118 protein-coding genes and 1 tRNA gene are annotated in these 108,797 nt (G+C 69.2%); 50 read left to right on the forward strand and 69 right to left on the reverse strand.

All coding sequences use genetic code 11. The annotated features are described in order from the left end of the window. Positions 1–91: 91 nt before the first annotated feature. Positions 92–174 (reverse strand) — tRNA-Tyr (locus tag ACRWNM_RS12485). Between the two features lie 175 nt (positions 175–349). On the opposite strand from ACRWNM_RS12485, the gene ACRWNM_RS12490 reads away from it, so the two are divergent. Further along, positions 350–841: a YajQ family cyclic di-GMP-binding protein gene (locus tag ACRWNM_RS12490; RefSeq protein ID WP_431966809.1), complete on the forward strand. Its 492-nt coding sequence runs from the start codon at positions 350–352 to the stop codon at positions 839–841. 99 nt (positions 842–940) lie between these two features. Here ACRWNM_RS12490 and htpX read toward each other — a convergent pair whose 3' ends face one another. Beyond that, complete coding sequence (htpX, locus tag ACRWNM_RS12495) at positions 941–1,819, reverse strand: zinc metalloprotease HtpX (protein WP_431966811.1); 879 nt, start codon at positions 1,817–1,819, stop codon at positions 941–943. Between the two features lie 110 nt (positions 1,820–1,929). Next, a complete protein-coding gene (locus ACRWNM_RS12500) occupies positions 1,930–2,952 on the reverse strand; it encodes a polyprenyl synthetase family protein (RefSeq protein ID WP_431966813.1) in 1,023 nt (340 codons plus the stop codon). A 186-nt stretch (positions 2,953–3,138) separates the two neighbouring features. Between ACRWNM_RS12500 and ACRWNM_RS12505 the strand changes: the two genes are divergently transcribed. Genes ACRWNM_RS12505 through ACRWNM_RS12515 form a run of 3 tightly spaced genes read left to right on the forward strand, consistent with a single transcriptional unit; the run spans position 3,139 to position 5,339 of the window. Next, positions 3,139–4,410: a geranylgeranyl reductase family protein gene (locus ACRWNM_RS12505; protein WP_431966815.1), complete on the forward strand. Its 1,272-nt coding sequence runs from the start codon at positions 3,139–3,141 to the stop codon at positions 4,408–4,410. A 10-nt stretch (positions 4,411–4,420) separates the two neighbouring features. Beyond that, on the forward strand, positions 4,421–4,840 hold the full coding sequence (locus ACRWNM_RS12510) for a helix-turn-helix transcriptional regulator (RefSeq protein ID WP_431966817.1): 420 nt from the start codon (positions 4,421–4,423) through the stop codon (positions 4,838–4,840). A gap of 55 nt (positions 4,841–4,895) precedes the next feature. After that, positions 4,896–5,339, forward strand: a complete 444-nt coding sequence (locus ACRWNM_RS12515; RefSeq protein WP_431966819.1) for a VOC family protein — start codon at positions 4,896–4,898, stop codon at positions 5,337–5,339. A gap of 55 nt (positions 5,340–5,394) precedes the next feature. Here ACRWNM_RS12515 and ACRWNM_RS12520 read toward each other — a convergent pair whose 3' ends face one another. Further along, positions 5,395–5,901, reverse strand: coding sequence for a DUF2505 domain-containing protein (locus ACRWNM_RS12520; protein WP_431966821.1), 507 nt, complete (start codon positions 5,899–5,901; stop codon positions 5,395–5,397). A gap of 40 nt (positions 5,902–5,941) precedes the next feature. Between ACRWNM_RS12520 and ACRWNM_RS12525 the strand changes: the two genes are divergently transcribed. Beyond that, on the forward strand, positions 5,942–6,415 hold the full coding sequence (locus ACRWNM_RS12525; protein ID WP_431966823.1) for a DUF3592 domain-containing protein: 474 nt from the start codon (positions 5,942–5,944) through the stop codon (positions 6,413–6,415). Here ACRWNM_RS12525 and ACRWNM_RS12530 read toward each other — a convergent pair. Next, a complete protein-coding gene (locus ACRWNM_RS12530; protein WP_431966825.1) occupies positions 6,393–6,758 on the reverse strand; it encodes a cupin domain-containing protein in 366 nt (121 codons plus the stop codon). The two genes, ACRWNM_RS12525 and ACRWNM_RS12530, sit on opposite strands and share 23 nt — an antisense overlap. A 63-nt stretch (positions 6,759–6,821) precedes the next feature. On the opposite strand from ACRWNM_RS12530, the gene ACRWNM_RS12535 reads away from it, so the two are divergent. From ACRWNM_RS12535 to ACRWNM_RS12545, 3 genes are all read left to right on the forward strand, one after another. Beyond that, positions 6,822–7,289 carry a MarR family winged helix-turn-helix transcriptional regulator gene (locus tag ACRWNM_RS12535; protein WP_431966827.1) on the forward strand — a complete coding sequence of 156 codons (468 nt, stop codon included), beginning with the start codon at positions 6,822–6,824 and terminating at the stop codon, positions 7,287–7,289. A gap of 104 nt (positions 7,290–7,393) precedes the next feature. Then, the gene (locus ACRWNM_RS12540; protein ID WP_431966829.1) at positions 7,394–8,536 is read left to right on the forward strand and encodes a glycosyltransferase family 4 protein; all 1,143 of its coding nucleotides are present in this window, start codon (positions 7,394–7,396) and stop codon (positions 8,534–8,536) included. Positions 8,537–8,618: 82 nt separating this feature from the next. Beyond that, a complete protein-coding gene (locus tag ACRWNM_RS12545; RefSeq protein ID WP_431966831.1) occupies positions 8,619–9,323 on the forward strand; it encodes a demethylmenaquinone methyltransferase in 705 nt (234 codons plus the stop codon). Between the two features lie 94 nt (positions 9,324–9,417). Here ACRWNM_RS12545 and ACRWNM_RS12550 read toward each other — a convergent pair whose 3' ends face one another. After that, the gene (locus ACRWNM_RS12550) at positions 9,418–9,927 is read right to left on the reverse strand and encodes an SgcJ/EcaC family oxidoreductase (RefSeq protein WP_431966833.1); all 510 of its coding nucleotides are present in this window, start codon (positions 9,925–9,927) and stop codon (positions 9,418–9,420) included. 60 nt (positions 9,928–9,987) lie between these two features. Between ACRWNM_RS12550 and ACRWNM_RS12555 the strand changes: the two genes are divergently transcribed. After that, positions 9,988–10,461 carry a MarR family winged helix-turn-helix transcriptional regulator gene (locus ACRWNM_RS12555; RefSeq protein ID WP_431966835.1) on the forward strand — a complete coding sequence of 158 codons (474 nt, stop codon included), beginning with the start codon at positions 9,988–9,990 and terminating at the stop codon, positions 10,459–10,461. Between the two features lie 121 nt (positions 10,462–10,582). Beyond that, complete coding sequence (locus ACRWNM_RS12560; protein ID WP_431966837.1) at positions 10,583–14,809, forward strand: molybdopterin-dependent oxidoreductase; 4,227 nt, start codon at positions 10,583–10,585, stop codon at positions 14,807–14,809. A gap of 41 nt (positions 14,810–14,850) precedes the next feature. Here ACRWNM_RS12560 and ACRWNM_RS12565 read toward each other — a convergent pair whose 3' ends face one another. Continuing rightward, positions 14,851–15,885 carry an aldo/keto reductase gene (locus ACRWNM_RS12565; protein WP_431967408.1) on the reverse strand — a complete coding sequence of 345 codons (1,035 nt, stop codon included), beginning with the start codon at positions 15,883–15,885 and terminating at the stop codon, positions 14,851–14,853. Between the two features lie 114 nt (positions 15,886–15,999). Here ACRWNM_RS12565 and ACRWNM_RS12570 point away from each other — a divergent pair, with 114 nt between their 5' ends. Further along, entirely contained in the window at positions 16,000–16,632 is a 633-nt protein-coding gene (locus ACRWNM_RS12570) for a TetR/AcrR family transcriptional regulator (RefSeq protein WP_431966839.1), read from the forward strand. Positions 16,633–16,670: 38 nt separating this feature from the next. Here the strand turns inward: ACRWNM_RS12570 and ACRWNM_RS12575 are convergent, their stop codons facing one another. Beyond that, complete coding sequence (locus tag ACRWNM_RS12575; RefSeq protein ID WP_431966841.1) at positions 16,671–17,249, reverse strand: TIGR03086 family metal-binding protein; 579 nt, start codon at positions 17,247–17,249, stop codon at positions 16,671–16,673. A 163-nt stretch (positions 17,250–17,412) separates the two neighbouring features. Here ACRWNM_RS12575 and ACRWNM_RS12580 point away from each other — a divergent pair, with 163 nt between their 5' ends. Both ACRWNM_RS12580 and ACRWNM_RS12585 read left to right on the forward strand, forming a co-directional pair. Beyond that, the gene (locus ACRWNM_RS12580) at positions 17,413–17,649 is read left to right on the forward strand and encodes a hypothetical protein (protein ID WP_067791385.1); all 237 of its coding nucleotides are present in this window, start codon (positions 17,413–17,415) and stop codon (positions 17,647–17,649) included. A gap of 126 nt (positions 17,650–17,775) precedes the next feature. Continuing rightward, on the forward strand, positions 17,776–18,012 hold the full coding sequence (locus tag ACRWNM_RS12585) for a hypothetical protein (RefSeq protein WP_431966843.1): 237 nt from the start codon (positions 17,776–17,778) through the stop codon (positions 18,010–18,012). A 1-nt stretch (position 18,013) separates the two neighbouring features. On the opposite strand, the gene menD is transcribed toward ACRWNM_RS12585, so the two are convergent. The 3 genes from menD to ACRWNM_RS12600 form a co-directional block, all read right to left on the reverse strand. Next, a complete protein-coding gene (gene menD, locus ACRWNM_RS12590; RefSeq protein WP_431966845.1) occupies positions 18,014–19,654 on the reverse strand; it encodes a 2-succinyl-5-enolpyruvyl-6-hydroxy-3-cyclohexene-1-carboxylic-acid synthase in 1,641 nt (546 codons plus the stop codon). Positions 19,655–20,121: 467 nt separating this feature from the next. Then, the gene (locus ACRWNM_RS12595; RefSeq protein WP_431966847.1) at positions 20,122–20,568 is read right to left on the reverse strand and encodes a DUF6918 family protein; all 447 of its coding nucleotides are present in this window, start codon (positions 20,566–20,568) and stop codon (positions 20,122–20,124) included. 86 nt (positions 20,569–20,654) lie between these two features. Continuing rightward, a complete protein-coding gene (locus ACRWNM_RS12600; protein ID WP_431967410.1) occupies positions 20,655–21,299 on the reverse strand; it encodes a PaaI family thioesterase in 645 nt (214 codons plus the stop codon). Between the two features lie 186 nt (positions 21,300–21,485). Here ACRWNM_RS12600 and ACRWNM_RS12605 point away from each other — a divergent pair, with 186 nt between their 5' ends. From ACRWNM_RS12605 to ACRWNM_RS12625, 5 genes are all read left to right on the forward strand, one after another. After that, a complete protein-coding gene (locus ACRWNM_RS12605) occupies positions 21,486–22,379 on the forward strand; it encodes a 1,4-dihydroxy-2-naphthoyl-CoA synthase (protein WP_431966849.1) in 894 nt (297 codons plus the stop codon). A 16-nt stretch (positions 22,380–22,395) separates the two neighbouring features. Continuing rightward, on the forward strand, positions 22,396–22,788 hold the full coding sequence (locus ACRWNM_RS12610; protein ID WP_431966851.1) for a VOC family protein: 393 nt from the start codon (positions 22,396–22,398) through the stop codon (positions 22,786–22,788). Positions 22,789–23,142: 354 nt separating this feature from the next. Continuing rightward, positions 23,143–24,276 (forward strand): o-succinylbenzoate--CoA ligase, encoded by a 1,134-nt coding sequence (gene menE, locus ACRWNM_RS12615; RefSeq protein ID WP_431967412.1) that lies wholly within the window; start codon positions 23,143–23,145, stop codon positions 24,274–24,276. Between the two features lie 99 nt (positions 24,277–24,375). Next, positions 24,376–25,356, forward strand: a complete 981-nt coding sequence (locus ACRWNM_RS12620; protein WP_431966853.1) for an ATP-binding cassette domain-containing protein — start codon at positions 24,376–24,378, stop codon at positions 25,354–25,356. Then, positions 25,353–26,186 carry an ABC transporter permease gene (locus tag ACRWNM_RS12625; protein WP_431966855.1) on the forward strand — a complete coding sequence of 278 codons (834 nt, stop codon included), beginning with the start codon at positions 25,353–25,355 and terminating at the stop codon, positions 26,184–26,186. Before ACRWNM_RS12620 ends, ACRWNM_RS12625 begins: the two co-directional genes overlap by 4 nt. 120 nt (positions 26,187–26,306) lie before the next feature. Here ACRWNM_RS12625 and ACRWNM_RS12630 read toward each other — a convergent pair whose 3' ends face one another. Next, entirely contained in the window at positions 26,307–29,801 is a 3,495-nt protein-coding gene (locus ACRWNM_RS12630; RefSeq protein ID WP_431966857.1) for an AfsR/SARP family transcriptional regulator, read from the reverse strand. Positions 29,802–29,889: 88 nt separating this feature from the next. Between ACRWNM_RS12630 and ACRWNM_RS12635 the strand changes: the two genes are divergently transcribed. Further along, positions 29,890–30,348, forward strand: coding sequence for an SRPBCC family protein (locus ACRWNM_RS12635; RefSeq protein WP_431966859.1), 459 nt, complete (start codon positions 29,890–29,892; stop codon positions 30,346–30,348). A 50-nt stretch (positions 30,349–30,398) separates the two neighbouring features. Beyond that, entirely contained in the window at positions 30,399–31,268 is an 870-nt protein-coding gene (locus ACRWNM_RS12640; protein WP_431966861.1) for a 1,4-dihydroxy-2-naphthoate polyprenyltransferase, read from the forward strand. Positions 31,269–31,276: 8 nt separating this feature from the next. On the opposite strand, the gene ACRWNM_RS12645 is transcribed toward ACRWNM_RS12640, so the two are convergent. The 5 genes from ACRWNM_RS12645 to ACRWNM_RS12665 form a co-directional block, all read right to left on the reverse strand. Beyond that, positions 31,277–31,669: a phage holin family protein gene (locus ACRWNM_RS12645; protein ID WP_431966863.1), complete on the reverse strand. Its 393-nt coding sequence runs from the start codon at positions 31,667–31,669 to the stop codon at positions 31,277–31,279. Between the two features lie 59 nt (positions 31,670–31,728). Then, positions 31,729–32,307, reverse strand: a complete 579-nt coding sequence (locus ACRWNM_RS12650; RefSeq protein WP_431966865.1) for a Clp protease N-terminal domain-containing protein — start codon at positions 32,305–32,307, stop codon at positions 31,729–31,731. Next, positions 32,307–32,525 carry a helix-turn-helix domain-containing protein gene (locus tag ACRWNM_RS12655; protein ID WP_431966867.1) on the reverse strand — a complete coding sequence of 73 codons (219 nt, stop codon included), beginning with the start codon at positions 32,523–32,525 and terminating at the stop codon, positions 32,307–32,309. The genes ACRWNM_RS12650 and ACRWNM_RS12655 overlap by 1 nt, the downstream gene beginning before the upstream one ends. A 109-nt stretch (positions 32,526–32,634) precedes the next feature. Beyond that, a complete protein-coding gene (locus ACRWNM_RS12660; protein ID WP_431966869.1) occupies positions 32,635–33,720 on the reverse strand; it encodes a PLP-dependent cysteine synthase family protein in 1,086 nt (361 codons plus the stop codon). Beyond that, positions 33,717–34,064 (reverse strand): DUF4229 domain-containing protein, encoded by a 348-nt coding sequence (locus tag ACRWNM_RS12665; RefSeq protein WP_431966871.1) that lies wholly within the window; start codon positions 34,062–34,064, stop codon positions 33,717–33,719. The genes ACRWNM_RS12660 and ACRWNM_RS12665 overlap by 4 nt, the downstream gene beginning before the upstream one ends. A 183-nt stretch (positions 34,065–34,247) precedes the next feature. Here ACRWNM_RS12665 and ACRWNM_RS12670 point away from each other — a divergent pair, with 183 nt between their 5' ends. Then, positions 34,248–34,460 (forward strand): BldC family transcriptional regulator, encoded by a 213-nt coding sequence (locus tag ACRWNM_RS12670; RefSeq protein ID WP_067792165.1) that lies wholly within the window; start codon positions 34,248–34,250, stop codon positions 34,458–34,460. 118 nt (positions 34,461–34,578) lie between these two features. Next, positions 34,579–34,779 (forward strand): hypothetical protein, encoded by a 201-nt coding sequence (locus tag ACRWNM_RS12675; RefSeq protein WP_431966874.1) that lies wholly within the window; start codon positions 34,579–34,581, stop codon positions 34,777–34,779. A gap of 75 nt (positions 34,780–34,854) precedes the next feature. Here ACRWNM_RS12675 and ACRWNM_RS12680 read toward each other — a convergent pair whose 3' ends face one another. After that, complete coding sequence (locus ACRWNM_RS12680; protein WP_431966876.1) at positions 34,855–35,568, reverse strand: hypothetical protein; 714 nt, start codon at positions 35,566–35,568, stop codon at positions 34,855–34,857. Between the two features lie 239 nt (positions 35,569–35,807). On the opposite strand from ACRWNM_RS12680, the gene ACRWNM_RS12685 reads away from it, so the two are divergent. Then, positions 35,808–36,839: a hypothetical protein gene (locus ACRWNM_RS12685; protein ID WP_431966878.1), complete on the forward strand. Its 1,032-nt coding sequence runs from the start codon at positions 35,808–35,810 to the stop codon at positions 36,837–36,839. A 227-nt stretch (positions 36,840–37,066) separates the two neighbouring features. Here ACRWNM_RS12685 and purN read toward each other — a convergent pair whose 3' ends face one another. The 8 genes from purN to hemL all read right to left on the reverse strand — a co-directional run bounded on the left by purN (position 37,067) and on the right by hemL (position 46,234). Beyond that, positions 37,067–37,675, reverse strand: a complete 609-nt coding sequence (purN, locus tag ACRWNM_RS12690) for a phosphoribosylglycinamide formyltransferase (RefSeq protein ID WP_431966880.1) — start codon at positions 37,673–37,675, stop codon at positions 37,067–37,069. 192 nt (positions 37,676–37,867) lie between these two features. Continuing rightward, complete coding sequence (locus ACRWNM_RS12695; protein ID WP_431966882.1) at positions 37,868–38,764, reverse strand: MspA family porin; 897 nt, start codon at positions 38,762–38,764, stop codon at positions 37,868–37,870. Between the two features lie 483 nt (positions 38,765–39,247). After that, entirely contained in the window at positions 39,248–40,213 is a 966-nt protein-coding gene (gene ccsB / locus ACRWNM_RS12700; protein WP_431966884.1) for a c-type cytochrome biogenesis protein CcsB, read from the reverse strand. Between the two features lie 2 nt (positions 40,214–40,215). Next, on the reverse strand, positions 40,216–41,886 hold the full coding sequence (gene resB, locus ACRWNM_RS12705; protein WP_431966886.1) for a cytochrome c biogenesis protein ResB: 1,671 nt from the start codon (positions 41,884–41,886) through the stop codon (positions 40,216–40,218). After that, complete coding sequence (locus ACRWNM_RS12710) at positions 41,883–42,704, reverse strand: cytochrome c biogenesis CcdA family protein (RefSeq protein WP_431966889.1); 822 nt, start codon at positions 42,702–42,704, stop codon at positions 41,883–41,885. The genes resB and ACRWNM_RS12710 overlap by 4 nt, the downstream gene beginning before the upstream one ends. A 31-nt stretch (positions 42,705–42,735) precedes the next feature. After that, positions 42,736–43,395 (reverse strand): TlpA disulfide reductase family protein, encoded by a 660-nt coding sequence (locus tag ACRWNM_RS12715; RefSeq protein WP_431966891.1) that lies wholly within the window; start codon positions 43,393–43,395, stop codon positions 42,736–42,738. Continuing rightward, entirely contained in the window at positions 43,392–44,009 is a 618-nt protein-coding gene (locus ACRWNM_RS12720; RefSeq protein ID WP_431967414.1) for a histidine phosphatase family protein, read from the reverse strand. Before ACRWNM_RS12720 ends, ACRWNM_RS12715 begins: the two co-directional genes overlap by 4 nt. 887 nt (positions 44,010–44,896) lie before the next feature. Further along, the gene (gene hemL / locus ACRWNM_RS12725) at positions 44,897–46,234 is read right to left on the reverse strand and encodes a glutamate-1-semialdehyde 2,1-aminomutase (RefSeq protein WP_431966893.1); all 1,338 of its coding nucleotides are present in this window, start codon (positions 46,232–46,234) and stop codon (positions 44,897–44,899) included. Between the two features lie 167 nt (positions 46,235–46,401). On the opposite strand from hemL, the gene ACRWNM_RS12730 reads away from it, so the two are divergent. Beyond that, on the forward strand, positions 46,402–46,794 hold the full coding sequence (locus ACRWNM_RS12730) for a hypothetical protein (RefSeq protein ID WP_431966895.1): 393 nt from the start codon (positions 46,402–46,404) through the stop codon (positions 46,792–46,794). 86 nt (positions 46,795–46,880) lie between these two features. On the opposite strand, the gene ACRWNM_RS12735 is transcribed toward ACRWNM_RS12730, so the two are convergent. The 6 genes from ACRWNM_RS12735 to hemB form a co-directional block, all read right to left on the reverse strand. Further along, complete coding sequence (locus tag ACRWNM_RS12735; protein WP_431966897.1) at positions 46,881–47,099, reverse strand: hypothetical protein; 219 nt, start codon at positions 47,097–47,099, stop codon at positions 46,881–46,883. Positions 47,100–47,195: 96 nt separating this feature from the next. Next, entirely contained in the window at positions 47,196–47,447 is a 252-nt protein-coding gene (locus ACRWNM_RS12740) for a hypothetical protein (protein ID WP_431966899.1), read from the reverse strand. 62 nt (positions 47,448–47,509) lie between these two features. Then, positions 47,510–47,758, reverse strand: a complete 249-nt coding sequence (locus tag ACRWNM_RS12745) for a hypothetical protein (RefSeq protein WP_431966901.1) — start codon at positions 47,756–47,758, stop codon at positions 47,510–47,512. Further along, positions 47,755–48,540 (reverse strand): hypothetical protein, encoded by a 786-nt coding sequence (locus ACRWNM_RS12750; protein ID WP_431966903.1) that lies wholly within the window; start codon positions 48,538–48,540, stop codon positions 47,755–47,757. The genes ACRWNM_RS12745 and ACRWNM_RS12750 overlap by 4 nt, the downstream gene beginning before the upstream one ends. Positions 48,541–48,881: 341 nt before the next feature. Further along, on the reverse strand, positions 48,882–49,412 hold the full coding sequence (locus tag ACRWNM_RS12755; RefSeq protein ID WP_431966905.1) for a hypothetical protein: 531 nt from the start codon (positions 49,410–49,412) through the stop codon (positions 48,882–48,884). Beyond that, positions 49,409–50,386 carry a porphobilinogen synthase gene (gene hemB, locus ACRWNM_RS12760; RefSeq protein WP_431966907.1) on the reverse strand — a complete coding sequence of 326 codons (978 nt, stop codon included), beginning with the start codon at positions 50,384–50,386 and terminating at the stop codon, positions 49,409–49,411. Before hemB ends, ACRWNM_RS12755 begins: the two co-directional genes overlap by 4 nt. A 217-nt stretch (positions 50,387–50,603) precedes the next feature. Between hemB and ACRWNM_RS12765 the strand changes: the two genes are divergently transcribed. The 3 genes from ACRWNM_RS12765 to ACRWNM_RS12775 all read left to right on the forward strand — a co-directional run bounded on the left by ACRWNM_RS12765 (position 50,604) and on the right by ACRWNM_RS12775 (position 52,293). Further along, complete coding sequence (locus ACRWNM_RS12765) at positions 50,604–51,398, forward strand: tetratricopeptide repeat protein (protein WP_431966909.1); 795 nt, start codon at positions 50,604–50,606, stop codon at positions 51,396–51,398. 193 nt (positions 51,399–51,591) lie between these two features. Continuing rightward, on the forward strand, positions 51,592–51,873 hold the full coding sequence (locus ACRWNM_RS12770; protein ID WP_431966911.1) for a hypothetical protein: 282 nt from the start codon (positions 51,592–51,594) through the stop codon (positions 51,871–51,873). A gap of 108 nt (positions 51,874–51,981) precedes the next feature. After that, on the forward strand, positions 51,982–52,293 hold the full coding sequence (locus tag ACRWNM_RS12775) for a hypothetical protein (RefSeq protein WP_431966913.1): 312 nt from the start codon (positions 51,982–51,984) through the stop codon (positions 52,291–52,293). A gap of 200 nt (positions 52,294–52,493) precedes the next feature. Here the strand turns inward: ACRWNM_RS12775 and ACRWNM_RS12780 are convergent, their stop codons facing one another. From ACRWNM_RS12780 to ACRWNM_RS12800, 5 genes are all read right to left on the reverse strand, one after another. Beyond that, a complete protein-coding gene (locus ACRWNM_RS12780) occupies positions 52,494–54,056 on the reverse strand; it encodes a uroporphyrinogen-III synthase (protein WP_431966915.1) in 1,563 nt (520 codons plus the stop codon). Beyond that, on the reverse strand, positions 54,053–55,150 hold the full coding sequence (gene hemC / locus ACRWNM_RS12785; RefSeq protein ID WP_431966917.1) for a hydroxymethylbilane synthase: 1,098 nt from the start codon (positions 55,148–55,150) through the stop codon (positions 54,053–54,055). The genes ACRWNM_RS12780 and hemC overlap by 4 nt, the downstream gene beginning before the upstream one ends. Further along, positions 55,147–56,559, reverse strand: coding sequence for a glutamyl-tRNA reductase (locus ACRWNM_RS12790; RefSeq protein WP_431966919.1), 1,413 nt, complete (start codon positions 56,557–56,559; stop codon positions 55,147–55,149). The genes hemC and ACRWNM_RS12790 overlap by 4 nt, the downstream gene beginning before the upstream one ends. A 135-nt stretch (positions 56,560–56,694) precedes the next feature. After that, a complete protein-coding gene (locus ACRWNM_RS12795; RefSeq protein WP_431966921.1) occupies positions 56,695–57,525 on the reverse strand; it encodes a redox-sensing transcriptional repressor Rex in 831 nt (276 codons plus the stop codon). Between the two features lie 237 nt (positions 57,526–57,762). After that, a complete protein-coding gene (locus tag ACRWNM_RS12800) occupies positions 57,763–58,047 on the reverse strand; it encodes a glutaredoxin family protein (RefSeq protein WP_431966923.1) in 285 nt (94 codons plus the stop codon). A 129-nt stretch (positions 58,048–58,176) separates the two neighbouring features. On the opposite strand from ACRWNM_RS12800, the gene ACRWNM_RS12805 reads away from it, so the two are divergent. Then, positions 58,177–59,181, forward strand: a complete 1,005-nt coding sequence (locus tag ACRWNM_RS12805; RefSeq protein ID WP_431966925.1) for an HAD family hydrolase — start codon at positions 58,177–58,179, stop codon at positions 59,179–59,181. A 34-nt stretch (positions 59,182–59,215) separates the two neighbouring features. On the opposite strand, the gene ACRWNM_RS12810 is transcribed toward ACRWNM_RS12805, so the two are convergent. From ACRWNM_RS12810 to ACRWNM_RS12850, 9 genes are all read right to left on the reverse strand, one after another. Next, on the reverse strand, positions 59,216–60,244 hold the full coding sequence (locus tag ACRWNM_RS12810) for a lysophospholipid acyltransferase family protein (protein ID WP_431966927.1): 1,029 nt from the start codon (positions 60,242–60,244) through the stop codon (positions 59,216–59,218). After that, entirely contained in the window at positions 60,241–61,272 is a 1,032-nt protein-coding gene (locus tag ACRWNM_RS12815; RefSeq protein WP_431967416.1) for an NAD-dependent epimerase/dehydratase family protein, read from the reverse strand. The genes ACRWNM_RS12810 and ACRWNM_RS12815 overlap by 4 nt, the downstream gene beginning before the upstream one ends. Before the next feature lie 283 nt (positions 61,273–61,555). Then, positions 61,556–61,657 (reverse strand): 30S ribosomal protein bS22, encoded by a 102-nt coding sequence (locus ACRWNM_RS12820; RefSeq protein ID WP_003402602.1) that lies wholly within the window; start codon positions 61,655–61,657, stop codon positions 61,556–61,558. Positions 61,658–61,901: 244 nt separating this feature from the next. Continuing rightward, positions 61,902–62,192, reverse strand: a complete 291-nt coding sequence (locus ACRWNM_RS12825; RefSeq protein ID WP_431967418.1) for a helix-turn-helix domain-containing protein — start codon at positions 62,190–62,192, stop codon at positions 61,902–61,904. A 190-nt stretch (positions 62,193–62,382) separates the two neighbouring features. Further along, positions 62,383–63,204: a pyrroline-5-carboxylate reductase gene (gene proC, locus ACRWNM_RS12830; RefSeq protein WP_431966929.1), complete on the reverse strand. Its 822-nt coding sequence runs from the start codon at positions 63,202–63,204 to the stop codon at positions 62,383–62,385. A gap of 23 nt (positions 63,205–63,227) precedes the next feature. Next, positions 63,228–64,115, reverse strand: a complete 888-nt coding sequence (locus ACRWNM_RS12835; RefSeq protein ID WP_431966931.1) for a thioesterase family protein — start codon at positions 64,113–64,115, stop codon at positions 63,228–63,230. 115 nt (positions 64,116–64,230) lie between these two features. Continuing rightward, on the reverse strand, positions 64,231–65,106 hold the full coding sequence (locus ACRWNM_RS12840; RefSeq protein WP_431967420.1) for a sugar phosphate isomerase/epimerase family protein: 876 nt from the start codon (positions 65,104–65,106) through the stop codon (positions 64,231–64,233). Positions 65,107–65,247: 141 nt separating this feature from the next. Beyond that, the gene (locus tag ACRWNM_RS12845; protein WP_431966933.1) at positions 65,248–66,882 is read right to left on the reverse strand and encodes a hypothetical protein; all 1,635 of its coding nucleotides are present in this window, start codon (positions 66,880–66,882) and stop codon (positions 65,248–65,250) included. 114 nt (positions 66,883–66,996) lie between these two features. After that, complete coding sequence (locus ACRWNM_RS12850; protein WP_431966935.1) at positions 66,997–68,028, reverse strand: hypothetical protein; 1,032 nt, start codon at positions 68,026–68,028, stop codon at positions 66,997–66,999. A 65-nt stretch (positions 68,029–68,093) separates the two neighbouring features. Between ACRWNM_RS12850 and ACRWNM_RS12855 the strand changes: the two genes are divergently transcribed. The 4 genes from ACRWNM_RS12855 (at position 68,094) to ACRWNM_RS12870 (ending at position 70,603) form a co-directional block, all read left to right on the forward strand. Then, positions 68,094–68,969 carry a hypothetical protein gene (locus ACRWNM_RS12855; protein WP_431966937.1) on the forward strand — a complete coding sequence of 292 codons (876 nt, stop codon included), beginning with the start codon at positions 68,094–68,096 and terminating at the stop codon, positions 68,967–68,969. Positions 68,970–69,088: 119 nt separating this feature from the next. Continuing rightward, positions 69,089–69,577, forward strand: coding sequence for a hypothetical protein (locus tag ACRWNM_RS12860; RefSeq protein WP_431966939.1), 489 nt, complete (start codon positions 69,089–69,091; stop codon positions 69,575–69,577). 116 nt (positions 69,578–69,693) lie between these two features. Further along, a complete protein-coding gene (locus ACRWNM_RS12865; protein ID WP_431966941.1) occupies positions 69,694–70,140 on the forward strand; it encodes a hypothetical protein in 447 nt (148 codons plus the stop codon). A 130-nt stretch (positions 70,141–70,270) separates the two neighbouring features. Beyond that, positions 70,271–70,603, forward strand: coding sequence for a hypothetical protein (locus tag ACRWNM_RS12870; RefSeq protein WP_431966943.1), 333 nt, complete (start codon positions 70,271–70,273; stop codon positions 70,601–70,603). A gap of 241 nt (positions 70,604–70,844) precedes the next feature. Here ACRWNM_RS12870 and ACRWNM_RS12875 read toward each other — a convergent pair whose 3' ends face one another. The 3 genes from ACRWNM_RS12875 to ACRWNM_RS12885 form a co-directional block, all read right to left on the reverse strand. Continuing rightward, the gene (locus ACRWNM_RS12875; RefSeq protein ID WP_431958626.1) at positions 70,845–71,534 is read right to left on the reverse strand and encodes a winged helix-turn-helix domain-containing protein; all 690 of its coding nucleotides are present in this window, start codon (positions 71,532–71,534) and stop codon (positions 70,845–70,847) included. Continuing rightward, on the reverse strand, positions 71,531–72,766 hold the full coding sequence (locus ACRWNM_RS12880; RefSeq protein ID WP_431966945.1) for a sensor histidine kinase: 1,236 nt from the start codon (positions 72,764–72,766) through the stop codon (positions 71,531–71,533). The genes ACRWNM_RS12875 and ACRWNM_RS12880 overlap by 4 nt, the downstream gene beginning before the upstream one ends. A gap of 180 nt (positions 72,767–72,946) precedes the next feature. Then, the gene (locus ACRWNM_RS12885; protein ID WP_431966947.1) at positions 72,947–73,489 is read right to left on the reverse strand and encodes a winged helix-turn-helix transcriptional regulator; all 543 of its coding nucleotides are present in this window, start codon (positions 73,487–73,489) and stop codon (positions 72,947–72,949) included. An 89-nt stretch (positions 73,490–73,578) separates the two neighbouring features. Here ACRWNM_RS12885 and ACRWNM_RS12890 point away from each other — a divergent pair, with 89 nt between their 5' ends. Further along, positions 73,579–74,238, forward strand: coding sequence for an NADPH-dependent F420 reductase (locus ACRWNM_RS12890; protein ID WP_431966949.1), 660 nt, complete (start codon positions 73,579–73,581; stop codon positions 74,236–74,238). 61 nt (positions 74,239–74,299) lie between these two features. Here ACRWNM_RS12890 and ACRWNM_RS12895 read toward each other — a convergent pair whose 3' ends face one another. From ACRWNM_RS12895 to ACRWNM_RS12920, 6 genes are all read right to left on the reverse strand, one after another. Next, entirely contained in the window at positions 74,300–76,351 is a 2,052-nt protein-coding gene (locus ACRWNM_RS12895; protein ID WP_431966951.1) for a CocE/NonD family hydrolase, read from the reverse strand. 343 nt (positions 76,352–76,694) lie between these two features. Then, positions 76,695–77,432, reverse strand: coding sequence for a phosphoglyceromutase (locus ACRWNM_RS12900; protein WP_431966953.1), 738 nt, complete (start codon positions 77,430–77,432; stop codon positions 76,695–76,697). 43 nt (positions 77,433–77,475) lie between these two features. Further along, a complete protein-coding gene (locus ACRWNM_RS12905) occupies positions 77,476–78,369 on the reverse strand; it encodes an ROK family protein (protein ID WP_431966955.1) in 894 nt (297 codons plus the stop codon). Between the two features lie 765 nt (positions 78,370–79,134). Further along, complete coding sequence (locus ACRWNM_RS12910) at positions 79,135–79,638, reverse strand: YbjN domain-containing protein (RefSeq protein WP_431966957.1); 504 nt, start codon at positions 79,636–79,638, stop codon at positions 79,135–79,137. Next, a complete protein-coding gene (gene mshA, locus ACRWNM_RS12915) occupies positions 79,635–81,047 on the reverse strand; it encodes a D-inositol-3-phosphate glycosyltransferase (RefSeq protein ID WP_431966959.1) in 1,413 nt (470 codons plus the stop codon). The genes ACRWNM_RS12910 and mshA overlap by 4 nt, the downstream gene beginning before the upstream one ends. 125 nt (positions 81,048–81,172) lie before the next feature. After that, a complete protein-coding gene (locus tag ACRWNM_RS12920; RefSeq protein ID WP_431966961.1) occupies positions 81,173–81,994 on the reverse strand; it encodes an alpha/beta fold hydrolase in 822 nt (273 codons plus the stop codon). A gap of 97 nt (positions 81,995–82,091) precedes the next feature. Here ACRWNM_RS12920 and ACRWNM_RS12925 point away from each other — a divergent pair, with 97 nt between their 5' ends. Both ACRWNM_RS12925 and mscL read left to right on the forward strand, forming a co-directional pair. Continuing rightward, positions 82,092–82,826, forward strand: a complete 735-nt coding sequence (locus ACRWNM_RS12925; protein WP_431966963.1) for an SDR family NAD(P)-dependent oxidoreductase — start codon at positions 82,092–82,094, stop codon at positions 82,824–82,826. Positions 82,827–83,033: 207 nt separating this feature from the next. Next, positions 83,034–83,495 (forward strand): large conductance mechanosensitive channel protein MscL, encoded by a 462-nt coding sequence (mscL, locus tag ACRWNM_RS12930; RefSeq protein ID WP_431966965.1) that lies wholly within the window; start codon positions 83,034–83,036, stop codon positions 83,493–83,495. 24 nt (positions 83,496–83,519) lie between these two features. Here mscL and ACRWNM_RS12935 read toward each other — a convergent pair whose 3' ends face one another. Further along, positions 83,520–84,722, reverse strand: coding sequence for a L,D-transpeptidase (locus ACRWNM_RS12935; RefSeq protein WP_431967422.1), 1,203 nt, complete (start codon positions 84,720–84,722; stop codon positions 83,520–83,522). A 97-nt stretch (positions 84,723–84,819) separates the two neighbouring features. Then, positions 84,820–85,884 carry a UDP-N-acetylmuramate dehydrogenase gene (locus ACRWNM_RS12940; protein WP_431967424.1) on the reverse strand — a complete coding sequence of 355 codons (1,065 nt, stop codon included), beginning with the start codon at positions 85,882–85,884 and terminating at the stop codon, positions 84,820–84,822. A 67-nt stretch (positions 85,885–85,951) separates the two neighbouring features. Between ACRWNM_RS12940 and ACRWNM_RS12945 the strand changes: the two genes are divergently transcribed. The 4 genes from ACRWNM_RS12945 to ACRWNM_RS12960 all read left to right on the forward strand — a co-directional run bounded on the left by ACRWNM_RS12945 (position 85,952) and on the right by ACRWNM_RS12960 (position 88,322). Further along, positions 85,952–86,437 (forward strand): DUF2505 domain-containing protein, encoded by a 486-nt coding sequence (locus ACRWNM_RS12945; protein WP_431966967.1) that lies wholly within the window; start codon positions 85,952–85,954, stop codon positions 86,435–86,437. 41 nt (positions 86,438–86,478) lie between these two features. Continuing rightward, positions 86,479–86,703: a hypothetical protein gene (locus ACRWNM_RS12950; protein WP_431966969.1), complete on the forward strand. Its 225-nt coding sequence runs from the start codon at positions 86,479–86,481 to the stop codon at positions 86,701–86,703. A 327-nt stretch (positions 86,704–87,030) separates the two neighbouring features. Continuing rightward, positions 87,031–87,552: a DUF2505 domain-containing protein gene (locus ACRWNM_RS12955; RefSeq protein WP_431966971.1), complete on the forward strand. Its 522-nt coding sequence runs from the start codon at positions 87,031–87,033 to the stop codon at positions 87,550–87,552. After that, complete coding sequence (locus ACRWNM_RS12960; protein WP_431966973.1) at positions 87,522–88,322, forward strand: class I SAM-dependent methyltransferase; 801 nt, start codon at positions 87,522–87,524, stop codon at positions 88,320–88,322. Before ACRWNM_RS12955 ends, ACRWNM_RS12960 begins: the two co-directional genes overlap by 31 nt. Here the strand turns inward: ACRWNM_RS12960 and ACRWNM_RS12965 are convergent. After that, on the reverse strand, positions 88,316–89,812 hold the full coding sequence (locus ACRWNM_RS12965; protein ID WP_431966975.1) for a hypothetical protein: 1,497 nt from the start codon (positions 89,810–89,812) through the stop codon (positions 88,316–88,318). The genes ACRWNM_RS12960 and ACRWNM_RS12965 overlap by 7 nt on opposite strands. An 88-nt stretch (positions 89,813–89,900) precedes the next feature. Next, positions 89,901–90,509 carry a hypothetical protein gene (locus tag ACRWNM_RS12970; RefSeq protein ID WP_431966977.1) on the reverse strand — a complete coding sequence of 203 codons (609 nt, stop codon included), beginning with the start codon at positions 90,507–90,509 and terminating at the stop codon, positions 89,901–89,903. Between the two features lie 99 nt (positions 90,510–90,608). On the opposite strand from ACRWNM_RS12970, the gene ACRWNM_RS12975 reads away from it, so the two are divergent. Then, complete coding sequence (locus tag ACRWNM_RS12975) at positions 90,609–91,343, forward strand: LmeA family phospholipid-binding protein (protein WP_431966979.1); 735 nt, start codon at positions 90,609–90,611, stop codon at positions 91,341–91,343. Between the two features lie 63 nt (positions 91,344–91,406). Here ACRWNM_RS12975 and deoC read toward each other — a convergent pair whose 3' ends face one another. Beyond that, on the reverse strand, positions 91,407–92,075 hold the full coding sequence (deoC, locus tag ACRWNM_RS12980) for a deoxyribose-phosphate aldolase (protein WP_431966981.1): 669 nt from the start codon (positions 92,073–92,075) through the stop codon (positions 91,407–91,409). 158 nt (positions 92,076–92,233) lie between these two features. Here deoC and ACRWNM_RS12985 point away from each other — a divergent pair, with 158 nt between their 5' ends. Both ACRWNM_RS12985 and purU read left to right on the forward strand, forming a co-directional pair. Beyond that, positions 92,234–92,830, forward strand: a complete 597-nt coding sequence (locus ACRWNM_RS12985) for a GNAT family N-acetyltransferase (protein WP_431966983.1) — start codon at positions 92,234–92,236, stop codon at positions 92,828–92,830. Positions 92,831–92,963: 133 nt separating this feature from the next. Beyond that, complete coding sequence (gene purU / locus ACRWNM_RS12990) at positions 92,964–93,854, forward strand: formyltetrahydrofolate deformylase (protein ID WP_431966985.1); 891 nt, start codon at positions 92,964–92,966, stop codon at positions 93,852–93,854. A gap of 106 nt (positions 93,855–93,960) precedes the next feature. On the opposite strand, the gene ACRWNM_RS12995 is transcribed toward purU, so the two are convergent. From ACRWNM_RS12995 to ACRWNM_RS13015, 5 genes are all read right to left on the reverse strand, one after another. Beyond that, complete coding sequence (locus ACRWNM_RS12995) at positions 93,961–95,004, reverse strand: alpha/beta fold hydrolase (protein WP_431966987.1); 1,044 nt, start codon at positions 95,002–95,004, stop codon at positions 93,961–93,963. 214 nt (positions 95,005–95,218) lie between these two features. Next, positions 95,219–95,524, reverse strand: a complete 306-nt coding sequence (locus tag ACRWNM_RS13000) for a DUF2516 family protein (protein WP_431966989.1) — start codon at positions 95,522–95,524, stop codon at positions 95,219–95,221. 64 nt (positions 95,525–95,588) lie between these two features. Further along, positions 95,589–96,254, reverse strand: coding sequence for a heparin-binding hemagglutinin (locus ACRWNM_RS13005; RefSeq protein ID WP_431966991.1), 666 nt, complete (start codon positions 96,252–96,254; stop codon positions 95,589–95,591). Further along, the gene (locus ACRWNM_RS13010) at positions 96,251–96,754 is read right to left on the reverse strand and encodes a helix-turn-helix domain-containing protein (RefSeq protein WP_431966993.1); all 504 of its coding nucleotides are present in this window, start codon (positions 96,752–96,754) and stop codon (positions 96,251–96,253) included. The genes ACRWNM_RS13005 and ACRWNM_RS13010 overlap by 4 nt, the downstream gene beginning before the upstream one ends. A gap of 94 nt (positions 96,755–96,848) precedes the next feature. After that, entirely contained in the window at positions 96,849–98,171 is a 1,323-nt protein-coding gene (locus tag ACRWNM_RS13015) for a DUF445 domain-containing protein (protein ID WP_431966995.1), read from the reverse strand. A gap of 208 nt (positions 98,172–98,379) precedes the next feature. Here ACRWNM_RS13015 and ACRWNM_RS13020 point away from each other — a divergent pair, with 208 nt between their 5' ends. The 4 genes from ACRWNM_RS13020 (at position 98,380) to ACRWNM_RS13035 (ending at position 102,784) form a co-directional block, all read left to right on the forward strand. Then, positions 98,380–99,060 carry a TetR/AcrR family transcriptional regulator gene (locus ACRWNM_RS13020; RefSeq protein ID WP_431966997.1) on the forward strand — a complete coding sequence of 227 codons (681 nt, stop codon included), beginning with the start codon at positions 98,380–98,382 and terminating at the stop codon, positions 99,058–99,060. Between the two features lie 254 nt (positions 99,061–99,314). Next, positions 99,315–100,787 carry an ABC1 kinase family protein gene (locus ACRWNM_RS13025; protein ID WP_431966999.1) on the forward strand — a complete coding sequence of 491 codons (1,473 nt, stop codon included), beginning with the start codon at positions 99,315–99,317 and terminating at the stop codon, positions 100,785–100,787. Positions 100,788–100,829: 42 nt separating this feature from the next. Further along, positions 100,830–102,080, forward strand: coding sequence for a saccharopine dehydrogenase family protein (locus ACRWNM_RS13030; RefSeq protein ID WP_431967001.1), 1,251 nt, complete (start codon positions 100,830–100,832; stop codon positions 102,078–102,080). 92 nt (positions 102,081–102,172) lie between these two features. Further along, the gene (locus ACRWNM_RS13035; protein ID WP_431967003.1) at positions 102,173–102,784 is read left to right on the forward strand and encodes a class I SAM-dependent methyltransferase; all 612 of its coding nucleotides are present in this window, start codon (positions 102,173–102,175) and stop codon (positions 102,782–102,784) included. A gap of 103 nt (positions 102,785–102,887) precedes the next feature. Here ACRWNM_RS13035 and ACRWNM_RS13040 read toward each other — a convergent pair whose 3' ends face one another. Both ACRWNM_RS13040 and ACRWNM_RS13045 read right to left on the reverse strand, forming a co-directional pair. Further along, complete coding sequence (locus ACRWNM_RS13040) at positions 102,888–103,094, reverse strand: hypothetical protein (RefSeq protein ID WP_431967005.1); 207 nt, start codon at positions 103,092–103,094, stop codon at positions 102,888–102,890. 103 nt (positions 103,095–103,197) lie between these two features. Further along, the gene (locus tag ACRWNM_RS13045) at positions 103,198–103,944 is read right to left on the reverse strand and encodes a GntR family transcriptional regulator (protein WP_431967007.1); all 747 of its coding nucleotides are present in this window, start codon (positions 103,942–103,944) and stop codon (positions 103,198–103,200) included. A 165-nt stretch (positions 103,945–104,109) separates the two neighbouring features. Here ACRWNM_RS13045 and ACRWNM_RS13050 point away from each other — a divergent pair, with 165 nt between their 5' ends. From ACRWNM_RS13050 to ACRWNM_RS13065, 4 genes are read left to right on the forward strand one after another with little or no spacing between them, the layout of a single operon-like run. Further along, on the forward strand, positions 104,110–104,532 hold the full coding sequence (locus tag ACRWNM_RS13050) for a hypothetical protein (RefSeq protein WP_431967009.1): 423 nt from the start codon (positions 104,110–104,112) through the stop codon (positions 104,530–104,532). 4 nt (positions 104,533–104,536) lie between these two features. Further along, a complete protein-coding gene (locus ACRWNM_RS13055; RefSeq protein ID WP_431967011.1) occupies positions 104,537–105,214 on the forward strand; it encodes a hypothetical protein in 678 nt (225 codons plus the stop codon). Continuing rightward, positions 105,211–105,939, forward strand: coding sequence for an ESX secretion-associated protein EspG (locus ACRWNM_RS13060; RefSeq protein WP_431967013.1), 729 nt, complete (start codon positions 105,211–105,213; stop codon positions 105,937–105,939). Before ACRWNM_RS13055 ends, ACRWNM_RS13060 begins: the two co-directional genes overlap by 4 nt. A 46-nt stretch (positions 105,940–105,985) precedes the next feature. Beyond that, a complete protein-coding gene (locus ACRWNM_RS13065; protein ID WP_431967015.1) occupies positions 105,986–106,831 on the forward strand; it encodes a polyphosphate kinase 2 family protein in 846 nt (281 codons plus the stop codon). A 308-nt stretch (positions 106,832–107,139) separates the two neighbouring features. On the opposite strand, the gene lexA is transcribed toward ACRWNM_RS13065, so the two are convergent. Together lexA and ACRWNM_RS13075 are read right to left on the reverse strand one after the other, a co-directional pair. Further along, positions 107,140–107,790, reverse strand: coding sequence for a transcriptional repressor LexA (gene lexA, locus ACRWNM_RS13070; protein ID WP_431967017.1), 651 nt, complete (start codon positions 107,788–107,790; stop codon positions 107,140–107,142). A 187-nt stretch (positions 107,791–107,977) separates the two neighbouring features. After that, a complete protein-coding gene (locus tag ACRWNM_RS13075) occupies positions 107,978–108,757 on the reverse strand; it encodes a class I SAM-dependent methyltransferase (RefSeq protein WP_431967019.1) in 780 nt (259 codons plus the stop codon). Positions 108,758–108,797 lie beyond the last annotated feature (40 nt).

The raw sequence follows: 108,797 nt of genomic DNA on the forward strand, positions 1-108,797 counted from the left end.
CGGGCGGGGCGTGGGGGTTGCACCCCCACAAGGAAATACGAAGCGAGCCCCACATGCGCTTTCTGCATGTGAGGCTCGCTTGTGAGCGGAGTGGCAGGTGTAGGATTCGAACCTACGTAGGCTTTCACCGACAGATTTACAGTCTGCTCCCATTGGCCGCTCGGGCAACCTGCCTTACGTGCGCTTTCTCGGCGCGCAGAGCAGAATACAACGAACCCCGGTGTGTAATGCAAACCGGCTGGCCAACGGCCCTGCGGCGAGACTACGGTCGGTCTTCCGGGTAGAACTACGATGCCGGTTGCACCCGGTGTACGTGAGCCCGTCGGACCGTCAGGAACAGGAGCGCAGTGTGGCCGATTCGTCTTTCGATGTCGTCAGCAAGGTCGACCGGCAGGAGGTCGACAACGCTCTGCATCAGGCGGAGAAGGAGCTGAACACCCGCTACGACTTCCGTGGCACCGGCGCGAAGATCGAGTGGTCCGGCGAGGACAAGATCGTGCTGACGGCGGAGGCCGAGGAGCGCGTGAAGGCCGCGCTCGAGGTGTTCAAGGAGAAGCTGATCCGGCGGGACATCTCGCTGAAGGCGTTCGACGCGGGCGAGCCGGTGGCGTCCGGCAAGACCTACAAGATCACCGGCAGTCTGGTGCAGGGCATCGATGCCGAGAAGGCGAAGAAGATCTCGAAGAAGATCCGCGACGAGGGCCCGAAGGGCGTGAAGGCGCAGATTCAGGGCGACGAGCTACGGGTGAGCAGCAAGAAGCGCGACGATCTGCAGGCCGTGATCGCACTGCTGAAGGGCGAGGATTTCGAGATCGCGCTTCAGTTCGTCAACTACCGATAGCGGTTGCGCCGCAACGCCTTTCGTTGCCACACAGCCCAACGCCGACTCGGCGCGATACGAACCGAGCCCGCCAGTCATCCGGCCGGCGGGCTCGCTCGCTCAGTAGTTGCGCGGACCGCCCGCCATCTCCTCGAGCCGGGCTATCCGATCGGCCATCGGCGGGTGCGTGGAGAACCACCGCGCGGCCCGCTCACCGGCACGGAACGGGTTGGCGATCATCAGGTGCGACTGGGCCGTCAACTGCGGCTCAGGGGGCAGCGGAGCGGCCTGTACGCCGCGTTCCAGTTTCCGCAGGGCCGAGGCGAGCGCCAGCGGGTCGCCGGTGAGTTCGGCGCCGGACTGATCGGCCTGGTACTCACGGGAACGGGAGACGGCGAGCTTGATCAGGGTGGCCGCGATCGGGCCGAGCAGCGAGACCAACAACACACCGAGGATGTTGGGGCCGCCGTTGCCGCGGCCGCCGAAGGCCGACGCGAAGAAGGCCAGGTTGGCCAGGCCGGAGATGACCGCGGCCAGCGCGCCCGCGATGGACGAGATGAGGATGTCGCGGTTGTAGACGTGCGAGAGCTCGTGACCGAGCACCGCGCGCAGTTCGCGCTCGTCGAGGATCTGCAGGATGCCGCTGGTACAGCAGACCGCGGCGTGCCGCGGGTTGCGGCCGGTGGCGAAGGCGTTCGGCGCGTTGGTCGGACTGATGTAGAGCCGCGGCATCGGCTGCCGCGCCGCCGTCGCCAGTTCCCGCACGATCCGGTAGATGACCGGCGCTTCCAGCTCACTGACCGGCTGCGCGTGCATCGCCTTCAGCGCGAGCTTGTCGCTGTTGAAGTAGGCCCAGGCGTTCATGCCTACGGCCAGCAGGATGGAAATGACCAGGATCGTCGGGCTGCGGAACATAGCCCCGGCGAACACGATGATGGCCGAGAGCCCGACCATCAGACCGAAAGTCTTGAACCCGTTCGCATACCCGTGCCCGTGCATACGTCTCCTTGCCCACTCCCCCGTCCGTCGAGTGCGTTACGCCTGATCAACGATCGGCGCCGGGGCCAAAGTTCCTGAACGAGTCGGAGGCGCCGCGACGGCGCGTCCATTCACCCGACGCGTTCGATGGTGTAGCGGACGAGCTGTTCGAGCGCGTCGTTGGCCGGGCCGGCGGGCAGCGCGGACAGCTCAGCGTGCGCCAGGTCGGCGTAGCCCTGCAACTTCTCCTTGGCGAGCACCATGCCGCGCGAGCGGGCGAGCAGCGCCAGCGCCTCGTCGACCTCGTCGTCGGTCTCCAGCGGACGCGCCAGCAGCGTGCGCAGCCGGTCGCCCTCGGCGCCTTCGTCGCGCAGCGCGTACAGCACCGGCAGGGTGTGCACGCCTTCGCGCAGGTCGGTGCCAGGGGTCTTGCCGGATTGCTCGGAAGCCGAGGAGATATCGATGATGTCGTCGGAGATCTGGAAGGCGGTGCCGACCGCGTCGCCGAGCCGGGCCAGCCGCTCGATGTGCTCGGGGCCCGCGCCGGAGAAGGTGCCGCCGAAGCGTCCGGCCGCGGCGATCAGCGAGCCGGTCTTCTCCCACACGACCCGCAGGTAGTGCTCGACCGGGTCCTGCGATTCGCGCGCGCCGACGGTCTCGCGCATCTGGCCGGTGACCAGTTCGGCGAAGGTCTCGGCGATGATGCGGACCGCGTCGGGGCCGAGCGTCGAGGTGAGCCTGGACGCGTGCGCGAACAGGTAGTCGCCCGCCAGGATCGCGACGTTGTTGCCCCAGCGCGAGTTCACGCTCGGCGCGCCGCGGCGCATCGGGGCCTCGTCCATCACGTCGTCGTGGTACAGCGTCGCCAGGTGCACGAGTTCGACCACGGTGCCCGCGGTGATCAGATCGGGATCGGTCGGGCGCGGACCGAGCTGACCCGTGAGGATGGTGAACAGCGGCCGGAACCGCTTGCCGCCCGCCCGTGCCAGATGTAGTGCGGCGTCCTGGAGGAAGTCCTCGCCGTCGGAGAGCTCGGCGATCAGGAGTTTCTCGACCTCTTCCAGGCCGTTGCGCACGCTCGCCGCGAGCTCGGGGTCACCGAGTTCGACCCCGGCGACCACCGTGCTCTCATCACTAACAGCCGATGTGCTCATCTCATCTCCCAGCGCCGCGTCCGACCCCACGGTAGAGAACCTAGCGTGTCCGACCCGCGTGGCCCATGAACACCGTCACTATGCGGTGTATCAGACACTTTTCCACACGACGGCTCGGCCGGGTACGCCGCCCGGCGAGTGGTCCGGCGTCGACACCGATCCGGCTGTCCTGCAAGTATTGAGCGCATGGGTGCACCGGATGTCACAGCCGACGACCGCGCGGAGAACCCGCTGCCCGATCGCGCCGAGGTCCTGGTCGTCGGCGCTGGTCCGGCCGGTTCCGCCGCGGCCGCCTGGGCCGCGCGCGCGGGCCGCGACGTACTGCTCACCGATGCCGCGGTCTTCCCCAGGGACAAGACCTGCGGCGACGGCTTGACACCGCGGGCAACCAAAGAGCTGGAACACCTCGGGCTCGGCGAGTGGCTGCGCGCGCACACCGTCCACCACGGCCTTCGCATGACCGGCTTCGGCAGGGAAGCCCTGCTCACCTGGCCCGGCGGCTCGTTTCCGAGCTACGGAAGCGCTGTCGCGCGAACCGAACTCGACGACAAGCTGCGCGAGACGGCGGTGAAGTCCGGTGTAAGGATGCTGGACGGCATGAAAGTGGTGGATGTCACCAGGGCGGGCGACCGGGTCGCCGGTGTGACGGTGCAGACGGCGGAGGGCGCGCGCGAGATCGCCTGCGACATCCTGATCGTCGCCGACGGCGTGCGCTCGCCCATCGGGAAACTGCTGGGCCGCACCTGGCATCGCCGTTTCGCCTACGGCACCGCGGCGCGCGCCTACATCAAGTCCGGCCGCAGCGATGACCAGTGGATCACCTCGCACCTCGAATTGCGCGATGCCGACGGCCAGTTGGTGCCCGGTTACGGCTGGGTGTTCCCGCTGGGCAACGGCGAGGTCAACATCGGCGTCGGCTCGCTGGCCACCGAGAAGCGGCCCTCCCACATCGCGCTGAAACCGCTGCTGCGCCACTACACCTCGCAGCGTTATCAGGAGTGGCAGTTCGAGGGCGAGCTGCGCGCGGTGGCTTCGGCGCTGCTGCCGATGGGCGGCGCGGTGTCGAACGTGGCAGGCCGCAACTGGGTGCTGGTCGGCGACGCCGCAGGCTGCGTGAACCCGCTCAACGGCGAGGGCATCGACTACGGCTTGGAGGGCGGGCACATGCTCGCCGATCTGCTGGACGCGCCCGATTTCACCGGGCTCTGGCCGGATCTGCTCCGCGCCCGCTACGGCCGCACCTTCTCGGTGGCGCGCCGGATCGCGGGCCTGGCCACCCATCCGCGCATGGTGCCAACGGGCGGCCCGCCGGTGATGCGTTCGAAGTATTTGCAGCGCACCGCGGTCCGCGTGATGGGCAATCTCGTCACCGACGAGGATCTGGACATGACCGCGCGCGCCTGGCGTCTGGCGGGCCGGGCATCCATGCGCTACGACGACCTGCCGCCCTTCACCTGAGCGCGGGCACATGGGCGAACCCCGCGGATTGCCCGCGCTCTACCTGCTCCCGCACCTGCGCAAGGCGCGTGACCTCGCGGATCGGCACTACGCCGACCCGCTGAATCTCGACGAATTGGCCGCCGCCGCGGGCGTTTCCAAATATCACTTCTTGCGCGCCTTCGCCGCGGTGTACGGCGTGACGCCGGCCGCGTACCTGGCCGAGCGCCGCATCGAGCGCGCCCAGGATCTGCTGCGCGCCACCAACCTGACGGTCACCGAGGTCTGCATGATGGTCGGCTACACCAGTCTCGGCTCGTTCAGCTCCAAGTTCCGTCAGCTGGTCGGCGTCACGCCGTCGGAGTATCAGGCGAAATTCGCGGACGGCGCACCGCGCATTCCCGGCTGCTACGTCTTCATGCACGGCCTGTCCGACCGCAAGCGTCCCTGACGACACCGCAATTTCGGAGAAGCCGAAGCGTCGACAACGCTCATAGCCTGGGAGCATGACGACGATTACGAACATTTCCCTGGTCACCGTCTATGTCACCGATCAGGACGAGGCCAAGCGGTGGTACATCGACAAGCTCGGGTTCGTGGAGACCGGCGACGTCACCATGGGCGAGAACGGCTTCCGCTGGGTGACCGTCGCGCACCCGGATCACCGGGAACTGGAGGTCACGCTGATGATCCCCGGCCCGCCGCTCGACGAGAACATGGCCGAGGCGGTCCGGCGCGCACTGGCCAACGGCACGCACGGCGCGTTGGGTCTGCGGACGGAGAACTGTCAGAAGACCTTCGAGGAGCTCACCGCCAAGGGTGTCGAGTTCATCCAACCGCCTGCCGAGCGTCCGTACGGCACCGAGGCGATCATCCGGGACAACTCGGGCAACTGGCTGGTGCTGGTGGAGAACAAGGAGTTCGATCCGCGGAACTTCACCGAGCAGTGACGGGCGGACGAACGTCGGGCGCCCCGCGCCGGGGCGCCCGACTCGACGGAATAGGTCAGGCGGTCGCCTGCGCGCCGAACCACTCCTCGAAGAACTTGCGCTCGCTGTTGAGCACGCGGTGGAACAGCTGCTCGGCCAGCGGCTCGATGGCCCCGCCGACCAGCGTCACCTTCACCTCGACGGAGCCGACGACCTCGATCTCGCTGCCTTCGGCGGTCGGGCGCAGTTCGTAGGAGCCCGACATCCGGGTGGTGATACCCGCGGTGTCGGCCTGGAAGACGCCCTTGGCGATCTCGCCGTCCAACGCCTGCCAGTCGTCGGTGCGCGAGAGCACCAGTTCGTTCTTGAGTACTTTGCGTACGATCCCGGGAATCTTGTCCTGACGAGCCTTTTCGGTCATGTGAATGCGGATGGTGCCCGCGCCGCCCGGATGCGACAGCTCGAGTGTCGCGGTCTCGGCCCCCGCGAAGCGGGAGCGCCAGACGTCGTCGGTGGTGAGTGCCCGGTGAAGATCTTCGACCGGAACGGTGTAAGGCACGGTGAAGCTGAATTTTCGGGACATGGGCGCACACGCTAGCCGAGTCCATCGGTAGCCTGTTGCGGTGTCGGAAACCACCCAGTCCGTAAGGCGGACCGTCCGCCTGCGGCGGGCGAGAATCGGCGTACTCACCGCCGCGGCTGTTGTCAGTGTGCTCATGGTGCTGCTGGTGCTCGCGGCCTGGCGCAACGACTATCTGATCAGTTCCGACCGCGGGGTGACCACCGGCGAGGTGCTCTCGGCGGGCAGGCTGCGCTCGGCGGTCATCTACGTCACGCCCGACGGCGAGACGCACAATCCGAAGGTCGGCGTGCTGTATCCGACCAACCTGACCGCGGGCGAGCGCATCAACGTCGAGTACAGCCGCAGCGATCCCGATCTGGTCCGGGTGGCGGGTCGTGACGTCCGGGTCGCGATCCAGCCCGCCCTCTCGGTGATCGTGGTGGTGTGGGCGCTGGCCCTGCCCGCGCTGTGGTTGATCGTCCGCGCGGGCAGGCGCGAGCCCGAGCAGCGGGTCACTGCGCCCACGGCGGGCTGAGCTTGCTGCCGTCGGCCATGGTGGCCTGGAATCCGGCGGCGATCGCGACGTGCGCCACGGCCGGTTCGCCGGACGGGTTGGCGACCGAGATCGGCTCGCCCGCGGGCACGATGGCGACATCGCCCACGGCGAGCCGCTGACCGCTGACCTCCAGTACTCCGGAGAGCACGAGGAAGATCTCGTCGCGGTCCAGGACGTGCGCGTCGTCGCTGTCGCGGTGCGGCGCGACGGTGAGACGCCAGGTACAGATGTCCGCCGAGCCGCGGCTCGGCGCCGCCATGGCGCTGAACTCGATGCCGGGAAGCTCGAAGCGCTGCGCTTCGGCGGCCTTGATGACATGCATGGAAACTCCCACGAAAAGATAGACAAGCCAACTTGATCAAGTTGGCTTGTCTATCATGACGGGATGGCATCCACACCGCAAGACCCGGATCTCGGCATCCTGCTCGGCCTCGCCTGGGAGCAGTTCGTCGTCGAACTGCGAGCGTCCTTGGCGGAGCAGGGTTTCGACGACACGGGCCGTTCCGACGGCTATGTGTTCCGCTGCCTGACGAAACGGCCGATGAACGTCAGCGAGCTGGCCGAACGGCTCGCGATCAGCAAGCAGGGCGCCGCACAGATCGTCGACGACATGCAGCAGCGCGGGTACGTGGAACGCCGCCCCGATCCGGCCGACGGCCGCGCCAAACTCCTCTACCTCACCGAACGCGGCAACGCCGCACTCGCCGCCGCGCGGCGCTTCCACCGGAACCGGGAGCAGCGCCTCGTGCGCGAACTCGGCGCGGATGCGGTGAATACGCTGCGTACGGCGCTGGGTGCGATCGCGACCGAGGAGCGGCTGGCCGACCCGCAGCTGCGGGCGCTGCACATCTGACGCGCTGGGGACTGTCTGCGACAGCGCGAGGAGTTCGCCGGAACTTTCCGCGCCCTTCATGTCCGCGTGGCTGCGGCGCGCGCTGCGCGGGTCACGCTGAGGTGGTGCGCGTAGCCATCGTTTCGGAGTCCTTCCTGCCGAACATGAACGGCGTCGTCAACTCGGTGCTCCGGGTGCTCGATCATCTGGACAAGCACGGACACGAGGCGCTGGTGATCGCACCCGACACACCGCGCGGCCTGCCCGCCGCCGCATGGGCGCACGGTCGTTTCCCGGTACACCGGGTGCCCGCGGTGATGGTGCCCAAGGTCAGCTCGCTGCCGGTCGGGTTGCCGCAGCCGGGTATCACCGCCGCGATCGCCGAATTCGACGCCGACGTGGTGCATCTGGCCTCCCCCTTCCTGCTCGGCGCGGGCGGGCTCGGTGCGGCCCTGCGACTGGATCTGCCGACGGTCGCGGTGTATCAGACCGATGTGGCCGGCTTCGCCAAGAGCTACGGACTCGGACTGGCCAGCCGCGCGGCATGGGTCTGGACCAAGCGCATCCACGAGGGCGCCACCCGCACGCTGGCGCCGTCGCGCGCGGCCGCGGAAGACCTGGCCAGGCACGGCATCCCGCGCGTGCACCGGTGGGGCCGCGGCGTGGACATCGGCCGGTTCACCCCCTCGGCCCACCGCGCGGACCTGCGCGAACGCTGGCTGGGCGGACACGAGCGGCTGCTGGTCGGATTCGTGGGTCGGCTGGCCCCGGAGAAGCACGTCGAGCGACTGGCCGTACTGGCCGACGACCCCGGCATTCAGCTGGTGATCGTCGGCGACGGCCCGGAACGCGACCGGCTGGCCCGGCTCATGCCCGGCGCGGTCTTCACCGGCGAACTGGGCGGCGACGAACTCGCGCAGGCGTACGCGAGCCTGGATGTGATGGTGCACGCGGGCGAGCACGAGACCTTCTGCCAGGGCGTGCAGGAGGCGCTCGCCTCCGGCGTCCCGGTCATCGGGCCCGACGCGGGCGGTCCGCGCGACCTCATCGCGCACTGCCGCAACGGCTATCTGCTTCCGGTCGACCGCTTCACCGAACTGCTACCCAGCGCCGTGGCCGCGTTGCGCGACCCGGCACTGCGCGCCCGTTTCGCCAGCGCCGCCCGCAAGTCCGTACTGCACCGAACCTGGCCTGCCATTTGTGACGAGTTGATGGCGCACTACACCGACGTCACCGGCCAGGACTTCCGCCTGTCGAATACGGCGTGAGCCCGGCGCCCGACGGGCGAATATCGGCTCTGTGAGCGGTCACACGCGGGTCCGTAAAGGGCAGTCCCTTAAGGTCGTTGACGTGGCGAATACGCATGCAGGTCGAGCCTCACTGGACAAGCGGCCGAGCGAGGTCGCGTCGATGTTCGACGGGGTCGCGAAGCGGTACGACCTCACCAACACCGTCATTTCCGCCGGCCAGGACCGCTACTGGCGCTGGGCGACCCGCAAGGCGCTCGGGCTCCGGCCGGGCGAGCGGGTGCTGGACTTGGCGGCGGGCACCGGCGTCTCCACCTTGGAATTCGGCAAGTCCGGCGCCTGGTGCGTGGCGGCCGACTTCTCCAAGGGCATGCTCGCGGCGGGACGGTTCCGCGGTGTGCCGATGGTCGCGGGCGATGCCATGGCGCTGCCCTTCGCCGACGATTCCTTCGACGCGGTGACCATCTCCTACGGTCTGCGCAATGTCGCCGATCCCGATCTGGCGCTGCGCGAGATGCTGCGCGTCACCAAGCCGGGCGGGCGGCTGGTGGTCGCCGAGTTCTCGACGCCGATCGTGCCGGTGTTCCGCACCGTGTACATGGAGTACCTGATGAAGGCGCTGCCGCAGGTGGCGCGGGCGGTCAGCAGCAACCCCGACGCGTACGTGTATCTGGCGGAATCGATTCGGGCCTGGCCGAACCAGCGGCAGCTGGCCATGCGGATCGCCAAGGCGGGATGGTCGTCGGTCAAGTGGCGCAACCTCACCGGCGGTGTCGTCGCACTGCACCGGGGTTACAAACTGGGCTGAGCGCCGGATCTTCCCCAGGGCGGCCGCGTCGAACCGGCCGCGCTGGGGCTTTCAGGCCACGGCCTGGGGGCTTTCAGGCCACGGCCTGGGACTTTCAGGCCACCGCCGGGCGGCGACCGAGGCCGAGGCGGCGGGCGACGCGAGTCATCAGATGCGACATCCGCGAGGGGAAGGATTCCGGGGCGGGAACCGTGACCGGGCGGACGCGTCCGTTGTGGATGGCGGCGATGCGCCAGCCGTCGGGGGTGCGCGCCACGACGACGGTCTGCCGGGAGAGCCTGCGCTTCGGCAGCCGGGAACGCCACGGCATCAGCACCGACGCGGTGCCGTACAGGACGGCGACGTCGGGCGTGAGGTAGCGGATCGATTCGAGGTCACCCACCAGTGCCGAGTCCGCGAGCACGCCGCGGAACAACTGGTCGTGGTTGCGCTGATGCTCCGCGCGTCCGATGGCGCGGGTGCCGTCGTAGGAGACGTAGTCGGAGTCCTCGGTGAACAGCGCGCCGAAGGCGGCCGCGTCGTTGTCGGTCCACGCCCGCATGAAGCGCTGGAACAGGTCGCGGATCAGGGTGTCGTCGCCGGTGCGATCGAGAGTGTGGTTCATGGTGCGTTGCTCCGTGCTAATGTTTTGACTGTCGAACAATAAGATAACAGAAAGGTTCGAATGTCGAAAGATGAGAGGATCGACGCGGTCGGCGAACAGCTGCGACTGCTCCAGCGCAGCTTCGACACCTTCGACGAGGCCGCCGCCGCCCGGCTCGGCCTCAACCGCACGGATCTGCGCTGCCTGGACATCGTGCTCGGACGCGGACCGCTGCCCGCGGGCGAACTGAGCGCCGAGCTGAAACTCAGCCCCGGCGCCACCACAACGGTCATCGATCGGCTGCAACGCGCGGGATTCGTCACCCGCAATCAAGACCCGGCCAGCCGCCGCCGGGTGCTCGTCGAGGCCACCGACGCCGCACGCGCCGCCGCGGCCGACATCTTCGTACCCGTCGGCATCGCGGGAGCCCAGGCGCTGCGCCGCTACGACGCCGACCAGCTCGACCTCATCCTCGACTTCCTCGGCACCGCACTCGCCGTCCACCGCGCCGAGACCGAACGGCTCACGGCCGAAACATCGGAGCAACCGCGCTGAGCTGCGGCGACGTGACCGACGACACAGCTCACAGCCGCGATTGTTGGCTGTGAGGAGAATTGTCACCTGGCGATAACGTCCGGTAAATCCGGCGCAATCGGCGTTCCGCATGATCGGTGGCATGTCGGACGCAGCCAGCAGCCCCGCGCCGGGCACCGCCAGAACGGCGTGCTCGTACTGCGGCGTGGGTTGCGGCATCACGGTCGAGACCAAGCCGGGCGCCGAAGGGGCGCCGGTGATCGCCAAGGTCAGCGGCGACAAGCTGCATCCCGCGAACGCGGGCAGGCTCTGCACCAAGGGCGCCACCCACGCGGAGCTGATGCGGACGCCCGGCCGAATGGCCACCGCCTATCGGCGTCCCGAGCGCGGGCAGGAGCCGACGCCGATCGCCGTGGACGCCGCGGTGCGCGAGGCGGCCGATCGGCTGCGCGCGATCCTGGACGAGCACGGGCCCGACGCCATCGCGCTGTACGTCTCCGGGCAGATGTCGCTGGAAGCGCAGTACTTGGCCACCAAACTGGCCAAGGGCTACCTGCGGACCGTGCACATCGAGGCCAACTCGCGACTGTGCATGGCCAGCGCGGGCACCGGCTACAAACAGTCGCTAGGCGCCGACGGGCCGCCCGGCTCCTACGACGATTTCGAGCACGCCGACCTGTTCTTCGTCATCGGCGCGAACATGGCCGACTGCCATCCGATCCTCTACCTGCGCATGGCCGACCGGCTGAAGACGGGCGCCAAGCTGATCGTCGCCGACCCGCGCCGCACCGACACCGCCGCGCGCGCCGACCTGTACCTCCAGCTGCGCCCCGGCACCGACCTCGCGCTGCTCAACGGCCTGCTGCACCTGCTCGTCGCCAACGGCGACATCGACAAGGAATTCATCGCCGAGCACACCGAGGGCTGGGACGCCATGCCCGACTTCCTCACCGACTATCCACCCGCCGAAGTCGCCGAGATCACCGGCCTCGCCGAACAGGACATCCGCACCGCGGCGCGCTGGATCGCCGAGGCAGGCGAGTGGATGACGCTGTGGACGATGGGACTCAACCAGTCCACCCACGGCACCTGGAACACCAACGCGATCTGCAACCTGCACCTGGCCACCGGGGCCATCTGCCGTCCCGGCAGCGGGCCCTTCTCGCTGACCGGCCAGCCCAATGCCATGGGCGGACGCGAGATGGGCTACATGGGCCCCGGCCTGCCCGGTCAGCGCTCACTGCTCTCGCCCGCCGACCGCACCTTCGTGGAGACGGCATGGGGCGTGCACCCCGGCACCATTCGCACCGAGGCGGGGCCGGGCACCATCGAGATGTTCCGCGGCATGGCCGAGGGCGAGATCAAGGCGGCGTGGATCATCTGCACCAATCCGGTTGCCTCCGTGGCCAACCGGAAGACGGTGATCGCGGGCCTCGAAGCCGCCGAGCTGGTGATCGCGCAGGACGCCTACACCGACACCGCCACCAACTCCTACGCCGACCTGCTGCTACCCGCCACGCTGTGGGCCGAGGCCGACGCGGTGATGGTGAACTCCGAACGCAATGTCACGCTGTTGCAGCGCTCGGTCGACCCGGTCGGCGACGCGCGGCCGGACTGGCTGCTGATCGCGCAGGTGGCCACGGCCATGGGCTTCCCCGGCTTCGAATACGCTTCCAGCGCCGAGGTTTTCGCCGAGATCCAGGGCTTCGCCAATCCGGCGACCGGCTACGACCTGCGCGGCATGAGCTTCGACGCGCTGCGCGATGGCCCGATGCAGTGGCCGTGCGCCGAACCCGGCAAGCGCCGCAACCCGATCCGCTACTTGAACGACGGCGTCAGCCAGGATCTTTTCGTCGACGACGAGGGCCACCGCCCGCGTCTGGCCTTCGCCACCGCGAGCCGCCGCGCGATGTTCTGGCCGCGCCCGCACCTGCCGCCGGAGGAAATGCCCGACGATGACTACCCGTTCGTGCTGAACACCGGTCGCCTGCAACACCAGTGGCACACCATGACCAAGACCGGCAAGATCGCCAAGCTCACCAAGCTGACCGGGCAGCCGTTCCTCGAGGTGCATCCGGAGGACGCCGAGCGGCTCGGCGTCGGCGCTGGTGACCAGCTCGAAATCGCTTCCCGCCGTGGCCGAGCCGTGCTTCCGGTGCAGATCAGCGACCGGGTGCGCCCAGGCGACTGCTTCGCGCCATTCCATTGGAACGACGAACAGGGTGAGTACCTGACCATCAACGCCGTCACCAACGACGCCGTCGACCCGGCCTCGCTGCAACCCGAGTTCAAGCAGTGCGCCGTCTCGCTGCGCCGCGTCGCGCCGATGAAGCAGGCCGAGACTCCGGTCGCCGAAGGGGTTTCCGCGTCGCAGGCGGGCGCGCATCCGCTCGCGGTGATGCTCGGGCTGGACAGCGGGGTCGCGCCGACGCTCACCGACACCGAACAGATCTACCTCAGCGGGTATCTGGCCGCGCTGCACTCGCTGCCGGTGGTCGGTCAGCCGGTGCTGCCGGAGACCGCGCCGCTGTCCACCCGCAGCAGGCTCTGGATCGACGGACTGCTCGCGGGCATGTACTCGCGCGGCGCGCTGTCGTCCGAGGTCCCGGCTCCCCCGGCGGAGCAGCGGCCGGTCACGGTGCTGTGGGCCTCGCAGACCGGCAACGCCGAGGAGTTCGCCGCGGCGGCGGCCGAGCGCCTGGCCGAATCCGGCTTCACGCCGCGGCTTTTCGAGATGGATTCCTACGATCTCGGCGCGCTCACCGGCGACGCCCTGTTCATCAGCAGCACCTTCGGCGACGGCGGTCCGCCGGACAACGGCGTGGACTTCTGGGCCAGGCTCACCGACAGCGCGACCCGGCTCACCGGCCTGCGCTACGCCGTTCTCGCGCTCGGCGACTCCTCCTACGACGACTTCTGCGGGCACGGCCGCAAGCTGGACGAGAAGCTGGCCGAACGCGGCGCGACCCGGCTGCTGCCCCGGGTGGATTGCGAACCCGACTACGACGAGCCCGCGGCGCGCTGGCTCGACGCGGTGCTCGGCGCGTTCGGCGGCGGGAACGACAACGGCGGCGGCGGGAACGACGGCGGCCCCGACGACCGTGACGGTCCGGCTCCCTCTGGTGGTTCAGGCCTGCGCCCACCGGTGCGCGCCGCGAGTTCCGGCGGCACCATGGTGCTCACCAGGCCCGATGCCCCGGCTCCGGCACGTTCCCTGCGCGCCGCGCCCGCCCGGTTCACCCGCAACGCGCCGGTGGCCGCACCGCTCGTGCGCAACGAACAGCTCTCGCGCGCCGGATCGCCGAAAGAGGTGCGCCAGTTCGGTTTCGATCTGCGAGGCCTGGACGCGGGCTACGAGGTGGGCGATTCGCTCGGCGTGTGGCCGTCGAACTGTCCGTCGCTGGTCGAGGAGTGGCTCACCGCCACGGGCCTGGACGGCAGGCGCGTCATCGAGGTGGACGACCTGGAGATGCCGCTGACCGAAGCGCTGCGCACCCGGTACGACATCACCAAGGTCAGCCACGACCTGCTCGGCTTCATCGGCGAACGCAACCCGAGCAACCAGCTCGCCAAGCTGCTGCGCAGGGACAACCGCAACGAGCTGGACAGCTATCTGTGGGATCGCCAGGGCGTCGACGTGCTGCGCGACTTCCCGGTGCGCGCCGATCTGGTGGAATGGCTCGGCGCGCTGAAAAAGCTCCAGCCGCGCCAGTATTCGATCTCGTCGAGTCCGCTGGTCAGCCCGGACGAGGTGCAGCTGACGGTCGGCGTGGTGCGCTACGGCGAGCCCTCCGGCCCGACCGCCCGGCGCGGCGGAGTGTGTTCCACCTTCCTCGCCGACCGGGTGTCGGACGAGTCCGCCGACGCCACCGTGCCGATCTTCCTGCAGCGCGCACCGCATTTCCGGCCGCCGCTCGACCCGACGGCGCCGATGATCATGGTGGGACCCGGCACCGGCATCGCCCCGTTCCGCGGCTTCCTGCACGAGCGCAGGGCGCTGGGCGCGACGGGCCGCAACTGGCTGTTCTTCGGCGAACAGCACGCGGCGCAGAACTTCTACTACCGCGCGGAGCTGGAGGACATGTTCCGCACCGGTTTCCTGACCCGTCTCGACCTGGCGTTCTCCCGCGACCAGCGGGAGCGGATCTACGTGCAGCACCGGATGATCGAGCACGGCGCCGAGTTGTGGTCGTGGCTGCGCGACGGCGCCCACTTCTACGTGTGCGGCGATGCGGCGCGCATGGCCAAGGACGTCGACGACACGCTGCTCGCCATCGCCCGTATCCACGGCAAGCTGGACGAGGACGGCGCGCTGGCGTTCCGCAAGCAGCTCGTCGCCGAAAAGCGTTACGTGCGCGACGTGTACTGAGCCACCGCGGAGCGGCCCGCCCAGAGGCGGGCCGAATCCCGCTACACCACAGGCGGATTGAGCCGGGTGAAGTCCGGCAGGCGGTAGTACGGGTAGTAGGGGTACGGCGGGGTGACGGCGCCTGCCTTGTCCAGGCGGGCGAGCTGCTCCGGGTCCAGGCGCCAGCCGACGGCGCCGAGGTTCTGACGCAACTGTTCCTCGTTGCGCGCGCCGACGATGACCGTCGCCACGGTGGGGCGCGTGAGCAGCCAGTTGAGCGCGATCTGCGGGACGGTCCTGCCGGTCTCGGCGGCGATCTCGTCCAGCACGTCGACCACGTCGTAGAGCAGCTCGTCGTCGACGGGCGGACCGGCCTCGGCGGTCCGGTGCAGCCTGCTGCCCGCCGGAAGTGGTTGGCCGCGCCGGATCTTGCCGGTGAGCCTGCCCCAGCCGAGCGGGCTCCAGACCACCGCGCCGACGCCTTGGTCCCGGCCGAGCGGCATCAGCTCCCACTCGTAGTCGCGGCCGACCAGCGAGTAGTACACCTGGTGCGCGACGTAGCGGGTCAGTCCGTTGCGATCTGCGGCGGCAAGGGATTTCATCAGCTGCCAGCCCGCGAAGTTGGAGGCCCCGAGGTAGCGGATCTTGCCCGCGCGCACCAGGTCGTCGAGTGCGGCGAGCGTCTCCTCGACCGGGGTGTGCGCGTCGAAGGCGTGCAGCTGGAACAGGTCGATGTGGTCGACGCCGAGGCGGCGCAGCGAGCCTTCGACCGCGCCGATCAGCCGGGCGCGGCCCGAACCCGCGTCGCTGGGTCCCGGCCCGGTCGGCAGACCCGCCTTGGTGGACAGCAGCAGCCGCTCCCGCCTGCCCTTGATGGCCGCGCCCAGGACTTCCTCCGAGGCGCCGTCGGAGTAGACGTCGGCCGTGTCGAACATCGTGACGCCCGCGTCCAGGCTGATATCGATCAGCCGCCGCGCCTGCTCCACATCGGTGTCGCCCCACGCGCCGAACAGTTCGCCGCGACCGCCGAAGGTGCCCGCGCCGAAGCTCAGCGCCGGGACGAGCAGACCCGATGCGCCCAGCCGCCGGTACTCCATCTGCGTGTCCACAGTCCGAAGATTCACAGGACCGCCCTCCTAAAGGGTCTATAGTTCCGTTAACACCTTCGAACGGTACACGCCGTTCGGCACAAATGGAACTGGAGTCCCGTTATGACCTCCGAAGACCCCGCTCCCGGCTCGGTTCGCCCAGGTGGGCGCACCGCGCGCATACGCGAGGCCGTCCTGCGCACCGCGGGCGACCTGCTCGCCGAACGCGGTTTCGCGACACTGGATCTGGCGGAGATCGCCGCGGCGTCGGGCGTCGGCAAGACCACCGTCTACCGCCGCTGGGGCACCCCGGCCGGGCTCGTCGCCGATCTGCTCGACGACATGGCCGAGCAGTCGCTGCCGCGCGCCGACACCGGTTCGCTGCGCGGCGATCTCACCGCCAACGCGCGCCTGGTCGCCGAGACGCTGACCGACCCGCGCCAGAGCCGCCTCTTCCAGGCCGTGATCGCCGCGGCCACCGGCGACCCGGTCACCTCGGCGGCGCTGCGGCGCTTCTACGACGTCCGCCTCACCGAATGGGCGCCGTGCGTCGAGGACGCGATCGCGCGCGGCGAGGCGCCCGAGAGCACCGATCCGCGCGCGGTCCTCTCCGCGGTCTCCGCTCCGCTCTACTACCGCCTGCTGGCCAGCGGCGACCCCATCGACGAGGCCGTCGCCGACACCGCCGTTCGAGCCGCCATGGACGCCGTCGCCGCGGGCACGTTCGTCACGAGGCCGTCCGCCGACACCGACTGACAGCGCCGCTGGGTGCGACCGGACTTCCGGAACGCGGCCTAGGCGGACCAGCTAGGGGCGCGACCGGTCAGGCCGATCACGCGATCGAGGGCGGACGCGTCGGCGGGGACCTCGACAACCGGACCGAAGAGTCCGGGCGTGCCGGTCGACGGCGTTTCGCGGAGGAATTCGAACAAGATCGCGGCGTCGGAGTCGGCGCAGGTGAACGGCTGGCCGGTGGCGCGAGCCAGGTCCCAGCCGTGCACGACGATCTCGTCCAGCGCGATCACGGCCATCACGATCGCGGCTTCCCGGACGCCGCCCGCCTCGGTCTCGCCTTCCCACGCGCCCGGTTCCCGCCACGCGGCGACCAACTCCTTCAGCTGGGCCGCGATTCGGGTACGCCAGTCCTCGGGCAGTTTCGAGTCCCGCGCGACGGCGGGCGGGACGCTGCGGCCGACGGATTCCTTGGTCGCCGCCTGCCGGAACGCCTCGGTCAGCGCGAGCACGTGGTCGAGCAGCGCGGCGACGGTGCTGCCCACGCACGGCGTCGCGGCGTCGAGCTGGTCGTCGGAGATGCCCGCGACCACGGTCTCCAATGCGGTGGCGGCGGGCTCGAAATCGAACGTGGATGTCATCGGGTCTCCTGCCGGATGCGAGTTGTCTGCGTGAGTTGAGACCGTGCGGGGCCGCGGAATTCATCGGTCCCGCCGCGATCCTGCGCCGCCGAAACGGGCCCGCGAACGCCTCCGCGATCAACTCGTAACCGCGAAAAGTGCTGGAAAAGAGGAGAATTGGTGGATGAAGGGTGATCGAGTGGAGATCGTCGTCGACGTCGGCGACGGCTCTCGCAGTTACGAAATCGCCGCGACCCGTGCGGGGCGGCGGGTCGAGGTGCGCATCGCGCGCGGAGTGGTCGAAGTCAGCGAGGTGACGCGGACCGGGGTCGCCGTCCGCACGGCGCGGTTCATGGCCGGGCGCACGCTGGCGCTGGTCGAACATCCGGTGAACGGGGGCGCGGCCGTCGAGGGGGAATGAAGACATCCGGCGCGGACGGTTGCCGGAAACTCGCTGTCGGAGCATTCTCGACACTGTTGGACTTTTGTCCGCTTCCTCGAATGGGTATACCCGCTGCGGGAGAGCACCAGCGGAGAGGAGCACACGATGATCGATCGCAGCACGCCGCGCACGTTGGACGACGCCCCGGAGGCCGATCGCGTGGAGCAGTCCACGCCCGCCTATCAGACGGACGACACCGACGACCGGGCCGCCGCGGAAACCGGCGTCGAACGCGCGACGCGCGACGCCGTCGATCGCGACGTCTGGCAGGCGAACGAAGCCGACATCATCGAGCAGTCCATTCCCGTGCCGATCGACGACGAGGACCGCGACGCCGAATAGCCTAGGTCGCGATCCTGGCCCGCACCGCGGCGTGCAGCTCGCGCAGGCTCGACCGCTCCGTGGCCACCTCGAGCACCCGCAGACCGTGCGCGTGCCCGGCCAGTTCGGCCGCCAGCTGCTGGGAATCCACCTGCCGGTGCGGGATGCGGTACGCGGCGCACAGCGCGGCCAGATCCATGCCGTGCGGCGTGCCGAAGACGCGCTCGAAGACGCCCGCGTACTGCGGGTCGCCCTGTTCGAGCAGCTCGAAGATGCCGCCGCCGTCGTCGTTGGCGACCACGATCGTCAGGTCGACCGGCCGCGGCTCGCCAGGCCCGATCAGCAGGCCCGAGGCGTCGTGCAGGAAGGTCAGATCGCCGATCAGCGCGACGGTGCGTCCGCCGTGCGCCAACGCCGCGCCGACGGCCGTCGACACAGTTCCGTCGATGCCCGCCACACCGCGGTTCGACAGCACCTTGATGCCGGGCCGCGGATGCGAGACCAGGGCCGCGTCGCGCACCGGATTGGATGCGCCGAGCAGTAGCTGATCGCCCTCGCGCAGTGCGTCCATGACGACCGCCGCCACGTGCAGGCCGGTCGGCTTCGGGTGCCCGGCGAGCGTGGCGCGCACCACCTGCTCGGCGTTGTCGCTCACTTCGCGGCAGTGCGCGAGCCACTCCGCGCGCGGCGCTCCCGCGGTGATCGCGCGGGTGCCGGTGCCGACGACGTTGCCCGACACATCGGGCCAGCGCGGGCCGGTGGTCAACGCGAAGACGGTGACGGACGGATCGGCCAGCACCTTCGACACCTGCCGGTGCAAGGTCGGGCGACCGGTGATGATGGCCTGCTTCGGCTTCAGCAACGGCAGGGCGAGCGGGTGCAGCGCCGGGCCGTGCATGGGCGCGGTCGGCTCCGCGACGGTCGGCAGCTCGGCCAACTCGGGGCGCAGACCCGCGCCGTGCCCGGAGATCACCACGGTGTCCGGGGTCAGATCGATGTCGAGCGGCACATCCAGCGTCGCGTACTGCGTCGCCGTCCACGGCTGCCCGCCTGCGCGTCCTTCGGGACCGGCGGCCGCCACGGGGTCCGGCACCAGCGGCTCGCGCAGCGGAATGTCGAAATGCACCGGGCCCGCGTTGCCCGATCGCGTGCCGCGGGCCGCGGCGAGCACCCGGCACACCGCCGAGCGCCACACGCTGTTCTGCTGTCCGTACGGGCCGCTTCCGTTGCCACTGTGATCGACCTCGGCCAGCCCGAGACTGATGGTGGCGCGCACCTGGCTACCGAACAGACCCAGCTGCTCGACGGTCTGATTGGCGCCGGTTCCGAGCATCTCGTAGGGCCGATTGGCGCTCAGCACGATCAACGGAATCCGCGCGTAGTTCGCCTCCAGCACCGCAGGGCCGAGATTCGCCACCGCGGTACCCGAGGTCATCACCACAGGAACCGGATTGTTGCCTGCGATCGCCAGACCGATGGCGAGAAAACCCGCGGCCCTCTCGTCGATGCGCATGTGCAGCCGCAACCGACCGGCCGCGTCGGCGGCCTGGAGCGCGAAGGCCAGCGGAGCGTTCCGCGAACCGGGACACAACACCACATCGCGGACACCCCCGCGCACAAGTTCGTCGACGACTACTCGAGCCTGAGCGGTAGACGGGTTCACGGCTCCAGCCTCTCAGACAGTGTCCGCGCCGTCTCCGTCACCCTGGTCACAGTGTCTTTGGCGCGCTGGCGCGCGGGGTTCGCGGCCCTTCATGTCTCGCTTCCGAGCGGCCGAGACTCGCGACTTCGTCGCATGCGCTTCGGCCGCTCGGAAGCGAGACGGCCGCGAACGGGCTCGTAAGACTCGCCCTGGGGGTGGTTGGGAGGGTGGGATCGAGCGTTCGGAATTCGGTGTGCGCTGGGGTCGGGTGTGAGAGCGCTACTCGGGTATGTGAGCGGTTGCGCAGACGCACGGCGCATGTGTCTCGGCTACTTGGAAGCGAGACTGCCGGAAAGTGGCTCGTAAGGCTCACCCTCCGAGTGGTTGGGAGGGCGGGATCGAACCTGGATGCGCGGTGACCGCGCGATGAGCACAGTCGCACGCCGAGCTCGGGCGGCCGGGGCTCGGCGTGCGTCTGCTGCGTGCGATCAGTTCGCGTGGCGCTGCACCAGGTCGCCGAGGCGCGGGAGGGCCTCGATGACGTTCTTCTTGGCCGAGGAGCGCATCGAGGAGTACACCTTCTGCAGCGCGGGGCGGCTGGAGGCGTCGGCGCGGGCGTCGGTCACCGAGAGGAGCGCTTCGGCGACCTCGTCGGACTTGGACACGAGCAGGTCGGCGAACTGGCCCGAACCCGCGGCCTGGTACTCCTGCCAGAACGGCTCCAGCTGCTCGACCAGCTTGGGCGCCAAGGACTCCAGCGCGTCCGGCACGATGGACGGGCTGATCTTCTTCACCGCAGCGTAGCCGCCCTTGACCGCAAGGCCGGACGCCCCGCCCTTATCCGACACCTCGGCGTCCAGAACCTCCTTGGCATCGGCAAGGAAGGCCGAGCGCTTCGTGTCGTCGAGCAGGGATTCAGACAGTGCTGCAACCACTTTCAGGTTCCTCCGAAATAGATGTCGATGAACGAGCGCACGCCACTATACGCACTGGTGCGCGCGGTCACACGGGCTAGTTCCGCTCACGGCTGCCACGGCAGCAACTGCACCATCAACCCTTCGCAATCCGCAAGCAAATCGCCCTGCTCATCGCGCAATTCGGCGGTGATGAAGGTTTTGCGGCCTTCGACGCGGTCGACGCGTCCCGATACTGTCAGCGTCCGTTCCAGCGGAGTGATCTTGCGGTAATTCACGTGCAGATAGGCGGTCCGGCTGATCGGTCTTCCCGCGTAGTGCACGATCATGCCGAGCAGGTCGTCGAACAGCAGCGGAAGCACGCCACCGTGCGCCGCGCCGTTGCCGCCGAGATGAAAACGGCGAAACTCGCCCGTCATGGTGATGCCGTCCGGTCCGGCCGAGAGCACCCGCCATGGCAACAGCAACAGGCTGCCGCGCCCTGGCAGTTCCACCGCACGCCCGGCCGGGCCCTGCAATTCCGGCGCGCGATGCGGCTCCAGCAACTCGATGAGCTCGCGTGCCTGCGCCAACGCCGCGCCGAACACCTCGTCGGGCGCGTCGACCGAGACCGCCAGATCCTGCAGCGTGCGCATGGCTTCCACGAAAGGCCCGAAATTCGAACCGATCCGGGCGCGGGAAACCTTCGGGAATCCGCCGTGCGTTTCGTACCGGCTTTCGTCCACCGCGCTGCGATCGATGCGCGGGCGGATCGCCGTCCCCGGGGAACGCGGCGCATCCGATTCGGCGGGCGCCTCCGCGGCGGAATCTGGAACAGGTTTCACTCGCTCGCTCATACCTGCACGGTAACGCGTAGTTTTACACCGTCAAGTCCACGGTGGCGAAATGCACGGAAGTCGCTGGCACCGGATCTTTCGCCGCGGGCAATAATCACAAGCGTGACGTTCAATCCCAAGCTGTGGCGACCGGTCCCCGGATTCGAGAATCTGACCGACATCACCTATCACCGGCATATCGAGCAGGGCACGGTGCGGGTGGCGTTCGATCGGCCCGAGGTGCGCAACGCGTTTCGGCCGCATACGGTCGACGAGCTCTACCGGGCGCTCGACCACGCGCGAATGACTTCCGATGTCGGCGCGGTCCTGATCACCGGCAACGGACCGAGCCCCAAGGACGGCGGCTGGGCCTTCTGCTCCGGCGGTGACCAGCGCATTCGCGGCCGTAGCGGTTACCAGTACGCCGACGGCGAGACCGCCGACACCGTCGACCAAGCGCGGGCGGGCAGGCTGCACATCCTCGAGGTCCAGCGCCTCATCCGCTTCATGCCCAAGGTCGTCATCGCGCTGGTCAACGGCTGGGCCGCGGGCGGAGGGCACAGCTTGCACGTGGTCTGCGACCTGACGCTGGCCAGTCGCGAGCACGCCAGGTTCAAGCAGACCGACGCCGATGTCGGCAGTTTCGACGGCGGCTACGGCAGCGCTTACCTGGCAAAGATGGTCGGCCAGAAGTTCGCCCGCGAGATCTTCTTCCTCGGCCGCCCGTACACCGCCGAGGAAATGCATCAGATGGGCGCGGTCAACAAGGTCGTCGACCACGCCGAGCTGGAAGACGTCGCGCTGGAGTGGACCGCCGACATCAACGGCAAATCCCCACAGGCCCAGCGCATGCTGAAGTACGCGTTCAATCTGCTCGACGACGGCTTGGTCGGCCAGCAGCTGTTCGCGGGCGAAGCCACCCGGATGGCGTACATGACCGACGAAGCGGTGGAAGGCCGCGACGCGTTCCTGGAGAAGCGCAAGCCGGACTGGTCGCCCTACCCTTGGTACTTCTGACGAAGGGACTGGCCCCATGGAGATCCTCAGCAGCCGAGTGATTCTGCGGCCGGCGGACTACGCGAAAACGCTCGAGTTCTATCGCGACGGACTCGGTCTCGCGATCGCCAGGGAATACCCGGGCGGAACCGTTTTCTTCGCTGGACAGTCGCTGGTGGAGGTCGCGGCGCACGGCGGAACGGGCGCGTCGACGGCCTTCGACGGCGCTATCTGGTTGCAGGTGCGCGATGTCGACTCCGCCGCCGTCGAGCTGGCACTGAAGGGAATCCCGATCGACAGGGCGCCGAAACAGGAGCCATGGGGCTTGATCGAAATGTGGATTCGCGACCCGGACGGTGTGCCGGTGGTGCTGGTGGAAATTCCGCCCGAACATCCGATCCGGAGGGATTCCCGCTGGTCGGACGAGTGATCGACGGGCGGGGATCGGACCGAGGTCCGAATGCCGAGTTGCCAAGGGCTGCCTCGGCGAGGACGATAGCGCTCTAGCGGACGCCCGGCCGCCGATGTCCGGGCGACCGCCTTCCGCGACCCGTCCGACGAGTGAATCGCAGTCTCGATGTCTGGCTTAGCCGAGCCCCATTCCTTCGGGGCGGCCGCACGCTGCGCGCGCCGCCCCAGCAAACCGACCCGTTCCCCGCGCGACGGCGCGGGCATGACACGATCCCTATCGTGATGGAACCGAGCGACGGCGAGGTGCGGTCGTGAGTGAGCGCCAGAGCTTCAGCGAGGCGGAGTCGTGAGCAACACTTTGCGGACGCTCCCGATGCCTACCGGGTCCGGACTGGGCGACGTACTACCGCATCTGCGAGAAGCGTTGGAGGGCAACGGCCCCGCGTGGCTGCCCATCCCGACCAGCGACCGCAGGGAGGCTCGTCGGCTCAGCGACGCGCTCTCCCCCGGCGAATCGATCGACGACGACGTGGCGCTGGTGGTCACCACCTCCGGCACCACCGGCGTGCCCAAGGGCGCCATGCTCAGCGCCTCCGCGCTGCGCGCCAGCGGCACCGCGACCCATGACCGCCTCGGCGGCCCGGGCGCCTGGCTGCTCGCGCTGCCCACCCACCACATAGCGGGCCTCCAGGTGCTCTTGCGCAGCATTCTGGCGGGCGCCGAACCCACCGTGCTCGACGTCTCCGGCGGATTCCTCCCCGAGGCGCTGGCGGGCGCGGTGGCAGGCATGCGCGGCCGGCGCCGCTACACCGCCCTGGTGCCGACCCAGTTGATCAAGGCCCTCGACGCACCCGGCGCCGCCGAGGCGCTCGCCGATCTCGATGCCGTGCTGGTCGGCGGCGCGGCCACCCCGCTGCCGGTGTACGAGCGCGCGAAAGCCGCCGGTATCAACGTCGTTCGCACCTACGGCATGAGCGAGACCTGCGGCGGCTGCGTCTACGAGGGCGTGCCGCTCGACGGCGCGAAGGTGCGCATCGAAGACGGCCGCGTCCTGCTCGGCGGCGCCATGATCGCCAGCGGTTACCGAGGCCAGCCCGACCACCCCGCCTTCGCCGAACCCGGCTGGTTCCGCACCGAGGACGCGGGCACTTTCGCCAACGGCGTGCTCCAGATCACCGGACGGCTGGACGAGGCCATCCTGACGGGCGGATTGCTGGTGATCCCGCAGGTCGTCGAGGCCGTGCTGGTGACGCACCCGTCCATCAGCGAGTGCGTGGTGCTCGGCCTGCCCGACGAACGCCTCGGCCAACGCGTCGCGGTCGCGGTCGTCCCCACCGCGGGAGCCACCCCCACGCTCGAGGAACTGCGCGATCACGTCGTCCGCGAGCTCGACGCCATTGCCGCCCCCCGCGAACTGGCGCTCCTGGACGAACTGCCGCTGCACGGCCCCGGCAAACCCAACCGAGCCAAACTCCGCGAACTGCTCCTCGCCCAGTCCCCCAACTGACCTCCTCGCAGACTCTTCGTTCGCCTGTCGGTGTGATGCAAGCGGGCGTGCAATAGCGGTGTAAGGGCGGTGCAAGCGGGGGGCGACAGAGTTCGTGGCATGAAATCTTTCGCACCACATGCGGCACTGGCCGTCGAAGCCGACGCACTGGTCAAGGTGTTCGGGGAGCAGCGGGCCGTGGATGGCGTGAGCCTGGCGGTGCCGCAGGGCTCGGTGTACGGAGTGCTCGGGCCGAACGGGGCGGGCAAGACCACCACCATCCGGATGCTCTCGACGCTGCTGCGTCCCGACGGCGGTCGCGCCAGGATCTTCGGCCACGATGTGGTCGCCGAGCCGACCGCGGTCCGGTCGCTGCTCGGGCTCACCGGGCAGTACGCCTCGGTCGACGAGGATCTGACCGCCACCGAGAACCTGATCGTCTTCTCCCGCCTGCTCGGCCTGAGCCGGGCCGACTCCCGGCGTAAGGCGAGCGAACTGCTCGAGGAGTTCGATCTCACGGAAGCGGCGAACAAGCCGCTGAAGAACTTCTCCGGCGGTATGCGCCGCCGCCTCGACCTCGCGGCGAGCCTGATCGCCACGCCGCCGCTGCTGTTCCTCGACGAGCCGACCACCGGTCTCGATCCGCGCACCCGCGCGCAGATGTGGGACACCATCCGCCGCCTCGTCCGCGACGGCGCGACGGTGCTGCTCACCACGCAGTACCTGGACGAGGCGGATCAGCTGGCCGACCGGATCGCCGTGATCGACCGCGGCAAGGTGATCGCCGACGGCACCGCCGACGAACTCAAGGCCTCGGTCGGCGGTTCCTCCCTGCATCTGACCCTGGTCGACCGAGGCCAGCTCGCCGACGCCCGCCGTATCGTCGGCGATTTCCTCGGCGCCGACGCGCAGATCACCCCCGAGGCCGGTCGGCTCACCGCGCCGCTGCCGGACGCGAGCGTCACCACCGACCTGCTGGTCCGGCTGCGCGAGTGGGACATCGCGATCGACGAGATCACGGTGAGCAAGCCGAGCCTGGACGAAGTCTTCCTGACCATCACCGGCCACCCGGCCGACGACAACGAACGGAGCGCGGCATGACCACCCTCACCGCACCGACCGCCGCCACGGCGGCACCGATCCGAATCCCCGAAGCCAGCAACCGAATCGGCCTCCGCCAGACGGTGTCCAGCTCGTTCACCATGGCCTACCGGGGCATTCTCAAGATCAAGCACAAGCCCGAGCAGCTGTTCGACGTGACGATCCAGCCGATCCTGTTCACGGCGCTGTTCACCTACATCTTCGGCGGCGCCATCGCGGGCAACCCGCACGACTACCTGCCACTCATCATTCCCGGCATCCTGGTGCAGACCGTGGTGCTCACCTCGGTGGTCACCGGCACCCAGCTGCGCGAGGACATGGACAAGGGCGTCTTCGATCGCTTCAAATCGCTTCCGATCGCTCGCATCTCGGCGCTGAGCGGTGCGCTGATCGCCGACATGGTGCGCTATGGCATCGCCACCACGCTCACCGTGATCGTCGGCCTGTGCCTCGGCTACCGTCCCGGCGGCGGCGTGCTCGGCGTTCTGGTCGCCGCGGTGGTCATCGTGCTGTGCTCGTTCGCGATCAGCTGGATCTGGGCGCTGGTCGGCGTGACCGGCAAGAGCGCGGCTGGTGTGCAGGGCATCTCGATGATGGTGATGTTCCCGCTCACCTTCATGTCCGGCGCGTTCGCTCCGGCGCAGACCATGCCCGGCTGGATGCAGGGGATCAACCACGTCAACCCGGTGTACTACATGGTGAACGCGTGCCGAGAGCTGATGAACAGCAACGTCTACGGCAGCAACCTGGCGTGGTCGCTGGTCGGCTCGGCGGTCGTGATCGCCATCTTCGCTCCGCTGACGGTCAAGGCGTACATGCGCAGAGCCTGATCGACATCGCACGGCCGGAACCTCGAAAGGGGTTCCGGCCCTTTGTCGTCTCCGCTGGGCGTATCTCCGCGTTCACTCCGGCCGTGCCGCGGTTTGTGGGCTGACTTCGCCCGACTGTCGCTAAGCGTCCAGCATTCCGCTCAACTCGCGCAGCAGCGCGATGATCCGTGCCGCTCCGGTCCTGCGGCGCAGCCCGGTGGCCGCCCGCAGGGCCGCGTCCATCCGCTCGGCACCGACTCGTGATCGGTGGAAGTCCCTGTGCCGCCGCACCATCATCGAGGGATAGTCCTGCCGGGCGACGACCTTCGCCGACAGCGCGAGCAGCTCCAGACCGGCCGGGGCGTCCGGCTCGATCGCGAGCCGATGCGAGCCGACCGCGCATGCCACCGCGCCGATCTGCGGCAGGTCGTAGAACTGGGCCAGCCTGCCCGCCGCTCCCTCGGTGAGTTCGGCGGCGAGTTCCGTTGCCGCCTCGGCACGTCCGCACAGCACGTGCGCGCCGACCATCGCGCTGGCCAGCATGAGCCCGCCCGGCCCCGGCGTCAGATCCTCGTCCGGCCAGCCCAGCAGCTCCAGCGACCTGCGGTAGTACCGCAATCCGGTGTCCGTGTCGCCCTCGGCCAGTGCGAGTTCCGCGACGCCGCCCGACACGGTGGCCAGCCGATGGTTGCGCCGGACGTTCGGATCGTCGATCGGGGCGACATAGGCCGGGTCGTCGGACGCGCCGAGCGCGAAGTCCAATTCCTCGCGCGCCCGCTCCACCTGACCGACGCCGATCAACGCGACCGCGAGGTAGCTGCGGATCTCCACGGCCTCGTCGTGGGCCCGCAAGGTGCGCAGCACCGCGGCGGCCCTGCGGTAGTAGTCCACCGACTCGGCGTAGCGGGCGGTCTGGCCGCCGAGCTGGCCGAGATGCTGACAGACCATGGCGACGCCCCACAGGTCGTAGGACTCGAGCACCCGCAGGGCGCCGAGTCCGTCACGGGCCGAGCCGTGCACGTCGCCCGCGTTCTCCCTGATGTTCGCGCGGGCGATGAGCGCGGCCACCCGCACGTCCGGGTCGGGGGAACGCGCGCCGTCGGCGAGCATGCGCGCCACGCCTTTTCCGGACGCGTCCACCATCAGCAGTCCGCCGAGGAGGCGCAGCCCGGGGTTCATGCCGACAGCGGTGCGCAGCAGCACCCGGGTGCGCGCCCGCACGGTGGCCAGCGGGCGCGGATCGGCGCTCAGGAAGACCAGGTGTATTCCGATCGTCAGTCCGGCCAGCATCCGCAGATCCGCGAGGACGCCGCGCGCGGGTTCCGGCTCCGGCGCGCAGCGCAGCACTCGCGGCGCCCACGACGTCAGCTCCATGTGCGCGCCGCGCATCATCCACAGCATCGCGAGGACCGGGAACACGCGATACACCGTCGCGGCGTCGTCACGGTCCAGCGCGTAGCGCAGCACCCCCGCCAGATTGTCCTGTTCGGCGGCGACCGAGAGCACCGTCGTCACCTGGTCGTCGGTGCGGTAGCGCAGGGCGGCATCGGCCGAGTATTCGGCCGCCCACCGCGACATCCGCCGCATGACGAGCTCGGCCTCGCCGACGCTGGTCAGCTGTTCCTCGCCGAATTCACGGACCGTCTCCAGCATTCGGTACCGCGTGCCGTCCTCGTCCTCGAGCACGGTAAGCAGCGACTGGCTCACCAGGCCGTCCACCGCGGCGGCCACGTCGTCGATGTCCGGGCCGCCCGCCACCGCCTCGGCGGCGATCGACGTGAAACCCGCTGGAAAACGGCACATTCGGCGCAATGTCGCCTGTTGCGGCGGATCGAGCAGGTTCCAGCTCCACGCGATCACCGCGTGCAGCGTGCGGTGCCGTTCCGGTGACGAACGGTCGCCGCCACGCAGCAGCGCGAATCGGTGCTCGAGCCGGGACTCGATCTCCTCGACGCTCATGGTGCGGGCGCGGGCGGCGGCGAGTTCGATGGCCAGCGGCAGACCATCGAGCATCGCGCACAGCCTGGCGACGGCGTCTTGGTCGAGGCGCACCGTCGGCCGCACCGCGCGGGCTCGCGCGCTGAACAGGTCGGTGGCGGGCGAGCCCGCGGCGTCGATGGCCAAGGGCGCCAAGGGATAGACGCTCTCCGCGGTGATGGCCAGCGGGGCGCGGCTGGTGGTCAGCACGGTGAGCTGGTCGCAGCTGCCGATCAGGTCGGCGACGACCTCGGCGACGGCATCGACGAGATGCTCACAGTTGTCCAGGATCACCAGCATCGGACGGGCCGACAACGCGTCGCGCAGCCGCCTGCCCGTGTCGATTCGCCCCGGCCGCAGCAGACCCGGCTCGCGGACCACCTCGCCGATCCCGAGCGTCGTACTGATCGCCGACTCGATATCGGCCCGCGCGTCGTCGACGGAGGTCGAGCGCACCGACGCGAGCTCCACCAGCACCACGGATTCCTGCCGCGCCACCCTGGCGCCGACTTCGTTGGCCACCCTGGTCTTTCCGGTGCCGCCCGGCCCGAGCACGGTGACCACCCGCGCGGCGCGCAGCAGCCCGACGAGCTGGTCGAGGTCGGCTTCCCTGCCCAGCAGCGCGTTCGGCGCGGCGCGCAAGCCGATGGCCTCGCGCGGGGTGTCGGAGCGGGAACGGGGCTGCGTGTGCAGCGGCGACGTGCTCGTGTCCGGTGCCGGGAGGCCGACGGCTGTGACATGCGCCGACTCGTCCTGGCCGGAAGGGGTTGTCCATTCGGGGTTCTCGACGACGCTGAGCGTCACGGGCCTCCGCCCGTCGGAGGGGACGCTTCCACCGTTCGTCGTAGCTTCCGGGGCGCCCACCGCCTCACCCCGCAGGATGGCGGTGTTCAACTCCACCAGCGCCCGGCCCGGGTCCGCGCCCAGTTGATCGGCGAGGCGATTCCGGAACGCCGCGAAGGATTCCAGCGCCTCGTTGGCCCGGTCGGCCCGCGCGAGCAGGCGCATGAGGTCCAGGTGAGCGGGTTCGTCGAGTGGTTCGGCTGCCGCGCGGCGCCGCGCGATTTCGAGTGCGCCCCGAATGTCGCCACCGGATTCACGCGCCGTCAGCTCCACCGCGTCCAGCTCGGCGGCCAGCGAGGCCGCGACGCGGCCGAGTTCCTCCGCGATCTCACCGGGAGGCAGATCGGCGGCGGGTTCGCCGCGCCAGAGCGCTCGCGCCTCGCGCACCGACTCCAGGCAGGCGGCGACGTCCCCGGCCGCGAGCTCGCCGCGGGCGCGGGAAAGCAACGCACCACCGAGCGTCAGGTCGACCTGGTCGGGCGCGAAGGTGAGCCGGTAGCCCGAGGGGCCGACCTCCAGCGCTCCGTCGGGCAGCGTCGAGCGCAGCCGCGACACCTGGGTGTGCAGCGCGTTCATCGGCGCGCGGGGCGGCTGATCGGCCCACACGTCGTCGATCAGACCCGCTGCGGTGCGGCTGCGGCCGGGTCGCAAGGCCAGCGCGGTGAGCAGCAGCCGGGATCGCGTGCCGGGTACGGGTGTGAGCGCGCCGTCGCGGCGCAGCGCGACCTCGCCGAGCAGGGCCACCGCGACCGATGCGCCCGCCGACGGCGTAGCGGTGGGATTCGGGCCCTCAGGGCCGCGCCGATCTGGAAACATGCCGTGGTCATCGTATGCGAGGGAGCGGGTTGAGACTGACATCGTTTTCTTCCGTGGATTACGGCGGGCTTGCGCCTACGCTTTGCGCATGGCTGAGTTCGAAGTGGTCCGGCGGGTCGTCGTTTCGGCCGAGCCCGCGCACATCCACGCGCTCATCGACAATTTCCGGGAGTGGACGAAGTGGTCGCCCTGGGAGGATCTCGACCCGCAGCTCCAGCGCACCTACTCCGGCGCGGCATCCGGCGTCGGCGCGCACTACGCCTGGAGCGGCAACCGCAAGGCGGGCGCGGGCAGCATGGAGATCGTCTCCGACGAGGAAGGCGAGATCGGCATCCGTCTCGAGTTCCTCAAGCCCTTCAAAGCGACCAACCACGTCGACTTCGAGCTGACCCCCACCGAGTCGCGCGCCACCGAGGTGGTCTGGCGGATGACCGGCACGCAGCAGGGCCTGATGGCGCTGCTCGGCAAGGTGATCTCGATGGACCGGCTGGTCGGCAAGGACTTCGAGAAGGGACTCACCCGGCTGAAGGCGACGGCCGAAGCCTGAGCGCGGGCTGTCGGCGGGCTTCGCCCGGCTGCGCCTATTAGGCTGCGTTCATGGCTACAGCAGCGCAATGGATCGAGGGCGCACGGCCCCGCACCCTGCCGAACGCGATCGCCCCGGTCATCGCCGGTACCGGCGCCGCAGCCTCGCTCGACGCCGCGGTGTGGTGGAAAGCCGTTCTGGCGCTGCTGGTCTCGCTGGCCCTGATCATCGGCGTCAACTACGCCAACGACTATTCCGACGGCATCAGGGGCACCGACGACGAGCGCGTCGGCCCGCTGCGGCTGGTCGGGTCCAAGCTCGCCTCGCCGACGGCGGTCAAGAACGCCGCGATCCTGAGCCTGGCGATCGGCGGCGTACTCGGCCTGATCCTCGTCGCGACGACCGCGTGGTGGCTGCTGCTGGTCGGCGTGGCCTGCCTGGCGGGCGCCTGGTTCTACACCGGCGGCAGCAAGCCGTACGGCTACAGCGGTTTCGGCGAGCTGGCGGTCTTCGTGTTCTTCGGGTTGGTCGCCGTGCTCGGCACGCAGTTCGTGCAGGCCGAGCGCGTCGACTGGGTGGGTGCGGCGCTCGCGGTGGCGGTCGGTTCGTTCTCCAGCGCGGTGCTGGTCGCCAACAACCTGCGCGACATCCCCACCGACACCGAATCCGGAAAGACCACGCTCGCGGTCAAGCTCGGCGATCCCCGCACCCGCACCCTGCACATCGCGCTGCTGGCCGCGCCGTTCGTCGTCACCCTGCTGCTGGTGGTCCGCACCCCCTTCGCCCTGGTGGGCGTGCTCGCCCTCCCGCTCGCGGTGCGCGCCAACGCACCCGTGCGGTCGGGCGGCAACGGCCTCGAACTGATTCCGGCGCTGCGTGATTCCGGTCTCGCACTGCTCGTCTGGTCGGCGCTGACCGCGCTGGCGCTCGGTTTCGCCTGACCGGTCCGTCAGTCGTTGTCGGGAACGAGCACGCCGAGAACCCAGTTCACCAGCGAGATGATGATGCCGCCGAGGACGGCGGCCCAGAACCCGTTCACCACGAGGCCGTACTCGGGGGCGTCGGCGAGTTCGGTGATCTCCGCGGTGAGCCAGAGCATCAGCGCGTTGATCAACAGCAGGAACAGGCCGAGGGTCAGCACGATCAACGGCAGCGACAAAAGCTTCACGAGGGGCTTCACCAGCGCGTTGACCACGGTGAACACCACCGCGATGGCAAGGGCGACGAGAATCTCGCCGCCGGTGCCGTTCTCTTTCGGGCTCAGGATGTCGATACCGCCCACCCATTCGGCGGCCAACCATATGGCGAACGCGTTGATGATCAACCGAAGCACAAGCTGCATGCGCACATGCTAAGTCCGGTGGCCCGCCGCCGCTGGCGGGAAACAAGTTTCCGTGCTTGTCAGGCCGCACGGTCGAGCAGTGCGTGCACCTTCGGCCGCAGATCGTGGATCGGCCCGGAGCCACCGAACAAGCCGACCGTGGTCTGATTCGGCGCGCGCAGGATACCGAGCAGCACGTGCCCGGATTCGATGCTTTTGTCCTTGCGCGCGAGGGCTTCCCGGAGTGAGAGCTCGAGCACTTTCTTCGCGTCCCTGGTGAACGGGATGTGCCCGCTGGTCCACCGCGGCCGCCCGAGGAATCCGCGCCGCGGCTCGGGGAGCGGACGGTCCAGCACGTCCTGGCCGAAGCCTGCCTCCAGCGATTCGCGCACCGCGTCCAGGTCGATGCCGATCGAGCGCAGCGCCTCGGCGTCCTCGGCGCCGAGCGGCTCGCTGGGCGCTTCGACGTTCAACGCGCTCAGCACACCCTCGTGGGTGAGCCCGGCGTCCGCCAGCAACGCCTTCAGCTCGGGCTCGCCCTGTGCGAGCAGACCGAGCAGCACGTGCTCGACCTCGATGCTCGGCGACCCCAGCTCACGGGCGTCTTCCTGCGCGATCACCACGGCCGTCCGCGCCGACCTGCTGAACCGTTCGAACATCAGTTTCTGCCTTTCCGGTTGTACTTCTGGTGGACCGCCTGCTTGCTGACCTCGAGCGCGTCGGCGATCGCCTGCCATGACCAGCCCTGCGCGCGGGCATTGGTCACCTGGATCGCCTCCAGCCGTTCGAGCAGCCGACGCAGTGCGAGCACGGCGCGCAACCCGACCTTGGGATCGGGACTGCCCGCGGCGGCCGCCAGGGTGGTTGCCTCAGTCATGACGTCAATTTTGATTGACGCGCGCGGCGCGTGTCAACAAAAATTGACGCGCAATGTCGTGCGGGAGCGGCGTTTCGCTACGGGAGGAATGCCAAAGCCGGAGTTGCGCTCAGCCGTTCCAGATGCCGGTGGCGTGGAATTCGTCGAGGACGGCGGTCGGCTCGGCCAGGCTCATACCCTGGGCGGCGACCCACTCGTCGTCGAAATAGGTTCCGGCGTATCGATCTCCGCCGTCACAGAGCAGGGTGACCACGCTGCCGCTGCGCTTTTCGGCGAGCATCTCCGCGATCAGGTGGAACACGCCCCACAGATTGGTGCCGGTCGACCCGCCGACGCGGCGGCCGAGCACGTGGCTGGCGTGTCGCATGGCGGCGATCGAGGCGACGTCGGGGACCTCGATCATCCGGTCCACCACCTGCCCCATGAACGAGGGCTCCACCCGGGGGCGGCCGATGCCTTCGATCCGCGACGGCATGCCGGTCTGATATCCGGCGTCCCCGGTCTCGTAGCCGCCGTAGAAGGCGGAGTTCTCCGGATCGACCACGGCGAGCTTGGTGGCATGCCTGCGGTAGCGGATGTAGCGGCCGATGGTGGCGCTGGTGCCGCCGGTGCCCGCGCCCGCCACGATCCATTCCGGGACCGGGTGCGTCTCGAGCACCATCTGCTCGAAGATGGATTCGGCGATGTTGTTGTTGCCGCGCCAGTCGGTGGCCCGCTCGGCGTGGGTGAACTGGTCCATGTAGTGGCCGCCGCACTCGGCCGCCAGCCGCGCCGCCTCGGTGTACATGTCCGGCGGACGCTCCACGAAATGGCAACGGCCGCCCTGCGCCTCGATCAGCGCGACCTTCTGCGGCGAGGTGCTCGCCGGCATCACCGCGACGAAATCCAGACCGAGCAGCTTGGCGAAGTACGCCTCGCTCACCGCGGTCGAACCCGAGGACGCCTCCACCACCGTGGTGCCCTCGGTAACCCAGCCGTTGCAGATGGCGTACAGGAACAGTGAGCGAGCGAGGCGGTGTTTGAGGCTGCCGGTGATGTGGGTGGACTCGTCCTTCAGGTACAGCTGGATGTTCCACTCGACCGGCAGCGGATAGCGGAGCAGATGCGTGTCGGCGGAGCGCTGGGCGTCGGCGTCGATCAACCGCACCGCGTTGTCGACCCAGTCGCGCGGGGCGCTGTGGTCGCAGTACTTCACTTGTCCGCTCCGGACCCGTCCTCACCTCGCAGGCGCGCACGCAGCTGCGCCTTGTCCTTGCGGCGCTTCTCGTCGACCACCGCGATGTCCTCGTTGACCTTGGCGCGCAGCTTCTTGAACAGCGCCAGCGACAGCGGCATCGCGATGATCAGCGCGAACAGCGCGGCCACGACCAGCGGGATGTCCACCGAGACCAGTCGCGCGGCCCCCACGATCAGTGCGGTGATCACCGCGACCAGCGCCAGCCTGGCGAGCGTGTACAGCGCCAGATTCAGGGCCAGCCTGCGGCCGGGATGCGCGGTGGGCTGGGACGATGCGCCGTCCGGACGGGTGGAGTCGCTCACGTGGACCAGGGTATGCGAAGCTGTTGCCCGCCCTCGGCCCACACCCGTTCCCGAGGCCGGACGACGATCCGTTTTGTCCATTACTTCGCCTTTACCAACTGTAGGTGGTTCGCGTACCTAGGGGTCGGAGTGCAACGATGGCGCCATCTGATGAGGGAACTGTCGAGAACGGAGAGGTTTGCTATGACTGCGATCACCGTCGGCGGCCAGGACACTCTGCTGACACCCGGCCAAGTGGCTGCCCTGTTCCACGTCGATCCGAAGACCGTCACCCGCTGGGCCCATGCCGGGCGCCTCGGCTCGCTGCGCACGCCGGGCGGGCATCGCCGTTTCCGGGAGTCCGAGGTTCTCCAGCTGCTGAAGTCGCTGACCACGGAAGCAACCCCCACCCGCTGAACGACCACGACCGGCGCGGGCATCCATGCCCGCGCCCGGTCATGTCGGACCGATTCGGCTCCTGCGGTGTGCGTTGACGTCGCACGCGGCTACCCTCGATAGCAGGAGGTGAGCGAACGTGACGTATCTGTTGGCACTCATCGCCGTAGTGGCTGTCGCGGTGTTGTGCTGGAAGGCGTTCGGCCCCGTGCGTGCTGGTGATCGAATCCCCCGTTCACCCCAGCGCAAGCAGATCCTCGGGCCCGACGACGACCCGGAGTTCCTGTGGCGCATCTCGCGGCAACAGCATCCCGACGGTGATGGCACCACCGACCGCTGAATCGGGTCGGACCGCGTCCTGACGCGGGTCGTGCGCCCGGCCGGATGACTGCGCGCGGGTCGCCTGCATCGGCGGTCAGGGTTGGCTCAGCGGTGCGTTGCGGCAGACGTTCGGTCGCTGGTCGGGATTCGCCAGGTAGTGCCGCAGGAGGCTGTGGGCGATCAGCGGGTTCATGAGCAGGTGCCTGTCCGACACGGTCATGATGCCGAAATCGCCCCTGTTGATCGTCATCCGCCGCACGGTCGCGTTGACGGATTGCCAGACTTCGGCGGACGGATGCGCCTCGATGGCGATGAGGTTGTCATAGCGGCTTCCGCCCTGGCGTCGGATGCGAGCGTCGATACCAGATACCTGCTGCCACGGGATCGCGAAGACGCTGCCCGCGTTGTCGCGATACAGGATTCGCGTCGGCGTGAGCGTCAATCCCGGCACCACGCCTCGCCGTCCGCGCAGAATCAGATACGCCGACAGCAGCGCCAGCACACCGAGCGGCCCGACGAACACCAAGGCCAGCAGGCCGAGCCAGGTCCGTTCGACGACCGCGATCACCGCGTTCGCTCCGGCGACCGCGACCAGCAGCACTCCGAGCGCCGCCGCCAGCACTCCGTAGATTTTGCGCGGCGCGCGGAGCGCCAGCAACAGCCCGGATTCCCGCACCCCGTCGTGTTCGATGTCCTCCACCCGCACGCCCGCCCAGCCGCGCCGCTCGTAGTCCCGCGCGCGCTTTTCTTCCCATCGCCATCGTTCGGGCCACGCGTACTCGGCCCCCGAGATGTTCTCCCCACTCATCCGGCCGATCCTGCCACAGCGGATCCGGACGACACGATTCTTTTCGGACCTCGTGACACGCGCGCGGCCCGAGAACACGTGTGTCGCGCCGCAATTCGGAGAATCGGGCGCGCGTCCTGCTCGGTCGGCGCACACTGCTCGAACACTGGCCGAACCCGGTCATGATCGACGACGGCGTCCGTGCCGGGTGTCGGCCGCTCGCCCGCGATCGCAAGGGACCGATGGTAATGGCCGCGCCGATGTCCGAAGACGAAACATCCGCCGCGGGAGTGACGCCCGCGCCCGATTCGACACTGCCGCCCGCGACCGGAGGGACCGGGACCGGCGAACGCGACACCGGAGATGACGCCGGCACCGCGAGCGGCCTCGGCACTACGTCGAGCGAGATCAGCACCGCACCAGGCGACCTCAGCACCGCGGCGGGCGACGAAAGCGTAGCGCCGAGCGATGACAGCAGCACGGTGCCGGAGGCTCCTCCGATGGACGCACCCGTCGCGGAGGATGTGGAGGCAGCCCATGTCGCCCGCGAAAAGGCGAAGTTGGAGAAGGCCACGGCAACCTACGAGGCGTGCAGGGCGCGGGGCGAAGAGCTGGTCGCCAAGATGCGGACGGCCGCCGCCCGGTCGGCTAGCGAACATCGAGCGCACCGTGCGTCGATCGCTTGGCGCGAAAAGCTTTTCGACGCGGAGTATTCGACCGAGGACGCATCCGACTCGGTAGGCGCGGTGTGCACGCGATGGCACAGAGTCTCGGCGACATCGTCGTACTACTACAAGAATTGCCCGCGCCCCGGCTCGAATCACATCTACTCGTGGCAGAACTACCGGCACGGGGACGAGCGGTTGCGGAACTCCGATGTGTACTTCTACCAGTACGCCGCCGCCGCGGGAAAACCCGAAACCCTTCCACCGCTGCACTTTCTGATGCGCAACTCCGCCATGGCGGCCGACACCCAAGAGGTCTATCAGTATCTGATGCATCGCGATTCCGGCTCTGTCGAGGCGGGTATGCGCGAGGCGGGGACGGACGATTTCCACGCCCTGCTCGGCACCATGAACGGATCCGGACCCGCTTATCTCGTCATCGATCACGGCGAGGAGCTCGGAATAACAGGCATCAGCGGCATCGACATCGCGCACAACACGGACACCACCTATTACTTCCAGTCGGCTACATCGTCGGCCGGCTCATCGAGTTCCTCGTCGTCGAGCTCGAGCAGTTCGTCATCGAGCTCGAGCAGTTCATCGAGTTCGTCGAGTTCGTCCAGTTGAGTCGAGGCCCGTCGACCGCGGAGGTGGCGCGCCTGTTTCGATGACGCCATGATTCCGGTCTCGCGCTGGACGGGGCCGGCGAACTGGTCGTCTCGCGTGCGCCGGAGCTGCCCGCGCTGGGCGGCACCGGCGCGCTGCACTCGTTCGAGCGAACAACATCGTCGAACCAGTCGAAGACGACCGTGGCCGAGGACGACAGCGGTGGGTGTCGGCACACCCGGATCGAGTCAGCGGTCGGCGGCGGCGGAGTCCCGGGTCGCGATGATCTGGACGACTGCGGGAAGCAACAGGTGCTCGGCGGCCAGGACGCGCTCGGCCAGCGAATCGACCGTGTCGTCGGGCAGCACCGGCACTTCGCTCTGCGCGATGACCGCGCCCGTGTCGTACTCCTCGGTCACGAAGTGGACCGTCGGACCGGACACCGTATCGCCCGCCGCGAGAACGGCCTCGTGGACGGCCTTGCCGTACATGCCCAGTCCGCCGTGGCGCGGGAGCAGCGCGGGATGGATGTTGATGATGCGCCCGCCGAACTCCTCGCGCACCCGCGGCCCCAGCTTCTTCATATAGCCCGCGGTGACGACCAGAGCCGTATCGTGCGCGACGAGCGTCGCCCGCATCGTCTCGTCCAGTTCCTCCGGATCCGGATGCGTCCGCCCCGACATGTGCACCGCCGGAATCCCGGCCTCCCGCGCATACGCCAACGCCCCGGACCCACTGTTGTTCCCGATCACCAACGCGATCGCGAACCGCGCCTCCTCCTCCAGCGAGGCCCCGTGCAGCGCACGCAAATTCGACCCATAGCCCGACGCAAGCACCGCGACCCGAAGCCTCGACATACCCGCAGTCTCCCACAGCCCGAGCCGCGGCTCGACGACGGTCGAGACCCGGCCGATCAGAAATCGTGGGTTACGGCATGAGCAGCAGTTGGCCGGTCCTGGACCGAACGATGGAGAAGTGCTTGCGTTCCAGCGTGGTGACGGCGATGACGGCCGTCTGGGCGGCGATTCCGAGTCAGGTACCCAGTCGGATCAGAAGATGAACTGGCTGCCGTAGGCGGAGGTCTGCACCGTCCCCACCGCGGTACTCACCGTGGCGGTGATGAAGGGGACGGCCGAAACCGGTGAGGCACACTGGCCGACGTTCAACGCGGCGTTGTTGAAAATGAAGTGATACGGGAACACGGTCTTGTTGTCCAGGTTGGTCGTCACTGTCGTGACGGTGGTGATCTGGCCCGGCGCCAAGGTGGCTTCGAGGACCTCTGCCAGGCCCAGGGTCCCGCCGACGGTCGGTCCGAGGCTCGCGCTGGGGGCCGAGGCACTCGGGGACGTGGTGTCGACGCTCGGGGACGTGGTGTCGGCGCTCGGGGAGGTGGTGTCGGCGCTCGGGGAGGTGGTGGCGGCGCCCGCCGAGGTAGTAGCGGCGCCCGCCGAGGTAGTAGCGGCGCCCGCCGAGGTAGTAGCGAGACTCCGGGAGGTGGTGCTGGCACGCTGCGGTGTGGGCAGCGGCGTCAGCGTCGCACTCGGCGGTGTGGACACCGGAGTCACCTGTGTATTCGGTACTCGGGCGGCAACGTTCGACTGGCTGAATTCGGGGGAAATACTCGCCAACAGCCCTTGTTCTGGATCGATTCCGACGGTGAAGCCGTTGTCCAGACTGAGCGCGCAGCCGACGAGGAACCCCGCGACGGCCTCGCCGGACGTTATTCCATCACCCTCCACGTTCAGCGAGTAGTCGCCGGATAGCTGCGCGGCATGCGCGAACGTCATGAGGAAGTTCGGCATCCGGTCGCCCGGTGGGTCCACTTTGATGTTCTCCACCGATGTCGTCACATGAATCCCGGCACCGGATACGTCCGCGCCGGGCGGTTGGGCTCGGCTCGGCTCGGCGCCGGGCCACAGACCCACAGCCAGGACGGCCGCGACCACACCGGTCACGATAACGACGAATCGAGGTCGCATATCTGATTCCGTTCCGAATCGGATGTACATCAGCGGCGGCAGAATCGCATGAACAGACCGATATAGCTAATATTTGGCAAGCATAATGAGATACCGGCCCGGCTCGTTCAGGCTGCGGGGCGTGTTGCGCACCTTCCAGGGCTCAGCCATAGATTTGCCAAGCGCGGATGATGCTCAGGTTGCCTGAGGCGGCGTCGCCGCGGGGCACTATTGCGCTTCCCTGTTCATCAGCCACGGCGCCGACATCAAGACCGTGCAAGCGCGGGTCCGGCACGTCAGCGCGATCACCACGTCGCGGTACTACGCGCACCTTGGCCGGACACCGACGAGTCCACGCGGAACGCCGTGGGCGGCGTCCTCCGGGAACATCGCGAATCCACTGCGTACCGAGCCGGATTCAACCGCACCGGGAGATTCGAAGACAAGCGCTAACGCGCAGGTCGAAGCCAGTTAGTTCAGCCCCGCGTAGCTGTGCAACCCCGAGATCACGATGTTGATGATGAACAGGTTGAAGAGCATGGCGACGAAACCTGCGATGTTGATCCAGGCGGCCTTGGTGTCGCGCCAGCCGGAGGTGGCGCGGGCGTGCAGGTAGGCGGCGTAGAGGACCCAGGCGATGAAGGAGCAGGTCTCCTTGGGGTCCCAACCCCAGAAGCGGCCCCAGGCGGCCTCGGCCCAGATGGCGCCGAGGATGACGCCTGCGCCGAAGAGGGGGAAGCCGATGATGGTGGTCTTGTAGGCGAGGCGGTCGAGGGCGCGGGCGTCGGGCAGGCGGCGGGCGATCTTGCCGAGCGGGCTGTCGGACTCCTGGCCCTCGGGCTGACGCAGGCGGTACAGGAACAGCAGGCTCGCGACGCCGGACAGCAGGAAGATGCCGCTGCCGATGCTCACCACGGTGACGTGGATGGGCAGCCAGAACGATTTCAGCGCGGGCACCACGGGCGCGGCCTCCGCGTACAACACCTGCCCGGCGAGGAACATCAGGACGAGCACGGGCGCGATCAGGAACACCCAGATGGCGCGGAACTTCTGCTCGTACAGGAATCCGAGACCGACGACCAGCGCCGCCGCGCAGGCCATGGTGACGAACTCGTACATGTTGCCGAGCGGGAAGCGGTGGGTCGCGAAGCCGCGCAGCACGATCGAGGCGACGTGCAGGACGATGCCGACGATCAGCACGGAGAACGCCATGTTGCCGAACTGTTCGGCACGCGAACGGCGCGGTGGCGGCGCCACCTTCCCCGGCACGCCCGGCCCCGCGCCGCCACCGACGGTGACGAGTTCGCGCGCCTCGGCCTTGCGGGTCTGCACCGACGCGTACTGCGCGATCAGCAGACCGAGCGCGAGCACGTAGATGACGAACGCCGATTTGAAGGCGAGGTTGCTGTACCCGGCGAGGGTCTCGTCGATCGGCATGTTCACTCTCCCGTGCGTGTGGCGTCGGTCTTCACGTCGTCGCCCGCAGCCTCCAGCAGGCGCCCGCGGAGCCGGTCGAATTCGCCGCCCCAACCCGCCTGATCGGTTCTGGCGAGCCCGCCCATTTCTACTACGATGCGTCGTTGGTCAACGGTACCGGCAGGGTCGTCAGCCGGGTAGACCCGCACCCAGATCCGCCGCCGTTTCACCAGCAGCGAGACCAGCAGGCCTGCCATCATGGCCAGCGCGCTCACCAGCACCCACTGCTGGGCCGGGTCGTGCGAGACCTGCAGGTTCACGAATTCCTGCGCGCCGTCGAAGGTCACCTTCGCGCCGTTGGGCAGCGTGGTCGATTCGCCGGGGCGCAGGTTGACCCTGGCCTCCTTGGTGAGCCTGCCCTGCCGCACCATCTCCTGGTCCAGCGAGAACAGATCCTGCGATCGCCCGGTGTCGAGACCGGTGTCGCCGCGGTAGATGTCCACCGCGACGGCGGGGTCGTCCATGCTCGGGAAGGCCGAGGTGAGCAGGTTGCCATGGAACAGCGCGGTCGGCGCGAACAGACCCTCGATGGCGATCTGGTTCTTGCGGCGCTCCTCGTCGGTGGCGTACATGCCGCCGGGCGGGTCGATGCGCAGCACGCCGCTGGACAGGAAGGTCCGCGCGTCGTCGGGCCGCCACTGGATGGTCTCGGTCCTGGTCTGGCCGTTCGGGAAGGTCACGGTGAACGTCGGCGCGTACCCGTGGCCTTGGAGGTAGAGGCGATCGCCCTCGACCCGCAGCGGATGGTTGACCTGCAATGTGGCGGAGCGCCATGTGTCGGTGGCCAGATCCGGTCCGGCCTGGTAGTCGACGTCCGAGGTGAACATCTCGGCCTGTCCGGTGCGTAGGTAGTCGGCCTGGAAGTCCTTGACCCGCACGCAGACCGGCGTCATGCCGGTGCCGTCGTTGACGTTGCCCGCCCGGAAGGAGTCGAACACCGCGGGCGAGGTGGTGCAGAAGCCGGGGCCGTTGTTGGCGATCACGATGACGGTGCCCTCGTAGCCGAACAGCTTGCCCACCGCGATGGCCACCAGCAGGCAGACCAGCGCCAGATGGAAGACCAGATTGCCGAATTCGCGGGTGTAGCCCTTCTCCCCGGAGAGGGTGAGCTCGCCGGGGCGGTTGCCCGGCCGCACCTCGGTGCGCCAGCCGCGCAGCTGCCCGCGCGCGTGCTCGATCAACTGCTCGGGGGTGCTCGCCGACTCGCCCGAGTAGTGGTGCGGCAAACGGGACAGGTTGCGCGGGGCGCGCACCGGCGGGGTGCGCAGCGCCTTGTAGTGATCGAAGGTGCGCGGCAGGATGCAGCCGACCAGCGAGACGAACAGCAGCACGTAGACCGCGGTGAACCAGAAGCTGGAGAACACGTCGAACAGTTCGAAGCGGTCCATCCACGGTCCGAGCGTCGGGCGGTCGGCGATGTACTGTTCGACCTTCTGCTCGTTCAGGTTCCGCTGCGGCAGCAGGGCGCCGGGAATCGCGGCGAGCGCGAGCAGGAACAGCAGGACCAGTGCGGTGCGCATGCTGGTGAGCCCGCGCCAGGTGTTGCGGACGAGCGCGATGGCGCGGCCGGGTAGCGACTGCCGGGGCGGACGATGCGAGGCCGGTTCGGCCACGGGATGGTCGGTCACGGTCATATCGGCAGGGTCACCTCGGAGACGAACGCGTCGCGCACCCACGCCACGAACTGATCCCACGCCCCCGTGACCAGCGCGACGCCGACGGCCATGAGCAGGATGCCCCCGACGATCTGAATGGTTCGCGAATTGCGGCGCAGCCAGCCGACGCCGCGCAGTGCGCCCGCCGAACCGAAGGCCAGGATCACGAACGGCAGCCCGAGCCCGAGGCAGTACGCGACGATCAGCGCGACGCCGCGAACGGCTGTGGTGCCTTCGGTGCCCGCGGCCACCGCCATCACGCCGGACAGGGTGGGGCCGAGGCACGGCGTCCAGCCGAGCGCGAAGACGCCGCCGAGCAGCGGCGCGCCGACGAGGCTGGTGAGGCGGCGCGGCTCCATCCTGGTGTCGCGCTGCAAGGCGGGCACCAGACCGACGAACACCAGACCCATCAGGATCGTGACCACGCCGCCGATGCGTTGCAGCAGTTCACGATTCACGTTGAGGGTCTGGATGACGCCGAACACGGTGGCCGTCGCGAGCACGAAGACCACGGTGAAACCGGCGACGAACAGCCCGGCCGCACCGGCGACGCGCAACTTGCCCGCGCGCGCGGAAACCGCGACCGAGGAACGGCCTTTCGCCGACTCGGCGGTCGCGGGCGGGGCCTCGGCGCCGACCAGCCCGGCCAGATACGACAGGTACCCGGGCACCAGCGGAACCACGCACGGCGAGGCGAACGACACCAGCCCCGCCAGCAGGCACGCGCCGAGCGCGAGCAGCAGCGGGCCGGTCGCCGCCGTCTGCTGGAACGATTCCCCCACACTCGCGAGCACCATCACCGCACGCCCCACAAGGTCGGACGGCCCATCACTGCTCGCCCTCCTCGGCGAGTTTCGTCACGATCGGCTGCAGATCCTCCGCGATCAGCGACCGCAGGAAGACGGCCGCGACGCGATGCTGCCGGTCCAGCACGAGGGTGGTCGGGATGACGCTGGTCGGAAAATTGCCGCCGAGGGCGAGCAGGGTGCGCATGGACGGGTCGTAGATGGACGGGTAGCCGACCTTGTTGTCGGTGACGAAGTCCTGCGCCTTGTCCCGCTGGGGATCACGGACGTTGATGCCGAGGAAGGCGACGCCCTTGTCCTTGGTGGCTTCGTAGACCTTCTCCAGCGCGGGCGCCTCCGCGCGGCACGGCCCGCACCACTGGCCCCACAGGTTGACGACGACCACCTTGTCGGGGAAGTCGGCGACCGAGACGGTCTTGCCTTCGGTCATCAGATCGGGGCCGGAGAGCGCGCCGATGGTGCCGCGCGCGGCGGGCGGATCGTAGTAGATCTCGGTCTTGCCGCCCGGCGAGACGAATTCGAAGGTGCCGCCGGTGGCCACCGCGTCCGATCCGGTCGAGCAGCCCGCGAGCGCGGCCACCAGGGCCACGCACGCTACGAGCACCGGCGCGATCCGCCTGGCCGGCGTCCGTGCGGACGCGGACCTGACTGTCGCGGGGAACGACGCGGTGGCACGGATCATGCGCCGTGCACCGTGGGATCCGAACCGCCCGCGGGCTCGGAGTAGACGATGTCGACGAGCGTGTCACCCTGGTAGACCAGCGAGGTCAGCGAGGCGAGCGAGCACTGCCTGGCGCGCGGGTCGTGCCAGAGCCGCTGCCCTTGGAGGAACCGCCGCAGCGTCCAGACGGGCAGCTGGTGCGAGACGAGCACCGCCTCGCGACCCGCGGCCTCGACCCGAGCCTTGTTGACCGCGGCCAGCATGCGGTGCGCGATCTGCAGGTACGGCTCGCCCCAGGACGGGGTGAACGGGTCGCGCAGCTTCCACCAGTGCCGCGGCTTGCGCAGCGCGCCGTCGCCGACGGACACCCGCAGGCCCTCGAAGGTGTTGCCCGCCTCGATGAGGTTCTCGTCGGTGCGCACGATCACGCCGTGCTGCTCGGCGATCGGCGCGGCGGTCTCCTGCGCGCGCTGCAGCGGCGAGGCGATCACCACGGCGATGTCGTGATCGGACAGCGCCCGAGCGACCGCACCCGCCTGCGCCCGGCCGGTGACCGACAGGCTGAAGCCGGGCAGCCGACCGTAGAGAATGCCCTTCGGGTTGTGCACCTCGCCGTGCCGCAGCACGTGCACGATGGTCTCGACGGCCGGGCTCGCGTCGGCGAGGTCGGGCTCGCCGGAGCGCGGAGTGGCGGTGGTGCGCGAGGAGCGCGCGGGGGTTTCGGTGTCCTTGGCGCCGACGGCGGGCGGCTCGTCGGCGACCGCGTCGGAGAGTGTCGCGTCGGCTGCGGCGAGGTCGGCCGCGGACTGGTCGGCGGCGTTGGCCTCGGCGGTGTTCACATCGGCGTCGATCACAGCCTCGGCAGCGTTCAGATCGGCGGCCGCCTCGGCAGCAACTTCGGCAACCTCGGACTCAGCGGACTCGGCGGCCCCGGATTCGGCAGCGGCGTCGGCGATCTTGTCGGCCGCAACCGCCTCGGCATCGGCAGCGCTCACGTCCGCGGTGTTCTCGGCTGCATTCACATCGGTAGCAGCGGCCTCGACCTCTGCATCGACGGCATCAGACTCGACAGCAGCACCGGCCAGCTCGGCAGCAGCAACCATCTCAGTGTCGGCAGCGTTCGCTTTCGCGGCGGTCTCGGACTCGGCAGCAGCATCGACGGCGATCTCGGCAGCAGCATCGGTTGCGGCACCGGCAGCATTCACATCCGCGGCGGCGTCGGCAAGCTCGGCAGCGGCGTCGGCACCGGCGATCTCGTCGGCCGCGACGCTCTCAGCATCGGCATCCGCAGCACCCGCGTCGTCACCTTCCACCGGTGCGTCGGCGAGATCCAGGTCGGCGGCGGCAGCGGCCGACGCCGACGCGCGGGCGGCGGACTCCTCGGTGATCTCGGCTTCGGTGATCGCGCCGAGTGCCTCGGCCTCGCTGAACGGGGAGTCCGCGCTCGGCGGGGTGGTGGTCGTTGGGTCGGGGTCGGTCGGTAGTTCGCGGCGGGCGACGCCGGGCTTGTCGTGGTCGGAACTCACGCGCGGGATCCTTCGGGGGTGGCGGCCGCGGCCGCGTGCGCGGCGGCGGGCAGGGCTGCGGCGATTCGGTCGAACGCGTCCTCGTCGAGCGCCGCGGAGACGAACCACGCCTCGAACGCGCTCGGCGGCGCGTACACGCCGCCGTCGAGCAGCGCGTGGAAGAAGGCCGGGAAACGCCAGGTCTGGCTGGCCTTGGCGGTGGCGTAGTCGGTGACCGGACGGTCGGAGAAGAACACGCTCACCATATTGCCCGCGAACTGCACGTGATGCTCGACCCCCGCCGCGCCGAGCGCCTCGGTGAGCAGGCCGCCGAGCCGTTCGGCGTTGCGATCCAGTGCGGCGTAGACCGCGTCGTCGGCGGCACGCAGCGTGGCAAGGCCCGCGGCGACGGCGACGGGGTTACCCGAGAGCGTGCCCGCCTGGTACACCGGGCCGAGCGGGGCGAGCTGCTTCATCACCTCGGCGCGTCCGCCGAACGCGGCGGCGGGCAGGCCGCCGCTCATCACCTTGCCGAAGGTGTAGAGATCACCGGCGACACCGTCGCGACCGAACCAGCCGGAACGGCTGACGCGGAATCCGGTCATCACTTCGTCCATGATCAACAGCGCACCGTGCTCGGTGGTCAGCGCGCGCAGCCCTTCGTTGAAACCGGGCACCGGCGCGACCGCGCCCATGTTGCCCGCGGCGGCCTCGGTGATCACGCACGCGATCTGGCCGGGGTGCGCCGCGAAGGCCGCGGCCACCGCGTCGAGGTCGTTGTACGGAAGCACGATGGTGTCGCTCGCCTGCGCGCCGGTGACGCCGGGCGAGTTGGGCAGGCCGAGCGTCGCGACGCCCGAGCCCGCGTCGGCCAGCAGCGCGTCGACGTGGCCGTGGTAGCAGCCGCTGAACTTGATGATCTTGGTACGGCCCGTATAACCGCGGGCCAGCCGCACCGCGCTCATGGTGGCCTCGGTGCCGGAGTTCACCAGCCGCACCCGCTCCACCGGCGCGACGCGCTCGATGATCAACTCGGCGAGCTCGATCTCCGCCGCGGTGGGCGCGCCGAAGGACAGGCCGCCGACCGCGGCACGCTGCACCGCCTCGACGACCGCGGGGTGCGCGTGCCCGAGGATCATCGGACCCCAGGAGCACACCAGGTCGACGTAGTCGTTGCCGTCGGCATCGGTGAGCGTGTAACCCTTCGCGGAGTCGATGAACCGCGGCGTGCCGCCGACCGATTTGAACGCCCGCACCGGCGAGTTGACCCCGCCGGGGATCACCGCACTCGCCCGATCGAAGAGCTGAGCGGAAACCGGCACCGATGCCCTGGTCACGCGCGGAGAAGAACTCACGGCCTCCAGTGTCGCAGCCCCGGTGAACCCGGTCGACGACAGGGTGTAGGAGAGTGACGCGCGCCGCAGTCCGCCCGGCAACACGCCGGGCCGCGTTTGCCGCGATATCGGGCGACGCGTCCGTAATCTCTGCTGGTCGACTGCGACTACCCCTCGGGAGGCTCCTCATGCGGTTTGCCCTCGTCAGCACGGCAGCATTGGCCGTATTCACCTCCGCGGCAGCGCTATTCGGCGCTGGGACCGCCACGGCGGCCGACCCGGTCGCCGATCTGGACCAGGGCCGCATCGGCGTCCGGTTGAGCCACGAGGAGACGGCCGCGCTGGCGGGCGGCCCCGGCCCCGCGCTGATCACGATGTTCGTGCCGCTGGACCGGATCGGCGCAGGCTTGCACCAGGACACCGAGCTCTTCCGCGATCAGAGTGGCGGCGTGCGCGCCACCCTGCGCCAGGTGATCTCCGAATCCGCGAGCCACCCCGATGGTTCCGTAACCATCTATCTGAACGCGCCGGGGACTCGCAACGGCCGCGTGCTCGACATCTATCAGAACTGGTCCCGCTGAATGACGAACTCGCCCGCGGACCGAAGTCCGCGGGCGAGTAGTTCATTCGGCGACAGAGATTTCGGTTCCAGTGAGCGCCGGTACGCCTATGTGTAAACGCACGGCAGCGCGGCGGACAGGGTCTGCAACGAGCACAGGATCCCGTTCATGGCTCCCGCCGACCCGGTCTCCGGCACCAGACCGGCGACCGGCGCCGTCGGCTCCAGCGGCAGACCGGCCGGGTCCGCCAGCGCGGGCGAAGCGGCCAGACCGACCGCAGCGGTCGCGACCAGGGCCGCAACCGATCTCGTGACGAGAACTTTCACGAGTCACACCTTCCATTCGACAAGCCCACCGGCGAATACCGGTGCGCCACAGCACGAATCGTATGCGCATCGGAAGTTTTGTGAAGCGTTATCGTTTCAAATACTCGGGTTGGTGATGCCGACGCAGAACAACGCGAACCCGGTGGTGACCAGGCAGTCCAGTGGCGTGGGCAGCAACTCCAGCAGCCCGGGCGGCGGAGTCGCGGCGAACGCGGGCGCCACAGGCACAGGTGGCGGCGGGGTGGATTCGATGGGAGCGGCAGCGGCCGGTATCGCGGCGGCCGCACCGATCAGGCAACCCGCCGCAACCCCGACGGCGAGCTTCTCGGCGTGGATCGTCGGCTTCATGGTTGGGAGGTTCCCGCCCGCACGGCGGCAAAACGGGAGCGGCCGAGTTGTCCGGCCCCGCCTTACTTCTCGGCGGCGGAACGGACGGCGCGAGTGACGGCGTCGATGGCGAGCAGACCCGCCACCACGACCAGGAAAGCCGCGAGAACCAGCCACGGCGCGACATAGCGGGTCGCGTCGAAGGCGGGCATCTCGCCGAGCGCCGCGAACGACGTGGTGACGGTGCCACGACCCCAGCTCAGCGCCGCGAGCGCCAGCACGACGACGGCCGCCACGACCTCGCCGAGCGCCACCACCATGTCACGTCTCACCGGTCCGCTCCGTTCTCGCTGCGCTGCTCCTCGATGCCCTCGGCCGGCAACGCCTCCGCGCCATCGGCGGTGCGCCGCTCCTCGATGCCCCCGACCGGCAACGCCTCCGCGCCATCGGCGGTGCGCCGCTCCTCGATGCCCCCGACCGGCAACGCCTCCGCGCCATCGGCGGTGCGCCGCTCCTCGATGCCCCCGACCGGCGATGCCTCCATGCCATCGGCGCTGCGCTTTTCCTCGTCATGGGCGCTGCGCTTTTCCTCGACGCCCTCCGCCCGCTGCAGCTCCGCATCATCGGCCTTGTCCTGCGCCTCGACGTCCTCCGGCCGCAGCGCCGTGGCGAGCGCGGTCCGCAGACCGCGGTGATCGCGCGCCCACGCCTGCACCAGTCCGCCGTCGCCCAACCGCAGTCCGATCCCTTTCCGCCTGCGCGGCACACCGCTCAATTCGCCGAGCGCCCGCGCCGACTCCCACTCCTCATCGTTCCAGGAATGCTCGTCGCGCTCGGGCAACACGGCGGTGACGCCGGTGAGCGGCAGGGTCTCGGTGCCCTGACGCAGGGTGGACTCGGTGAGTTCGACGCTCACATGACGGCGGCCCGCGACCACTTGCAGCGCAACGAAAGCCGCGATGAGCGCCCCACAGAAGATCAGGGCGAACCAGTGCACCGGACTGGACGTGACCATTTCCAGTACCAGAACGAGAAGACAGAGCAGCGGGCCGTAAGCGACCGCGCGCCAGCGCGCACCCGGCTCCACGAACAGCACGGCGTCGCCATCGCTCACGCCGCGCTACCCATCAGATCGCGCCTCCGACGCAGCCCGGCGCCGGGTCGTCCCGCCGGTGAAATCAGCCGACCAGACCGGGCAGCAGCAGGACCGCGACGGTGACCAAGCCGAACAGGATCAGCAGGCTCAGGACGAGCAAGTCTCGTCGCATGCTCTGCGGCTGCTGGATCACCACTCGCATCTATGCCTCCGATCTCCCGGAGCCAACTGGATGACGCCCTCACGCAACGCAAGACAACGCATGACCAATAACTACCGGTTCCCATGATTACTGTGACAACCCTCACCATACATGTCCGCGCTACCGCGACAAACTCGATGCGGCCACCGTTATTCGTTCACCGGAGGTTGTTCTGGAAGTACTTCGTCGAGTCGGGACGGAAGCTGAGGAACAGTGCGCCGCCCGCGAGCACGCCCTGCACGATCGCCGCGCCGCCCGCGACCAGCGAGGCCGCGCCGGTCACCGCGTCCAGAGCGAACAGCGCCGCGACGGCGCCGAGCACCAGCCACACGGCCAGCACCGTCAGTACGGTGCGCGCCCAGAGCTTGCCGCGGCCGAACTGGTGTACGACCGCGAAAGCGCCCGCCGCCAGCGCCAGACCGGCGAGCACCATGACGACCAGCATCAGCGACACCAGCAGCTCGGCGGTGGCCATGGCGAAATTCGGGTCGCCCACCTTGCCCTGATCGAACATCCGCTGGTCGAGGTCCTCGCGCTGCTGCAACGAGGTCAGCACCGTGCCGACCAGCTGCACGACACCGAATCCGATGATCCCCCACCACAATTGGCGAGCCGTACGGATGTCTTCGGGCATCGGCGGCCGGTGCGGGACCGGCAGCACGCCCATCGGTCTCGGGGAGTTCGTCACGACAACCAGTGTGCGGCCTCGGTTGCCCAGTAGGTGAGCACGATGTCCGCGCCCGCCCGGCGGATGCTGGTCAGCGATTCCAGCACGGCGGCGCGGCGGTCGATCCAGCCGCGCTGCGCCGCCGCCGTGATCATCGAGTACTCGCCGGAGATCTGGTAGGCCGCCACCGGCACCGTGGACCGGTCGGCGACATCGCGCAGGATGTCCAGGTAGGACATGGCGGGCTTGACCATCACGATGTCGGCGCCCTCGGACAGGTCGAGCTCGAGCTCGCGCAGCGACTCCCTGCGGTTGGCCGGGTCCTGCTGATAGGTGCGGCGGTCGCCCTCCAGCGACGAGCCGACGGCCTCGCGGAACGGACCGTAGAAGGCCGAGGCGTACTTCGCGGCGTAGGCCAGGATGGCGGTGTCGGTGCGGCCGACCGCGTCGAGGCCGCGCCGGATCGCGCCGACTTGGCCGTCCATCATGCCGCTGGTGCCGAGCAGGTCGGCGCCCGCCTCGGCCTGCGAGATCGCCATGTCGACGTAGCGGTGCAGGGTCGCGTCGTTGTCCACCGCGCCGCCCGGCGCGAGCACGCCGCAGTGGCCGTGGTCGGTGAACTCGTCGAGGCAGGTGTCGGCCATGACCACCGTCGCGTCGCCGACCTCGTCGGCCAGCGCGCGCAGGCCGCGGTTCAGAATGCCCTTCGGATCGCTGGCCTGGCTGCCGGTGGCGTCCTTGTCCTCCGGCTTGGGCACGCCGAAGAGCATGAGCCCGCCGACGCCCGCCGTGACGGCCTCGACCGCCGCCTTGCGCAGCGAGTCCATCGAATGCTGGTAGACCCCCGGCATCGAACCGATCTCCCGCGGTTCGTCCAGCCCGTCGGCCACGAACATCGGCAGCACCAATTGCCGTGGTTCCAACGTTGTTTCGGCCACGAGACGGCGCAGAGCGGGAGTACGGCGCAACCGCCGCGGGCGGTCCATTCCGGTCATGAATCGCACGATACGCCTGCTCGGGGAAGGTGTCGCGAGCGCACCGGACGGGGGTGATCCGGCCCACCTCCGGCTTCGGGCCGGGACCGCCCCCATCGTCGTGAGCCGCGGCGAATCGGGTCGCGCATGGGACGCGACGGCGGCGGCTCGCTCCCACGGTCGCGAAATTGTGCGTCATCCTGAAGTCGGGGCACGCACGGACCTCGGAGGCAAGGCGATGACGGGTTACGACCGGTACGGATCGCGGGTGGCGGCGTTGCGGCGGTTCGCCGACGGCGGGGACGTGTGGGCGATGGAGCGGCTGGCCGAGGCGCTACGGGAGGCGAACGACCCGGGCGGCGCGGAACACTGGCTGCGACGGGCGGCGGAGCTCGGCAGCGGTTCCGCGCTCGTCCCGCTCGGCGAGCTCGCGGTGGCGGACGGGCGCGTGGCGGAGGCCATCGAATGGTGGGAGCAGGCCGTCGCCGCCGGTTGCGCGGGCGCGGATCTCCAGCTCGGGGCGCTGTATCTGGAGCGAGGGGAACTGGACGCGGCCGAGCGCTGGTTGCGACCGGCGGCGGAGGCGGGCGCCCCGGAGGCGATGACCAATATGGGCGTGATCGCGCACCGGCGCGAGGACGACGAGTCCGCCGTGCGCTGGTATGAGCGCGCCGCCGAGGCCGGAAATCCCACAGCAATGCGAAGTCTCGGTGTGCACCTGGCCCGCGCCGGTGCGTTCGAGCGCGCCGTCGAGCTGCTCGCCGAGGCCGCGCGTCGTGGTCGCCGCGACGCCATGGCGGTGCTCGGCGCGGCGTATTTGGATCGCGACGAATTCGACGAAGGCGAGCGCTGGCTGCGCCGAGGCGCGGCGGCGGGCGATCCCGAGTCGATGTTCCTCCTGGCGATGACGTTGCGGGACCGCCGAACCACCAGCACGCCGAACGGCGCCGCGTCTGACGAAGCCATTTACTGGCTCCGGAAGGCAGCCGATCTCGGCCACCCCGAAGCCCTTCGGCTGCTTCTCGACTCGTGACATCGCCGTCGCCCTGCCTGCCAGAGCATCGAGCGATCGTTCGGAGACGGCAGGCAGGATCAGCATTCCGTGCGCACCGACCGACGAGCCCGAAAAGTGTTGCAGCCAGCGGTTTTTGTCGGTGGGCACGGGTAGAATCGAAGCTGTGTTCGAGGGGATCCGCCGGGTTCCCGATCGCGAGGGGAGGACGCACATGCCCGCGACCGAAACCGCCCGAAAGTCCACGATCATCGCCCCGTACCGGCCGCTCGAGAAGCGGCCGCTGCCGCCGGGACGCCCGCGCAAGTGGTACGTCACGCACAACCGCAGGCTCAAGGCGATGCGGCTGAGCATCGCCCTGCTCGACTCGGGGATCTACCTGCCCACCCAGGCGAGCAACGAGAAGATCCGCAACACCGCCGAACTCGTCGGTATCCGCCCGCCCTCGGACACCACATGCCGCCTGGTGCGCACCCTCCTGCGTTACAGCCGATGACTGCGTCCGGCCCACGGCCGGGCGCGAAAGCGGAACGCCCACAACGAGGTGGGCGTTTCGCCGCGTGCGAGCTCCGTCAGCGCGGACGGACCGAAACGGTTTCAGCCGATGGGCGGCGTGAACAAACACCGCGGTGGGTACGGCATTGATGTACTGCTGCCCGGCAACTCGACGAAGCAGGCCAACAGCCTGACCAAGGTGCTGGATACGGCACTGGAGCCGGTCGCAGAACCCGATTCCAAATCCGCGGCCGAACCGGTCCCCGCCACGGGCGGCGCCACGGCGGGCGCCGCGCCGGCGGGTGCGGCCGAAGCGGCACCGATGGTCAACGAAAGCAGGCCAATCGCAAGAGTTTTCGTCATCAACTGGGGCATGGCGCTACCGCCTTTCCAAGAACACTGTCAATCGTGTAATCGGTGACGGTAGCGCTGTCCAGCAAAAGTGAAACGCCCACATTTCTATGGGCGACCGGCGAAGCTGTCCCCTACCAACGGGAGGCTCCTCGGGGCGCCGCGGCCCACAACGCGAAACGCCCACCGTGGGGCGGGCGTTTCGCCGCGCCGATCACCTTCCCGGGCGCGGAGCGGACGGCACCTACCCGGGCGCGGAGCGGACGGCACCTATCGGCTACGCCGGCTCTTCTTGCGCGGCGGGGGCAGCAGACCCTCGGCGCGCAGCCGGGCGGCGTGCTCGGCGAGCGCCTCGACCAGCGGGCCGACCTGCGCGGTCTCGGGCTGCACGTCCACGCGCAGGCCGAACTCGATGGCCGTCTCGGCGGTCTTCGGGCCGATGCAGGCCACGATGGTGCGTGCGTGCGGCTTGCCCGCGATGCCCACCAGGTTGCGCACCGTGGAGGACGAGGTGAACAGGACCGCGTCGAAACCGCCGGTCTTGATCATCTCGCGGGTCTCCGCGGGCGGCGGCGAGGCGCGCACCGTGCGGTAGGCGGTCACGTCGTCGATCTCCCAGCCGCGGTCGCGCAGACCCTCGGCCAGCGTCTCGGTGGCGATGTCGGCGCGGGGCAGCAGCACTCGGTTCACCGGATCGAAGACGTCGTCGTACGGCGGGAAGTCGGCGAGCAGGCCCTCGGAGGACTGCTCACCCGAGGGCACCAGCTCCGGGTTGATGCCGAACGAGCGCACCTTGTCGGCGGTGGCCTCGCCGACGCAGGCGATCTTCACGCCGCTGAACGCCCGCGCGTCCAAACCGAATTCGGCGAACTTCTCCCACACCGCGCGCACCGCGTTGGTGGAGGTGAACACCACCCACTGGTAGCGGCCGTCGACCAGACCCTTCACCGCGCGCTCCATCTGCGCGGGGCTGCGCGGCGGCTCGACCGCGATGGTCGGCACTTCCATCGGGATGGCGCCGTGGGTGACCAGTCGCTCGCTCATGTCGGCGGCCTGATCCTTGGTGCGCGGCACGAGCACAGTCCAGCCGTACAGCGCGCGCGACTCCCACCACGACATCTTCGACCGGGAGGCGACCGCCTTGCCGATGGTCACCACCAGCGGGCCGACCAGCTCGGAGGCGGCGCTGTTCAACGTGGCCAGGGTGGCCTCGATGGTGCGCTGCTGACGGGTGGTGCCGCGCACCGTCACCGCGACCGGGGTCTGCGGCGCCATGCCGTGCTCCACCAGGGCGCTCGCGGTCTCGGCCAGGTGACCGGAGGTGGCGTGCAGCACCAGCGGGCCGGGCGCGGCGGCCAGCGCGGCCCAGTCGACTTCGCCGCGCACGTCCGCCTCGGTGTGGCCGGAGCCGAGCGCGATGCCCGCGTAGCTGGGCACCGCGGAGCCGTTGGGCAGGCCGGGCAGCACCTCGAACACCATGTGCGAGCGGGTGACCGTGGTGACCTCGGTGATCACCGAATCGGCCGTCAGCGGATCGCCCGCGACCACGCGGACCACGTCGTGGCCGCTGCGGGCCTCGGCAATGAGCGTCTTGGCGACCTCGGCGGGCTCACCGAGGGCGGGGCGCACGTCGACCGGCCGCGTGCCGTCCTCGTTCTCCTCGACCGCGGTGCCGATCAGCGCGAGCACACCCTTGTCGACGTCGGGATCGGTGAAGGCCAGTGTCGCCCGCCCGAGCACCTCGCGCGCACGCACTGTCAGCAGCGCCGGGTCACCGGGACCCGACCCGACGAACAAGATCCGACCGGGGTGCTTCTTGGTGGCTCGGCTCATTGGCTGTTCTCCATTGGGCTGGGATTACTGATACGACCTTCGGTCGCGCCCGGTCGCGACCGCTGCAAGTTCGGGACGTCACCTGGGCGCTCGGCTCTCGCCTCGGCGGTGTCGTCTGTTCCGGGTGCGCCGAGCAACTCGCGGGCCCCCAGCTCCAAGAGCTCTTTCGCGAGTGCGCGGCCGAGCCGATCGGCCTCGGCGGGCGCTCCGACCACCGAGGCGCGCAGCACCTCGGACCCGTCGGCGGCCGCGGCGCAGGCCCGCAGCGAGAGCTCGTCGACGATGCGACCGTCGTCGTCCAGCGACTCGACGACCTCGGCCAGCGCGCCGATCGGCGCGGTACATCCGGCCTCCAGCTCGGCGAGCAGCGACCGTTCCGCGATGACGGCGGCCCGGGTGGCCGCGTCGTCGAGCCGGGTCAGCGCGTCGATGGTCGCGGCGTCGTCGCTGCGGCATTCGACCGCGAGCGCGCCCTGCGCCGGGGCGGGCAGCATCTGCACCGGCTCCAGCGCCTCGGTCACGGCGTCGAGTCTGCCGATCCTGGACAGTCCGGCTCTGGCCACCACCACCGCGTCCAGCTCACCTTCGGTGACCTTGCGCAGCCGGGTGTCCAGGTTGCCGCGCAGCGGCACGATGTCCAGACCCAGGCCGAGCGCCGCCAGCTGAGCCGCGCGGCGCGGCGCGGAGGTGCCGATCTTGGAACCGGCGGGCAGCTCGCCGAGCACCAGCCCGTCGCGCGCCACCAGGGCGTCGCGCGGATCCTCGCGGGGCGGGATGGCGGCGATGGTGAAACGCGCGTCCGGCGCGGTCGGCAGGTCCTTGTAGGAGTGCACCGCGATGTCGATGGTTCCCGCGGCCAGCTCGTCGCGCAGCGCCGAGGTGAACACGCCGACGCCGATCGTCTGCACCGGATCGGAGGATAGATCGCCCGGCGTCTTCACCACGACCAGCTCGGCCGGATGTCCCGCGGCGATCAGCGCGTCGCGCACGGTGCCCGCCTGGGTCATCGCGAGCAGACTGCCTCGGGTGCCGATGCGCCACGGCGCCCGGGTGCCGCCGGCTGTCATGTTGTCCTCTTCCTGAACGACTGTCATGCCGACTTGCCCTCCTCGCCGAGATGTCCCGCGGTGAAGTCGTCGGCGAGTCCGGCGCCGAGTTCACCGGTGATCGTGCTGATTTCCATCGGCGCGGCAACAGCTTGTGCCGCACCGGGCTTGAGTTCGAACAGTTCGCGTAGCGCCTCGGCGTAGCTGTCGCCGCCCGGCGTCGACGCGAGTTGCTTCACCCGCACCGTCGGCGCGTGCAGCAGCTTGTCGACGACCCGGCGCACGGTGCGCGCCACCTCGTCACGTTCCGGATCGGCCAGGCTGGGCAGGCGCGAATCCAGCCGCAGCAGTTCGGCTTCCACCACTTCGGCGGCGCGCTGGCGCAGGGCGGCGACCGTCGGGGTCACCTCGGCCATGCGCTGGCCCGCCAGGTACTTGGCGAGTTCGTCGGCGACGATCGACCTGGCGGCTGCGGTGTCGTCGGCTGCGGCGCCCGCGGCCGGATCGCGCTGCAAGGTCTCGATGTCGATGACCGCGACGCCGGGCAGACCGGCCACGGCGTGCTCCACGTCGCGCGGCAAGCCGAGGTCGCAGAACACCAGCGGACGTTCCGTCGCCGGGAATTCGGCGCGATCGCGGTCGGCGAGGGCGCGGTGGGTGTCGGCCAGCGTCACCACGGCGCCGACCGCACCGGTACAGGTCACCACCACATCGGCGGCGGCCATCGCCTCGGTGAGCCGGGAGAGCTCGAGCGCCGAGGACTCGACGCCGTAGGAGCCCGCGGTCTCGGAGAGCCTGCGCGCCCGGTCGATGGTCCGGTTCACCACGATGATGCGGCCGATGCCCGCGCGCGACAGATGCGCGACGGCGAGCCCGCCCATCGCGCCCGCGCCGACGACGACGGCGGTGCGACCCGCGAGTTCGCCGAGGACCTGCTTGGCCCGATCCAGCGCGACCGACACCACGGACGCGCCCGCCCGGTCGATACCGGTCTCGGCGTGCACCCGCTTGCCGACCCGCAGCGCGTGCTGGGCCAGCTCGTGCAGGGTGCGCCCGACGGCCTGCTGGGCGTCGGCGGTGGCATAGGCGCCGCGGATCTGGCTGAGCACCTGCTGCTCGCCGACGACCATCGAGTCCAGCCCGCTGGCCACCGCGAACAGGTGCTCGGCGGCGGCCTCGCTGTAGCGCACGTAGGCGTGCTTGGTGAGATCGGTCAGCGGCAGCCCGGAATGCTTGGTGAGCAGGTCACCGACCTCGGCGAGACCGCCGTGGAAGGCGTCGACCACCGCGTAGACCTCGACGCGGTTGCAGGTCGAGACGATCATGGCCTCGGAGATGTGGCTGGAGGCGAGCATGCGATCGATCAGCTTGGGCCGGTCGGCATCGGTGATGGCGACCTTCTCCAGCACTGCGACGGGAGCGCTGCGGTGCGAGATCCCGACGAGTAGAACGCTCATGCCTTCGCCTCGCTGACGCTCGGCTCCGGCATGCGCGAAGCGCGCTGGCACATGATTCGCTCACTACGTTCACTCATGCCAGCGCCTCACTGATGCTCGGCATGCGTGAGGCACGCTCGCACAGAATTCGCTCGCTCATGGTGCAACCACCGATCCCTTGCTGCTTGGCTCCGTTGCCGAATGCGAGGTCGTCGAGTGCGTGAGGGCCGGATGGCCGGCCGGAGAGTGCGGAGTCGGCACGCGGCGCGCGATCCGCCCCGAGCCCGCGTGCGCCACCTCGGGCAGCTGCTCCGGCTCGGCATTGCGGGTCCGTTCGAACGACAACATCTGCATTTCGACCGCCAGGTCCACCCGGCGGACTTCCACCGTCTGCGGCGCGATCAGCCCGCACGCGGAGAAGCTCAGAATCGACTGCAACCCGGCGGCGACCAGCTGGTCGCAGACGTTCTGGGCCGCGTCGTCGGGCACCGCGATCACCGCGATGGTCGGTTTCAGTTCGGCGATGCCCGCGGCAAGACCCGCGGCGTCGCGCACGGTCAGTCCGGCAACCGACAGCCCGACCACCCCGGGATCGGCGTCGAAGAGGCCGACCACGCTGAATCCGCGCCGCCGGAAACCGCCGTAGCCGACCAGGGCCCGGCCCAGATTTCCGACGCCGACCAGCACCACGCGATGTCCACCGGACAGACCGAGCACGTCCTCGATCCTGGTCCGCAACTTTGCTACGTCATAGCCGACACCCCGGACGCCATTGGGGCCCAGGAACGACAAATCCTTGCGCAACTTCGCCGAATTGACACCCGCCGCGACAGCCAGTTCCTCACTGGATACGATGAGCACACCGTCGTCGGCCAACATGGCGAGAACCCGAAGATAGGTAGCCAGCCGCGCCACGGTGGCCTGCGGGATGTCTTTCTGCAGAGCCCTGCCGGAGACGCCGCCCGGCGCCTCATGCTGCTCTGTCACGTCGTCGGCTCCTCGTTCCGGCCTGCGCACAGGTCCGGTTCGTCGTTCGACCTCGAGCCCGGCGGCGGTCCGGTGCCATGGTCGAAGTATCGGATTTCAGGGCGCTCCGCAGCCTCGGCATGCGGGTCGCGTGCCACCACCGTAACCGCTTGTGAAGCCCTGCACAAAGTCGGTGAAATTGGCCTCATTTTCCGCCGCGACCAGCGCAGCGGCCGAATCGGACACGGATCACACCGATCAGCGACCCAGATCAGCCCGCAAACGCGCCTCGTCGACGTCGAAGTAGCTGTGCTCGCGACCGTCCACAAGCACGACGGGCAGCCGGTCGCCGTACTCCGCGCGCAGGCCAGGGTCGGTTTCCGCGGCGACGTCGACGTCGAGGGCGCCGGGCTCGATGCCGAAATCCGCGCAGATCGCCCGCAACTGCTCCAGTGCCGTGGCACACAGCCCGCAGCCGGCTCGGGTCAGCAAAATCACTTCGTGCGCGGGCGGCGCGGCGGCGCTCTCTGTGGGATTGGTCATGGCCGATATTAAATCCCCTCGCCACTCCCTTCGGTGCGCGTGGTCTTTCGGGTGACTGTCGGTGAATCCGGTTAGTGTGGACGTGGTTCGCGCGAACGGGCGGAGGTACTGGTGCCGGAACGATCGAGGGTGGAGAGGGCCGGGTTCATCGCGGGCCGGTTCGGCGAGTTCCCGGTGCGGTGGCATCTGGGCCCGCTCGGCCAGGGGCTGCAGGACCAGCTCGCGCGCATCTCCCGCAGTCCGTTCGGACCGAGCGAGGAGGAGGTCCGCGCGAATCTGGCGGGCGAGGCCAGCGCCGACGCGGCGCTGTCGCTGCACGAATCGGAGCTGGCGACGGCCGAGCCCACGGGGCTGGAGGTGCCGCGCGATCTCACCGCGGCGGCGTTCTTCGACGTGGACAACACGATGGTGCAGGGCGCCTCGATCGTGCATTTCGCGCGCGGTCTCGCGGCGCGCAAATACTTCAAGACCTCCGACCTGGTCGACGTGGCGTGGAAGCAGGTGAAGTTCCGCGTCACCGGCAAGGAGAGCAGCACCGACATGGCCTCGGGCAAGGAGAAGGCGCTCTCGTTCATCGCGGGCCGCCCGACCTCCGAGCTGGCCGCGCTCGGTGAGGAGATCTACGACGAGATCATCGCCGACAAGATCTGGCCGGGTACCCGCGCGCTGGCGCAGATGCACCTGGACGCGGGCCAGCAGGTCTGGCTGGTCACCGCGACGCCGGTGGAGCTGGCCCAGGTGATCGCCAAGCGCCTCGGCCTGACCGGCGCGCTCGGCACCGTGGCCGAGAGCGTCGACGGCAAGTTCACCGGGCGGCTGGTCGGCGACATCCTGCACGGGCTCGGCAAGGCGCACGCGGTGCGCACGCTGGCCATCCGCGAGGGCCTGAACCTCAAGCGCTGCACCGCGTACTCCGACAGCCACAACGACGTGCCGATGCTCTCGCTGGTCGGCACGGCGGTCGCGATCAATCCCGACTCGGACCTACGCGAGCTGGCCAAGAACCGCGGCTGGGAAATCCGCGACTTCCGCACCGGCCGCAAGGCGGCCAAGATCGGCGTACCGACCGCACTGGCACTCGGCGCTGCGGGCGGCGCCGTAGCCGCGGCGGTCACCCGCAGGCGCGACCACTGAGTTTTCGGCGCGCCAGCGCGCCAAGAACACAGCGCTAACCGGTGAATGCGTTGCGGCGCTTGGTGAGCAGTTTGTAGAGCGTCTGCTGGATGGTCTCGCGGACCTGGTCGGTGACCTCGAACATGGTCATCGGGTCGTCGGCGGCCTCCGGCTCGTAGGCCGTGGTGGCGATGGGCTTGCCGAATTCGATGTACCACTTCGAGGGCAGCGGCACCGCGCCGAGCGGGCCGAGGTGCGGGAAGGTCGGCGTCACAGGGAAGTACGGCAGACCGAGCAGTCGCGCCAGCGGCTTGATGTCGGCGAGCTTCGGGTAGATCTCCTCGGAGCCGACGATCGAGCACGGGATGATCGGCACGCCGGTGCGCACGGCGGCGGCGACGAAACCGCCGCGGCCGAAGCGCTGAAGCTTGTAGCGGTCGGAGTACTGCTTGCCGACGCCCTTGAATCCCTCGGGGAACACACCCGTCAGTTCGCCGGAGCGCAGCAGGCGCTCGGCGTCCTCGCGGCAGGCCAGCGTGTGCCCGGCCTTGCGTGCCAGCACGCCGAGGAACGGCATCTCGAAGATGAGGTCGGCGGCGAGCAGACGCAGCGCGCGCTGCTTGGCGTGGTGGTCGTGGATGGCCAGCTGGAGCATCAGGCCGTCGACCGGCACGGTGCCCGCGTGGTTGGCCACCACCAGCGCGCCGCCCACTTCGGGGATGTTCTCCATGCCGTGGACCTCGACGCGGAACCACAGGTCCGACAGCGGGCGCAGCGCGGGCAGGATGACCGATTCGAGCAGGTGTTCGTCGAAGCCGAACTCGTCCACCTGATAGTCGCCGGTCAGGCGGCGGCGCGCGAAATCGGCGGTGCGGCCGATCTGCTTGCCGACCTCTTTGCGAATCAGGTCGGACAACGATTGCGGCGCCTGCGGCACGGCCGACGCGAGCCGATCCGTCAGGGACGTGACCCGGGTCGGCTTCGTCTCCCCCGGCGTACGGTCCGGCCAGCGACGAGTGCTGGTGCGCTGCCTGGTTTCGATATTCAGATCATGAAGTTGGATGACTTTCGCCACGTCGTTCATTGGTGTGCTCCCGTACCGGCCCCTATGAGGCCGAGCAGTTTCTTTTCTGCGGCATCGATCCACGCTGGATCGAAGACGGGCCGCAACGCTGCGCCCCCGATGAAGTCGTCGAACGCCTGAACCGTTGTCCACCGCGGTTCGAAGCCGAGTTCGGCTCGCATTCGCGTGGTGTCCAGGCCACAGCCGAAATGGAAGTAATCGAGTTGTTCGCCGGTGAATTCCCGCATCACCGGCCCCATCAACGCGCGGCCTGCGGTGCGGAACACCGTGAACGGCACAGGCAGCTCGATGCGCCCCGCCCTGCGCACCGCCTGCGACAGCGTCAACGCACCATCGCCCGCGATGTTGTAAGTACCGCCGGGGGCCGTCTGCGCCGAATGTGCCAGCGCGGCCACCGCATCTTCTTCGTGCAACAGCTGCATTCGAGGGTCCCGTCCGAAGACGGTCGGCGTTACGGGTGAACGGAGATACTGTACGCCGCGCCCGGCCAGTCGCGGGCCCACAATCGGCGCAAAACGCAGAATCGATGCCGCGATATCGGGACGGCGCCGCGCGAGCCCTCGGACGAAACCCTCGATTTCGATCATGTCGCGCGCAAACCATCCGCGCGGCGGCGTGCGGGCGCTCATTTCCTCGGTGAATTTCGCCGGATCCTTGGCGCTGCACCCGTAGACCGCCGAGGTGGAGCGCACCACGACCCGCCGCACCGACGGCGACTTCTGGCAGACCGCGAACAGCTGCATCGCGCCGAGCACGTTGAGGTCTTTCATCACCGCGCGACCGCCGCCGGACGGCGGCTTGGCCAGCATCGCGGTGTGCACGACGGTGTCGACCTCGTTGCCGCCGATCACCTTGCGGATCAATGGATTTCGAATATCGCCACGCACGAACTCGGCACGTCCCATTCGGCGCCGCAGTTCCCGGCTCGGGGTCATGCTGTCGACGGCGAGGATACGCTCGACAGCGGGATCCTGGGCGAGCTTGGCCACCACGGCGCTGCCGAAGAAGCGGCTTGCGCCGGTCACCATCACAACCTTGGGCGTGTGCCCGTCTCTTATGTCAGATCCCACCGCAGCACCGGTTCCCACCTACCAGGCCCCCATTTACATTTATTGGCGGTTCCAGAGTAACCGCTACCGTCTGGGTCGCCGAGGTTATTAACCAGGATCTAACGATGACTTCAGTCACCGGATACATCGAATAGGTTTCAAACTGAACTATTTCAAAGACTGAGGCCCGCCACCGGGAGGTGACGGGCCTCGTGTCGCACAGGCGCCGGCCGGACGATGTCCGCCCTACCGGCGCGCATGCTCACTTGCCGAGTTTGCGCCGCTGAACACGCGTGCGGCGAAGCAGCTTGCGGTGCTTCTTCTTCGACATGCGCTTGCGGCGCTTCTTGATCACAGAACCCATAGGGTGTCCTCGCGTTCTCTCTACTCGGCGCGCACGCATGGCGTACGCCTAGCTGATTTCGGCATCCGCGCCGCCAGCGGCCACCGGACACCACGAACTGGCGCCGCAGGCAGGCGAACACGAACCGAGGGTTCATCCTACCGGTATCCGATGGGGGCCCGAGCAAGGGCCCTCGCGGTCGAGGGCGCCGTCATCCGCGGGCCGCCGCGCACCGCCACGGGGCCCTTTCGGGGGCGAAACCGCCTCAGCCTGCGTCGAAGTAAGACGTCTCCAGGTAATCGTGCACGGCTTTGGCGTGCACGCGGAACGACCGGCCGACGCGCACCGCGGGCAGTTCGCCCGAATGCACCAACCGATAGACCGTCATCTTGGAAACCCGCATCAGACTCGCCACTTCGGCGACCGTCAGGAATTGAGTGCCACCGCCGAGTATCGACTGGCCGGACGATCCCGAACCACTTTGCGCTCTACCTCCGCCCCGGCCACCGGATGGGCCGGACGAACCTGGTGACGTCCCCGAGCTATTTGCAGACATCTTGTTGGAAGACATCATTGCACCATTGACCTCCGGCACGTCCGCGCCGCCGGCTTCCCCACCGGCGGAACAGACACGCACGTGCTCCTTGAAGCTTAGCGGGGCCAGTGGGATTGCTGCGACGTGTGTGAGAAATCAGCTTCTGACGCCCGGTTTGCCCCGAGGGGAACGGTAGATGTACGGCCGGGCGTTATTCCGCCGACGCGCCCTGTTCCGCCGACCTCCGCTTGGCCGCGTGCAGCGCCTCGAGAAACGCCGAGCGGACGCCGCCGCGTTCGAGCTCGCGCAGGGCCGCCGCGGTGGTGCCCGCGGGTGAGGTGACGGCCGCGCGCAGCTCCACCGCGCTCTGGCCGGACTCGTCGAGCAGCGCGGCCGAGCCGACCATCGTCTGCACCACCAGCTGGGTGGCCACGTCCCTGGTCAGGCCGAGCCCGACGCCCGCGTCCACCATGGCCTCGACGACCAGCAGGAAGTAGGCGGGGCCGGAGCCGGATACCGCGGTGACCGCGTCCATGTGCGACTCGGCCACGGTGACGACCTTGCCGACCGCGGAGAGCACCTCGGTGACCAGCTCGAGCTGCTCGGCCTTGGCGTAGCGACCCGGCGCCAGCACGCTCATGCCCTGACCGACCAGCATCGGGGTATTCGACATCACCCGCACCACCGGGAAGCCCGCGGGCAGCTTGGCCTCCAGCCGCGCCGTCGGCACGCCCGCCGCCAGCGAGACGAGCACCTGGTCGCGGTCGCCCGCGTTCAGCTCGGCCTTGCCCAGTTCGGTCAGCACGACGTCCACGTCGCCCGGCTTGACGGCGATCACCAGAAGGTCGGCGCCGACGGCCGCGTCGGCCGCCTCGCCGGTGACCCGCACGCCGAACCGGTTCGCGATCAGCTCCGCCCGATCGGCGTGCTTCTCGACGACGACCAGATCCTTGCTCGCCCTGCCCGACTCCAGCAGGCCGGCGATCAACGCCTCCCCGATTCGGCCTCCACCGATCACCGCAATTCTCGTCATGGACGTAAAGATTAGTGTGCGCGTCAGCGACGTTGCGGAATCAGTGCGAGCTGACGGCTCTGCGCGACCACCGCACCCGTGCTGTCCAGGATGAGTTGATCCTCGTCGAACATGCGTCCGCCCACCTCGTGCGAGGTGGCGATGATGCGCAGCCAGCCGGGTGCGGGCCTGCGCCGGAGGTAGGTGGTCATCTGCACGGTGGGCGCCCAGCCGAACTGGCCGAGGTTCGCAGGCACCGGCGGGCTCATGTCGGCCGCCATCATCGCGAAGTACATGGACACGTCGGGATCGCGCTGATCGGCCTCGAACGGACGCATCCACAGCCGCAGCCGCGGCTCGCCCTTCGCGCCGTCCAGGAACTTCGCCCACTTCCGGTCCAGGTAGAGGTCGGCGCCCTTGGCGACGTGCACGATCTTGCCCATCGGGGAACCCTCGTAACCCATGGCGTCAGCGGCGGGTTCGGCGGACATGTCGCTGTGCTCGGCGGCGTACAGCGGTTCGATGTCGTCGAGGTGACCGAAGGTGAAGGCGGTGCGCACCATGGCGCGGCCGTTCTGGCTGAGGGTGGCGTCGGCGAGGCAGATCTGACGTCCGACCTTGCGGATGCGCACCTCGTACTCGACCTCGCCGGGCACGGGGGCGCCGAGGAAGTCCGAGCTGGCGGCGATCGGCGCCATCTCGGTGAGCGTCGGATCGGAGGCGCGCAGCCATCGGGTGGCGGCCGCAGCGCTCGCGGCGACCATGGTGCCGCCGTGCACCTTCTCGCCGATGGTCCAGATGTCGTCGATGACGCCCGCGTAGCGTCCGACGCCTGCCTCGGCCGAGAGCAGCTCGGTCAGCGCGCACACGGCGCCGAACGGGCCGTCCGTCGCGGTCGATTCGACCGTGTCGGCTGTGAACTCCAGCGTCATCGTCACTCCTGTCGTGCTACTCAGACGTTCGTACAGCGTACAACCCTTGATCGCTGGGACGGCATTCCCGGGAGCGGGCTGGATCGATCTCACACCGGGCGGACGCGGAAGCGCGTCAGAGCTGATTCGCGTGCGCGGAGGCCGACGCGGGCGTGGGGGCCACGCCGTTCAGATGCAGCCGGGCGAAGGCCAGCGTGCGGTGCAGCATCGCGGCGCGATGGGCGGTGGTGCGGGCGTTCTGGGTGTTGATCTCGGCGACGGCGTGCCCGGAGAAGCCGGTGCTCACCAGCTGCGCGCACAGTTCGGCGCAAGGCTGGGTGCCGTCGCCGGGCACCAGATGTTCGTCATGGGCCGCGCCGCGGCCGTCGGCCAGGTGCAGGTGGGCGAGGCCCTGTCCCATCCTGGCGGCCAGCGCGAGCGGATCGGCGCCCGCGGTCGCGGTGTGCGAGAGGTCGAGGGTGTAGTGCCGGAAGCCGGTATCGGTCGGGTCGTAGGACGGGCTGAAGGCGGTCAGGCCCCAGCCAGGGCCGCCGCGCCGCTCCAGCCGCTTCGCCGAACTCGCGCCACGGCCGAACAGCGAATCCGCGCGCATCGGGAACATGTTCTCCACCGCGACGACGACCGGGCTGTGCTCCTCCAGCTCGGCGACCTGCTCGGCGAAGCCCTCCGCGTAGCGCCGCTGCCAGCGGAACGGCGGATGCACCACCACGGTCGCCGCGCCGAGCGCCTCGGCGGTCCGCACGCTGCGCTCCAGCTTGGCCACCGGGTCCGCGCCCCACACGCGCTGGGAGATCAGCAGGCACGGCGCGTGCACCGCGAGTACCGGAACGTCGTACTTGCGGACGTAGCTCTGCACGGTGGCGATGCTCTGGCTGGCGGGCTCGGCCCACACCATCAGCTCCACGCCGTCGTAGCCCAGCTCGGCCGCGTACCGGAAGGCCGCCTCGGTGTTCTGCGGGTAGACCGAGGCGCTGGAGAGGCCGACCAGGATGTCGCGGCCCGGCGCCCCGGACGATCCGCCCGGCGCGCCGGCCGCCGGATCGCCGGTCTGATCGGGCGCCGGTCCCCCGACCGCGCTTCCGATCCGAGTGTTCTCCGCCTGCCCGATGGTCCCCACAGCCGCGCTCCCTACTCAGTTCGTACTGAGAAGAAAGGCTAGCGGTCCCAGCGTGACGAAGATGCCCACAACGACGGCGATCACCGTGCTGAGGATGTCGTCGGTCCGGCGCAGGATCCGAACCAGGGCCACCAGACCGAGGATCACGATCATCGCCAGGGCCAGCGCCACCCAGGGGAGCATCTCCCACATCCGCTCGAAACCTTTGAACAGCAACATTCCGGCGACCGCGGCGCCGGTACTCTGCCCGCCGAGAACCATCCACTGCTTGCGGTTGGCGTCGTACTCGGCCTTGCGCGCGGTGCGGGAGCGGCGCGTCGACGGCCGCTTGGCCGGCGCCGCGGCACGCGCCTGCGGCTCGTCCTCGTCGTCCTCCTCGTCGTCGAGCAGGAACGGGTCGTGCACATCGGTCAGGCCCTCGTCGAGCGCGACCTCGGCGCGACCGCCGCGCGACCGACCGCGACCGGCGCCCGCGCGTCCGGCGCGCTCCACGCCGTCGCGCAGCAGATCGCCCGCCACCGTCGAGCCGGAGACCAGCTGCTGATCCTGACTGGCCAGCGACCACGCGGCCGTCGGGATACCGCCGGACCCGGGTTCGGAATCGGTCTTCTGCGGCTCCGGCTTGTGCCGCCGCGCCGACCACGAGGGCACCCCGCCCTCGGAGCGAGGAGATCTTCGCTGCTCCTCGCGCGGCTCCTGGCTCGGCGCGCGCCCCGACGGCTTGCCGCGGTCGGGCAGCGGCGAGAGCGGCAGGGGCGCGGAGTCGGGGGCGAACCCGTTCGACGGGGGCGCCCACGCCGCGGTCGACGGACCGGTCTCCTCGGCCTCGGCGGCCCTGCGCCGCGCGGCCCGGCCGCCGCGGCCACCGCGATCCTGCCTGTCGCCGCCGCGGGTCCCTGGCTCGTCGAGCGCGGGGCGTCCGTTGCGCGGAATGTCGAAGTCGACCGGATCGCGCAGCGGCGGGCCGACCACGATGGTGGAGTCTTCGTCCGGGTCCGGTTTGCGTCTGCGTCCGCTGCGCTTCGGAGCCGGCGCCTCGGCCAGTGCGTCGGCGCCGTACGGCGACCCGGCCGCCAGCGGGTCCGGCGCGCTGTGCCGGGAGCCCGGGGACATGTCGCGTCCGGGCATGACCAGGTTGGAGCGTCCGGGCGGCGGATCCGAGTAGGACGGCGTCGCCGGGTAGGGCGTCGGCTCGGGGTAGGACGGTGCCGCCGGGTAGGGGGCCGGCTCGGGGTAGGACGTCGCTTCCCGGTAGGGAGCCAGCGGGTCGTACCTGGTGATCGGGCCGGACATCGGGGAATGGTTCGGCAGCTCCGCGACGGGATCCGGAGCGGCGAACGACATCGGCTCCGGCGCAGCGGGTTCGAAAGCCGGGGGCTCGAAAGCGGTCGGCTCGTAAGATGCGGGCGCGTAGGAGGCGGGCTCGAACGACGACGGTTCGTGCGCGGGCGCTTCGGCCACCTCGTCGTCGGGTGCGGCGTGCGCGGAGTGGCTGCCGCCGTCACGGATGACCGGAAGGTCGCCCGTCAGCTCGGCGACGGAGATGCCGCGGCCACCGCGCCTGCGCCGGCCACCGCCGGACGACGCGCCCTGCTGCCCGTTGCGAGCCAGCAGTTCGGCGACCGATAGCTGCTTGGATTCATCACTCATACCTGCACCTCGCTGACGCTCGGTTCCGGCATGCGCGATGCGCGCTGGCACATGATTCGCTCACTGCGTTCGCTCATGCCTGCGCCTCGCTGGCGCTCGGCTCACTGCGTTCGTTCATGACGACACCGTTCCGATCGGACCGGCGAGCGCGTCACCGCCGGGCGCCGGCTTGCCTGGTTCGGCCGCCGGGCCCGTCGAACGCGATGCTTCGGGTCCACCGTTCATATCGGTATCCAGTTTGCGCAGGATCAGCCCTTCTCGCAGTGCCCACGGACAAATCTCGAGGGTATCCAGCGACAGCGCCCGCATACTCGCCTCCGCGACCAATGCGCCAGCCACCAATTGCTGTGACCGATCGGAACTTACGCCTTCCAATTCTGCACGGTCCGACGCCGTCATCCGCGAGATGAAGGCAATCAGTTGGCGCAGACCTGAGCTGGTGAGTGTACGACGCACCCGGGTGCCCGCCGCGGAGGGCGCCGCTCCGGTCAGTCTGGCCAGCGATCGGAATGTCTTCGACGTGCCGACGGCGAGATCGGGCCTGCCCGCCTCGATCAGCTGTTTGGCGGGGGTGACGAGTTCGGCGTCGAGCCAGTCGCGCAGCACCGCGACCCGGCGTTTGCCCGGCGGATCCTCGCGCAGCCACTCCCTGGTGAGCCTGCCCGCCCCGAGTTGCAGCGAGAGCGCGACGTCGGGCTCCTCGTCGCCGCCGTTGCTCATCTCCAGTGAGCCGCCGCCGATATCGAGGTTGAGGATGCGGCCCGCGCTCCAGCCGTACCAGCGGCGCACCGCGAGGAAGGTCAGCCGGGCCTCGTCGACGCCGGTGAGCACCCGCAGCTCGACGCCCGTCTCGGCGCGCACCCTGGCCAGCACCTCTTCGGAGTTGGCGGCCTCGCGCAGCGCGGAGGTGGCGAACGGCATCAGCTCCACGCAGCGGGATGTCTCGGCGATGCTGGCGAATTCGGCCACGGTCTTGATGAGCCGCTCGGCGCCCTGGACGGTGATCCGGCCCGCGTCGTCCAGGTTCTCCGACAGCCGGAGCGTGGCCTTCGTCGAGCTCATCGGCATCGGATGGCCGCCACGGTGCGCGTCCACCACGAGCAGGTGAACGGTATTGCTTCCGACATCGAGTACCCCAAGCCGCACATGAACACGGTACTGGGTCGACCAGCACTTCAGGCCAGGCGATCGAACTGTTAGCGTCTGCAGGTGTGACGGTAGGCGCAACCGCAAGCAGCCAGACCCCGCCCCGACCAGCGGCGAAGATCGACCCCGCGCCGGAGGTCGATCTCGATTTCCCGCGCGAATGGATCGAGTTCGTCGATCCAGCAAATGACGAGCACCTGATCGTCGCCGATATGACCTGGCTGCTGTCCCGGTGGACCTGCGTCTTCGGGACGCCCGCCTGCCAAGGCATCATCGCCGGTCGCCCGGACGACGGCTGCTGTTCACACGGCGCGTTCCTCTCCGACGAGGACGACCAGGAGCGTTTGCGTAACGCTGTGAAACTGCTCACACCGGACGACTGGCAGCTGATGCGCGAGGCCGAGAACGCCAAGGGCAAGGTGACCAAGAAGGGCTACCTGGAGCTCGACGAGCTCGAGGACGAACCCGCGCTGCGCACCCGGCGCTTCGACGGCGCGTGCATCTTCCTGAACCGCCCCGGCTTCGAAGGCGGCGTCGGCTGCGCGCTGCACACCATGGCGCTGCGCCGCGGCATCGAGCCGCACACCGTGAAGCCGGACGTCTGCTGGCAGCTGCCGATCCGGCGCACTCAGGAATGGGTCGACCGTCCCGACGGCGTGCAGATCCTGCGCACGGTGATCACCGAATACGACCGGCGCGGTTGGGGTCCCGGCGGCCTCGACCTGGACTGGTACTGCTCCGGTTCGCCCGACGCGCACGTGGGCGCGCGGCCGGTCTGGCAGTCCTACGCGCCCGAGCTGAAAGAACTGCTCGGCGAACCCGCCTACGGCGAGCTGGCCAGGCACTGCAAGCGCAGGGAGGGACTCGGCCTGATCGCGGTCCATCCCGCGACGGTGCACGCGCAGCGCAACGCCGAGCAGCGAGCACACGGCACGGCCTAGCCCTCCACGCCGCACGCCCTAGCGGACGCTTGTCCAGTTTTGCGAAACGCCAACATTTCACACATTCGGTCGCTTACTGTGCGGAGGCCCACATCCAGTGGGCAGCACAGGAGAACACCATGAGTATCACCACGCCAGGCCTGGTCGGGCGCCGGATCGGCACCGGACTCGCGGGCTTCGCCGCGGCGACGGCCGTCGCCGTCTTCGCGGCGCCGCAGGCGCACGCCACCGTCGACTCGATCACCGTGTCGGGCACCGACCACACCATCGACACCACCTACACGCTGCGCGCCGAGCTCAGCGGCGCGGGCATCGGCCTGCTTGTCTATTGGTCGGACAACGGCGATCAGATCACCGGCCCGAAGGTGCCGTGGCCGGTCGGCGAATCCTCCGTCAGCTGGACGCCGAAAACGCCGGGGCAGCACCTGATCACGGCCTCGCAGGGCGGCAGCACCAAGACCATAGTCGTGCAGGTGACCGACCCGAGCGACCCGGGCGACCCCGGCGACCCGGGCGACCCCGGAGATCCCGGAAATCCGGGCGGGGGCACCGGCAGTGCGGGAACGGGCAGCGCGGGCAAGCTGCTCGGCAGCCTGTTCGGACGCTGAGTCCCGGTTCTTCCGAACGCATTTCGGCGCGGCCGAACTCACGCCGAAATCTGAAATATCTCCGCTTCAAAGAGTAGGGTCCAGTCGATCGACATGGTCGGCACAGGAGGAGCACCATGACATCACTCAGCATCATCCGGCGCGGGGCGGGCGCCGGACTCACCGCGTTGGCCGCCGCCGTCACCGTGCTCGCGGCGCCGTCGGCGTATGCGGCCGTGCAGTCGGTCTCGGTCGAGGGCAGCGACCACAAGGTCGGCACCACGTACACCATCACAGCCGAGGTCGGCGGCGCGTCCGGCGGCCTGCTGGTCTACTTCAGCGACAACGGCGAATTCATCGGCGGGCCAAAGGTTCCGTGGCCGCCGGGCAGCGCGACCATCGAATGGAAGCCGAGCACGCCCGGCCAGCACATCATCACCGTCGAGCAGGGCGGCACCACCAAGTCCATCGTGGTCGAGGTGTCCAAGGCGAGCAGCGGCGGCACCGGAAGTTCGGGCAGCTCCTCCCTCAGCGGCACCGGCAGCGCGGGCAAGTTGCTCGGCGGACTGCTCGGCAGCAGCTGAAAGACTCGGTGTGCAGACCGTGACTTCGCGGTCTGCACACTCCCCTGACCAGCGCGGGTGAGCCGAGCACACCCGGCAGGTCATCTGTTCGCCATGCGCGCGTCACCCATTTCGGGTTTGATCTCGGTTCATGAAGAAAGCGCTCACCCTCGCAACCCTCGTCATCGGCGCGACCATGGCCATGGCCGGCGGCGCCCACGCCGAGCCCGACGCGGATCCGACCAAATTCTCGGACTTCACCGCCACTTTCGTGCCCGCGACCGATCCGTCCGCGGTGAATGCCGCGAAAGAGGGCAAGAACGTCATCATGAGCCCCTACGGCACCGGCCGCACCATCGCCTGCCGCGGCAACGGCACCAGCGTCCCGCTCTACGACTGCATGCAGGAAGACGATCTCGGCTGGATCACGCTGCGCAAGACCGACGTTCCCGGCATCGGCCCGACCTGGGTCTACCTCCCGTAGGAAACGCCGCAGACGGCGTCCGCCGATCGGACGCCGTCCGGGCAAGATCCGCCGACTGCCAGTGCGGCGGCGGTACGCATCGAAGACGTTGCCGGACAACGTCCGCCACCAGACCGCGCACGGCCGGAGCGAAGGCGGAGGTACGCCTTCAGGGGGCTCGCTACGCACACAGCATGAACGGGCCCCGGTTCCGCGCTCGGGGTGAGGACGTGGAACCGGGGTCCGTTCGCTGTCTCGGCGCTCAGGCCTCGAGCTTGTACCCGAGACCGCGCACGGTCACCAGGTGCTCGGGCTTGGCCGGATCGGCCTCGATCTTCGAGCGCAGCCGCTTGACGTGCACGTCGAGGGTCTTGGTGTCGCCCACGTAGTCGGCGCCCCAGACCCGGTCGATCAGCTGGCCGCGGGTCAGCACCCGGCCGGAGTTGCGCAGCAGGTACTCGAGCAGATCGAATTCCTTGAGCGGCAACGTCACCGGCTTGCCGTTGACCAGCACGGTGTGGCGGTCCACGTCCATCCGGACCGGACCGGCCTCCAGCACGCCGTTCTCGCTACCGCCTTCGAGCTCTTCGCCAGAACCGCGGCGCAGCACCGCGCGGATGCGCGCGATGAGTTCACGCGCCGAGTACGGCTTGGTGACGTAGTCGTCGGCGCCCAGTTCCAGGCCGACCACCTTGTCGATCTCGCTGTCCCGCGCGGTCACCATGATGACCGGCACGCCGCTGCGGGTGCGCAGCTGCTTGCACACGTCGGTGCCGCTCATACCCGGCAGCATCAGGTCCAGCAGGACGATGTCGGCACCGGAGCGGTCGAATTCGGCGAGCGCGGACGGGCCGTCGCCCACCACGGTGACCTCGAAGCCCTCCTTGCGCAGCAGGAACGCGAGCGGATCGGCCAGCGACTCCTCATCCTCGACGATCAGAACACTCGTCATCTGCGTGCCTCCACACCATTCGGTCTGCCCGTCCCCTGGGGGCGCGGGCCGGTTTCCTTCGTGCTCACCACGGGGCCTTCGGCTTCCTCGTCGCTGTCGGTCTCGAGGTGGGCGGGTATTCGCAGGGTGAACGTCGACCCGGTGCCCAGCTTGCTCCACAGGGTGATCTCACCGTTGTGGTTGGCCGCCACGTGCTTGACGATAGCGAGCCCCAGGCCGGTACCACCGGTGGCGCGCGAACGCGCCTTGTCGGAACGGAAGAACCGTTCGAACACCCGCTCCTGGTCTTCCTTCGGTATGCCGATGCCGCGGTCGGTGACCGCCATGGCGACATGGTCGCCGCGCAGCGACCGGCTCACCGAGACGTGCGAACCGGTCGGCGAGTAGGCGATCGCGTTCTCCACCAGGTTGGACAATGCGGTGACGAGCAGCGTCTCGTCGCCGAGGACCTCGAGCCCGCTCGGCCGATCGGTGCTGACGGTGATGCCCGCCGCCTCGGCCGCGGTGCGCGAGCGGTCCACCGCCTGCATGACGACGGTGTCGACGTCGACGACCTCGAGTTCAGGCAGCTTCTCCGCGCCCTGTAGTCGCGAGAGCGCGATCAGCTCGGTCACCATCTTGCCGAGGCGGCGGGATTCGCCGAGCACGCGTTCGCCGAAGTGGCGCACCGCCTCGGGATCGTCGGCGGATTCCAGCAGCGCCTCGGCGAGCAGGCTCATCGCACCGACGGGGGTCTTGAGCTCGTGACTGACGTTCGCGACGAAATCGCGCCGGGTGGCCTCCATGCGGGCCTGCTCGGAATCGTCGTCGGCGAACAGCACGGTGAAACCGGTCTCCTCCAGCGAGAGCGGCCGTGCCACCCCGCGCACCGCGATCCTGCTGCGGCCCGGCATCGGGTTCTTCGCGGTCAGGTCGAATTCGGCGGACTCCCCGCTGCCGAGCACCTTCTCCACCGCGGCCCACGCGCGTTCGTCGAGCAGGCGGTTGCGGACCAGGCCGAGTTCCTCGGCGCGCGGGTTCACGAGCACCACGTCGCGGTACTGGTCGACCACCGCGATGCCGCTCTCGGAGGCGAGCACGATCAGGTCGAGCACCTGCGACATGGTCAGCCCGGAATCGGCCTGCCGACGGGCGGCCTGACGGGCGTTCACGTACGGAATCAGCAGCCCACCGACTGCCAGGCCGACGACAGCCGCAAGAACTGCCAACAACACGACCTGCGGAACACTCACACTTGAATCGTACGGTCGCCAACCGACCGACCAACGCCGGGTTCACGAAGTTTCATGCAGGTCATAGGGCATTCCAGGGCCGTTAGCCGTGTGTTTACGCATTGTTCCGACTAGGGGTGGCGTCGCGCGTCGCCGCGAGCAAGATCAGCCCCGGCCGGTGGACGAGATCGATGGCGGCGGTCAATCCCCCTCCCCCGCGAGGGCCGCGTTCACCGCCCTGCCGTGCTTGTCGACCCACTCGCCGAGCGCGTAGATCGGCCCGAGCAGATCGTGGCCCGCCACCGTGAGTTCGTACTCGACGCGCGGCGGCGCTTCGGCGTAGCGGCGGCGGCGCACCAGCGTGAGTTGCTCCATCCGGCGCAGGGTCTGCGTGAGCATCTTCTGACTGATCCCGCCGATCGCGGTGCGCAGCTCGCTGGGACGCATCGGCCCGTCCCTCAGCATGTAGACGATCACCGGCAGCCAGGAGTTGCCGAACAGGTCGACGCCCATCCGCGCGGGGCAGTCCGATTCGTAGTCGCCGTAGGGCGGGTAGTCGATCCGGACCGGTTCCGCCTCGTTCGGCATCGGAACGCTCGCCACGGGTTCATGCGCTGTTGTGGGGTCCGGGTCGTGGAACCGGGTCAGCGGGGACTGGGCAGCGCCTTCCGGCTGCGGTGCCATTGCTGCGCGGGACATCGGTCCGGCGTTCGCGCTGCCGGTGTCGGCGGGTGACGCGGTCATGTGTTCAGCATGGCACCGCCGTTGGGCACCCGGAGGTGCCTATCGAACTCTCTACCGTCAGAACCACATTCGACAACGAGGAGTTCACAATGCGAATCGGAATCATCGGGACGGGCGCGATGGCGCGGGCGCTCGGCGGCGGCTGGGCCGCGGCCGGGCACGAGGTCCGCTTCGGCGCGCGGCGCAGCGAAGGGGCTGTCGAACTGGCCGACGCAGTTGGTCACGGCGCACGAGGCGGGAGCATCGACGAGGCGGCCGGGTTCGGGGAGGCGGTGCTGCTCGCGGTTCCGGTCGACGCGCTGGACGCCGTCCTCCGATCCACCGGCCTCGACGGCCGCGTCCTCATCGACTGCACCAACGCCTTCGAGCCCGACGCCGCCGCACCCGACGGCACGATGAATTTCGTCCTCGGCGAGGACGCGGTGGCCGAACGCATCGCCGCCACCGTCCCCACGGCACACGTGGTGAAAGCCTTCAACATCTGCGCGGCCGAAGTGTGGGCGGCGCAGGAGCGCGCTTTCGAGGGCAGCCCGCTCTCCGTTCCCGTCTGCGGCGACGACCCGGATGCCGTACGCCTCGTCGCCGGTTTGGCCGAGGACCTGAAGCTGCGGCCGTTTCCGGCGGGTGGGTTGCATCGGGCTCGGTACTTGGAGGCCGCTTCGGTTCTGACGGTCGGGCTCTGGTTCGCCGGGCACGACAGCCGGGCGATGCTCCCACCGCTCGCCGCCGCGTTTGCCGCGCGCGATTGATGGGAGGCAGACGCCTGGTGAGGCACCTTCTGTTTCGAAGACGCCCCTCGGGAGACGGGATTCACCAACCGTGATTGCCGCGTACCGGAATGTTCACGAAGCTCGGGCGCTCCGGGTCCAGCTGCACGTGCTGCGGCTTCAACTCCGTGTCGAGCAGCATCGGCAGGACCGGCAGGCCCTTGGGGAAGTTCCCCGCGAACACGTCCACCCGCAGGCGGTGGCCCGGCTGTAGAACCGCCTCGGTGGCGCTGAGCGTGATGTCCAGCGTGGCGGCCTCACCCGGCACGGTCGGCTGCCTGGTCTCCAGCGAGGTGAACGGCCGCGGGTCGGTGTAGTCGCCGTTGGCCGAGCGGGTGCTGTTGGCCTCGTCCACCTGCCGCAGCGAGGCCATCAGCTGACCCGAGGTGAGCACGGTCGACTGGCCGTCGGGCGCGACGTCGTTGACGGTCACCGTCCAGTAGCCGTCGGCCGCGTCCTGAACGGTGTTGAGCCGCACCGCGATCGGGCCGGAGATGGTGGTCGTGTCGGCCACCGGCGCGCTGGTGAAGGTGAGCGCGTTCAACTCCGCGATACGGGAATCCTTGGCACAGCCGTCGATGATCGACAGGATGCCCGCGCTGCCCTGCGCGGCATCGTTGGAGCACACGGTGGTCAGGCCGGGCCCGACCGTCAGCCGCGCGGTGTCGGCGTTCGCGTCGCCGGTGAGCGAGCCGTCGTAGACGCTGCGCGCGGTGCCGCTGGGCTCCGCGGACAGGTACATGCGGCGGTGCTGCGCGGCGGCCTCGCCGACGGCCGACGCGCCGAAACCGTTCTGGGTGACCCATCCGCCGCCCTGCTGACGCAGGGTGACCGGGCCGTAGCTGTCGATGCCGTTGTCGATGCCCTTGAGCCACTTGTCGAACCACGCGCGCTGCAACACGTCCAGCCGCGGCGGCAGGCCCGGCTTGCCGTACTCGTTGCCGGAGTTCACGTGATAGGTGTTGCCCATCAGCAGCTGCTTCTGACCAGCGGGCAGCGGAATCTCGTTGTAGATCTGGGATTCCGAGTAGGTGAACAGGTCGTGCCAGCCGCCGACGACGAAGGTCGGCACCTGGATCTGTCTGGGATCGCTGACGTAGTCGCCGCGTTCGGGGCTGTTGTGGCTGAGCAGGCCGAGCAGGCGCGGGTCGGCGTCCTCGAAACGCGTTGCGGTGTAGGCGTTCAGGAACACGTCCATGAAGGTGAGCGGGGAGGCGGCTCGATCGGCGAGCCATTCCCAGTCGAACTGGCCGTTCACGATGGACTGGAGATCCGGCGCCCACTTGAGGGTGTTGATCGCGGTGAGCCACAGCGGGATGAAGTTGAAGCCGAAGCCGCCGCCGGGCGCGAGCACGTCGTTGACCAGGTCGCTGCCCGGCACCACCGGGAAGATCGCCTTCAGCGCGGGCGGCTGCTGCGCCGCGGCCTGCACCTGGTTGATGCCCGAGTAGGAGATGCCGTTCATGCCGACCTTGCCGTCCGACCACGGCTGGCGCGAGGCCCAGTCGATGACCTCGAGGGTGTCCTGCTGCTCGCGGGCGCGGAGCATGTCCCACTCGCCCTGCGAGAAGCCGGTGCCGCGCACGTCGACGACGACCTGCGAGTACCCGCTCTTGATCAGCTGGCGGTCCACCGTGAAGTTGCGCAGTTCGCCGCCGCCGAAAGCCTTGGTGAGGTCGGTGACGCCGGACAGCGGGGTGCCGCTGAAATCGATCTGCCGGAACAGCTCGAGCAGCGCGTCGGACAGCACCGGAACGGACTGCGCGTGGTCGGCGAGGTTCGACACCAGCTTGGTGTAGGGCGTCAGGTTGACGATGGTCGGCGTCGGCGCGTCGATCGGTCGTCCGGAGGCGTCGGCGGGCCGGTAGACGTTGCCCTTCAGCACCGTCCCATCGCTCATCGTGACCGGCACATCCCATTCGATGTGCACGTTCGGGTACTGCTGGGCGCCGTCCTCCGTCGCGGTCCACGCCGCTCCGGCGGCGCCGCCGTCGGGACCGGTCGCGGCGGGCGCGGCGGTCGCGCCAGTGGCGAGGAAAGGAACGAGCACGGCGGCGGCGAGCGCCGCGACTGTGGCCCGTAACGCGTACTTCATCGGACGTGATCCACCTCTCGGACTGGTCGAACGTCCGGAAGCATACACAACTTACCAGTCGGTAAGAACTCCCGGATTCACGGAGAGCTGATGGAATCGCAATTCACATATGCCTGACAGCACGCGATAGCCACTGGGTATGTGGGTCTTCGCGAGATCCGTGCGCCGGAATGAAGGTTTACCGCATCGGCCGCGGCCGCGCGCATGTACACGCCGGAGAGCGGGCCGAAGCGCGGCGATTCTCGCCGAGAACACAGGCATGGCGGCGCCCGGATCGACCGCCCCGCCGAACGAGAAATGCGCCGCGGTCGATTACCGACCGCGGCGCATTCTCGGTTTCGTACTACTTACCGCCCTGGCTCGCGACGGCGGCCGCGCCCGCCGCGGCGGCCTCCGGGTCCAGGTACTCGCGCGGACGCACCGGACGCAGGTTCTCGTCCAGCTCGTAGCGCAGCGGGATGCCGGTCGGGATGTTCAGGCCTGCGATGTCGTCGTCGGAGATCTGGTCCAGGTGCTTGACCAGCGCGCGCAGCGAGTTGCCGTGCGCGGCGACCAGCACGGTCTTACCGGTGAGCAGCTCCTTGGAGATGGTCGACTCCCAGTACGGGACCATCCGGTTCACCACGTCGAGCAGGCACTCGGTCTTGGGCACCTCGATGCCCGCGTAGCGCGGGTCGCCTTCCTGGCTGTACTCGTTGGCCGGGTCGATCGGCGGCGGCGGGGTGTCGTAGCTGCGACGCCACAGCATGAACTGCTCGTCGCCGTACTTCTCGCGGATCTGCGCCTTGTTCTTGCCCTGCAGCTCGCCGTAGTGACGCTCGTTGAGCCGCCAGTCGCGCACCACCGGAATCCAGTGCCGGTCGGCCGCGTCCAGCGCGATATTCGCGGTGGAGATGGCACGACGCAGCACCGAGGTGTAGACGATGTCGGGCAGGATGCCGTGCTCGGCGAGCAGCTCGCCCGCGCGCTTGCCCTCGGCGATGCCCTTGTCGGTCAGGTGCACGTCCACCCAGCCGGTGAACAGATTCAGGGCATTCCATTCGCTCTCGCCGTGGCGCAGCAGCACGAGGGTGTACGTCATGACGGTCATCCTGCCACGCGCGGCCTTCGCGCCCGAGCCCTGGTCAGGGTGCCGGAGCGAGGGCAGTGAGCAGTCCGGCGCCGACCAAGGTGGCCTGATCGCCCAATTCCGAAGGGACCACGCGCAGGTCGCGGAGAAAGTCGATGCGGGCGTGCGCGCCGAGCGCCTCCTGTAACGGTCGCCACAGTGGCTCGCCGGACTGGGCGAAACCGCCGCCGACGACGACCAGGTCCACGTCGAGCAGCGCGGCCGCCGACGAGATCACCTGTCCCAGCGCGATTCCCGCGCGCCGCAGCGCCGCCTTGGCGATCCGGTCCCCCGCCTGGGCGTCGACGGCCAACTCCACGCCGGTGTTGCCCTCCCAGCCGCGCTCGCGCGCCCACCGCACCGAGGACGGGCCGCTGGCCACCGCCTCCACGCAGCCGACGCCGCCGCAGGCGCAGGGATCGGTCGACCCCGGGACGATCATGTGGCCGATGTGACCGGCATTGCCGGTGTGCCCGACCGCGACCATGCCACCCACGACGACGCCGCCGCCGATGCCGGAGGACACCGTCATGGCCAGCGCGTCCGGCGTCTCCCGCGCCGCGCCGAAATGCCGCTCGGCCAGCGCGAGGCACACGCCGTCGATGGCGAAGCGCACCGAGGCGTCCGGGAACACTTCCTGCACCGCGGGCACCAGCGCGAATCCGTCGCGCCACTCCGGAATGTTGAGCGGGGTGGTGATGCCCGCGGGCGCGTCCACCGGACCGCACGCGCCGATGCCGACGAGGTCGATATCGGACCCGTTGGCCGCCGCGAGCAGCAGCCCGCGCACCGCGTCCCACACGCCGGTCGGCGGCACCTGGATGCGGCCGACCTCGTGCGTCATCCCGTCGGCCCCCACCAATCCGACCGCGATCTTGGTCGCGCCGATGTCCAATGCGAGAACGGTCATCTGAAACCCCCACTTCCCAACGCCACCGGACCGCCGCGATGGCGCGACGGTCCGGTGCCGAATGATCTTGCTGTGCGGTCGCCAACGGTAGTTGCCCGACGGCCGACCGGCACCATCGGTCTCCACGCCCGGCGGTCGACGAACACCATCGGCCTCCCCATCCGGCGGTAGTCGAGCATCATCAGCCTCCACATCCGGCACACCATCGGACCTCGCGCCCAGCGGTAGCCGGACGTCATCGAACTCAGCACGCGACACGCAATCATCAGCCACGGCAGTCGACAGTCGGCAGTCGGCAGTCGGCAGTCGGCAGTCGAACACCACCAGGCCTGGCGCCCAGCGGTTCCCAGACACCATCGGGACTGAGTACGCGGCAGGCAATCATCAACCACAGCCTTCGCGCGCTCGGCGAGCACAGCCAACCCTTCGGCGAGCACCATCATTCTCACCTCCCAGCGCGGCCGGCCAGCATCTCCAGCCCCAACACTGGGCGGGCGATGGGCACGATCAGGCTTGGCGGGGGCACGCTCAGCGCTCAACGGGCACCGTCGGATCCCGCGTCCGGCGGCCTAGTTGTCCAGCGCCCAGTGCGCACCGCCAGGCTTCGCGCCCAACGGTCGGCGCATCATCAGGCAGTCAGCATCTGGCAGCGCGAGGCACCGTCAGGCTTGGATCGGCGGGCATCGCCAGCTCGCGTCAGAAGGTTGCCGCGCACCATCGGGCTCACCGCCGAGTGGCTGCCGGACCCCAATCGGGTGCGGGCGGTCAGGAGTTCTCGGAGGATTCCACCAGGTGCTCGAACGCGCGCAGGTTCTTCAGTGACTCGCCGCGGGAGACCCGCCACTTCCATTCCTTCCGAATGGATTCCGCGAAGCCGAGTTCCAGTAGCACGTTGAAGTCGGCGTCGGCCGCCTCGAGCACCTGGCCGAAGATGCGATCGAGCTCGTCCTCGGTGACGGCGTGCGTGGCGATGCGGCCGACCAGGTAGATGTCGCCGACCCGGTCCAGCGTGTAGGCCACGCCGTAGAGGCGGCGGTTGCGGCGGAGCAGGAATTTGTAGACGCCCTCGAAGTTCTCGTCGGGCTTGCGGCAGACGAAGGATTCGACGCGCACGCCGTGTTTGCCGACGGTGAGCATCAGCGTCGTCTTCAGTTTGCGCTCACCGGGCAGGACGACGACGAAGACGTCCTCGCTCGGGCGGGTGTACTCGATCTCCCGGTCCCGCAGTGTCTCGTCGATCAGCCGCGCGGTGGCCTGGGTATCGGTCATCGGTGCACTCCCATCCTGCGCCGCCACAGCGCCCGCGATCTGACCTGTCCGCCCTCGCCGAGGAGCGTGGCACCGGACAGGCTAGTGCGTTCCGTCGCGAGCGGGCCGTCGAGCACCGTCGGCCGGGCGCCGCCGGACTCGCCCGCGCCGAAATCGGACAGTGCGGCGGCGTAGCTGGCGAGCAGACCGTCGGCGGTGTGCTCCCAGGAGAAGTTCGCGGCGTGCTCGACCGCACGGTCGCGCATCGCACGCAGCCGGCGCGGCTCGTCCAGCAGCGTGCCGAGCGCGGCGGCCCAGTCCGGGATGCGGTGACCGGCCACCAGCAGTCCGGTCTCGCCATGCCGGACGGCGGTGCCGAGACCGCCCACGTCGGCGGCGAGCACCGGTGTGCCGGTGGCCTGCGCCTCGATGGCGACCAGGCCGAAGGACTCGTTGTAGCTGGGCACAGCGACCAGGTCGGCGGCGCGGTACACCTGGACGAGCCGGTCCGGCGGCTGCGGCGGCAGGAAGGTCACGCGGTCGGTGATGCCGAGTTCGGCGGCGAGCTCGATCAGCGCGTCGGGACGCTCGAGGCCGGAGCCGGACGGCCCGCCGACGATCAGCACACGCAGGTTGCGGGCGGGATCGGTGCGCAGTAACTCGGCGGCGGCGCGCACGAGCACGTCGGGCGCCTTGAGCGGTTGGATGCGGCCGACGAACGCGACGATCTTCTCGTCGGCGGCCAAGCCGAGCTCGGCGCGGGCCGCGGCCTTGTCGCCGGGGCGGTAGCGGGCCAGGTCGGCGCCTGGCGGCACCACGTCGATGCGTTCGGCGTCGGCGCTGTAGAGCTCGACGAGCTGACGCGCCTCTTCGGCGGTGTTGGCGACCATACGGTCGGCCTCGGCGATGACCTGTTTCTCGCCGATCTCGCGGGTGGCGGGCTCGGGGCAGTCGCCCTCGGCCAGCGCGGCGTTCTTCACCGCGGCCAAGGTGTGCGCGGTGAATACCAGCGGCACCCGCCAGCGATCCCTGGCCAGCCAGCCGACCTGACCGGACAGCCAGTAGTGCGAGTGCACCAGGTCGTAGTGGCCGGGCTGGTGGCGCGCCTCCTGACGCAGCACCTCCGCGGTGAACGGGCACAGCTGAGTGGGCAGGTCGTGCTTGTCGAGCCCCTCGAACGGGCCCGCCACCACATTGCGTACCAGCACGCCCGGTCCCGCCTCCTGTACCGGAGGCACGTTCGAGGAGGTGGCGCGGGTGAAGATCTCGACCTCGGTCCCGCGTCGTGCCAGCTGAAGAGCCGTTTGCAGCACATAGACGTTCATGCCGCCCGCGTCGCCGGTGCCCGGTTGCGCGAGCGGTGAGGTGTGCACCGACAGCACGGCTATCCGATTCGGCCGTAGGTCTGCACGTTGACTCACACCATCCATAGTGCACGGTGGCTAACCGCTCCCGACGCCGCCTACCGGCCAAGTGAGAGTCATCACACACCGCGAGCCGGTGGGCTCGCCGAACGCGTTGACCTGCGATTCGAATGTATGTGCGTACCGAAGGGCTACAGGCTGTCGGCGAACTCGGTGACTTCGGCGACGAAGCGCGGGCGGTCCTCGATGAACAGACCGTGTTGCGCATCCGGCCAGAACGAGGTGCGCGCGTGCGGGGTGTTCTCCGCGATGTAGCGGCCGTTCTCGACGGGCACCACCGGGTCCGCTTCGCCGTGCAGCACGAGCACCGGAATGTCCAGGGCGCGAAGGGTTTCGGTGTTGTCGACGGAACGGTAGAACAGCGCCTTGCGCACCGAGGGCGGGGTGGACAGGCTGATGCCGAAGAGCCGCTGGGCGTCCACGCCCTTGTCCGGACCCGGACCGGTATTGGCGTTGCCGAACACGGCGAAGGCCCTGGTGGCGCGGCCCGCGCTGGTCTCGAAGACGCCGGGGATGGCCTGCTGCATGGCCGTTCCGGTGGCCGCGCCGGGCACGTCGCGGCCGATGTTGGCCATCGAGCCGGTGAACACCACGCCCGCCACCGCGCCCGTGCCGTAGGCGGTGAGGTAGTCGCTGATCACGATGCCGCCGTAGGACCAGCCGAGCAGCACCGCGCCGGACGCGATCCCCTCGGCCGCGAGCACCGCGGCGAGGTCGGCGGCCCAGTTCTTGGGGTCGTCGTAGCCGATCTCCGGGACGCCGGAATAGCCGTGACCGCGCAGATCGACCGCGATCACCCGGAAGCGGCCGGCCAGATCGTCGGCCGCGCCGCCCCAGCAGCGCAGGCTCGCCGACCAGCCGTGGACCAGGACGAGGGGCCGCCCGTCGGAGGGGCCGTCGACCCGATAAACGATGGTGGTGCCGTCCGCGCTGACCGCTTCCCGAAGTGCCATGGCACCCAGCGTAAGGGCGCGCGCCGACGATCCGCGCGGGGTGATCCGCGCGACAGCGCGCGGCACCCGCAAACACTCCGCACATAAGATCGCCCCCATGAGCAATCGCACCGCCGTCGTCACGGGAGCCAGTTCGGGCATCGGGGAAGCCACCGCGCGGGAACTCGCGGCACAGGGCTACCACGTGTACGTCGGCGCGCGCAGGCTCGACAGACTGAAGGCTCTCGCCGACGAAATCGGCGGCACGGCAATGGAACTCGACGTCACCTCGGAGGAGTCCGTCGCGGCGTTCACCGACGCGGTGCCGACGGTCGACGTGCTGGTCAACAACGCGGGCGGCGCGAAAGGCCTTGCGCCGGTGAGCGAGGCCGATCTCGACGACTGGCGCTGGATGTGGGAGACCAACGTGCTGGGCACGCTGCGCGTCACGAAGGCGTTGCTGCCCAAGCTGATCGCGTCCGGCGACGGCCTGATCGTCACCATCACCTCGGTCGCCGCGTTCCACACCTACGACAACGGTTCCGGTTACACCTCGGCCAAGCACGCCCAGGCCGTGCTGCACCGCACCCTGCGCGGCGAGCTGCTCGGCCAGCCGGTGCGGCTCACCGAGATCGCGCCCGGCGCGGTGGAGACCGAGTTCTCGCTGGTGCGTTTCGACGGCGACGCCGAGCGGGCGGCGAAGGTGTACGAGGGGATCGATCCGCTGGTCGCCGCGGATATCGCCGAGATCGTGGGGTTCGTCGCCTCACGGCCGCCGCACGTGAATCTGGACCAGATCATCGTGAAGCCGCGGGATCAGGCCGATCCGGGACGATTCGCGCGGCGTTCCTGAGCCGCTCGCTCGCCGCGCGCGGCGGCGGGCCCGCCGATGCTGCGGGCGGACGAGTCCAGGGCGCACGACCGACGGCTCGATGGTGTCCTTATTGCCGGAAATCATCCACAAGATCGTTTGCTGTGAATTCGCCGAGTTGCGGAGTCGCGGTTAGCATCGGATGGTTTTTCTGAAATTCGACTACACCAGATTGGAGTTGTTCGACTCATGCTCAAGGGCTTCAGAGAGTTCCTGATGCGCGGCAATGTCATCGATCTCGCCGTGGCGGTCGTGATGGGCACCGCGTTCACGGCGGTGGTGACCGCGGTGACCAAGGGCGTCGTCAACCCGTTGCTCGCCGTTCTCGGCAACGCCAACGAACTCGGCCTCGGCTTCCACCTGGTGCCGAGCAAGCCCGCGACGTTCATCGCCGTCGGCCCGATCGTCACCGCGATCATCGACTTCGTGATGATCGCCGCGGTCCTCTACTTCGTGCTCATCCTGCCGATGAAGACCCTGAAGAACCGGTTCGGCACCACCAAGGCCGCCGAGCCCACCGAAATCGAACTGCTCATCGAGATCCGCGACCTGCTCGCCAAGCAGAGCGCCGACGCCCGCGCCACGCAGAACGCCGAAACGCTGGCGAAGCTCGACCGGGTCGACCCCACAGTCGGCAGCTCGCAGCGGTAGGGACGATCCCGGCCGGAGGTGCGCCTACCGCGGCGGACCCGGCGTGACCGGCGTCGCGGAGACGACCGGGGCCGCGGAACCGTCCAGCGCGGACATCGTCTTCCAGGTGGCCCAGTCGATGGTCCAGTCGTAGAGGTCGCCGTCGGCGGCGGAGAGAGCGATCGAGGTGCCGGTGACCTCGACCGGGTCGCCGTAGAGCGCGGTCGGGAAATACGCCTGGGCGTCGGCGGGCGAGAGGTTGATGCAGCCGTTGGTGACGTTCGCCGAGCCCTGCGCCGACAGGGATTCCGGGTTGGCGTGGATGAATTCGCCGTTGTTGGAGATGCGCACCGCCCACCGTTCCCTGACGTTGGTGTAATACGGCGGATTCGACATCAGGAAATCCTCGTACTTCTCGGTGACCACGTGGACGCCCGAGCGCGTCACATTGCGCGCCTCGTTGCCCTCGCCGTAGCTCACCGCGAAATCGAAGACGGTCTGCCCGTCGCGCACCACGCGCATGCGATGGCTCGGCGCGTTGGCCTCGACGATCTGGCTGCGGCCGATGCGGAAATCCGAGGTGAGGTCGGAGTAGCCGTAGTGGCCGCCGCCCAGGTCCAGTCCGTAGAACTTGGCCGCGACGTGCACGGTGGTGCCGGGCGTCCAGTACTGCTTCGGCCGCCAATGCAATCGCGAGCCGCCGTTGTCGTCGGGGAACCAGGCCCATGCGCCCTCGGTGGCCGGATCGGTGGTGACGGTCAGCGCCTTCTCCACCTCCGCCTTGTTCGTCACGGGGGACTTGAACTGGAGGATGATCGGCGCGGCGATGCCGACCTCCTGGCCGTCGCCGATATTGACCGTCGCGGGGACGGTGCTCTTCGGGGTGAGCGTGTGGAACGAGCCGTCGATCGGGACGGACTTGCCGTTGGCGCCGACGGCGGTGCCCGACCAGGTGTAGGCGGCGTCGTAGCCGAGCGGTTCGGTGATGCGGAAGGTGCGCCTGTCCTGGCTCAGCTCGCCCTGCACCTGCTTGCCCGCCGCGTTGGTGAGCGCCACCTGGTCGATCACTCCGTCCGCGACCGTCACGGAGACGGGTGCGACCGGGTTGACGTCCTCGCCGTCGTCGGCGGGTGTCATGGTCACTTCGGCCACCGGACCGGATGCGGCGCCGGGCTTGCCGTCGCCGCCGGCGGAGCAACCCGCCACCAGCGCGATCACGACGAGCAATACGGCCGACACGGCGGCCATCGGTCGACGGGTCACGGGACGCTTACTCACCGCATCGAATCTACGCCTGGCTAACGATCGTGCTGGTCATCGCGCTGCGCGCCCGCTGTTCCCCCGATCAGAGCGTGACACCGACGGTGACGGGTTCGGGTTCGAGCCGGATGCCGAAACGCTCGGCCACGCCGTCACGCACGACGCGGGCGAGCGCCACCAGGTCCGTGGCGGTCGCGGCGCCGCGATTCGTCAGTGCCAGTGTGTGTTTCGTCGAGAGTCGGGCCGCGGCGTCGGGGCCGGGGAAGCCCTTGGCGAAGCCCGCCCGTTCGATGAGCCAGCCCGCGGAGAACTTCACGCCGTCCTCGGCCGGATAGGTGGGAATCATGACGTCACCCACATGGGCCGTGATCGCGGCCCGCACCTCGGGCACCCGCGCGTGCGGAACCACCGGGTTGGTGAAGAACGAGCCCGCGCTCCAGGTGTCGGGATCGGCGGCGTCGAGCACCATGCCCTTGCCTGCCCGCAGGCGCAGCACCGCCTCTCGCACCAGCGCCGCGGGCTTGGTCTCGCCCTCCGCGGCTTCCAGCACCCTGGTCAATTCGCCGTAGCGCAGCGGTGCGCTGGTTCCGCCCGGGTTCAGTGCGAAATCCACCTCGAGCACCACCGCGTCGTCGCGGTGCTTGAGCACGCTGGTGCGGTAGCCGAAGCCGAGCTCGGCGGGCTCCACCCAGCGGATCTCGCCGCTCGCCCGGTCCAGCAGCCGCACCCGGCGCAGCAGATCGGCCACCTCGACGCCGTAGGCGCCCACGTTCTGCACCGGCGTCGCACCCGCGGAACCCGGTATGCCGGACAGGCATTCGAGCCCGCCGAGACCGGCCGCCACGGTCGCGGCGACCACCGCATCCCAATTCGCGCCCGCCTCGGCCACGACGCCGTCCGCGCCGATCCGGACGTCCTCGGTCGCGATACGCACCACCACGCCGTCGAACCCGGCGTCATCGATGAGCAGGTTCGAGCCGCCGGCGAGCAGCAGCACCGGAACGCCCGCCGCGTCCAGCGCGCGCACCGTCGCCACCAGCGACTGCGTCGAGGCGCATTCGGCGACGAGCGCGGGACCGCCGACCCGCAGCGTGGTCAGCTCGGCAAGCCGCACCTCGTCGCGCACCAGCGCGCCGGTGTCGGCAAGCACATCGCGCGCCCGATCGGTCGCCACCACACGTGAAGTTCGCACGCTCCAGACGGTAGCGTGTCCAACCATGGCTACACCCTTGGCGTTCACGGCCCGCTATTCCCACTCGGTCGCCGCCGTGCGCGCGGCCTTCGGCAACGAGCAGTACTGGAAGGACCGTATCGCCGAGGTCGGCGGGCCGAACGCTCGCCTCGAGTCGGTCACCGTGCAGAGTGACCAGGTGCGCGTCGAGATGGTGCAGGCCATCGCCGCCGAACAGCTGCCGCCCGCCATCACCGCCGTGCGCCCCGGCGACCTGATCATCCCGCGCACCGAGAACTGGACCGGCAACACCGCCGACTTCGACGTCCGCGTCGAGGGCGCCCCCGCCACCATCCGCGGCGCCATCACCCTGACCGGCGACGGCACCTCCGCCACCACCACCGTCGAAGGCACCATCGAAGTCAAGGTCCCCCTCTTCGGCGGCAAGATCGAATCCGCCATCCAGGAACGCCTCACCGAACTCCTCCAGTCGGAAGAAGAGTTCACCAACATCTGGCTCACCCAGCACTGAGGACCAACTGGCCGAGGCCGTCAAGCGAAACCCTCAACGCGGTGGTCGCCCGCGTCGAACACGTCTTACTCGATGACCTGGCCGATCTCGACCACATCACCGCCCTGGGACGAGTCATGGGCTGGATCGGCGCCCCGCAGGACATCGCCTCCACCACGGCCAAACGCCTCGACTGGCCCGTGTTGACGCTCGAGGCTTCGCGCTGGCAGCCGATCGATCAGAAGCTGCCGTGGCAGGTGCCGGTCGTCGAGTCGAAGGAGCCCTGAAGACAAGGCGCGATAGCGCGCCAATCCCCGCCCTCGACCTGGGTAGCCACGGCACAGCTGCCGAGTCTCCGCATGGCGATGGCGGCAGGCGAAATCCCGCCGCCGAGCAGGCACAGTGCCACGGCGCACGCCGACCCCAAACGCAGCATCCCTGCCCCTGCCGACCACCCCCAGGGCGAGTCTTACGAGCCCGTTCGCAGCCGTCTCGCGTCCGAGCGGTCGAAGCGCATGCGACGCAGTCGCGAGTCTCGACCGCTCGGACGCGAGACATAAAGGGCCGCGAACCCGCGCGCGCCAGCGCGCCGACAACTCAGTACCCTTTCCCGAATGGCACGCCGACTGGACTACTCCGCCCGCTACCCGCTGCACACCACCAAGGAGCTGTACGCGGCGCTGTCGACCCGTGAGTACTGGGAGGCGCGGGTCGCCGAGATGCGGAAGTACACGCCGGACAACGAGGTGAGCAGCCTCGAGGTGAGCGATTCGGGGATCGAGGTCGTCCTGCGTCACACCCTGCCGCGCGAGATGCTGCCGGAGATCGCGCAGACGGTGATGCGCAAGGACATGATCATCACCCGCAAGGAGAGCTGGGGCCCGTACAACGGCGAGGAGACGGTCGGCAAGTTCTCGGCGTCGATTCCGGCCGGGCCGGGCAGCCTGGGCGGCACCATCAAGCTGTTCCCCACCGAGACCGGCTGCACCGTCCGTTTCTCCTCGGAGGCGAAGGTGTTCATTCCGATGGTCGGACCGCGGCTCGAGCAGCTGATGCTGGTGAACCTCGTCGATCTGTTCCGCGGCGAGGCCGAGGAAACGGTGAAGTGGCTGGAAGAGCGAAACCCGACCAGCTGAACAAACCGATAGGCACGATCACCAGGGGGACCACCGGCGTCAACCGGCTGCGGCGCAGTGACCGCTGGCTGATGCACGACGAGTTGGTCACCGCGCGCCTGTCGGCGGCGCTCGATCCCTTGGTGGTGGATCTCGGGTACGGCGCGAGTCCGTGGACCACTTTCGAGCTGGCGGCCAGGCTGCGCACTGTGCGCCCGGACGTGCGGATGGTGGGTCTGGAGATCGATCCGGACCGGGTGGTGCCGGGCCGCGACGGCGTCTCGTTCGCCAGGGGCGGTTTCGAGCTGGCCGGTCTGCGTCCCGTACTGGTGCGCGCGTTCAACGTGCTGCGCCAATATCCGGAGTCCGCGGTGCCGGACGCCTGGTCGACCATCCGGTCGGCGATGGCGCCCGACGGTCTGCTCGTCGACGGCACGTGTGACGAACTCGGCCGCCGCAGCGCCTGGGTGCTGCTGGACCGCACCGGCCCGCTGTCACTGACGCTGGCCTGGGATCCGTTCACCGTCGAACGGCCTTCCGATATCGCCGAGCGGCTGCCGAAGGCGCTCATTCACCGCAATGTGCCCGGCGAGCCGATCCACGCCCTGCTGCTGGCCGCCGATCGCGCGTACGCGCACGCCGCGCCGCTCGCGCCGTTCGGGCCACGCGTCCGCTGGCGCGCCGCCGCGGAACAGCTTCGCGCGCAGGGCTTTCCGGTGCGCGACTACCGCAGGCGCATGCGCGACTGCGTGCTCTCGGTGCCGTGGTCGCTCGTCGCGCCCCGTCAGTGACCGCGTTCGGCCGAGCGCAGCAGCCCGCGCAGGTGTCCGGTGACGATCGCGACGGGCAGCAGAGACCGCGGCTCGAATGGCAGCCGCCAGAGCCCGCCGTGCGCCGCGCCCGCCGCGAAGAGGGATTCCGGGTTCGGATCGGCCGGGGCCGGGTCGTTGAGGTCGGCGACCAGCTTGGCGGCGAGCAGGGTGCGGGCGGTGTCGGGTTCGAAGATCTCCACGCCGTAGCGGTGCGCGCCGCGGCAGGCGGCGGCCAGTGAGCGCTGGGACAGCACCCCGCGAGTCCAGGTCGGCGGCGCGACGGTGTAGGAGACCAGGTGGCCCGCGGCCCGAGCGGAGAGCGTGCGCCAGCGCAGGATCCGCTGGGCGAGCGCGTGATTCGGTCCCTGAAATGGAAACAGCGCGTCGGTGACGGACCAGTTCGCGCCCGTGCCATCGGCCACCACGGTCCGATAGTTCGGCTGGTAGAGGGCGGATCGGGTCAGCACGCGCAGTGCGTCTCGACCGAGCCTCTGCGGCCCGCGCTCGTGCAGACGCGAATGCGCTTGCGCGAAGACCGATTCCGGCACCGCGTAGCAGTCCGTCGGCGAGCCCGCCCCGGCCAGCGCGGCGTCGGGCCGCGCGGCGAGCAGGTCGGCGGCCAGCAGATCGAGGGCGGCGGCGAGCCTGACACCGCCGGGGCCGCGGCGCGTCACGTACCCGCCGAACACCGGAAAGATCTCGCCGGGCAGGTGTTCTCGGATCCAATGCACCAGGGCGGGGAACTGACTGGTGATGTCGGCGCCGGGTTCCCCGTCGACCAGCGGATAGCGCAGCACGCCCGCGCCCGCCTCGGCCTCCCGCACCAGCTCGTGCCAGCGCGCGGGACCCGGTCGCGCCACGGCGAGCACGTCGGCGCCCCAGCGCAGCAGCGGGCGCAGCGGCGTCAGCTCCCCCGCGCCTGCGACCACCACCCGAAATCCCGGCAGCGCCAGCCACTCCGGATGGTCGATCACCCGTTCCACCGCGGCGGCGAAACCGGGTTCCACGATCCCGCGCTGCCGCCAGTCGGTGAGCTTGCGTTGCAGCGCCTCCTCGGCCAGCACCGCGCCGCCGAACGGAACCTCCAGGCGGCGAGCGATTTTCCCCGCGCCTCGGGCGGTTCCCGTGTCGAGCCCGCCGTCGGCAGCCACCGCTCCGATCTCCACCCCGCGCAGCGGCTCCACGCTGTACCCGGCGACGAACCGCAGCAGATCGCGTGTGGCGCGCAGTCCTTCGCCCGCGATGCCCACCGACGCGTCGGTCGCGCTGGCCGCCAGCGCGGTCATCCCCCGAAACACCGAGCGATACTGGCGCGACCAGTCGCGGCAGGTCTCGACCCACTGCGCGAGATCGGCGTCGTACCGGCGCACGGCGTCGGCGATCACGGCGGTGGCGAACATGTCGCCGACCCGATCGGGCGCTCCGGACGGAAAAACCAGATCCCACCTGCCCGTACCTACCGACCCCATGATCAGTCACCCTGCCACGATCGCGCGCCCGGCAAAACCGGACGAACCCGGAATTCATAGCAGGACCGGATGATCGCGGCCACGCGTCTCACAGCCCCGTCAGCGCGCGATGCACCCTGGCCGCGGCCCTCGGTGGCAGACGCACACTGGCCGAACGGATTTCCGAGCCCGCGCACCGGCGGATGGCGACCGCGTCGCCGACCACCTCGTCCAGCGCCGCCTGCCCGATGTCGGCCTCGGCGAGATCGAGCACGGTGCGCACCGGCGTCGTCACCAGGAACGCGCCCGCCGATTCCACGTCCGAGCCGATCAGCGGACGGCGCAGCACCACGAGTCGCGGGGTCACCGGCGGGCGACCGGCGCCCACCGACAGATGCAGAAACCGCGGGCGCAACCGCCCCATACCGTGCAATTCGGCCGCGCTCTGGTGCGAAACGGCGGCGGCGCCGTCGAACCAGGCCGCCCACATCGCGTATTCGTCCAGCGGCCCCTCCGGCCATTCGGTCAGCCGCAGCATTCCGACGCCGGCCCTTGTCACCGATCCGTCCCCCAGCCCCGCCCGCACCTTGGCCTCACATCCCGTGCGCAACACCTGGCGTGTGGTGAAGAATCCGGCGTGTCGCCCGGCCAGCCTGCGCAGCACACGCCACCCTTGGTCCACTGATTCGGGTGCGCGGCCCGCCGCATCGCCAGCCATGCAGACCAGGCTACGCTCGAATTCTGTGTCACATGTCACATTCGAGACCCTCAACGCGCCCACAGAGCGCACACAGAAACGTCGTGAAGAATCGTCCGCATGAGTACGAAGCCGTCCACCGCGCTGAAAGTCAGCAGGCGCACGCTGGTGATCGCCCTGGTCGTGGTCGCCACGTTGCTCGTCACGATCCTGGTCGGCGGCGAGGCGTACGCGCGCCACGTCGTCTCCCGTTGCATCAGCAGCCAGTTCGAGAAAGAGATGGGCTCACAGATCGAGGTGGGCTTCGGCGCCAAGCCGATGCTGATCACCTGGCTGGACGGGAAGGTCTCGTCGGTCACCGTGGACAGCAAGGACAACAAGTTCGGTCCCGCCGTCGGCATGGTGGTGCACGCCGAGTTCAACGACCTCGAAGGCGTGAACAGCGGCAACGGCGGCGGCAGCGTCGGCAGCTCCTCCGCGGACGTCACCTGGAGCAACGAGGGCATCCAGGAGACGCTGGGCGGCATGGTCAGTGGCGTCCGCTCGTCGTCGGCCACCGGCATGATCACGCTCGACGTGCTCGGCGGACTCGCCCAGCTACAGGTGCATCCCGAGGTACGCAACGGTGCCGTCGAGGTGCAGACCAAGTCGGCCGAGCTGCTCGGCATCGGTCTGCCGACCGATCTGGTCGAGGGCATCGTCGACGTCATCACGCAGAGCCTGCAGAGCTACCCGATGGGCCTGAAGGCCACCGAGATCAAGGTGACCGACAACGGCGTCGCGGTGCAGCTGGCAGGCGGTCACACCGAACTGCCCGCCGCCGACAACAGCAACAACGCCGAGCTGCGCTGCTGATCTGCGACGACGAAACATCCTCCGCTCCGGCCGTTTTCCGCGCACACGCGCGGCGGCCGGAGCTCAGGCGGGGAAACCCTCCAGCACCGCACGGGATTTCGACAGACCGAGCCGGGTCGCGCCCGCGGCGATCAGCTCGGCCGCCGCCTCGGCCGTGCGGATGCCGCCGCTGGCCTTGATCCCGAGCCTGCCGCCGACGGTATCGGCCATCAGCCGCACCGCGTGCGCGCTCGCGCCGCCCGCGGGATGGAATCCGGTGGAGGTCTTCACGAAATCGGCGCCAGCGCGCTCGGCGACGCGGCACACCTCGACGATCGCGTCGTCGGGCAGTGCGGCCGATTCGATGATGACCTTGAGCACCGCGCGATCGGCGATGGCCTCGCGCACCGTGACGATGTCGGCGAGCACGGCGTTGTACTCGCCCGTCAGCGCCGCGCCCACATCGATGACCATGTCGACCTCGGCAGCGCCCTGATCCACCGCGAGCCTGGCCTCGGCGCCCTTCACCAGCGAATGATGTTTGCCCGAGGGGAATCCGGTGACGGTGGCGAGCACCAGTCCCGGCGCGCGCACCGGAAGCATCGACGGCGACACGCAGATCGCGTAGACCCCGAGTGCGCGTGCCTCGTCCACCAGCGCGGCGACCTCGGCGGGCGTCGCCTCCGGCGCCAGCAAGGTGTGATCGATGATGGCGGCCACTTCGGCCCTGCTCAGCGACGCGGAATCAGACATGTTTCGAGAGTCTGGCACACGCGAGGCGAATTCCGTTGCGTGCCTGGCGAGGCGTAACGCACACTCGTATGTGTCGGTGGATCCGCGGGCTCCGGGAAGCTCGGCCACCTGACGAGCGTTGTGCGGAGGGCCCAACTCGTTCGGGAGGAGACGACACCGTGCTGATCCGACGCGAACGCGCCGAGGACGCTCCCGCCGTCGCGTCGGTGCACCGCAGCGCCTTCGGCGCGCTGTACGCACGCGAGCACGCAGGACGCGCCGCCGGGACACCGCCCGGTGGTACCACAGGTCCGTCACCCGGCGAAGCCACCGGGCTGTCGCCTGCCGAACCGCCCGAGGTCGATCTGGTCGCGCGGTTGCGCAGCGACGCGGGCTGGATCCCCACCCTGTCGCTGGTCGCGGTGGAGTTCGACACGGTGATCGGGCACGTCTGCCTCACCCGCGCCGCCGTCGGCCCGTTCCCCGCGCTCGGCCTCGGGCCGTTGGGCGTGCACGCGGAGCACCAGGGCGTCGGCGTCGGCTCCGCGCTCATGCACGCGGCCCTCGGCGCGGCCGACGCGCTCGACGAACCGCTGGTCGGCCTGCTCGGCAGCCTCGACTACTACCCGCGGTTCGGGTTCGTGCCCGCCGCTCGTCTCGGGATCGCCCCGGACGAGCCCGACTGGGTGTCGCACTTCCAGGTCCGCCCGCTCACCACCTACGAGGACCAGATCACCGGCGAATTCCATTACGCCGAACCGTTTTACGAGCTCTGATCAGATAGCCCGGAATTCGACGACCCGAGACGCCGCGGCCCCCTCCCGGCGAACGCCGGGCATCCGACGAGAGGCCGCACAGAACAACCGGTCCTGGTGCATCGCGTGAAGCGGAACCTGGGAGGATGGGCCGATGAGTTCCGCTCCATCCGCCCCGGACGATCGCCGTTTCGTGCTGACGCTGGGCTGCCCGGACCGACCCGGCATCATCGCAGGGATCACCTCGTTCATCGCCGAGTTCGGCGGGTCGATCGTGGAGGCCGGTTACCACTCGGACACCGACACGGGCTGGTTCTTCACCCGGCAGGCGATCAAGGCCACGACGGTGCCCTTCGGCATCGCGGAACTGCGCGACCGGTTCACCGCGATCGCCGACCGGCTCGGCCCGGAGACGGAGTGGCAGCTGCACGACACCGGCGAACGCCGCCGCGCGGTGCTGCTGGTCAGCAAGGAGGGCCACTGCCTGCACGACCTGCTCGGCCGCGCCGCCTCGGGTGAACTACCCGCCACCATCGAGGCCGTCATCGGCAACCATCCGGATCTGGCGGCGATGACCGAGGCGCACGGCGTGAAGTTCCATCACGTGCCGTTCCCCAAGGATCCGGCCGAGCGCGGCCCCGCCTTCGAGCAGGTGCGCGAACTGGTCGACGCGCACGATCCGCACGCGGTGGTGCTGGCTCGCTTCATGCAGGTGCTGCCCGCCGAACTGTGCGAGCACTGGGCGGGCCGGGCCATCAACATCCACCACAGCTTCCTGCCCTCGTTCGTCGGCGCCCGCCCGTACCACCAGGCTTTTGCCCGCGGCGTCAAGCTGATCGGCGCCACCTGCCACTACGTGACCGCCGAACTTGACGCGGGTCCGATCATCGAGCAGGACGTGATCCGCATCGATCACGCCGACGAGGTGCGTGACATGGTGCGCCAGGGTCGCGACATCGAACGCGTGGTGCTGGCCCGCGGCTTGCGCTGGCACCTGGAGGGCCGGGTGCTGGTGCACGGCCGCCGCACCGTCGTGTTCAACTGAACCGCCTCCGCGGCGACGTCGGTACGCACCGGACCCCCCTCGCGCGGCGGCCCCGATCGGAGACATCGTCGGCTCCGGTCGGGGACAGCGCGGGATCGGCCTCGGATCAGCCGACCGCTTCGGTGCGCGCGGGTGTGTACACCGAGTCGAGCACCCGGGCGAGTTCCTCGTTGAACCGCTCGAACATCTCGACATTGCCGAGGTGGCCGGTCTTCAGCACCTCGTAGCGCTCCAGGCTGCCTACCGACTCGAGCATCTCGGCGATGATCTCCGAGTGCAGCGGCGGCGTCATGTCGTCGGCGGATCCGGCCAGGATCGTGGTCGGCACCACCAGATTCTTGGCCGATTCGCCGAGATCCATGATCGCGAGCAGCCTGCCGAATTCGGCGCGCACCAGCGCGGGACACGAACGCACCACGGCCATGCTGTAGTCCACCAGATCGCCGGTGGAGTCCAGGCTCATGATCTGGCGGGCGAAGACCCATTTGACCGGCTTGATCGGCGGAAACACGATCGGCGTTCCGAGCCCGAGCTTGCCGATGACGTGCGGCAGCGATACGCCGGTGCGATTCCACGGCAGCGGCCGGTTGAAGAACGGCACCACGGTGGTGGTGGCGACCAGGCCGTGCGGCGCGGTGTTGGTCAGCAGCACCGCCTCGGCGCGCCGGGTGACCTCCTCGGGGTAGCGCCCGGCCCAGGCTTGCAGCGTCATGCCGCCGAGGCTGTGGCCGACCAGCACGGCCTTGCGGCCCGCGGGAAGGGCGGCCCTGAGCACCGCGGCGAGGTCGTCGGCCAGCAGATCCATGGTCAGCGGGGACGAGCCGCGCTCGCTCGCACCGTGTCCGCGCTGGTCATAGGCGATCACACGGTATTCGCCAGCGAAGGCGTTGATCTGGGCGTTCCAGTACTCGATGGCGCAGGTCCAGCCGTGTACCAGCACGATGGCGGGAGCGTCGACCGGACCGTACGCGTGCACCCGCAACTTCGTGCCGTCGGGCGCGGTCACCGGGATGACGTCACCCGGGACGGTGGGCGGGTTCAGCGCGGCGATCGAGTAGGTCCGCGCCCTGAGGTTGGCGCGATGTACCTCGAGCAAGCTCCGGACCTTCCCCGGAAGCTCCGCCAACGCGGGCGGCAACTGTGCACGCATTCGGACACTCCTTTGTGTTACTGATAATTACAGTAACCCGAAGTACCGCCTGCTAGCTAGTGCAAGCACAAGAAAATCGCCGCCGCCCGGTCGGAGGGCAGCGGCGATCAGAGCGCCTACCAGCGGAGGCGCGAAGTCTGCTTGCTGATGCAAGCACGAGAAATTCGTCTATCGGCGCGTCGACAGCGCCGGGCGGTGACCGCCGACGGGCGAGTTACCAGCGCGGTCCGCGCTGGATCTCGTCCACCTTGGGTCGTACGTCGGCCAGGTAGATGCCCGTCGCGATGATCGCGACGAAGGCAAGCAGTCCCAGTCCGGCGGGCGAGAGCAGCAGAAGCAGCAGCGACACGCCGAGGATCGCCAGCCAGATCGGCTTGGTCTGCTTGTCCACCGCAGTGAAGGCGTCCGGCCGCTGGCGAATGGCGTGAATCAGCGCGAAGATCGTCGCGCCGAGCGCGACGAGCCACAGCGCCAGCAGGATGAGTCCGGTCAACCCTTGCACGGTATTCACCTGACCCATGATACGAGTGACGCCCCCGCACAGCAGGCTGTGCGGGGGCGTCCAGGCGTGTCCGACCGGCGCGTTACGCCTTCTTCGGCGCGGCCTTCTTGGCGGGAGCCTTCTTCGCGGCGGGGGCCTTCTTGGCCGGAGCCTTCTTCGGCGCGCCGTTCGCTTCGGCCGGAGCGGTCTCGGTGGTGACTGCGACGACCTCGGCCTCGACGACCGGTTCGGCCTCCGCGTCGGCCTCGTCCTCGACGGCCTTGCCCGAGCGCCCGATCAGGCCGTTGACCCGGTCGAGCACCTCTTCGGCGCGGCCTGCCGCGTCCTTGTACAGGGTCTCGACGCGGTCGATCTGGTCCTCGACCCGCTGGTTGGCGCGCAGCCGCTCGACGGTCTCCTCGCCGCGCACGGCCAGGTCGGCGTACAGGTCGACGACCTTGTTGTAGTACTCCTCGGCCAGCTTGCGCAGCTCCTCGGAGGTGAACTTCTCGCGCAGCTCGGCAAGGTCGTCCGGCAGCTCGGAAGGCAGGCCGGCGAGCCGCTCGCGCAGCGTCTCGAACTGGGCCTGCACGTCGGCGGGCACGTTCGCGAAGCGCTCGCGCGCCTCTTCCACCCGGCCGGGCACATCGGCGGAGGCCGCGCGCTCACGCACCTGGGTGACGACATCCAGGGCGGCGGTGTAGACGGCATCCCCGGCGCCGACGGCGGCGAGCAGAGGCTTGGTGACGGTTACGGTCTTGTCGGTCATGGTGTTTCGTTCTCCTGGCGTGGCGGAGTGTCGGTTGTCGTGCGCGGAACGTCGCTGTCCCATTCCCCCCCTGGCTCGTTCCCTCCGTTTTCCCGGCGAAACGATTCATAGATCTCCAGGAGCACCTGCTTCTGCCGTTCACTGATATCGGTGTCGGCAAGCAAGGCGTCCCGGACCGGACTGTGCGGCCGCTGCTCGAGATAGCCAGCCCGTACGTACAACACCTCCGAGGACACCCGCAGCGCCTTCGCGATCTGCGCGAGTACCTCGGCGGAAGGATTGCGCAATCCGCGCTCGATCTGACTGAGATACGGATTGCTCACCCCCGCCAGCGCGGCGAGCTGACGCAGCGAGACTTGCGCCGCCTCGCGCTGCGCCCTGATGAAACCTCCGATGTCGTGCGCCGCGTTCGCGACGCGACCCCCTCGTTCCCCGACGCCGGCCGATCGCTCGGCCGAACTGTCGGTGTACTCGGCGGAAACCTCGGGATGGTCTGCCATCACTCACCTTCTGGCGGTTGTACGGGTTCAATTCTAGGGCAGGGTGCTAACTCTTGCAAGCACGCTGTTAGCACACCTTCGGCGTGCCGCTCTGTCAGCCTTGGAACAACAGCTGCGAAACCGTGTAGATCACCAGACCGGCCAGCGATCCGACGACGGTTCCGTTGATTCTGATGAATTGCAGGTCACGTCCCACTTGCAATTCGATCTTCTTGCTCGCCTCTTCGGCGTCCCATCGGGCCACCGTGTCGGTGACCAATGTGGTGATCTCGCTCGCGTAGTTCGACACGAGGTAGCGCGCCCCGCGGTCGATCCAGCCGTCCACTTTCGCTCGCATCTCGGCGTCGTCGCGCAGCCGCTCACCGAGCTGCTGCACATTCTCCCCCACCTTGCGCCGCAGCGTGCTGTTCGGATCGTCGGCCGACTCCAGGATGAGCCGCTTGGCCGCGCGCCAGGTCGCCTCGGCCATGCCGGTGATTTCCTCGCGGCCCATGATCTGCGATTTGATCCGCTCCGCCTTCTTGATCATCGCGTCGTCGTACTGCAGATCGTGGGCGAATTCCTCGAGGAACCGATTGGCGGCCAAACGCACCTCGTGCTCGGGATTCGACCGCACCTTCCAGGTGAACTCGACGAGCTCGCGGTAGATCTTTTCCGAAAGCAGAATGTTCACGAATTTCGGAGCCCACTGCGGCGCATCGCGCAGCACGATCCGGTCGATGGTCTCCTGGCTGCCGAGCGCCCACTGATGTGCGCGTTCGGCGAGCATGTCCAGCAGCGGCAACTGCCGATTGTCGGCCAGCAACTCGGCGAGCACCCGGCCGATCGGCGGCCCCCACAGCGGTTCGGCGATGCGCTTGACGATGGTGTTGTCGATGACCTGCTCGACGTCCTCGTCGCGCAGCACCCCGACCACCGCGCGCAGGATCGTCGAACTCTCCTCGGCCACCCGCGCGGCATGCTGCGGGTCGGCCATCCAGCGGCCGACGCGCAGCGAGATCTGAGCCGAATTCACCTTGGCCGAGACCACCTCGGGCGCGAGGAAATTCGTGCCGACGAAACTGCCGAGGCTGGCGCCGAGCTGATCCTTCTTCTTGCGGATGATCGCCGTGTGCGGAATCGGCAGGCCGAGCGGATGCCGGAACAGCGCCGTCACCGCGAACCAGTCGGCGAGCGCGCCGACCATGCCCGCCTCCGAAGCGGCACGCACATATCCGACCCAGTCGCCGCCCTCGCCGCGCGATTCCAGCCAACGGCAGAACAGATAGACCGCGGTGGCAAACGCAAGCAGACCGGTGGCGACCGCCTTCATCTTCCACAGGTCGCGCCGCTTGGCGGCCTCGTCGACGAAGAACCCGGTCGGCGCCGCCGGGGTGGGCGCGTCGATGACCGCGATAGTGCCGGGGGCTTTCTCCATGTCTCCATTCTGCGGTGCCACGCGCGGGAGACCGGACGGCGCGTGGCGCATCGATTCTGTGGTTCCCGCCGCATCCGGCCCCCATTTGCGCCTATGGCGGCTGGCCTGGACTTAAGCTGGTGGTCCACGACCAATACAAACAAGGGAGCCAACGCTGTCCACCGAAGACCTTGTCGACATCGGTGAGCTCGCCGAGCGACCGGCTGCGGTGCGCACCGGCCGGATGGACGGCCGCAAGCGCCGTTGGCGTCAGCACAAGATCGACCGCCGCGAAGAGCTCGTCGACGGCACTCTCGCCGCTGTCCGCACCCGGGGCAGCAACGCGGGTATGGACGAGATCGCCGCGGAGATCGGCGTCTCCAAGACCGTGCTCTACCGGTACTTCTCCGACAAGAACGACTTGGTCCACGCGACCATGCAGCGGTTCATCGAGACCACGCTGATGCCGCGGGTGTACGGCGCGATCAGCCTCGACGCCGACGAGTTCGAGCTGGTGCGCACGGCGCTCGCGGCCTACGTCGGCACGGTCGACGAGGACCCCGAGGTGTACCGCTTCATCATGGGCAGCGGCTCGGACGCGTCCTCGCTGGCCGAGTTCGAGAAGCTCTTCGCCGAGGTGGTCTCCACGGTCATCGCGGACAAGGCCGATGCGCTCGGCCTCGACACCACGGGGTCGATGCTCTGGTCCTACGTGCTGGTCGGCGGCATCCAGCTGGCTACCCACTGGTGGACCACCGACAAGTCGATGTCCCGCGAGGAAGTCATCGACTACCTGACGATGATGGCCTGGAGCGCCATCGAGGGGCTGGTTCGCGCGAGCGGCTCCCGTGAGAACTTCAACAAGCAGCCGCATGTGCTGCCCATCCGGGAGAAGGACGCCTCCGAGTAGGAGCGGGCCACGCGAACGGACCTCGGGGTACGCCGATCGGCGCTGCCGCTTGAAGTCCGTCCATAGCCGCGCGCACGGCCGGGAGCGAAGGCTGACTCCACCTGTCTGTGACGGCGGGTTCGACAATGCCGCTCGGTTGGTTAGTCTGAACGCGAGCGGTGCCACAGTGGGGTGGGTCACCGCCCCACGTGGCCACGCAAGCTCGCGCCTGCGCGTCGCGTCGGCCCGACCGCGGCACCAATGGAGGTACCTCGATGGCGAAGCATGTGCCGACTTCCCGGCTTGCTCGTGGCACCAAGCTGGGTGCGGTGGCCGCCAGTTCCGTGATCCGGACGCAGCGCACGCGGCTTTCCATGCGAGGTAGATCCGAGGCCGTGCGCGCCAAGATGGCCGAGGAATCCATGATCCGCACCACCGAGCAGGTGGTCATGGTGCTCGGCACCATGAAGGGCGTCGCCATGAAACTGGGACAGATGATGTCGGTGCTCGATCTGGACCTGGTGCCCGAGGATCATCGCGAACGTTTCCAGAAGCGGCTGGCCGTGCTGCGCAATGCCGCGCCGACCGTCTCGTTCGAGGCCATGCGCCAGGTGATCGAGGAGGACTTCGGACAGCCGCTCACCACGATCTTCGCGCAGTTCGACCCGGAGCCGATCGCGGCCGCCTCGATCGGCCAGGTGTACCGGGCCACGCTGCACGACGGCCGGGTGGTCGCGGTGAAGGTGCAGTACCCGGGCATCGACGCCGCGGTGCGCGCGGATCTGAAGAACCTCAATATGTTTCGCAAGGTGCTCACCTCCGCCATGCCGTGGGTGACCCCCGCGGTCCTGGACGAGCTGCGGCTGAACATGGAGGGCGAGCTCGACTACCGGACCGAGGCCGTCACCCAGTTGCAGATCGCCGAGCTCTACGCGGGGCACCCGTTCATCGCGGTGCCGCGCTCGCTGCCCCAACTCAGCACGACGCGGGTGCTGGTCAGCGAATACCTCCCCGGCAAGGGCTTCGAGGAGCTGCGCCAGTTCCCCGAGGTCGAGCGCAACCGGCTCGGCGAGATCATCTACCGGTTCTACGTCGGCTCGCTGTTCAGCTTCAACGAATTCTGCGGCGACCCGCACCCGGGCAATGTGCTGCTCGCCGACGACGGCCGCGTCGGCTTCCTCGACTTCGGCCTGTTCAACCGAATGGACCCCGAGCACGTGCGCTTCGAGACGATCTGCCTGCGCGCGGCCGCCGAGGATCGCGCGGAAGACCTGCGCGACTTGATGATTCAGCGCGGCGTGATCGACTCGCCGGAGGAGATCGGCGCCGAGGAATGCCTCGAATACGTGCTGGCAGCCTCGGAGTGGTGCCTGGTCGACGAAGATCTGACCATCACACCGGAACTGGCCAGCGGCGCGTTCCTGCTCGCGGTCGACCCGCGCGCCAGCGAGTTCGCCGGGATGAAACAGCAGAACCTGCCGCCGGAGCACCTGTTCTCCCGGCGCGCGGACTTCCTCACCTTCGGCATGCTCGGCCAGCTCAACGCCACCGCGAACTGGCATCGGATCGCGCGCGAGTGGCTCTACGACGAACCGCCGGTCACCGAACTGGGCAAGGCGCATCAGCAGTGGCTGGCGGAGAACCCTCCGCCCGCCCCGACCAAGACCGCGCGGTCGCGGACCGCGACCGCATCCAAGAAGACCGCGGCGAAGACGACGCGGCAGCCAAGGACCGGGCGAAAAGCTTGAGTCACAGCGATCGCCACGGCATCGACCAGGAGTGAATGACCTATGGCAGACAACCGCGAATTCGATATCGCCCTGTTCGGCGCGACGGGTTTCGTCGGCAAGCTCACCGCGCAATACCTGCTCGACGCGGCACCCTCCGACGCGCGCATCGCGCTGGCGGGCCGCTCGCTGGACAAGCTGACCGCAGTCCGCGCCGAACTCGGCCCGAAGGCCGCGTCGTGGGATCTCGTGGTGGCCGATTCGACCGATCAGTCCGCGCTCGACGCACTGGCCGAGCGCACCAAGGTCGTGGTGACAACGGTCGGCCCGTACCTGCGCTATGGCCTGCCGCTGGTCGCCGCCTGCGCGAAGGCGGGCACCCACTACGCCGACCTCACCGGCGAGCCGCTGTTCATCCGCGACGCCATCGACAACTACCACGACGAGGCCGCGCGCACCGGCGCGAAGATCGTCAATTCCTGTGGGTTCGACTCGATTCCGTCCGATCTGAGCGTTTACCAGCTGTACCGCACGTCCGTCTCGGACAACACCGGTGAGCTGACCGACACCACGCTGATCGCCTCGCTCAAGGGCGGCGTCAGCGGCGGCACCATCGATTCGGGCCGGGCCATGATGGAGGCCATCGCGGCCGACTCCAGTAAGGCCTCGGTGCTTTCGCACCCGTATTCGCTGAGCCCCGACAAGTCGATGGAACCCGACGTCGGCCGTCAGTCCGATCAGGCGTTGCAGCGCGCTAGCAGCATCGATCCGAGCCTGGACGGCTGGGTGAGCACCTTCGTGATGGCCACGCACAACACCAAGGTCGTGCGGCGCAGCAACGGCCTGCTCGGGTGGGTGTACGGCAAGAACTTCCGCTACCGCGAGGTGATGAGCGCGGGCAAGTCGGCGGCGGCGCCGCTGGTGGCGGCGGGCGTGGCGGGCGGCATCGTGGCGACCATGGCCACCGGCGCGCTGCTGTCGCGGGTGTCGGCGGGCCGCAAGCTGCTCGACCGGGTGCTGCCGAAGCCGGGCACGGGGCCGAGCGAGGAGGCCAGGCGCAGCGGCTGGTTCACCATGAAGACGTACGCGCACACCACCTCCGGCGCGAAGTACGTGGCGACGTTCCACGGCAAGGGCGACCCCGGCTACCAGGCCACCGCGGTGATGCTGGGTGAAGCCGGGCTGTGCCTTGCCTTCGACACCGGCAAGCAGCCGGAGCTGTCGGGCATCCTCACCCCGGCCGCGGCCATGGGTGACGCGCTGACCGACCGGCTGCGCGCGGCGGGCATGACCATCGAGGTGCGGCGGGCCTGAATCAGGCTGCCGCATCACGATTCTCAGCGTCGAGGAGCTGTTGTGCAGTACGAGTCCGCGAGGGCGGCGCGGTGAACCTGGCGCGCCGCACCATGAATCATCCTGCGCTGGCCGCCGTGTACCAGCGTGCGTGGCGGCCGACGCTGTTCTACTTGGCCAGCGGTCGCAGCACCGCGTCGGATCGCCGCGACGCGGTGCGCACGCTGCGCTTGGCCGGGGACAAGAAGGTGCTCGACATCGCTTGCGGTCCGGGCAATTTCACCAGGCACCTGAGCGAATCGCTGTCCGAGGGCGGCTTCGCGGTCGGCGTGGACTATTCCGAACCGATGCTGGCGCGCGCGGTGGTCGACAACGCCGGTCCGCGGGTCGGCTATCTGCGCGGGGATGCTCGCGCGCTGCCTTTCGCCGACGGCGTCTTCGACGCGGTGTGCTGTTTCGAGGCGCTCTATCTGATCCCCGATCCGCTCGCCGCCACCCGGGAGATGGTGCGCGTGCTCGCCCCCGGCGGCCGCATCGCCATCACCACCAGCCACCGCGCCGACACCCCGTTCGGGCAGGCGAGCCGAATCGTCGGCGGCTGGAGCGGTTTGCGGGTGTTCGATCACCAGACCTTCCCGAACCTGTTCCGCGAACTCGGGCTGGTCGAGATCGATCAGAGCGTGCACCGGCTGCTTCAATACGTCAGCGCGACCCGTCCGGCTTGAGCGAAAAGCCAGGGCGGATCGAACTTTCGGCTAGCGCGTTCCGGAGCCGCCTGTGGCACACAGTGTCTCGGACGGGTCCGGCTTGCGCGAACCGAAGCCTCGGTCAGTCGGGCCGATCGTCGGCAGACACTTGGATTCCGCTGAGCTCGACCATCCGTTGCAGCACAGCGGGCGCGACCGCGAAATCGAGTTCCGTGCCGCCATTTTCGAAGACATAGGTCAGGTAGTCGTCGCAGTGCAACGTGGCGCGCCGGACCGAGCAGTGCTCGCCGACGACTACCCAGCCACCGATGGTCAACTGATCGAGCATCGCACCTCCCACCCTGCGGCCTAGTCCATTCCCTAGCAAAGCGGACTATTCCAGGCGTCATTCCGCCTTGTCAACGGCATCACGGCGCGTCATCGACCGCGTGTCACGCACCGCGAACGGAATATTCCTGGCGGAATACCCAGGACTCGGGCGGATAGATGCCCTCGTCGAATTGCAATGCAGCGCCGTCGGCGTCGAGCGCGGTGAGCCGGTACACCAGCACCGCGGAGGTGCGGGCCAGCCGCAACCGCTTGCGCTCCTCCGAGGTCGCCAAGCGGGCGCTGACCTCGTCGAACACCGACGCAACCCGGCGACCGGTCACCGCCTCCAAATAGGTTGCGGTACCACCGGGCAGCCGCTGGATATCGAGCAGGCGGTCGGCGACCCCGGCCAGATCGCCGGGAAACCAGGACGTGGAGAGTTCGGCGTCGCCGTTGTCTCCGGTGACCAGTCGCCTGCGGGCGATCACCTCGCTACCGGCCGCGAGGCCGAGCGCGTCGGTCACGTACTCCGGGCCGCCGACGAGTTCGGCGGCGAGGATGTCGACCGGCTCGCTTTCGGCGTACATCGCGCCGTACTGCCGTGCCCGCCCGGCGGATTCGCGCACCAGCGGCACCGCGTCCGGACCGCGCACGAAGGTGCCCGACCCGCGCCGGGATTCCACCAATCCCTGCTGGCGCAACGTATTCAGCGCCTTGGCTGCCGTCGGCCGCGCGACCTTCCACGCGACGGCGAGCTCGCGTTCGGAGGGCACCTCGGCGCCGGGAGCGAGTTCGCCACGCTCGATCTGGTCACGGATGTACCCCGAAATCTGCTGATACTTCGGGAGTACTTCTTCGATGTCGGGCACCGAACGCCTTCCGCTCCGGGATCTGCCAATACTTCCGGTCAGTGTAATCAGCTCGCGAACCACGCCAGGTGGCCGACCGTGCGCCACATCACAGCAGGTGCGCGGGGGAAAGCCGGCAACGGGGTTGGTTACCGAGCGGTAGAGTGCCGACCAGTATGGCCGTGGGTGTGGACCGAACAGAAGGGGGCGACCCAGATGGCGGTGCCGGATACCGGACAGGGGCTGGCCAGGGGGCTGTACGCGGCGGCCATCGGCGCGGACGGCGGCGAGCGTTTCGAGCTGGCCGAGGACGTGGCCGAGAATCTCGCCGCCGCCTGCGACCGGCTGGTCGACGACCTGCGAAAGGCCATGGCCACAGGACATTCGGTCACCGAGGTCGCCGGTTTTCCCGACCTGCCGACCGGCCGCTGCCTGGCCGCCGGGTTCGGCGACAAGGGCAGGCAGTTCCTCGATACCGTGGCCGCCTTCCAGGAGACCGCGCTGCTCTTCAAAGCGGCGTATCTCGCGGCGGGCCGTAAACTCGCGGACGCGGAGGCGGCGAATCGAGCCGCGCTCGAACTGGTCACCGAGTACCTGGATCCGCGATGACCGCGTGCGAGTCCGGAATGCGGAGGTGGTGACCGTGGTGGACGCCGCGGCCAGAGCTGCTGCCGACGAGATCAGGGTGCAACAACGCGCACTCGCCGCGTCCGCCGGAACCTCCAGCGGCGGAACGGATCCCGCCTACGCGCCGGAGCGGGAGCGATTCGGCGCCTACACCCACGTGGAGATATGGGACCGGGTGCACGAAGCGCTCGATCCCGGCGCGCTCGGCGAGACGGCCGCGGCATGGCAAGCCAACGCCGACGCGGTCGCCGACGCCTTCCAGAGCTTCGCCGACACCGCCAATCGCGAATTCGCCCGCTGGTCAGGGCGATCCGCCGAGGCGGCACAGCGCGCGACGCGCGAGTTCATCAGGGCGGGCGCCGGAGCGCACGACGTGTGCCGGGCGGTGCAGCGCCTCATGGAGCTCAATCGCGATGCGGCGCAGACGATCCGCGCCGCGATCCCGCAACCGCGGCGCTATGCGCCGCTGGACGACCCGGCCGCGGAGGCCGTGTCCGGCGGGCGCCGCAGGATGGACCACGACCTGGCCGCCGCGACGGCCGAGGCCGACGCCCAGGACACCATGACCTACGTCTACACCCCGACCATGCCCGCCTCCGGCGACAGCGTGCCCCGGTTCACCCCGCCGCGCGCCCCCTCCGACGGCGGGGGCGGCGCACGGTGAGATGGGTCCTCACCCCGGACGAATTCACGCATGTCTGGGAAAGCGAAACGAACCTGGACAGGCGACCGTATCCGATCAACATGGTGCCGTCGTCCACCGTGCGCACCGAAACCGAGTACGCCGCATTGCGTTTGCCACAACGGTTCGCCAGGCAGGCCGATCCGGACCTGGCCGCGGCGCTGATGCTGTGCGCGCGCACCGACGCCACCACCATCACCCTCTCCGGCGAACGCAGCGCACCGGGGCGCAACGGCAGCGCCTCCGATGGCGATCGCATCCTGGCGTTCGCCGCGGTGGTGCACAATCACGCGGGCGTGCTGGTCGCCGCGCCGGACAAGGTGACCGTGCAGATGTGTCACGCGCGCAACCTCGGCCAGCGCCTGGTGCAGGTGATCGGCTCGGCGCAGCCGGGACGGCTCGGCGCGATGCGCGAGCCGCAGGACGCGGTGCTCACCATCGAGTCGGCCGACACGCCCTCGGCCAACGGCCAGCGCGGCGCGGCCCGCTTCCGGCAGACGTTGCGCAAGCCGGTGGATTGCCGCGGGTTCATCACCGTGACCGTGGACCCGGACAATCCGATGTCACCTCCGACGCGCCACCGCACCTGGCTCGATTTCACCGGCGACGGCCGCTACCTGCTGACCACCTCGCACGATCTGATCCTCACCCCGGTCACCGACGACGATTTCGCCGTGCAGTTGCTGAGGCTCGCACAGATCCGCTGACGCCGAACGCCGCTCCGGGCGCGGACAGACGTGGTAAGTGTGGTCGATGGTGAAGCACTGGTCTGTCCCGGTCACCGAGGCACTGAAAGCCGACGGTTTGCGGATCGCGGAACTGGCGACCTCGTCGACACCCGGATTCACCGGGGACAAGAAGAATGCCCAGAAGTTGCTGATGCAGCGCGGCGAGGCGCTCTCCGTGCTTCAGGAGAAGCTCTACGCCAACGGGCGCTCCGGCGACAAGCGCAGCGTGCTGCTGGTGTTGCAGGGCATGGACACCGCGGGCAAGGGCGGCATCGTCCGGCACGTCATCGGTTCGGTGGACCCGCAGGGCGTCGACCACGCGGCCTTCGGCGTCCCGACCGACGAGGAGCGGCGGCACCACTACCTGTGGCGCATCCGCAACGCACTGCCGCGCGGCGGCCAGATCGGCGTCTTCGACCGCTCGCACTACGAGGACGTCCTGGTGGTGCGGGTGCACGAGCTGGTACCCCGCGAGGAGTGGGAGCCGCGCTACGACGAGATCAACCAGTTCGAGCGCGAGCTGATCGGCCAGGGCATCACCCTGGTGAAGGTCGCCATGTTCGTCTCGCTGGACGAGCAGAAGAAGCGGCTGTGCCAGCGGCTGGAGCGCCAGGACAAGTACTGGAAGTTCAACCCCTCCGACATCGATGAGCGCGCCTACTGGCCCGCCTACCACGAGGCGTACCAGGCCATGCTGGATCGCACGTCCACCGCCGACGCGCCCTGGTACGTGCTGCCCGCCGACCACAAGTGGTACGCCCGCCTCGCGGTCACCGAACTGCTCATCGATGCGCTGGAGAAGCTGGAACTCGACTGGCCCGCGGCGAATTTCGACATCGCCGAACAACTCCGCCGCTTGGAGCATGCCTAGCCTCGGACCCGATACTGCTCCAGCCGGAGATCCTTGCGCACACATCACCAACGCCTTGGGCACCTCCTCGCCCGCCCCGTCCCGTACGCCGATGACGGCCTCGTCGGCGACGGCGGGATGAGTGAGCAGCGGGCCGTGACACGCTGGTTTCTGCACAGCTGGGTGTTACGAAACCGATTGCTACGAAACGGGCGTCCGCGGAGATAACAGAACACACCGAGGCAATCGGTCGACCCGAACAGGTCCGCCTCGGTGCCCCATGCGGCCCCCGTCGTTCCCCTCCCGGCGGGGGCCGCCCGCCGTGCGCCTCAGATCCGGCGCATCACCGAGACGACCTTGCCGAGAATCACGGCCTCGTCGCCGTCGATGACGTCGTAGGCCGGGTTGCGCGGTTCCAGGTAGACGTGGCCGGTGCGGCGGCGATACACCTTGACGGTGGCTTCCTCGCCGATCATGGCGGCCACGATGTCGCCGGAGTGCGCCTCGCTCTGCTGGCGCACCACCACCGTGTCACCGTCGCAGATGGCGGCGTCGATCATCGAGTCGCCGCGCACGCGGAGCGCGAAAACCGTTCCGCGACCGACCAATTCGCGCGGGAGCGTCAATGTCTCGTCGGTGTGCTGCTCGGCCGGGATCGGTGCGCCCGCGGCGATGTCGCCGACCACGGGAACGGTGACCGCGGCGTCGGAGTGCTCCGCCCGCGCCGCGCCTTGGAGGAACAACCGCACGTCGATCGGGCGCGCCACCGCGGCGCCGCGGCGCAGAAAGCCCCTCTCCTCCAGGTTCTTCAGATGTTTGGAGACCGAGGACGCCGACTTCAGGCCGACCGCATCGCCGATCTGCCTGGTGTTCGGCGGATACCCGTATTCGACGACCCAGTCCCGGATCACGGCAAGGATGCGCTGCTGGCGCGGCGGCAGCGTCGAAGTGTCGAGATGCTCGAAGTCGTATCCGGTCACCCGGGGAATGCTAAGGGCGGGCTCGGACAAACCCCGCACGCGACGCCGGGCGGCCGGTCCGGAGCCGGGCGGCCCCCAGCGCGCGGCCCGTGCCACGCACGTTGCAGCGACGCCGGGCGGCCGGTCCGGAGTGCCGAGCGGCCCGAGACGGTGCAGCGTCCTGCGTTGCGGCGGGAGCACCGCGCGATCAGGCCGGGCCGGGCCGGTGCGCGGTGAGCACCGGCTGAAAGAAGCCGGTCTCCTCCGGCGCATGCCAGGTCGGTTCGGCGAAACCCGCCTCCACGACGAACTCGGTGAGCTGCGCCCTGGTCAGCGCCCAGTACCGCGCGCCGCCCACCCGGACGGCCCAGCCGTCGCCACCCTCGGTGAGGCGGAACATCTCGAAGTCGTAGCGTTCGCCGTCGTCGTCCCAGTGCCAGAGCTGGAAGGTGATCGCGCGCCCCATGACCGACTCGATCGATTTCGGCGGCTGCCCAGCCGGTTTGGCGGCGCGCAGCGCGTCGTAGTCGCGGGTCGTCAGCACCAGCAGACCGCCCGGCCGCAGCACCCGCCACATCTCGCCGAGCGCGGTACCGACCTCGACGGCCGTCAGCAGATGCGGCAACGCGTTGTCGGCACACACCACGGCATCCGCCCACCCGCCGTCGAAGGGCAGCGCCCGCATATCGCCTGCTAACGTCGGCAGCCGCAACCCCCGGGTCCGCGCCTCCTCGGCCGCCCGCGCCGCCGCCACCGGACTCAAATCCATCCCCACCACGGCATGCCCGCACGCCGCCAACCCGATCGCCTGCGTCCCGATCCCACACGCCGCGTCCAAGACGGTCGACGGCCCCGCCCCCAGACGCCCCCGCAATACCCGATCCAACGCCCGCCCCTGCCCCGCGACCGCCGCGGGCCAGTCCTGGTAGAGCAGGTGGTAGTCCCCGGCCAAATGGTCGTAGAAGTCGCGCGCGGTATCCCCGGACATGGCTCAACGGTAGACGGCGAGCGCCGGCGTCCGGGCGCGA

Origin of the sequence: Nocardia sp. bgisy134, from assembly GCF_965341865.1 — a bacterium.
GTDB lineage: Bacteria > Actinomycetota > Actinomycetes > Mycobacteriales > Mycobacteriaceae > Nocardia.

What these genes read in the sequence shown, in the direction of transcription:
- htpX (WP_431966811.1), bottom strand. Translation starts at nt 1,819, where the DNA reads ATGCACGGGCACGGGTATGCGAACGGGTTCAAGACTTTCGGTCTGATG.
- ACRWNM_RS12500 (WP_431966813.1), bottom strand. Translation starts at nt 2,952, where the DNA reads ATGAGCACATCGGCTGTTAGTGATGAGAGCACGGTGGTCGCCGGGGTC.
- ACRWNM_RS12505 (WP_431966815.1), top strand. Translation starts at nt 3,139, where the DNA reads ATGGGTGCACCGGATGTCACAGCCGACGACCGCGCGGAGAACCCGCTG.
- ACRWNM_RS12510 (WP_431966817.1), top strand. Translation starts at nt 4,421, where the DNA reads ATGGGCGAACCCCGCGGATTGCCCGCGCTCTACCTGCTCCCGCACCTG.
- ACRWNM_RS12515 (WP_431966819.1), top strand. Translation starts at nt 4,896, where the DNA reads ATGACGACGATTACGAACATTTCCCTGGTCACCGTCTATGTCACCGAT.
- ACRWNM_RS12520 (WP_431966821.1), bottom strand. Translation starts at nt 5,901, where the DNA reads ATGTCCCGAAAATTCAGCTTCACCGTGCCTTACACCGTTCCGGTCGAA.
- ACRWNM_RS12530 (WP_431966825.1), bottom strand. Translation starts at nt 6,758, where the DNA reads ATGCATGTCATCAAGGCCGCCGAAGCGCAGCGCTTCGAGCTTCCCGGC.
- ACRWNM_RS12535 (WP_431966827.1), top strand. Translation starts at nt 6,822, where the DNA reads ATGGCATCCACACCGCAAGACCCGGATCTCGGCATCCTGCTCGGCCTC.
- ACRWNM_RS12550 (WP_431966833.1), bottom strand. Translation starts at nt 9,927, where the DNA reads ATGAACCACACTCTCGATCGCACCGGCGACGACACCCTGATCCGCGAC.
- ACRWNM_RS12555 (WP_431966835.1), top strand. Translation starts at nt 9,988, where the DNA reads ATGTCGAAAGATGAGAGGATCGACGCGGTCGGCGAACAGCTGCGACTG.
- ACRWNM_RS12560 (WP_431966837.1), top strand. Translation starts at nt 10,583, where the DNA reads ATGTCGGACGCAGCCAGCAGCCCCGCGCCGGGCACCGCCAGAACGGCG.
- ACRWNM_RS12565 (WP_431967408.1), bottom strand. Translation starts at nt 15,885, where the DNA reads ATGGAGTACCGGCGGCTGGGCGCATCGGGTCTGCTCGTCCCGGCGCTG.
- ACRWNM_RS12570 (WP_431966839.1), top strand. Translation starts at nt 16,000, where the DNA reads ATGACCTCCGAAGACCCCGCTCCCGGCTCGGTTCGCCCAGGTGGGCGC.
- ACRWNM_RS12575 (WP_431966841.1), bottom strand. Translation starts at nt 17,249, where the DNA reads ATGACATCCACGTTCGATTTCGAGCCCGCCGCCACCGCATTGGAGACC.
- ACRWNM_RS12580 (WP_067791385.1), top strand. Translation starts at nt 17,413, where the DNA reads ATGAAGGGTGATCGAGTGGAGATCGTCGTCGACGTCGGCGACGGCTCT.
- ACRWNM_RS12585 (WP_431966843.1), top strand. Translation starts at nt 17,776, where the DNA reads ATGATCGATCGCAGCACGCCGCGCACGTTGGACGACGCCCCGGAGGCC.
- ACRWNM_RS12610 (WP_431966851.1), top strand. Translation starts at nt 22,396, where the DNA reads ATGGAGATCCTCAGCAGCCGAGTGATTCTGCGGCCGGCGGACTACGCG.
- menE (WP_431967412.1), top strand. Translation starts at nt 23,143, where the DNA reads ATGCCTACCGGGTCCGGACTGGGCGACGTACTACCGCATCTGCGAGAA.
- ACRWNM_RS12620 (WP_431966853.1), top strand. Translation starts at nt 24,376, where the DNA reads ATGAAATCTTTCGCACCACATGCGGCACTGGCCGTCGAAGCCGACGCA.
- ACRWNM_RS12625 (WP_431966855.1), top strand. Translation starts at nt 25,353, where the DNA reads ATGACCACCCTCACCGCACCGACCGCCGCCACGGCGGCACCGATCCGA.
- ACRWNM_RS12630 (WP_431966857.1), bottom strand. Translation starts at nt 29,801, where the DNA reads ATGTTTCCAGATCGGCGCGGCCCTGAGGGCCCGAATCCCACCGCTACG.
- ACRWNM_RS12635 (WP_431966859.1), top strand. Translation starts at nt 29,890, where the DNA reads ATGGCTGAGTTCGAAGTGGTCCGGCGGGTCGTCGTTTCGGCCGAGCCC.
- ACRWNM_RS12640 (WP_431966861.1), top strand. Translation starts at nt 30,399, where the DNA reads ATGGCTACAGCAGCGCAATGGATCGAGGGCGCACGGCCCCGCACCCTG.
- ACRWNM_RS12645 (WP_431966863.1), bottom strand. Translation starts at nt 31,669, where the DNA reads ATGCAGCTTGTGCTTCGGTTGATCATCAACGCGTTCGCCATATGGTTG.
- ACRWNM_RS12650 (WP_431966865.1), bottom strand. Translation starts at nt 32,307, where the DNA reads ATGTTCGAACGGTTCAGCAGGTCGGCGCGGACGGCCGTGGTGATCGCG.
- ACRWNM_RS12655 (WP_431966867.1), bottom strand. Translation starts at nt 32,525, where the DNA reads ATGACTGAGGCAACCACCCTGGCGGCCGCCGCGGGCAGTCCCGATCCC.
- ACRWNM_RS12670 (WP_067792165.1), top strand. Translation starts at nt 34,248, where the DNA reads ATGACTGCGATCACCGTCGGCGGCCAGGACACTCTGCTGACACCCGGC.
- ACRWNM_RS12680 (WP_431966876.1), bottom strand. Translation starts at nt 35,568, where the DNA reads ATGAGTGGGGAGAACATCTCGGGGGCCGAGTACGCGTGGCCCGAACGA.
- ACRWNM_RS12685 (WP_431966878.1), top strand. Translation starts at nt 35,808, where the DNA reads ATGTCCGAAGACGAAACATCCGCCGCGGGAGTGACGCCCGCGCCCGAT.
- purN (WP_431966880.1), bottom strand. Translation starts at nt 37,675, where the DNA reads ATGTCGAGGCTTCGGGTCGCGGTGCTTGCGTCGGGCTATGGGTCGAAT.
- ccsB (WP_431966884.1), bottom strand. Translation starts at nt 40,213, where the DNA reads ATGCCGATCGACGAGACCCTCGCCGGGTACAGCAACCTCGCCTTCAAA.
- resB (WP_431966886.1), bottom strand. Translation starts at nt 41,886, where the DNA reads ATGACCGTGACCGACCATCCCGTGGCCGAACCGGCCTCGCATCGTCCG.
- ACRWNM_RS12710 (WP_431966889.1), bottom strand. Translation starts at nt 42,704, where the DNA reads ATGGTGCTCGCGAGTGTGGGGGAATCGTTCCAGCAGACGGCGGCGACC.
- ACRWNM_RS12715 (WP_431966891.1), bottom strand. Translation starts at nt 43,395, where the DNA reads ATGATCCGTGCCACCGCGTCGTTCCCCGCGACAGTCAGGTCCGCGTCC.
- ACRWNM_RS12730 (WP_431966895.1), top strand. Translation starts at nt 46,402, where the DNA reads ATGCGGTTTGCCCTCGTCAGCACGGCAGCATTGGCCGTATTCACCTCC.
- ACRWNM_RS12740 (WP_431966899.1), bottom strand. Translation starts at nt 47,447, where the DNA reads ATGAAGCCGACGATCCACGCCGAGAAGCTCGCCGTCGGGGTTGCGGCG.
- hemB (WP_431966907.1), bottom strand. Translation starts at nt 50,386, where the DNA reads ATGACCGGAATGGACCGCCCGCGGCGGTTGCGCCGTACTCCCGCTCTG.
- ACRWNM_RS12765 (WP_431966909.1), top strand. Translation starts at nt 50,604, where the DNA reads ATGACGGGTTACGACCGGTACGGATCGCGGGTGGCGGCGTTGCGGCGG.
- ACRWNM_RS12770 (WP_431966911.1), top strand. Translation starts at nt 51,592, where the DNA reads ATGCCCGCGACCGAAACCGCCCGAAAGTCCACGATCATCGCCCCGTAC.
- ACRWNM_RS12775 (WP_431966913.1), top strand. Translation starts at nt 51,982, where the DNA reads ATGGGCGGCGTGAACAAACACCGCGGTGGGTACGGCATTGATGTACTG.
- ACRWNM_RS12780 (WP_431966915.1), bottom strand. Translation starts at nt 54,056, where the DNA reads ATGAGCCGAGCCACCAAGAAGCACCCCGGTCGGATCTTGTTCGTCGGG.
- hemC (WP_431966917.1), bottom strand. Translation starts at nt 55,150, where the DNA reads ATGACAGTCGTTCAGGAAGAGGACAACATGACAGCCGGCGGCACCCGG.
- ACRWNM_RS12790 (WP_431966919.1), bottom strand. Translation starts at nt 56,559, where the DNA reads ATGAGCGTTCTACTCGTCGGGATCTCGCACCGCAGCGCTCCCGTCGCA.
- ACRWNM_RS12800 (WP_431966923.1), bottom strand. Translation starts at nt 58,047, where the DNA reads ATGACCAATCCCACAGAGAGCGCCGCCGCGCCGCCCGCGCACGAAGTG.
- ACRWNM_RS12810 (WP_431966927.1), bottom strand. Translation starts at nt 60,244, where the DNA reads ATGAACGACGTGGCGAAAGTCATCCAACTTCATGATCTGAATATCGAA.
- ACRWNM_RS12815 (WP_431967416.1), bottom strand. Translation starts at nt 61,272, where the DNA reads ATGGTGACCGGCGCAAGCCGCTTCTTCGGCAGCGCCGTGGTGGCCAAG.
- ACRWNM_RS12820 (WP_003402602.1), bottom strand. Translation starts at nt 61,657, where the DNA reads ATGGGTTCTGTGATCAAGAAGCGCCGCAAGCGCATGTCGAAGAAGAAG.
- ACRWNM_RS12825 (WP_431967418.1), bottom strand. Translation starts at nt 62,192, where the DNA reads ATGTCTGCAAATAGCTCGGGGACGTCACCAGGTTCGTCCGGCCCATCC.
- proC (WP_431966929.1), bottom strand. Translation starts at nt 63,204, where the DNA reads ATGACGAGAATTGCGGTGATCGGTGGAGGCCGAATCGGGGAGGCGTTG.
- ACRWNM_RS12835 (WP_431966931.1), bottom strand. Translation starts at nt 64,115, where the DNA reads ATGACGCTGGAGTTCACAGCCGACACGGTCGAATCGACCGCGACGGAC.
- ACRWNM_RS12845 (WP_431966933.1), bottom strand. Translation starts at nt 66,882, where the DNA reads ATGAGTGATGAATCCAAGCAGCTATCGGTCGCCGAACTGCTGGCTCGC.
- ACRWNM_RS12860 (WP_431966939.1), top strand. Translation starts at nt 69,089, where the DNA reads ATGAGTATCACCACGCCAGGCCTGGTCGGGCGCCGGATCGGCACCGGA.
- ACRWNM_RS12865 (WP_431966941.1), top strand. Translation starts at nt 69,694, where the DNA reads ATGACATCACTCAGCATCATCCGGCGCGGGGCGGGCGCCGGACTCACC.
- ACRWNM_RS12870 (WP_431966943.1), top strand. Translation starts at nt 70,271, where the DNA reads ATGAAGAAAGCGCTCACCCTCGCAACCCTCGTCATCGGCGCGACCATG.
- ACRWNM_RS12875 (WP_431958626.1), bottom strand. Translation starts at nt 71,534, where the DNA reads ATGACGAGTGTTCTGATCGTCGAGGATGAGGAGTCGCTGGCCGATCCG.
- ACRWNM_RS12885 (WP_431966947.1), bottom strand. Translation starts at nt 73,489, where the DNA reads ATGACCGCGTCACCCGCCGACACCGGCAGCGCGAACGCCGGACCGATG.
- ACRWNM_RS12890 (WP_431966949.1), top strand. Translation starts at nt 73,579, where the DNA reads ATGCGAATCGGAATCATCGGGACGGGCGCGATGGCGCGGGCGCTCGGC.
- ACRWNM_RS12895 (WP_431966951.1), bottom strand. Translation starts at nt 76,351, where the DNA reads ATGAAGTACGCGTTACGGGCCACAGTCGCGGCGCTCGCCGCCGCCGTG.
- ACRWNM_RS12900 (WP_431966953.1), bottom strand. Translation starts at nt 77,432, where the DNA reads ATGACGTACACCCTCGTGCTGCTGCGCCACGGCGAGAGCGAATGGAAT.
- ACRWNM_RS12905 (WP_431966955.1), bottom strand. Translation starts at nt 78,369, where the DNA reads ATGACCGTTCTCGCATTGGACATCGGCGCGACCAAGATCGCGGTCGGA.
- ACRWNM_RS12910 (WP_431966957.1), bottom strand. Translation starts at nt 79,638, where the DNA reads ATGACCGATACCCAGGCCACCGCGCGGCTGATCGACGAGACACTGCGG.
- mshA (WP_431966959.1), bottom strand. Translation starts at nt 81,047, where the DNA reads ATGGATGGTGTGAGTCAACGTGCAGACCTACGGCCGAATCGGATAGCC.
- ACRWNM_RS12920 (WP_431966961.1), bottom strand. Translation starts at nt 81,994, where the DNA reads ATGGCACTTCGGGAAGCGGTCAGCGCGGACGGCACCACCATCGTTTAT.
- ACRWNM_RS12925 (WP_431966963.1), top strand. Translation starts at nt 82,092, where the DNA reads ATGAGCAATCGCACCGCCGTCGTCACGGGAGCCAGTTCGGGCATCGGG.
- mscL (WP_431966965.1), top strand. Translation starts at nt 83,034, where the DNA reads ATGCTCAAGGGCTTCAGAGAGTTCCTGATGCGCGGCAATGTCATCGAT.
- ACRWNM_RS12935 (WP_431967422.1), bottom strand. Translation starts at nt 84,722, where the DNA reads ATGGCCGCCGTGTCGGCCGTATTGCTCGTCGTGATCGCGCTGGTGGCG.
- ACRWNM_RS12945 (WP_431966967.1), top strand. Translation starts at nt 85,952, where the DNA reads ATGGCTACACCCTTGGCGTTCACGGCCCGCTATTCCCACTCGGTCGCC.
- ACRWNM_RS12955 (WP_431966971.1), top strand. Translation starts at nt 87,031, where the DNA reads ATGGCACGCCGACTGGACTACTCCGCCCGCTACCCGCTGCACACCACC.
- ACRWNM_RS12965 (WP_431966975.1), bottom strand. Translation starts at nt 89,812, where the DNA reads ATGGGGTCGGTAGGTACGGGCAGGTGGGATCTGGTTTTTCCGTCCGGA.
- ACRWNM_RS12970 (WP_431966977.1), bottom strand. Translation starts at nt 90,509, where the DNA reads ATGGCTGGCGATGCGGCGGGCCGCGCACCCGAATCAGTGGACCAAGGG.
- ACRWNM_RS12975 (WP_431966979.1), top strand. Translation starts at nt 90,609, where the DNA reads ATGAGTACGAAGCCGTCCACCGCGCTGAAAGTCAGCAGGCGCACGCTG.
- deoC (WP_431966981.1), bottom strand. Translation starts at nt 92,075, where the DNA reads ATGTCTGATTCCGCGTCGCTGAGCAGGGCCGAAGTGGCCGCCATCATC.
- purU (WP_431966985.1), top strand. Translation starts at nt 92,964, where the DNA reads ATGAGTTCCGCTCCATCCGCCCCGGACGATCGCCGTTTCGTGCTGACG.
- ACRWNM_RS12995 (WP_431966987.1), bottom strand. Translation starts at nt 95,004, where the DNA reads ATGCGTGCACAGTTGCCGCCCGCGTTGGCGGAGCTTCCGGGGAAGGTC.
- ACRWNM_RS13000 (WP_431966989.1), bottom strand. Translation starts at nt 95,524, where the DNA reads ATGGGTCAGGTGAATACCGTGCAAGGGTTGACCGGACTCATCCTGCTG.
- ACRWNM_RS13005 (WP_431966991.1), bottom strand. Translation starts at nt 96,254, where the DNA reads ATGACCGACAAGACCGTAACCGTCACCAAGCCTCTGCTCGCCGCCGTC.
- ACRWNM_RS13010 (WP_431966993.1), bottom strand. Translation starts at nt 96,754, where the DNA reads ATGGCAGACCATCCCGAGGTTTCCGCCGAGTACACCGACAGTTCGGCC.
- ACRWNM_RS13015 (WP_431966995.1), bottom strand. Translation starts at nt 98,171, where the DNA reads ATGGAGAAAGCCCCCGGCACTATCGCGGTCATCGACGCGCCCACCCCG.
- ACRWNM_RS13025 (WP_431966999.1), top strand. Translation starts at nt 99,315, where the DNA reads ATGGCGAAGCATGTGCCGACTTCCCGGCTTGCTCGTGGCACCAAGCTG.
- ACRWNM_RS13030 (WP_431967001.1), top strand. Translation starts at nt 100,830, where the DNA reads ATGGCAGACAACCGCGAATTCGATATCGCCCTGTTCGGCGCGACGGGT.
- ACRWNM_RS13035 (WP_431967003.1), top strand. Translation starts at nt 102,173, where the DNA reads ATGAATCATCCTGCGCTGGCCGCCGTGTACCAGCGTGCGTGGCGGCCG.
- ACRWNM_RS13040 (WP_431967005.1), bottom strand. Translation starts at nt 103,094, where the DNA reads ATGCTCGATCAGTTGACCATCGGTGGCTGGGTAGTCGTCGGCGAGCAC.
- ACRWNM_RS13065 (WP_431967015.1), top strand. Translation starts at nt 105,986, where the DNA reads ATGGTGAAGCACTGGTCTGTCCCGGTCACCGAGGCACTGAAAGCCGAC.
- ACRWNM_RS13075 (WP_431967019.1), bottom strand. Translation starts at nt 108,757, where the DNA reads ATGTCCGGGGATACCGCGCGCGACTTCTACGACCATTTGGCCGGGGAC.